Origin of the sequence: Clostridium sp. UBA1056, from assembly GCA_002316385.1 — a bacterium.
GTDB lineage: Bacteria > Bacillota > Clostridia > Clostridiales > Clostridiaceae > Clostridium_J.
This window is the reverse complement of record DCDL01000024.1, coordinates 178,248-293,590: the sequence shown is the minus strand read 5'-3', so window position 1 is coordinate 293,590 and position 115,343 is coordinate 178,248. Positions and strand designations below refer to the sequence as shown.

The window sequence follows — 115,343 nt, the reverse complement described above, 5'->3', positions numbered from 1 at the left end:
TCTATAGTATAAGAGCTTTATGCAGAATAAAAATACTGTAGAAAATATTAAGAATAAAACAAAGTTATTGTAGGAAAACTCTAAAAACATAATCTATTACTGAACAAACTAGTTTATTAGTTTTAAATGCATCATTACAATTAAAAATTTTATAAATTTAACCTGAAAAGAAAGTAGTATTAATTGACGATACTAAGAATGTACCATCAATTAATACTACTTTCTTTTATTTTTATGTGTAAATTTATAATAACAGTGTATATCATAGACTACATATATTTATTAAAATATTGACAAAATAAAGAAATAAGAATAATATGAACAAGTATTCATATGAAGAGAGGAATATAAGATATATATATATATGATGTTTGTATGCAAACTTGTATACATGATGAGGTCATAGATAAATTACAAGATAAAACTATAAGTGATAATACAGTAGAATAACTTTCAAATTTATTTAAGTCTATGGGAGATCCGACAAGAGTAAAAATATTAAATATTTTATTAAATACAGAAGCTTGTGTTTGTGATATAACAGCCTTAATTAATATGACACACTCTGCTATATCACATAAATTAAGAGTATTAAAACTAGCTAGAATTGTTAAATCAAGAAAAGAAGGAAAAGTTGTTTATTATTCTTTAGATGATGACCATGTGAAAGATATTTTCCACAAAGGACTTAATCACGTTAATGAATAAAACTATTAAAGGGGGAGTAACGTAATGGGACAAACAAAAAGGCTTTATGAAATCAAAGGATTGCACTGCGTAAACTGTGCTTCAAAAATTGAACATGAATTAAATCAATTACCCTACGTACAAAGTGCTGTAGTTAACTCTTTAACATCAAAAGCTATTTTAGAAGTTGAAGAGGAGTTTGATAAATATTTAATATTTAATGATGTAGAAAGTATAGCCACTAGAATTGAACATGGAGTTACAGTTAAAGAAATTGATGAAAATTCTGTAGGTAAAAGACCTATAAAGGTTCATGGAAATGTAAAAGTTATTAATACTAATCAGAAAAAAGATAATAACAACTCAAAAGATAAAAATGAAGATCATCATTCACATGACCATGGTCATAGTCACTATGGTGAAAGCTTTAAGAAGAAACGAATAATAAAATTTGTAATAGGAATTTCCCTTGCAATTGGAGGTATATTAACTAAAGATATAGTCAGTCTAGTATTCTTTATAGCTTCTTATTTAGTAATAGGTGGAGATATTCTACTTATTGCTGGTAAAAATATAATAAAAGGGCAAGTATTTGATGAAAATTTCTTAATGAGTATAGCTACAGTTGGAGCCTTCTTAATTGGAGAATATCCAGAAGCTATTGGAGTAATGCTATTCTATCAAATAGGAGAGCTTTTTCAGGAATTAGCAGTAAATAAATCTAGAAACTCTATATCAGAGTTAATGGATATTCGTCCAGATCATGCAAATCTAAAACTAAGTAATGGAGATATTTCTTCTGTTTCTCCAGAAGAAGTATATATTGATGATATTATAATTGTCAAGCCAGGTGAAAAAGTTCCTCTAGATGGAGTTATAGTAAAGGGTGATTCTCAAATAGATACTTCTGCTTTAACAGGAGAATCTGTTCCAAGAGTAGTTAAAGAAAGAGATGAGGTTTTAGCTGGTTCTATAAATAAAACATCCCTTATTGAAGTTAGAGTAAATAAAGAATTTGGTGAATCTACAGTTTCGAAAATTCTTGAATTGGTAGAAAATGCTTCAAATAAAAAGGCGCCAACAGAAAAATTTATAACAAAGTTTGCTAGATACTACACTCCAATTGTTGTTGCTTTAGCTATTCTATTGACTTTCTTACCACCAATAATCATGGGTGGAGATTTATATACATGGTTGTATAGAGGACTATCATTTTTAGTTGTATCTTGTCCTTGTGCTCTTGTGATATCAATTCCTTTAAGTTTCTTTGGGGGAATTGGAGGAGCATCTAAAAGTGGAGTACTTGTAAAGGGAGGAAACTATCTTGAAGCATTAAGCAAAGCAGAAGTTGTAGTTTTTGATAAAACAGGTACTTTAACCGAAGGAAGCTTTGAGGTTACAAAAATCTCTCCTTATGGATTTATTACAGAGGATATGTTAATTGAATATGCAGCACATGCTGAGATATATTCTAACCATCCAATTGCGAAATCTATTGTAGAATCTTATAAAAAAATGAGCTCTAAAGCTATAATTGATAAAGCTAGAATAAAGAGCTATGAGGAGATTCCAGGTAAAGGTGTAAAAATATACTTTGGTGATAGATATATATATGCAGGAAACTATAAGTTGATGGAAGAGCTTGAAATTAAATATGTAAAATCAAATGAAGTAGGTACTATTATATATGTTGCAGTAAATAATAATTTTGTGGGAAGTTTATCGATTTCTGATAGAATTAAGAGTACTTCACCTAGAGCCATTGCAAAATTAAAGGAACTAGGAGTTAAGAAAATAGTCATGCTTACTGGAGATAATAAAACAATTGCTGAATATGTGGCAAAGGTTATTTCCATTAATGATGTCAGAGCTGAATTAATGCCTCATGAAAAAGTAAGGGAAGTCGAAAAATTATATAAGGGTCTTTCTAAAAGAGGTCGATTAATATTTGTTGGAGATGGAATAAATGACGCTCCTGTACTAGCTAGGGCAGATATAGGAATAGCTATGGGAGGCATAGGTTCAGATGCTGCTATAGAAGCTTCAGATGTGGTTATAATGACTGATGATCCTGAAAAGATATCTACATCTATAAAAATAGCTAGAAAAACTCAAAAAATTGTAGTTCAGAATATAGTATTCTCTCTACTTGTAAAAGCTGTAGTGTTAGTATTAACAGCACTAGGTATCACAAATATGTGGATGGCAGTATTTGCAGATGTAGGAGTTACAATAATAGCAGTATTGAACGCTATGAGAGCTATGAAAATTGAAGAATAAATAAAGAATTAGTATCGAAAGGAATAAAATGTACCCTATAGAACAGACAATTTAAAAAAGTCTATTCCATAGGGTATTTTCATATAAAAAGTATATATCAAAAGAATATCTTTCTCTTCTTTTTTCCTTGACCAACTCATTTATAGGAAAATAAATTTATCCGATAACTACCCGCTCTACAAAGTGTGAGTAAAGAGCGGCTACGGACCTTGGATAACGATTTCCCCTAAAGNNCTTCAGTGGGAGTAAAAACCCCCTCTGAAGCAAAGAGAACTCTGTTTATGAGTTTACTTACTATTTTCATACATATTGTTGTAATAATTTTCGTACTCACCAGTTGTAATATTATTTATCCAATCTTTATTATCTAAATTCCACTTTATTGTATTTTTTATTCCTACTTCAAAGGGAGTTTCTGGATACCAACCTAATTCATCTTTTATCTTTGTTGGATCTATTGCGTATCTTTTATCATGACCTTTTCTGTCTTCAACGTAAGTTATTAGTTCTTCTGTTATTTCTTTTTCTACTTTTTCACTCAAGTAATTTATAATAGTTTTAACTATTTGTATATTAGTTCTTTCATTGTGTCCACCTATATTATAAATTTCACCTACTGTACCACTATTTATAATAATATCTATTGCTTTACAATGATCTTCTACATATAACCAATCTCTTATATTCATTCCATCACCATATATTGGTAGACATTTATGATTTAAGCAATTGTTTATTAATAAGGGTATTAATTTTTCTGGGAATTGGTATGGTCCATAATTGTTTGAACATCTAGTTATATTTACAGGCATTTTATAGGTATCAAAAAAAGCTTTCACCATTAAATCCGCACCAGCTTTGCTTGAAGAATATGGACTATGTGGATCTAGTGGTGTATTTTCAATAAAATATCCGGTTTCACCGAGTGTTCCATATACTTCATCCGTAGATACTTGTATAAATTTCTTACCTTGTTTAAATACACCTTGTACTTCCCATGCATTCTTAGCTACATTTAAAAGATTTACTGTACCTAAAACATTTGTCTTAACGAAAATCTCAGGTTCTTTTATACTCCTATCTACATGTGATTCTGCTGCAAAATTCACAACATAGTCAATGTCATTTTCTGAAAATAATTTTTCTATTAACTCTTTATCACATATATCGCCTTGAATAAATATATAGTTTGGATTATTTTCTACATCTTTTAAATTTTCTAAATTTCCTGCATAAGTTAATTTATCTAAATTTATAATTTTTATCTCCAAATATTTATTTAACATGTGGCGAACAAAATTTGAACCTATAAATCCAGCCCCACCTGTTACCAAATACGTTTTCATATATAACTACTCCTTTTTAGATATTAAATCATCATCTGCGATGCTGCAATATTAACGACTTCATAAGGAGATTTAGACTCCCACTTATAGAAGTTGGAGTCTTTCATCCTAAAATGTCGTTAAAGATTCATCAGCAACTTGCAATAAATACCTACCATATTCTGTTTTCATAAAAGGTTCTGCTAATTTTAAAAATTGATCTCTATTTATAAAGCCTTTTCTATAAGCTACCGCTTCTATACAAGCTATATATAAACCTTGTGTTGTTTGAATAGTTTGTACAAAATTAGATGCATCTAAAAGGCTTTTGTGAGTTCCTGTATCAAGCCATGCAAATCCTTTACCTAAAAGCTCTACTCTTAAATTTCCTCTTCTTAAATATTCATTATTTACTGCAGTTATTTCTAGTTCACCTCTAGCAGAGGGCTTAATATTTTTAGCTATATCAACTACATTATTATCGTAGAAATATAGCCCTGGAACAGCATAACTTGATTTTGGTTTTTCTGGCTTTTCTTCAATTGATACTACATTTTTATTTTCATCAAATTCAACAATACCAAACTCAGTTGGATTGTCTACATGGTATCCAAAAATAGTAGCTCCTTCTTCTCTATCTACTACTCTTTCTAGTATTTTGGGAAAATCATATCCATAGAAAAAGTTATCTCCTAAAACTAATGCTACTTTATCATTACCTATAAACTCTTCTCCAATAATAAAAGCGTCTGCAAGTCCTCTTGGATATTCCTGAACGGCATACTGTAATTTTAGTCCTATATCATTTTTATTCCCTAATAATTCTTTGAAAGTAGCTATATCCCTAGGTGTTGAAATAATTAATATTTCTTTTATACCTGCGAGCATTAACACGGATAATGGATAATATATCATTGGCTTATCATATACTGGGAGTATTTGTTTTGATATTGCTTTTGTTACTGGATATAGTCTTGTTCCTGACCCACCAGCTAAAATAATACCTTTCATTTTTACCTCCTTATAGATTTTAGGTTTTAACTTATAATTTGTTCATATATTAAATTCTAATAATTAATCACTCTGATATACTTATTATTTCCTACTATTAATGTCGTTATTATTTTAATGTGAGAAATATCTATAAGTGTAATACTTCACCTTTAATAAACAGAGTTCTTTGCTTGAGAGGGGGTTTTTACTCCCACCGAAGCTTACTAACAGACTTCTAAGTATCAGTATTTTTGATACTTAGAAGTCGTTGTCCTTTAGGTGAAATCGTTATCCAGGGTCGTANNTTCACAGAGTGCGATGGGAGTAAAGAGCGGCTAGTCATCAGATAAATTGTTTTTTACATCTACATATACAATTATCTATAGAGTAAAAAATGCAACATGATAGATGTGGCTTACTTGAATCCACGATGTTGCATATTATTAATGTCATCTATTTAATATATTCAAATAGTACAAGCTTGGTGCTATATTTATTTTAGTGAACTAGTAGAATTTTTAATTTAATCAACATATTATAATACGACAGTAAATGTAAACAAGTAGAATTAAGAGATATTACAAAATAGGAGCGAGTGAAAGAATATGAAATGGGAATACAGTCTGCTTAACAGAATTAAAGATATTCAAAGCCATTCTTTTTTAGATGAGTCTAGAGGAGATACCTCATTACCAATATGCTATATTATGGCGTATTTGGCATATTACTTTAAACTAAAAAATTATGTTGAAATTGGTAATTATAAAAGTAAGAGTCTATTTTCTGTTGCTCAGGCATTTAAGGATAATGAAGGAAAAGCTTATGGAGTTGACCCTTATTACTTTGATGAAGTTAGAGAATATGATTTGGATGAAATATTAAGTAAAAGGAGCAATAAATTTTTTGAAGACACAGACTCTGAAGCCATTTATAATGACGTCTTAATGAATACAGAAATACCAAAACTTTCCATGGATGTTAAAATTGGGGGAAAACCCTCCACAAAAATTGCTCAATATTTCCAAGCTATTGAAATAGATATGCTTCATATTGATGGTAACCATGATTTCCAAAGTATTCGGGCTTATTTTAATAATTATTCACCACTAATAAGAGAGGGTGGGATTATTATATTTAATCGCATAGATTTGGAGTCTGTAAAATGCTGCTATGATCAATATAAAAATGATTATATAATATTGCTTGAAACAAATAATTTTGGGATACTGATAAAAAATCAGAGCAATTTAAACAGAAAAGTTGATATACGAAAAAAATTGAAAAATCTATATTTTAGATTGCTTGAGATAGAGAATAAAACAGAAGAAGAAAAAGTTACTGTAAATGTAGGTGTATTAGCATATAATCACGAAGAATATATAGTTGATTGCCTTAATTCAGTAATAAAACAAAAAGGTGATTTCAACTTAAATATTATTATTTGTGAAGATAAATCCCATGATGGAACTGCAGAGATTATTGAAGACTATATTAATAATTTAGAAGTTGGCAAAAACGTAACTTTTGAATTTTTGAAAAGCAAAGAAAATTTAGGCATGGTAAAAAATTTAAAGCGATTATTAAAAGCTTGTAGCAAAAGCAAGTATACTGCATTAATTGATGGTGATGATTACTGGGAAGATGAGAACAAATTACAGACTCATATAGAATTTATGGAAAGCCACCCACAGTGCTCTATTTCATTCGATGATATTATATTTTTTGATGAAAAAGAAAATAAATATAACTTTTATAATATACAGCAACAAATTAAAGGTGATATTTTAACTACATCAGATATAACAAGTATAAATTTTATTGCCAATATCTCCTGCTGTTTTTATTATAGCAAGTATTTTGATCAAATTCCTGATGAGTTTTTTGAAATATTTGTCGGAGATTGGATGTTAAATATTCAATTTTCAATGTTTGGAGAAATAGGACACGTCAAAAAAGCAATGACCATATACAGAAGGCATGAACAGGGTATTTGGAACGGAATGAGCGAAGATGATAAGAACAAACAAACTATAGAATTAATTAACACTTACAATAAATTTTTAAATTACACCTATAACGAACAGTTTTCTAATATTCGTAAATTCTGTGAGTCAAAATTGGGCAATAGATATTTGGAATATCTTATGTACAGACCTGGTAGACTTGAATAGTTTACACTTTAAAGACAACGAACAAATAGTGATTATTAATATCACCTCATTAAAAATTATTAACGACATTTCAGAAGAGAAGTCTCCCTATTCTATAAGTGGGAGTTCTCTACTCTAAGTAAAGAGAAAACTTCAGTGTGGGTATAAGGCTACAGAATATCTGTATGGTTTTTATAATTAAATTACTCCTAGAATACGATTATTATAAGCAAGTATTCAATAGTATTGAGTATGCTTTATATCCAGTACTGGCACAAAGTGGGTTGCCTTTAAATGATTTTCTAATCATTTAAAGGCAACCCTCTTTTACTCAACATAAGCTATTCTTTATTTTATCCGATAACTAACCACTCTAATACTCTCATCGCACTCTGTGAAAGCGATNNTATCAAAAATACTGATACTTAGAAGTCTATTAGTAAGCTTCAGTAGGAGTAAAAACCATCTCTGAAGCAAAGAACTCTGTTTATAAATATTTTTCCCCAGCGACTCTATCTCGAATTACTTTCGCTGGATTACCATATGCTACAACATATTTTGGAATATCTTTTATCACAGTGGCTCCAGCTCCTATTATGGTATGCTCTCCAATTGTTATTCCGTGAATAACTTTTGCACCCAAAGAAACAGCTGTAAACAAACCTATTTTTACATTTCCACCAATAGATGAACCTGGGCCTAAACTTGAATAATCTAACATTTTACTGTCATGATCTAAGGATGAATTATTATTTATTATGCAAAAATCGCCTACTGTTGCCTCACTACTTATAGTAGTATTGGCCATTATCACTGTGCCTTTTCCTATTAATACATTCCTGGCTATTTGTGCAGAAGGATGAATTACTTTAATAAAATTAAACTGAGGGATATAATGTGAAATTTTATCATAAACAATATGTCTAATAAAATTATCTCCAATTGCAATAATCCCACCCTCTATTTTATGCATTTTTATCAAATTCTGCAAATCCTCTTCTTTTCCAATTATTTTATATCCGAAAGCGATAGAACCTACTTCTTTAAATCTATCTAGCAATCCAATAATTTCATATTTATTTTCTTTTTCAATACAATCAATTACAGCTTTCGCATGTCCAGAAGAGCCAATAACGATAATATTCAAAACAAACATCTCCTAATGATGCATCAAGTATCTTTTAATACTCAAACTACTTTATTTATAATACTTATAATATTTTTTTGTACTTCCAATTCTAGTGAATCATACAAAGGCAAGCAAAGGATTCTGCTTGAAACAAACTCTGAATTGTTTACTCTATAAGTTTTGTCTTTTATATATGGTAAATCGTTTAAAGATGGATAAAAATATCTTCTTGGATAAATATTTTCATTTGCAAGAGCTCCTTTTACTTTTAATAAGGTTTCTTCATCTTTAAATACTACCGGAAAATAGGAGTAATTTAAGCTGCTGTTTATATTTTGTTCTTGTCTAATCGCATTTTTACTTATATAGTTCATATAGTTTTCATATACTTTTTTTCTATTTTCAAATATTTTGTCTATATCATCCAATACACATAATCCCATGGCTGCTTCAAATTCATTCATTCGTCCGTTAATACCAACCTCAGTTATATGCTCTTGGTCACTTATTCCAAAATTAATTATTCTTCTGGCCTTGTCATAAATTTCATCATCGTTTATTACAAGTGCACCACCTTCTATGGTATGAAAAACTTTTGTGGCATGAAAACTAAGGGTAGAGATATCTCCATAACTGAGTACACTGTTTCCTTTGTATTTAACTCCAAAAGCATGTGCAGCATCGTAAATTACTTTTATATTAAATTTTTTTGCTATTTCATCTATTTTTTCTACATCACAGACATTTCCAAACACATGTACAGGAATTATAGCTGAAGTAGTTTTTGAAATTTTCTCTTCGATTTTTTTATAATCTATATTAAAGGTGTCTTTATTTATATCCACAAAAACTGGATTGATACCTTGCCATACTTGACTACTAGTAGTTGCTACAAAAGAAAAGGGTGTTGTAATCGCTTCACCTTTTATATCTAAAAGATTATAGGCAATCTGAAGGGCTATTGTTCCATTTGCAACCAGAAGTATATGCTTTACTCCTAAATATTTTTCCAGCCTATTTTGTAGCTCTTTTACTAATGGACCATTATTGGTAACATAAGCACGTTTAAATATTTTTTCCAAATATACTTCATATTTCTTTAGTTCAGGAAGGTAGGTTTTCGTTACATTAACCATTTTTTTCTCTCCTACACTGTTTTATTTTCTATATTATAATATGTAAAAACTCTGACTTTGCTTGTGTTATAGATATTGAATGAACAAATATAGCGGCAGACTTTTAGTGTTAGTATAATATTGTAGACACGAAAAGCCGAACTCATTAAATCAGCACCTGCGAAGCTACAATATTGACAGCATTGCCTTGGGCTAAGCTTCCAAAAGAATGTTATATAAATAAAAAAGATTAAAACTAAGCAGTAAATATTTTGTCAATATGACTTGGTATTTACCGCTTACACCTAAAAAAAGACGACCCTGTTCAATACAGGAATCATCTTTTAACTTCTGCTAGTTCCTTAAAACTGTCCTTGACATAGGATACATTTTAAATAATTCTTAGGCTTTTATTAAAAATATTATAAGTAGATTAGCTTGTTTTACCATAAACTAGGTTAAGAATATCATCAGTATATAAGGTTTCTTTTAAAAGTAATTCTTCAGCTATTTTAATTAATAAATCTAAATTATCACTTAAGGTATTTTTAACTTCTTTATATAGTTCATCGATTAGAGACTTACACTCTTCCAGCACCACTGTAGTATAGTAATCATTAGGTGTTCCTTGGATTTCTGAAAGTCTTAAAAGACCTAAAGATTTTCCCATACCATATTCGCATACCATATTATTAACTATATTGGTAGTCTTCTTTAAATCATTGAAGGCACCTGTAGTTATTTTTTCTATACCAAAGATAATTTCTTCAGCAGCTCTTCCACCTAATAAAACCATGATTTTTCTTTTTAAATAGTCTAGATTATGATAGATATTATCTTCACCTATAGTTAAAGTATAGCCACCGGCGCCCTTAGATGTAGGAATTATAGTTACCTTAGAAATTTTTTCTTCAGGTAGCTTTAAGTGTGAAATTAGAGCATGTCCAACCTCGTGATAAGCAGTAATTTTCATATCTTCCTTTTTAATTGCTTCTTTATCAAGTTTTTCATGACCAGCAACAACTATTGAGAAAGCTTTATCCATATGAATGGCAGTGATGTAGGGAGCATTTTCTTTACATGCAATTATAGCAGCCTCATTCACTAAATTCTCTAGTTTAGCACCAGAAAAGTAGGCTGTATTATGGGCAATATCCCTTATGTTCATATCACTAACAGGTTTATTCTTTAAATGAAGATTTAATATTTTTTCCCTTGCATTAATATCTGGAAGAGATACTTCTATATGTCTATCAAATCTACCCGGTCTTAAAAGGGCTTCATCTAACATATCAAGTCTATTTGTAGCAGCTATAACTACGATACCTTCACTCTCTTTAAATCCTGACATTTCAGTCAGAAGGGCATTTAAAGTTTGATCTTTCTCGTCAGAATTACCAGCTTTATTGGAGCTACGTTGTTTACCGATAGAATCTATCTCATCAATAAAAATAACAGCTTTACCATGAGACTTAGCTTTTTTAAATAAATTTCTTATTCTACTAGCTCCAACTCCTACATACATCTGAACAAAATCAGAACCGGATACAGCATAAAAAGGAACATTAGCTTCACCAGCTATGGCTTTAGCTAGTAAAGTTTTACCCGTACCAGGATCACCATAAAGAATTATACCTTTAGGCATTCTTGCTCCATAAGAGGCATATTTTTCTGGATTCTTGAGAAAGTCTACTATATCATTTAAACTTTCCTTAGCTTCATCATTACCGGCTACAGAATTAAAGCTAAACTTATCCTTAGAAACGCTTTGTCCATTAATGGCATTAATAGAAGTCATGGAACTGCTGGAGCTACTTCTTTTTATAGCCATGAAAATAGTAGCTATAGCAGAAATACCAAGAGTTATAACTGCTATACGTTGACTTGTTGGTAATGTAGCTGAGCTCTCAACATCAATACCTTCCTTTAGAAGAGTTTCTTTAAGGGTATAGCTATTAGGATTATCCGTAGAATACTTATTCCCAGACTTATCTATAACGGTAATTTTAGGTGTTTGAGACATGGATACCTTGGATATATTGTTATTTTCTAAATCAAGTAAAAAATCAGTATAAGATTTATAGGGCATTGCAGTTGCACTTATATTTAAAAGAACTAAAGCTACAACAGATAATACCAATATACTAAGTGGAATTAAAATTAAATTCTTTTTAATTTTATCTATCAATAATCTTACCTCCTTGATAACTTGTATATATAAGTTATATATTCTTATGTAACGTATAACTACGTATATACAATTCCTAGTGTTTACACAATTCTTATCTATAAAAAAGATTATTTGATGCTATAATTAGTATTATACAAAATCTAAAATTAAAGTCCACTAATTGACCTAAGATTTGTAAATGTAACTTATGGTAGAATTGTAAAGGTGAATAATAGAATGACTAATAACAAAAAAATGGAGTTATTGCATTAGCGATTTAAAAAATCGCTAATGCAGCAACCCCATTTCAAATATGGTATACCCATAATATCAAAATTACTAAACACTAATATTTAAAAGTTATATTTTAAGTAGAAAACTAAAGTTGATTTTTAACTACTTCACCATTAACCATTACAAATTTAACAGTATTTCTAAGATCAAAAGGATGACCATTATATATTATAATGTCAGCATCTTTTCCTATTTCAATACTACCAACTCTATGGTCTACATTTATAGCATGAGCTGGGTTTATGGTGATAGACCTTAAAGCTTCTTCCTCATCCATACCTTCTCTAGCAGCAAGGGCAGCGCAGATAGATATATATTGAAGTGGAATTACAGGATGGTCTGTCATTATAGAAACTTTTATACCAGCTTTATTTAAGATCGCAGGAGTTTTAAAGGTTAGATTTTTAAGTTCTACCTTGCTCCTATCAGATAAGCTTGGCCCCACAATTATAGCTTTTATATGTTCATCTTTAAGATTTTCAGTTATTAAATGTCCTTCAGTACAATGTTCTAAAGAAATGTTCAAATCAAATTCTTTAGCTATTCTAATAGCAGTAAGAATATCATCAGCTCGATGAGCATGAGCTTTTAAAGGGATTTCCTTTCTGATTACCATTGCTAAAGCTTCTAACTTCATATCAAAGTCAGGAGCTTTATCTATACCATTTTTAGATGCTTCTTGTTTTTCTACATAATTTTTTGCTTTTATCAAATTTTCACGAAGAATAGCCGCTGTAGCCATTCTAGTACTAGGAGTAGCTTTTTTACCACTATATACTCTCTTAGGATTTTCACCAAAGGCAGATTTCATGGCAGTACAACCATCTATAACCATATCATCTATAGTTTTACCATAAGTTTTCATAGTTGCGAAGGTCCCACCGATTACATTAGCACTTCCAGGACCAGTAGCTACAGTAGTAATACCCACATCTAAAGCTTCCTGAAAACATCTATCTACAGGATTTATTGCATCTATAGCCCTAAGATGAGGTGTAACGGGATCAGTAGCTTCATTACCATCACTACCTTCGAAGCCTAGTCCATCTTCCCACATTCCAACATGACAGTGAGCATCAATAATACCTGGCATCAGAAACCCGTTCTTACCATCGATAATTTCAGTATCTTCAGGAATTATTATGTTTGAACCAATGTCGCATATTTTACCATTATTAATTAGAATAATACCATTTTCGATAATTTCATCTTCAGTCATAGTATGAATAGTAACATTTTTAATAGCTATCATTTTTATCACTCCTAAGGTAAAAGTTTTAATTCAAAGTATTACTTTAATTGTAACATATTACTAAAAAACTTTGGAGGTATTAACCCAGTTTTTATTCCCTGAATAATCAACATATATGTACAAGTTGTGTCAAATCTTGCATCGTGATAGTCAGATGATTCGCCAAAAAGACTAGTACACTTATTTTTAAGGAAGTCTTCTTTGAGGTTAAGAAAATTTACGACCTCTCCAAGAGAAGGGTTTTTTAGCAGTCCTCTAGAATTAGTGGCTTTACAGATTTCCTTATAATATGCCATTGTACAGAAGCAACGCTCAGGATTAAAGGAAATATCTAAAAATTCTAGCTCACTTTTCAAAAATTTAATATCAAATTGAACATTATGTCCAATAATTACATCACTATTGATAAAATCATCTATAAATTCCTCATATCTATCTTCAAAATATTTTCCATTACTTAAGTTATAGAGCTTTTCCAAAGAAAATCCATGAATAGCTTCAGCGCTTTCACTCATCTCTTCCACAGTAAAGAAAAAGTTTTTACCTATAGTTGTTTGAGGCTTTGTACTAGTATCTACTGTAATGTAGGATAATTGGCATATATTGCCTGGCTTTATACTCGTAGTTTCTGTATCAAAAAATAATAATTTCATAAATATGTCTCCTTAAATTTCTATATAATAAACATAAATTATTTACTTACTAATTTCAATTAATAAACTTATAGTATATTTCTCTTAGAGCTATGTCAATATATTCAGTAATTTTATAGTTTTTATATTTGTATGAATTTAATATGTAAATAAAATAAATAGAAATATTATAAAAAAATTTTTATATACACATTAGAAATTAAAATTTTTGAAAAGGTTTAATATGCAATGTAAAGGATTATATATGAATAAAAAATGAATGTTTAATAAATTATCAATAAACTTTCGATGAAAAACTACATATATTAACTTATTATTAACAAAATTAATTATATTCATTATTTTTATATTATGCTATAATGACAAATATTAAGTGTAATTAAAAAAGGGGGCTTATATTAAATGAGTTTATTATTCGTAATACCTACTAATAGACAAAATAAAGAGGAGTTACTAAAAATACTTCAGCAGCATAGGGAAATAAGATTTGTTTCTTTAGTTGGAATTGACTTTTTAGGTAACGATACAGACGAAAAAATTCCTGTTAAAAACTTTATAGAAGATATTGATACATTTCTACATGGTACAGCTGTCCAGACTGATGGATCTTCTGTAATTTTGCCGGGAATAGCTACCCTTAATAATGCAAAGGTAGACATGAAGGTTGATTTAACTTGTAATTGGTTTATAGATTATAACTATGATTATATAGATGAAGAAACAAACAAGCCAGTGGGAACTATTAGAATGCCGTGTCATTTATATCATGAAGATGTTGCAGTAGACTCTAGATATATATTAAAAAATTCTGTAGACCACTTTAGGGCTTCAATGATGCGATTATTTGAAGAAAATCCACAGTTTTTAGCAAATTTTAATATAACATATGATGAAATAGAGGATGTAAGTATTACAGCAGCTACAGAACTAGAATTTTGGGTAAATACTCCAAATGAATTAGCTGAAATAGAAGAGTTATCAACATCTCAAGTGTTAAAAGAGCAGTACTGGAAAAGAACTAAAGGACCTGTAAGAACAGCTCTAGAAAAATCTTTAGATATATTAGCTAAATATGGATTAGAGCCAGAAATGGGTCATAAAGAGGTAGGAGGAGTTAAGGCTAAGCTTTCTGAATCAGGAGTTTTAACTCATATTATGGAGCAATTAGAAATTGATTGGAAGTTCTCTACAGCTCTTCAAACCTGTGATAATGAACTTTTAGTAAGAGGACTAATAAAAGAAACTTTTAGAAAAAATGGTCTCGAGGTTACATTCCAAGCTAAACCAATTGAAGAAGTAGCAGGAAATGGAGAGCATTTACATGTAGGTGTAACTTTAAAACTTAAGAATGGTAAGGTAATGAATCTATTCCATAGCTATGCAGAGAAAGATTTTTTAAGTGAAATAGGATATGGAGCGATAATGGGAGTATTAAAGAACTATGAAGTAATAAACCCATTTGTTTCTTCAAGCTATGATGCATTACAACGATTAAAACCAGGATTTGAAGCTCCAGTATGTATAGTTACATCATTGGGATTTACTAAAGATGTGCCTTCAAGAAATAGAACTATACTTATAGGACTAGTAAGGGATTCGATTAATCCAATGGCTACTAGATTTGAATTAAGATCTCCAAATCCAAATACAAATATTTATTTAGCGCTATCTTCAGTTATAATATCTATGGTAGATGGAATAAGCTATGTAGTTGAAAATAACAAGAATAGAGAAGAACTTTTAGCAGAGCTTTCTAAAAAACCAGGAGAAAAAGCCTCTTACTTAGAAGAAAATAGATGCTACAGAAGTGAAGAAGATGTATTTGAATTTTATACAGAGGAAGAAAGAGAAGAGTATTTTGGAAAGGCTCCAAGCACTGTATATGAAAATTTATTAGCTTTTAATGATAGGGCAAGGGTAAATGTATTAACTAAAGATGGAGTAATAACTGATAAAGTAATTAGAGGATATAGAGAAGCCGTACTTGAGAGATGGACTACTGAGCTAGAGCATAGAATTATTCTAAACTATTCCAATGAGATTAGAAACATTAAAAAATACAATGGAGATGACTTCATGGAATATGATCTTGAAAAATGGAGTGAAATAAATAAATTAAGAGAGAGACTTATGAAGGATAATTATGTAAGTAAAAGTCTATTTACTCAGATGAGAGAAGCAATTAATGAAAAGAATTATGATGAATTATCTGAGCTTCAACTAATTGTAGATAATGATATGAGAGAGCTAAGAATATTATATATGAACTATAGAAGAAATCTTATGGACATATAAATATATTCATAAAAATTAAGAGGTAATCATTAGATAATTTCTAGTGATTACCTCTTAAAATTAATAATAGATAACTCCTAAGTTATATGAATATAAGGTTTAATGTAAGTTATTATAGATAAAATATACACTACAATAGAAATTGATTTTTACTTTTATAGCATTTTCTAATATTATAAATACAATTTAGATTAAGCATGCATCTATATTACTAGTATACGATCTATAGATATTATCGCAATAACATACTTATTATACATAAATTACAAAAGGAACAATTTCTAATATTTTTTTATCTTTTGGAAATTCATTATTGTAATTTAAATGAGAAATAAAGTCTTTATACTTGTCATTAGAGTTAATAAAATCCCATAATAATTTAGAAACCAAAGGATTACTATCAATAATATTAGGGTTTGATGGAGAAGATTCATAATTTGATATCTCTCCAACAATAGTACATGGTCTTCCAATATAACACTCTAGATCCATAGATGAATGTTTACTGCAAACTGAGGTAATAACTGAAGTATCAGAATCAAATGTAAAAGTGGTAGGATACTTTAATACTCTATCTTCCATTAAAGCTTTTATATTTCTATTTATCCAATTTATCATAGCTGTATTATCTACGTTAGAGGTAACTTGTTGAAATTCCATTAATTCTAATGTATTTCTTAAAAGTTCTAAGGTGCTGTCTGATTTTTCTATGATGCATTGCACTTCTACAATATCACCAGGGGAAATTGTAGTTAAATTACTATCTGTATCTAAGGTTTTAATTACGTTATTGCGATGTAATAACGTCTCTAAATTTACAAATATATTGATTAAGGAAGTTTCTGTTTCATCTATAGATTTTCTTTGAGAACTTTTAGATAGAGTTACTGTAGCTGAGCCTTGAATAATCTTTCCACAGGTTAATTCGGATAAGGGAAGGGTAGCCTGAATAGTAGTATCTTCTCTTGTTGCATTTATTTCTATATTTTCAAATCTATTTATAGCTATCTTATACGCATCTCTAATGGTATCACCATTAATATAATATGGCATAAAAACATTCTTCATACAATAGCTCCTTATTTATAATCTTCAATATATTCCTAAATATATTCAAGATTAAATATATTTATTATTATTTTTACAAATAATTTTACATGAAAAGATATAAAGTTAAATATATAATAAATTTATCACAAAGATAATGTAACTGTTTCCAAATATATGATATAATAATGTGGAAAAGGAGGGGGACATATGAATATTTTAATAGCATTAATACTTGGTGCCATTGTAGGATATTTCCTAAAATTAGGTGAGAAAGGAAAAAGTATAAATGGTAAATTGCAACAACTTGGAGTAATATTCTTGTTGTTTTCCATGGGTGCTTCTATAGGAGCTGATAAAGACATAATAAAAAATCTTCCATCTATAGGACTAAAGTCTTTTTTATTTGCAGTAGCTACCATAGGTGTCAGTATAGTAATTATATATATTTTATCAGAAAAGTTTATGCCTAAGGAAGAAAAATCAAATTTTGATAAAGAATGTATAATTGAAAATAATGATGAACTTTTAAATGAGACATGTGAGGAGGGCAAATAATTATGACGTACATAATAATAATATCTATATTAGTTGGAATGGGCTGTGGTTATTTTATATTTCCACCAGAAATAATGAATAATATGGACAAACTTGCTTCTATTTCATTAATCGCATTAATCTTTTTAGTTGGTATAGATGTAGGAGGAAATAAAAAGATATTTAAAGATCTGAAAAAAGTAGGACTTAAAGCTTTGTTAATACCTTTTGGTGGAATTACTGGTAGTTTACTAGGAGGACTTTTAGTTGGATTCCTATTTAATATGGCTATTAATGAAAGCTTAGCTATAGGAGCAGGCTTTGGATGGTATAGTCTATCTGGAGTAATGCTTAAAGAGATGGGTGGAGACACTTTAGGAGCTATAGCTTTTCTAACAAATGTATTTCGTGAAATACTAACTGTTATCCTGATTCCTATTTTAGCTAAGAGACTAAATGGTTACACAGCAATAGCACCTGCAGGAGCTACATCCATGGATACTACATTACCACTTATAGCCAAAGCTACCAATCCGGAGATAGCTGTAATTTCATTTATCAATGGAGTTATAATGAGCTCTTTAGTTCCAGTATTTGTTACATTCTTTTATAATTTAGGATAAACTACTTTAAATATTTCTAATTTTCACAATTAAAAATCTAAAAAGCTACATAAAAAAGATGGTATAAATAATTTATACCATCTTTTTTATGTCTATATTTATATTAGTTAGGGACTAATAACTAATAACTAGATTAGCGAGTTTGTTTATTTATATAGTAAGTATGAAGTAAATGGTGAGATTTTTCTCCATTAGGTTTTCCAAGGAATTCTTCATAAAGTTTTATAATCTCAGGGTTCTCATGAGATTTTCTTATAACCTTATTAGCGTCCTCACTATAAAGAGCATTCATTCTTTTTTCTATTAAAGAGTATTGCTCATTAGAGTATGGTTGACCACCACCATTTATACATCCTCCTGGACATGCCATTACTTCAATGAAGTGATATTTTTTAGATGTCTCATCTATATTATCTAACAATTCCTTTGCATTTGCAAGTCCACTTACAATAGCTATATTAATAGTATTACCATCAATAACTAATGAAGCTTCCTTAACTCCTTCAAGGCCTCTAACAGCCTTAAAGTCAAGATCTTCTAAAGTATTATTCGTAATCCACTCATAAGCAGTACGTAAAGCAGCTTCCATAACTCCGCCAGTAGTTCCAAATATAACTCCAGCACCAGTGGATTCACCCATTATAGTATCAAAATCAGAAGAAGGTAAAGAATAAAAATCTAATCCAGCGCTTCTAATCATCTTAGCTAATTCTCTTGTACTTATAACCACATCTACATCTGGATATCCACTTTCATTTATAAATTCTTCTCTGGTAGCTTCAAACTTTTTAGCTATACATGGCATTACAGATACGACAAAGAGTTTTTCTCTTGGAATACCTAATTTTTCAGCTAGGTATGATTTTGCTATAGCTCCCCACATTTGTTGAGGAGATTTGCAGGTTGATGGGAGATTTAATAGGTTTACATAATGTTTTTCTATGAAATTAATCCAACCTGGACAACAACTCGTAATTATAGGGAGGTTTTCGCCGCTTTTATATCTTTCTAGGAACTCTGCTGCTTCTTCCATAATAGTTAAGTCTGCTGCAAAATCAGTATCATAAACTTTGTCAAATCCAAGCTCTTTTAGAGCTTCAACCATTTTACCAGTAACAGCACCTTCAATAATTCCGAATTCTTCACCAAGGGCAGCACGAACAGCAGGAGCAGTTTGAACTACTACATATTTATCTTTATCGTCTATAGCATTTAATACATCTAAGGTATTATCTTTTTCCATTAAGGCACCTGTAGGACATACATTTACGCATTGACCACATAAGGTACAAACACTTTTGTCTAAATCTTCGAAGAAGGCTGTACTTATAGTAGTATCAAAACCTCTATTCACTGGACCTATGGCACCAACCTTTTGAACTTGGCTACAAACAGTTTCACATCTTCTACATAAAATACATTTAGAAGTGTCTCTTACGATAGACGGATTTTTAATTTCTTTCATAGCCACAGATTTTGCACCAATATATTTTAAATTGGTTAATCCATAAGTACTAGCAAGCTTTTGGAGTTCACAATTTAAATTTTTTTGGCAAGTCAAACAATCCATTGGATGATCTGACAATAAAAGTTCGATTAAAGTTTTTCTTGCGGCTATTACTCTTGGGGTACCAGTGTTAACCACCATATTGTGAGCAACAGCAGTACAACAAGCTGGAGCTAAGTTTTTTCTTCCTTCTACTTCCACTACACAAACTCTACAAGATCCAGGTTTATTAGTAGTCTTTTTATCATGAAGATTTAGATAGCAAAGGGTAGGGATTTTTATATTAAGTTTACGTGCAGCGTCAAAAATTGTAGTTCCTTGCTCTACAGATATTTCTTTATTATTTATTTTAAGTGCAACTAAACTCAATGATCTCACCTCTTTAAAATTATTAAACTAAATCTATTGCATCTACTGGACAGCTAGATTTACATGCACCACATTTAATACATTTACTATGATCAATTACATGTTTAGCCTTAACTTTCCCTTGGATACATCCAACTGGACATTGCCTTGCACACTTAGTACAACCAATACATCTATCAGTAATAACAAATTTCATAAGGTCTTTACAAACTCCTGCTGGACAAATCTTATCTACAACGTGACTCTTATATTCATCATAGAAATATTTCATTGTACTAAGAATAGGGTTAGGAGAAGTTTGACCTAACGCACAAAGAGAAGTATCTTTAATAGTATTACTAAGCTCTTGAAGCTTATCTAAATCACTTAAATCACCTTCGCCCTTTGAAATTCTTTCAAGAATTTCAAGTAAACGAGTATTACCAATTCTACAAGGAGTACATTTACCACAAGATTCTTCTCTAGTAAACTCTAGATAGAACTTAGCTATATCAACCATACAGTTGTCTTCATCCATTACTATCATACCACCAGAACCCATCATAGATCCGATGGCACTTAAAGAGTCAAAGTCGATAGGCGTATCTAAGAATTCTTTAGGAATACATCCTCCAGAAGGACCTCCAGTTTGAACAGCCTTGAATTCTTTATCAAATTTAATTCCTCCACCTACTTCATAAAGGATTTCTCTTAAAGTTGTTCCCATAGGCACCTCTACAAGACCAACATTATTAATTTTACCAGCTAAAGCAAAAACTTTAGTTCCAGTAGAGGTTTTAGTCCCAATAGAGCTAAAATAATCTGCCCCGTTATTGATTATAACTGGTATATTTGCTAAAGTTTCAACGTTATTAACACAAGTTGGTTTATTCCAAAGACCAGATTCAGCAGGGAACGGTGGTTTATTTGTAGGTTCTCCACGGTTACCTTCTATAGAGTGGATAAGTGCAGTCTCTTCGCCACATACAAAAGCACCAGCTCCATATTTAATATCAATATCAAAATCAAAACCTGAATTTAGTATATTTTTACCGAGTAATCCATATTCTCTAGCTTGGCTTATAGCAATTCTAAGTCTTTCTATAGCTAGAGGATACTCAGCTCTAATATATATATTACCTTTAGTAGCGCCTATAGCATAACCAGCTATAGCCATAGCTTCAAGGACACTATTAGGATCACCTTCTAAAATTGAACGATCCATGAATGCACCTGGATCTCCTTCATCAGCATTACAAATAATATATTTTTGATCAGCATCATAGCCTTTAGCAAATTGCCATTTCTTACCTGTAGGAAAGCCACCGCCACCTCTACCTCTTAGCCCAGATTGTAATATAACATTTATTACATCATCTGAAGTGTATTCAGTTAGACATTTTCCAAGAGCTAAATATCCTTTTTCAGCGATATATTCATCAATATTTTCAGGGTTTATTAATCCACAATTTCTAAGAGCTATTCTTACTTGCTTTTTATAAAATGTCATTTCATCTTGGGTCTTAACTTTTTCTTTTATAGTTGGCTCTTCATAAAGTAATCTTTCTATAACTTTTCCATTAACAATATGATCATTGATAATTTCTTCAGCATCTTCAGGAGTCACATGAACATAAAATACATCATCTGGAGTAACTTTTACTATAGGACCTTTTTCGCAGAATCCGAAACAGCCAGTTATAGAAACGTATACTTTATCTTCCAAACCTAGCTTTTTAATTTCATTTTCAAGGTTATCTTTAATTAAATCACTTTGTGCAGACTTACATCCAGTTCCACCACAAATAAGTATTTCTTTTTCATAGTTATTTTTTTCACAAACAAGATCGTCAATACCAGTTGCTTTTCTAATATTAAGGGATGATTTATATTCCTGATAAATTTTATTTAATTCTTCAAAGGAATTTATTCTATTCAACTTTGTTACCTCCTAATCCTATTCATATTCAGCTAATATACTTTTTACTTGGTCTGGAGTACAATGACCGTAAACCTTATCATTTATGGTTAAAACAGGAGCAAGACCACAAGCACCAACGCATCTTAGTGAACCTAGCGTGAATTTCATGTCTTCTGTAGTTTGTCCAGATTTAATGCTTAATTCTTTTTCAAATTCCTTAAGAACATCTCCAGCGCCACGAACAAAACATGCAGTACCCATGCAAACATTTACTACATTTTTACCACGAGGTTCTGTAGTAAAGAATGAGTAGAATGTTACAACACCATAAACCTTAGATACAGGTAAATTAAGTTTATCAGCTACAAAAGTTTGAACTTCCTTAGGTAGATATCCAAAGATATGCTGAGCTCTATGCAAAACCTCTATTAAAGCTCCATCTTTGCTAGGTAAGGATTTAATAAAATCATCCAATTCCTTAAACATTCGATTTTTTTCTAAGTTACAACACACTTAAAAAGTACCCCCTTACTAAATAAATTCAACATTAAAAATATTAAGTATATTTTTAATAATTCATCAAATCACTAACAGTATAATACTTTTTTTATAGTTTGTATAGTAGAATTTTAAAGAAAAGTTTATTGTATAAAAATACAAATATGATAGTAATTAACTGGTGGGAATTGCTTGTTGTATGAAAAATAGTGGAATAGGAATAAGAGTATAGCTACAAGACATATGAAGGTGTAATCCTATTATAAAGGAATTACAGATCCTATAAATTCTCCAAAAGAAAATCCAGTTAGTCATGTAGCCTATGGATATGCTACATAGCTTGCAATACTTGATAAAGATGATAAACTTAAAGAGATGGTTGCTACACACGATGTTGAAAGAGCAATCAATTCCATAAATGAAGCTTATTATGTACAAGATCATAGTTTTGGAGGTACATTACCAATAAAAGGTCTATTTTATAAGAAATAAGAAGGGAAACCTATAGAAAATCGAAAAATTAAGTTATATTATAAGTTTCAAGAAAGTTATGTATAAATATTTTAAGGTTCATTTTAGAATGATCTTTAATTAATAAAATATTACTAAAGAAAAATGTAATTACAGTTATATAGTAAGGCCATAGCTTATCTATGTGTAATGTAGTGGTAGATAGTTCGCAGGCTTGAAAGTGGTAAAAAAGAAACATCATTAAGTACAGTTGAATTGTTCTATCTAGTAACTAAAGGGTGGAAGTTTCTTTGGAAAGGTTGGTAGCTTTAAAGAAGACTACGAATTTAATGCCTTATTTATAGATAATAGATCATCAAATAATTTAAAAAGCTATCTTTAGAAGAAAGATTACAAAATTTATTTACACAGGAAATCCTAAAAATATTATCAACATGTATTTGGCTGGAAGAGCCAATAAATAAGGTAAAAGATTATATACATTTAGATGAAATTAGGGTTAAGTAAGAAAGAAGGTTAATTATGGAAAAAGATGTGAATAAAAAGATACTTAAAGCAGCGCTTGAAGTAGTATCGAAGGAAAAAATTAGTGGTACCCGTATGCATATGATTGCTAAGGAGGCCAATATGAGCCAAGCTAACCTGCATTATCACTTCTCTACTAAAAATGATATTATGGTAGGATTACTTAATAGCATACAAGAGGAGTTTTCTAAGGGGCGTAAAAATTATATAGATATCGAAAACAAATCTGTTACTGAAAATATTCAAGGTTTTTTTGAACAGAAAAAAGATGATATTTTGATAAATAAAAAGATGGAATATACTCAAATTGATTATTGGGTTCAAGGGACAGTAAATGAAGAAATAAGAGCTATATTTCAAAACACTTTTAATATTTGGAGAAAGAGTATAGAGGATATTTTAACAGAGACATATAAGGAAAATTTAGATGAGAAAACCATGAAAAATATTCCATTTACTATGATATCCTTAATGCTTGGAGCCTCATTACAATATCTAATTGATGAAGGAAAATTTGATTTAGATGAGTATTTTCAAGTAGCAGAGAAAATGGTATTGACAGCATGCACTGAAGGAATGAAAAGCGATTTTTAGAAAATTATTTAAATAGTTAACTTTTTATAATCTTAACATTTTAACATTTTAAAATGTTGTTTTATACATGATACTTTCAGAGTTTTATTATTTAGATAATACGATTAAAGTCATATTAAAACAAAGTAGCAATGGATAGTACTATTAATATCTCAACTAGAAGTATAGGTGATTAAATGTTTTAAAATTAAATAGAAAGATAAATATAAAAATCCATTATGTTTAGTAATGGATTTTTTCTATTTACAAGTGTAAATATATAATATATACTAGTGTATATACATTGTGTTAGGGGGATAAAAATGAAAACAAATCTAAAAAAGATGGTAATAAGCTCATTATTAATAGCTATGTCCATAATAATACCAGTAGTATTTGGGCCTTTCCTTAAGGTATATATACCACCATTTTCTGCAACTTTAGCATCACATGTACCTATGTTTATTGCTATGTTCTTAGGACCTTTTGAGGCTGCTGTAGTCGGAATAGGTTCTGTGATAGGATTTTTATTTGCGATACCAGATCCAATTGTAGCAATGAGAGCAGCATCTCATATAGCAGTGGGATATATTGGAGCTAAAATGATTATGAAAAAAATTTCTTATGGTAAAGTGGTGGCATTTACAGCACCAATACATGGAATTCTTGAAGGATTAATAGTACTTATATTTACAAGTAATATAGTTTTATCTATTGTTGTAACAGGAATAGGAACTATAATTCATCACGTGATAGATGGTATAATTTCTCTTCCAATAATCAAAATAATACAAAAGGGATTAGGAATAAATTTATCTACTATAGGTGAGAAAAAGAAAAAAGCGCATGAAGATATAGCAGTGTAAAATTAATCAGCAATATAGTATAGAATTACTATAAATATTAAGCAAGAACCTTTAGGTAATAAATATTATCTAAAGGTTTTTATTTCTTTCTTAATTAGGTATAATGTCCATAGGAAAAGTTTTATGATGACAGAATTTGTAGATGGAATTATAAAATTTAAACATAGTTAAGAATTGAGGATGATACATATGAATTTAATTACACTTGAAAATATATATAAGAGTTTTAGTGAAAAACCATTATTAGCAGATGTGAAACTAACTATAACATCAGAAGATAAAATTGGAATAATAGGCGTAAATGGAGCTGGAAAATCTACATTACTGAAGATTATTGCAGGTGTAGAGCAAGAGGATTCAGGAATAATTACAAAGATGAATGGACTTAATATTTCCTATTTACCTCAGCATATTGAGTTTAATCCAGAAGATAGAGTCATTGATCATGTCTTTAATGGAACAGGAGAAATAATGGAAGTGCTAAGAGAATATGAGCACGTATTAGAAGAGCTAAAAAGCGATAGTGATAACTCTCAGTTACAACAAAAGTTATTTAAGCTTACTAGCAAAATTGATGCATTAGGAGGTTGGCAAATAGAAAGTGAAGCTAAAGCATTACTAACAAAGTTAGGAATAACGGATTTCGATGCTAAAATGGGAAAGCTTTCTGGAGGGCAAAGAAAGAGAGTAGGCCTTTGTAATGTGTTAATAACTCCTTGTGATCTTTTAATATTGGATGAACCTACTAACCACATGGATAATGAAATAATTGATTATATGGAAGAGCTATTACAGAAAAGAAAAGGTGGGGTTATAATGATAACCCACGATAGATATTTCTTAGATAGAATTACTAATAGAATCTTTGAACTAGATAGGGGAGATCTTTATTCCTATCAAGGAAATTATTCTGTATTTTTAGAGAAGAAAGCAGAGAGAATGCAGCTTTTTGAGGCGCTTGAGAGTAAAAGACAAAATCTTTACAGAAAAGAGTTAGCGTGGATAAAAAGAGGAGCTAAGGCTAGATCTACTAAGCAAAAGGCAAGAATTGATAGATTTGAAGAGTTAAAAGAAACATCCTACAAGATAGATGAAGAAAAAATGGAACTAAATACAGCTGGTTCAAGGTTAGGAAAGAAGATATTAGAGCTTGATAATATAAGCAAGGACTTTGGAGACAAGGTAATTATAAAGGATTTTAGTCATATCTTTACTAAGGAAGAGAGAGTAGGAGTTATAGGGAATAATGGTATGGGCAAATCTACTTTATTGAATATTATAAGTGGAAAATTAAGCCCTGATAAGGGAGAAGTTACACAAGGTGAAACTGTTAAGATAGGATACTTTACTCAAGAAAATGTAGAGTTAGATGGAACTATGAGAGTTATTGAATATATTAAAGAAATAGCTGAGTATATAACTACAAATGATGGAAGTAAAATTACTGCTTCTCAAATGTTAGAGAACTTTTTATTTGATGGAACCATGCAGCATAGTTTTATATCTAAATTGTCTGGTGGAGAGAAGAGAAGATTATATCTTTTAAGAATACTAATGGAAGCACCTAATGTATTGTTTTTAGATGAGCCAACCAATGATTTAGATATTCAGACTTTAACAATTTTAGAAGACTATTTGGATAGATTTAATGGTACAGTAATAGCCATATCCCACGATAGATACTTCCTAGATAGAATTGCCAATAGAATTTTTAGCTTTGAAGGAAAAGGAAAGATTTTAGAACTTGTAGGGAATTATAGTGATTATAAAGAGTATAAGGATATAAAAGCTGAAGAAGAGGTTGCTACGACAAACTCTAATATTAAAGAGAAAAAAGCGGGAGAAAACAAAAATAAAAAAGAAAAGCAAATTAAACTTAAATTTACTTTTAAGGAGCAAAGAGAATTTGATACCATAGACGAGGACATCGAAAATAAAGAAGAAGAAATTACAAGAGTTGAAACTGAAATAAATCAGTGTGGAAGTGATTTTGTAAAATTACAACAGTTATTAGAAGATCAAAATAGATTAAAAGAGGAATTGAACTTTTTATTAGAAAGATGGGAATATTTAAATGAAGTTTTTGAAGAGATAGAAAGACAGAAGCAAAATAAATAATTCCTAAAATTTAATCATAGGTTTACCTATTAGGAGAAAAATATGATAGAAAATAATATGAGGATATCTGTTAGAAATTTAATAGAATTTATTTATAGACAAGGAGATATTGATGATAGAATAGGTGGAATTTCATCAGCACAAGAGGGCACTAGGCTTCACAAGGTCATACAAAAAGAGCTAAAAGAGCAATGTGAGCAAGTGGATGAAAAGACCTATATAAATGAGATGTATCTTTCTAAAGAGTTATGTTACAAGGACATAAGCATTACTTTAGAAGGCAGGGCCGATGGTGTTATTATCACTGATTTACAAGAGGATAATAAAGAAGTAAAAATAATAGAAATAAAGACAACTATGAAGGACCTACTTACCCTTGAAGAAAATGAAAATTTTCTTCACTGGGCTCAAGGAAAACTATATGGATATGTATACTGTGAAGAGGAAAACCTAAGAGAAATAGACATAGATCTCATATATTGTCATAGAGAAAGCTTACATACTAAGACCTTTTCAAAAACTTTTTCCAGAGATGAATTACAGAAGTTTTTTTATGAAGTAATGGATAGATATATTAAGTGGATTCAACTACAAAGTAACTGGGTAGAAATAAGAGATAACTCCATTGAAGAGTTAATTTTTCCTTTTAAAAATTATAGAAAAGGTCAAAGGGAGTTAGCTGTAAATATATACAGAACTATAAAGGAAAAGAAGGATATCTATATTGAAGCACCTACAGGAACAGGTAAGACAATTTCAACAATTTTTCCAGCTATAAAGTCTTTTACTATAGATAATTCATCTAAACTTATATATCTTACAGCAAAAAATATTACTAAGGGAGTTGCAGAAAACACTCTAGATATATTAAGAAAATCTGGTATGAAGCTTAGAACTTTAACTATTACAGCAAAAGATAAAATTTGTTTTCAAGAGGAACGAATATGTAATGGGGATGCCTGCGAATATGCGAGGGGACACTTTGACAGAGTTAATGATGCCATATTAGCTCTGCTAGAGAATAATGAGGTTTTTAATCAACAGGTTATACAGGAATACAGTAGGCAGTATAAAGTTTGTCCTTTTGAATTATCTCTAGACTTAATTGCTTGGTGTGATTTTATAATAGGTGATTATAATTACTTTTTTGACCCAAAGGCTATGATAAAGAGAATGGCCTTTAATGATACCCCTTATATATTTCTTATAGATGAGGCTCATAATCTAGTAGATCGTGGAAGAGATATGTATTCTGCTGAAATAAACACAAGTGATTTAAAAGAGTTAAAAAAAGAATTTAAATATAAGAACAAAAAACTCATAGGTATAATAAATAAAGTAACTAAACTTTTAAAGGAATATACCCTAGGAGAAAAAGGTAATGTAATAATAAAGGAAGGCCCGGGAGAAATCCTAGCTCTTTTAAGGCTTTTCGTAACTGAAGGTGAAAATTACTTAAAAGAACATGGTGGAGAAAATATAGATGAAATATTTTTAAATGTGTATTTTTCATTTCTAGATTTCATTAGAATAGGTGAGCTATTTTCAAAGGATTTTGTACTTTATTGTAACAATGAGGATAAAGATATAAAGATAAAAATATTCTGTTTAAATCCAAGCAATGTAATAAAGGAATGTATTAAAGGTAATATAAGCAGTATATTCTTCTCAGCTACCTTATCTCCAATGAACTATTTTAAAAAACTGTTAGGCGGAGATGAAAAAAGCTATAGTATAAAACTTCAGTCACCCTTTCCTCCAGAAAATCGAGAGTTAATTCTAAAATATGATGTAGATACTAGATATAAGTATAGAGAGAGCAGTTATTATCCAATATGTAAATACATTAACGAAACTCTCAACAACCGTGAAGGAAACTTTTTAGTATTTTTTCCTTCCTATGAATATATGACAAAGGTATATGAAGTTTACTGTGAGAATTTTAGTGGAGATAATATATATCTACAAGATAGTATTATGACAGAGGAAGAAAGAGGAGAATTTTTAGAAAGATTCTCATTTAAAAATAAAAGCTTAAATAATAGAACTATAGGTTTTGTAGTTCTTGGAGGAGTATTTTCTGAAGGTATAGACTTAATTGGTGATAAGCTGAAGGGAGCTATAATTGTAGGGGTAGGGTTACCTAAAATATCCTTTGAAAGAAAACTTATAGAAGATTACTTTAATGAAATAGGAGAGCCAGGATTTCATTATGCATATACATTTCCAGGAATGAATAAGGTTATACAGGCTATGGGTAGAGTTATTAGAACTGAAGAAGATAAAGGTACCATAGTACTTTTAGATAAAAGATATAAAAATGATATATATCAAAAGCTAATGCCTATAACGTAGGGATTTATATTTAATTTATAGGAAAAATAACTCTATTAGTCTTTAGCGTACCTATGTAGTTGTAGCCAGTTTTAATATTTATTCATCAGTTGTAAAATTATTGAATCATTTTTGCACTATTATAGCATTCAACTACAATATAGATTTTAAATCAATATGCAATATAAATTAATGAATATTTATCTCTTCTTAAAAACAGACCCAAAACCTCTCTTAGTAAGTTTTAGGTCTGTTTTATATTATCAAAAAATAGTAAATTTTTAGATTTATATTATTTAAAATTATAGTGCTATAATTTTACCTGTTGTTCTTGTAATACTTTTAGTGTTAAATTTACTAATACTTTTTCTGTAAGTTGAGTAAACATTTGCTCTGTAGGAACTGTGCAACTTAAAGTTGGATTTGTGTGAATATCAACTTCAGCAATATCTGCCCTTACTAATTCAGTAAAAGGTTTTTCATTAAAGAATTCTGTAGAGAAAAAAATCTGATCGCAAGGATTATGTCCAATTACTGGATCTGAACAAGCATCGCAACCTTGAAGTTTAGCTGTAAAAAATTCTAATTCACTTGGAGTGGTATTTTCAACAAAAATCAGTGGTCTAACGAAAGCAATTCTTGTTGTGAAATTAAAAGGAACTTCTACTGTACACTGTCTTGTATCTCCACAAACATTTGGGATTCCAATTATACTACAAGTTTTGGTTGCATACTCAATATTCTCTCTTATAAAACCTTTTATAAATAGTATTCCATTACTAGGTCTATTATCTTGAGAAGATGGAATAATACGAGATTGAGTTAAAAATACATTCTTTTTAATTTGTTTAATTTCCATAACTGGTTGGTCTAATGTTATAGTAGATTCAACAGGAATGGTTATGTTTACTTCTGCTAATACAACTGGAATCTTAACAAATACAGGTTCAGATTTAATAGCAATAGGAGTTACAGGAGTTTGTTCAGTTAGTGATTGTGGTAGAGTAGTAACAGTTGCACAATGATTTGTTACACATGTATTATTATTTGTATTTATTTTATTATCATTCATAATAACATTTACCCCATTTTTATCTAATTAAAATATGGTTAGAGAAACCTTATACTACATCATATACAAATTTTTACTTTTTGTTCATCCATGAATAAAAAAATTATTCTAGCTAATAAATATGGTTACGATTATCAAGTTATATCTATTTATCTTATAAGGCAAAAACTCCTCGACAACACTTATATTAAGTATTGTCGAGGATATGCTTGGTATAGATAACTTTTCTCTTAAAAACAGACCTAAAGCCTGTCTTAGTAAGCTTTAGGTCTGCAATATATCATTTAATAAGAGTAATTTTTAAATTCAATTCCTAGCAAGTTCCTATTGCCATAACTTCTACTTGTTGTTTTTGTAATACTTTTAGTGTTAAATTTACTACTGCTTTTTCTGTAATTTCAGTAAACCTTTGTTCTGTAGGAACTGTGCAACTGAAGGTTGGATTTGTATGAATATCAACTTCAGCAATATCTGCTCTTACTAATTCAGTAAAAGGTTTTTCATTAAAGAATTCTCTAAAGAAAAGACTCTGATCACAAGGATTACGTCCAATTACTGGATCTGCACAAACATCGCAACCTTGAAGTTTATCTGTAAAGAATTCTAATTCACTTGGAGTGGTATTTTCAACAAAAATCGGTGGTCTACGGAAAGTAATTCTTGTTGTGAAATTAAAAGGTACTTCAACTGTACACTGTCTTATATCTCCACAAAAATTTGGAGTTCCAGCTGTCGTACAAGTTTGAGTTGCAAACTCAATATTCTTTCTTATAAAACCTGCTATAAATAGTATTCCAGTATTAAATTCATCATCTTGAGAAAATGGAATAATACGGGATTGAGTTAAAAATACATTCTTTCTAATTCGTTTAATTTCCATAGCTGGTTGGTCTAATGTAATAACAGCTTCAACAGGAATGGTTATATTTACTTCTGCTAATACAACTGGAATCTTAACAACTGCAGGTCCAGGTGCAATAACAACAGGAGTTACAGGAATTTGTTCAGTTAGTGATTGTGGTACAGAAGTAACAGCTGCACAAGGAGCTGCTGGACATCTATTATTATTTATATTCATTTTATTATCATTCATAATAACATTTCCTCCATTTTTATCTAATGAAAATATGGTTAGTGAAACCTTATACTACATAATATACGAATTTTTAATTTTTGTTCATATATGAATTTTTAATTTTTGTTCCTATATGAATAAAAAATTTCTTCTATATAATAAATGTGCTTACAATTATCAAGCTATATCTATTTACCTTATAAGGCAAAAACTCCTCGACAACACTAATATTAAGTATTGTCGAGGACATGCTGATAGAGATAACTTTTCTCTTAAAAACAGACCCAAAACCTCTCTTAGTAAGCTTTAGGTCTGCAATATATCATTTAATAAGATTAGTTTTTTTATTTGGATTTATGATGCTGCAACAAGTTGTAAGCCTGTTGAAGAAATTTTAGAGTATCTAAAAATAGCCTAGTAATTTATTTTTTATTCACTGTGAAATTTTTCAAGTGAATATGCACTTTTATAGTATTAATAATTTTTAGCTAATAGTTGGAAGTAGCTTTGAGGATGTGCACATACTGGACATGCCTTAGGTGCTTTTTCTCCTTCATAGATGAATCCACAGTTAGCACATTGCCATACTACGTTTTCTTCTTTTTCAAAAACTTTTCCTTCTTCAATATTTGCTAGTAGAGCTAAGTATCTTTCTTCATGCTCTTTTTCAATTTTACCTACAGCTTCAAATAAGTAAGCAATTTTGTCAAAACCTTCTTCTTTAGCTTCTTTTGCAAATTTAGCATACATGTCTGTCCATTCATAGTTTTCACCAGAAGCTGCATCTTTAAGATTTTCCATAGTATCACCTATGCCATCATGAAGAAGCTTGAACCATATTTTTGCATGTTCTTTCTCATTATTTGCAGTTTCAGTGAAAAGAGCAGCAATTTGTTCATAGCCTTCTTTTTTAGCCTTTGAAGCATAAAAAGTATATTTATTTCTAGCTTGAGATTCTCCTGCGAATGCTGCTGCTAAATTAGCCTCCGTTTTAGTTCCTTTTAAGTTTCCCATCATTATTCCCCGCTTTCTTCTTTTTAATAATATTACCATTTAAAGTAACTTATTATTTAATAATAATTATTATCTAACAATTTAAATATAGTTTACCATATAACAAATATAATGTAAATATTTATATGGAAATATTTACACTTGTGTACATAAATATTTATTTAGAAATAATAGAGTTAATGAGTATCAGAATTGAAAAAATTAAAAGTTATATGGTACAACCTTAATAAAATTTTCATATTATATAAAGAAGCTATTTAATTAGCTATTAAAGAAAAACTAAAGAGAGTTTAAAGAATCAAAAGAGGAGAAGGTTATATTACAAAATGAGATTATAGTTATCTAAAATAAAATTAAAGAACGTAGTTTTCTTGATAACTAATGAATCCATATTAATTAACTTTAGAGTACAAATATTAGATATAATAAGGAGTGATTTTATGCATATTCATGTAGATGCAAAAACAAATGATGATGCAAAAGGTATAAACAAAAATAGGATGAAAGATATATCTGCAGATGATACAAATGATGCTAAAATAACACTGAAAAAAACACCCGATTCTGATAATGTACTTGTAGTTGAAAATGATACAATCCCATATGAAATTACTATAAAAAACATTAGTGATATAGATATAACTAAAATAGAATTGAAAGATACTTTGCCAGTAGGATTGAGTATAAATCCAGGAACTTTAAAGATAGGAAATGATCCTTCAAGCGAAGATATCCAATCAGGAATAACTATAACAAATACACTTTCAAAGGATGAATTTATAACTGTACGTTTTGAAGCTAATGTAGATACAGTTTTTAAAACTTCACCTTATGAATTTTTAAATACAGCTACAGCTAAATATTATTTTGAGTTAACGCCAGGAGAAGAGATTTCAGAAGAGATTATTTCTAATGAGGTAATAGCTACAGCTAAAGTTATGCTTTTAGATGTAGCACAAGAAACAAATAAATCACAATTTAATTTAGGAGATATTATAGAATATTCTATAAATATAAGAAATATAGGAACTGCTTTAATTAAAGGAGCTGTTTTGCACAATATTTTTGATTCTAACTTTAAAGTAGATTTGTCTACAGTAAAGATTAATGGTGAGATGCCAGAAGTAATCACAGATATGAGTAATTTACAATTGACTGATATTCCAGCTGAAGAAAGTAGTGAGATGGGAACTGTTGATACAAATCCTACAGTAGTAACTTTTAGTGGAAGAGTAATTGGAATTCCTTTAGATGGCAATATAGTTAATGAAGCTACAGTATCCTATGAAGATACTACAATCACACCATCAACACAAGTAAGTGCAGAAGCCGTTCCAAAGATGTTAAAAATTCCCACAAGTGAATCACCAATTATGTCTATATATGTTACTCATGAGGTAGATAAAAGTTTAGCAAATCCAGGAGATAGATTAAGATATACGATTTCAATTACAAATAGTGGAAATATGCCTGTGCGTGGGACAAGATTAAATAATTTAGTAGATCCTAATATAAATGTAGATTTAAGTTCTATAAGAATTAATGGATTGGCACTAAAGCAAGGAGCCTACCTTGGAGTAGATAATTTAGCACTACCAGAAATACCGGTGCAACTTTCAGGAGTACATCCAACAGAAATAATCTTTGAAGGAACTATAATAGGTAATCCAAATAAAGTTACTAATGAAGCGAAAGTGACTTATACAGATGTAATTGAACCAGGAAATCCAGATAGACAGATTGAACTAAGGCAAAGTACCTTAGTAGTCCCAGCAACTGGTCCATCCTTTACTGTTGTGCAAGAAGCGAGAGTAAATGATATAGGAACCTACTCTACTACAACAGAAGCAGAAGTCGGCGATGTAGTTAATTATAGGATTAACATACCTAATACAGGAAATATTGAATTAAATTCTGGAACACTCTCTGATACACCACCAGCGGGTCTAGTATCAACACCATCTTCTATAAGAACAAATAGTACTACCCCAACAACAATACCAAGAGATTTAAGTAATTTAGCATTATCATCGCTACCAGTAGAAATAATATCACAACCTAGTACAACAGATTTGACTTATAATACTACTACTGGAATCATATCAAAAATATCAAATACAGCTATTATTAATTTAATAGAGCCAAATGCTAATTTTACTGTAACTAAAGAAGCCACAGTAAATGGTTTAGGTGTTCCAAGTGATAACATTTCTGCTATAGTTGGAGATACTATAAACTTTATATTATCAGTAACTAATACTGGAAATGTAACACTTACAGACGGATCGTTTAACAAATTCCTAAGTGATGGTTTAAAATTAGATGAAAACTCAGTTACAGTTAACGAAGAAAGTATTGTAGTTGCAGGAGACGGATTAACAAATATACCTTTAGGGGAATTACCTATAGGTACAACATTAAATCCATCTACAACTATAATTAAATTTAATGTTGTAATTACAAGTAAGAAAAACTCTATAAGTGATATTGATACAATATCCTATAAAGGAGTTGAAACTAGCCTAGCTTTATTAACCAAAGATTCAAATGCAGTTATAGTTAATGTTCAACCAACAGCAGATTATTCAGTTGTTAAAGAATTTAAAATAAATAAACAAGGTGACTACGCATCTGATAAAATGGCAAATGAAGATGATATTGTTAATTGTAGAATAACTATAACTAATACATGTGGAATCGCATTTACAGGTGGAACACTAAATGATATCTTAGATAGTAATTTAACTATAGTTAGTAACTCTATAACTGTAAACGGATTACCTAGAACAGCCACTGGCAATGATTTAGTTAATATAGCTTTACCATCACTACCTGTGGGTGGACCGCAAAATCCAGGTACAACAGTTATATTATTTGATGCAACAATCACAGGATTAGGACCTATAATATCCAATACTGCAAGTATATCCTATAATCCTGCTGGACCACAGCCACCTATAAATAAGACACCATCACCAGCCATAATAACAGTTAATCACCCATCAAAAAATCCTGATTTTATAGCAGTAAAAGAAGTTAGAACTAATGAATCTGGTAATTATGTAGCTAGTACTACAGCAAATCAAGGTGATACTGTTAACTATAGAATAACAATAACTAACACTGGTAATGTAGCCTTTAATAATGGAGGAACTTTAACGGAGATATTAAATGACAACTTAGCCGTTGAAGCAAATTCAGTTTTTGTAGGAAATACTATTGTGCCAGTGATAGGAAATAACCTAAATAATATGACCTTACCACCTTTAAATATTGGATCGTCAATAACAGTAAAATTTAGCGCTAAAGTTTTAAGTAATGGAATTGGCATCCTCAATGAAGCGACACCGATAACCTATAATTACACCGGCCAAATATCACCAACTACTAAGAGTTCAACTATAGCCAAAGTAAATGCAGATCTTTTAGGAATGACCAAGACTGTATGCTCCAAATCTGCATCCCTAGGAACAATACTAACCTATACTGTAGTTCTTACTAATAATTCTTTACAACCATTAAATAATATAGTGCTTAATGATTTATTAGACAGTAATTTGACTTTAATTCCAGGTTCAATATATGTTAATGGAGTACTAAAGCCTATTGAAATAACTTTAAATAATTTATCTCTTCCATCATTACCAGTAACTACTCCAAAGTCTTCTAATACTGTAACTTTTTCAGCCAAGGTAACTGGTGTAGGAACAGTAGCTACAAATCAAACTACAGCAACCTATTTAGTTGGTGCTGAACATGAGACTAGAACAGCAGCTTCTAATGTTGTTACTACAACTATTAGTGCTCCTTATATATCAGTAGCTAAATCAGTGAATCTATGTCGGGCAATGATTAAAGATACTCTTCGTTATACAATTATTATTGCTAATAGAGGAAATGTAAAAATTACCAACATTATATTAGCTGATAAATTGGATGAGAGATTAGAAGTAGTTCCAGGAAGTGTAAGGATTAATGGAGCACCACCACTTCAAGAAAAAGTTGATATTCACAAATTATCACTACCAGATCTTTTAGCACCTACTGGAGTTCAGACTATGACTACTCTAACAATAACCTTTGATGCAGTGATAAAAGATATAAAAAGGTATTTAAATTCTTCATCTATGTATTGTCAAGAAACAAGCAAACCATTTACAGTTTGTAATCACGCTATGATAGCATATGGATTTGATGGAGAAGTAATAGGAGTATTAAAAACTAATAGAGTTAGCACAGATATAATAATTCCAAGTCCTTGTTTAACAGCAGTTAAATCAGTTTCGAGTGAATGTGCTAGGGTAGGAGATATCTTGACTTATACAATTATTTTAAATAACACAGGAAATATGCCTCTTACAGGAATAGTTCTATCTGATATAGTTCCCACTAATTTAATTGTAAACCCTTCAACAATAAAAATTAATGGAGTTCCAGTACCAGGAGCAGCAGCTAATACTTTGATGAACTTGAAGATACCAAATATGCCAGTACCACCAGCTGGAAGCTTAGAACCAATTGTTGTAGCCTTTGATGTAACAGTTGGATCTATTAGTTCTAACTCTGTATTTAATAGAAGACCATGTATTCAAAATATGGCTACTGTGACTTATAGACGTGTAGGCAGTAGATTTTCTATGACAACAAATACTAATACTGTAAGTACTAGAATAACAAATAATTCATCAAAATATGATGCATTTGTTCCTATAAACTTATCACCTTGTGACCCATTGGTAGATACAGTATTGCAAGTAACTCCGACAGTTAGATCAATATCACCTTCAAGCCAAAAGTATAACATTGTAATTAATGTGTTATATTCAATAGTATTATCCTATAGAAGTGCAGATGGAAAAATGAAGGAAATAACTAAACATTATAAAGTAGAGATTCCAAATCCAGGCTATACTGTAAGTACTAAGGTCACTGTAAATTCAGTAGGAAATCCTATAATCATAAAAGGGCATCAAGTAAATGTTAAGTTAAGATTTAATATAACGAACTAAAACTTTTCAACTGTAAAATAAAAATTGAAAAATTCAGCAAATGAATAAAATTAGAGTGTGTCAAAACAATAATAGACACACTCTTTTATTATATAAGATATATTGGTACCTCTTTTTATATCTCAAAACTTGTCTATGTATACACGATTTTTAATAGTTCTTCTATCCACTCCCTCTTTTTGATAATTCAATTATTCTAATATAACCATCATTCAATATAATAAAGGTTATATTGAATGGTAAAAATCTATTAACATAAAATTATTTTATTTCTATTAAGTATACATCGTGTAAACATAACAAATTAACTTGTTTACATATGTAGAATAATGTATACTTAAATTGAGGCTTAATTATATAAATTTTAAGGATGTGTATTTAATGGATTCAATTTTAAGTGTAAGAATAAGTGATGAATTAAAAGAAAAATTTCAAAGTCTAGCTGAGGGGGAGGGGATAAATAATAAGGAATTTATGGATCTCATAATAAGAAACTATGAAGTGAATAAAGCTGCAGTCAATACAGACTTTATTAAAAGTGATATAGATGAATTACAGGGTATAATAAAAAGAATTTTAGATATATACATAAATGTTGTAGAAAAAAATAAAATTAAAAATTCAGAAATGGTTAATAGCTTTAAAGGAACTTTAGAAGAAGAATCTAATAAAAACGAGAAATTAAAAGAGGATATGGGTAATATAAAAAAAGAGCTAGAAGATTTAAAGTCAGAAAATAAGCAGCTTAAAGATTCTCTAAAGGAATATAAAGCTTTACTAGAAAAAGAACGAGAAGATATCAAAGGCTATAAAGATCTAAATTTAATGCTGAAGGATAAAATTAGTGATTTGAATTCCTATAAAAATGAGGCAGAAGATCTAAGAAGGATAAATCAGGAAATAAATGAGGATTTAAAAATTATGGAGAGAGAGAAAGATAGTTGCTTAAGCAAATTAAATGAGGAATTGAAGCATAGTGATATATTAGAGAGTAAATTAAAGGAGGTTAAAATCTCCTATGAAGATAAGATAATAAAAATGACAAAAGATTTCGAGAGACAGATGAAGCTAAATGATGATGAAATAAAAATTGCTATTCAAAGAGAAGTACTACAAAAAGAGGAAGAGTATAGAAAAGAGATTTGGTCAATAAAAGCTACTTACGATGATAAAATTTCTAAACTAATGGATGATAAGGAACAACTGTTATTAAAAATGAGAGATGATATAACCAATCAATAATGGGGATAATATATAGCCAAAAAGGTAAAACAAATTAAACTATAGAAATAACATTATAGAGTATTTGTGAAAATATAAATAAAAATGCTGAAGTATTACTAATTTTGAATTAGACTTCAGCATTTTTGTTATTTTTCATCTGTATAAGCATGCTCTAGTATGTTTAAGTATTCAGTAAAATTATCCTTATCTTCCTTAGACACATCCTCTAGGGCATAATCAAGAAACTTACATCTTTCCATAATTACTGCTCCCAGGATGTTGTTTCCCTTATCCAGAGCTTTTATTCGAACTATTCTTCTATCTTTTGAATCCCTAACTCTTTGAACTAGCTCTTTGCTTTCCATTCTATCTACTAAGTCAGTAATGGTACTTGGAGCTTGATAAAGTTTATTACTGAGTTCGCTAATAGTTACTTCGTTATTATTTATGATAATCTGCAATGCTTCAAATTGAGCAGGTGTAATATCATAATCTTCTAATATAGTTCTTCCTTTTTTCTTTATATAAAAGCATACTCTTCTTAACAGTTTCTCTATTCCTTCTATTTGTTGATCTTCATAAATTTTCAAAAAATCACTCCTAAATTATAGTATAAGCAATAATGAGTGCTTATATACTCTTGAATTATTATATACTTTTTTTTGGATATAGTCAATTAATTACAATTTGTTGAAAAAATTCTATAAAAAATACCGTCTTGAGATTATAAAACTCAAGACGGTTTATATTTTATTTTAAGATTAAATTAATTATGTAAGAACTTACTATTCTTGCATTTTAGCAATACTGTCAAGACATTCTTCACAGATGTTTTTACCTTTATAGTTTTTAACATCTCTAGCATTACCACAGAATAAACATGCTGGCTCATATTTCTTTAATATGATTTGATCTCTATCTACATAAATTTCTAAAGCATCCTTTATCTCGATGTCTAAAGTTCTTCTTAATTCTATTGGAATTACTATTCTCCCTAATTCGTCTACTTTTCTTACTATACCTGTTGATTTCATAATATTTTCCTCCTAATGTTTGTTATTTATTTTTTCATAAGTATAAATTGTATATAACTATTATATATTATTATTGTAATTTGTATACATTATTAAATTATCCAATTCCAATTAAATTATACAGTAATAGTTAATATATATCTATTATAACTTATTCTTTTAAATTTTAACAGAGCTTTTTTGGGTTTGTCAAATTTTACAAATAAATTGATTTACCTATAGTTTGTAAATTGTACATCTATACCATAGTCTTTAGACTTTAGAAGTTGCATCGTTTCTTGTAAGTCATCTTTATTCTTTCCAGATATTCTTAATTGATCATCCATGATTTGAGTCTGAACTTTTATTTTGCTAGCCTTTATATCTGCCACCATAGCCTTAGCTTTCTCAGTGGATACACCTTTTATTAATTTACAAGTAACTTTAGCTGTTCCTAGGGAACCGGAATCAATTTTACCAATCTCAAGAGCTTTGGAAGAGACACCTCTTTTAATAAATTTTCCCTTAAGTATATCGATTACAGTATCTAATTTGAACTCATTATCGGATATGATTTTAACTTCATCTTTCAGTAAATTTATTTCTGTTTTACTACCTTTAAAATCGTACCTCTGTTTAATTTCCTTTAGGGCTTGATTAATAGCATTATCAACTTCTTGCATATTAATTTCAGATACCACATCAAAGGAATATGAACTTGCCATACTAAGAACCTCCTTAAAATAATTTATATGTAAAAAACATATAAATATATAATAATTTATATATTTAAAAATGTCTATATATATTTTGTAAAATTTAAGTTTATTTTTGGGTTGCAGTTTTTTATTAGTTTTGTTAAAATGATTTAATGGTTTAATAAAGATAACGTAGGAAGTGATAATAATGAAATACTGTATTTTTGATGAAAAAAAAGTGTGTACCAATTGTGGTGATTGCGATGTATGTGAATATAATAGAGACAAGATTTGCGATAATTGTGGTAAATGTTTAGAGATTGAAGGATATGATGTTAAAGCGATAAAAATAGATGAAGTATTTGAAAAAAATAAAGATGAAGAGGTTAAAATTGATCTTGAATCCTTTAGTGATTTTGATACAGTTGAGAATGACGATAACTTTGAGGTAGATGAAGAAATTTCATCATTAGAAGAAGAGGTGCCATATATAGATGCTCTTGATGGTGAAAATTGGGAGTATATATCTGATATAGCAGGTATGGATGAGCTTATGGATGAGACAGATAAAGAAGGATTACTTCATGAAGAATATCCAGGATTATATATAGTAAATAAGAAAATCTAGTTATACAAAATAATAATATATGATATAATAATATTGTAATATTTTACTGTGGAGGTACAAAAGGATGAACATTACTATTCTTAATTAATTTTATATGGCATAACGAAACAAAAATTAAATATAGCTATATTTAAAGTTTTTTTGTTATCCAATTAATTAGGCAATGGTAATCTATTCTTTTAATTCTAATCATATAACAATGGTTTTTTCAGACTAAAGATATTATATTTATAATTTTAATATCTTTTATTATAATAATTTTGTATTCTTTTATTTATGTTATATGAGTCAATTATAGAGTTATAAGTTTGGTTTTAATTGCTAATTGTGATTAAAACCTTTTTATTTATTAAAATTAAATGTAAATATCATTGCCTTTTGATAAACAGACTTCATAGGAATGCTACTTCTTATGAATCTTATTAAAAGGAGTTGTTACAATGGGTAGGATAATTGTAAAAAATATTTCTAAAGCCTTTGAAGGACGTATAATTCTTAGAAATATAAGCTTTGAAATAAGTGATAATTCTAAAATAGGCCTTGTAGGTGAAAATGGCATAGGTAAGAGTACTTTGAAAAAAATAGTTACTCAGAATATAACCTATGATGAAGGGTTTATTAGTTATATTCCTTCAAATCTTATTATTGGAGTTATAGATGAAAATTTATATAGTAAGATGAACCCACAAATCATTTGGATTTAAATGGTGTTCAATGGCTAGAAAAGCTTATTAATTCTATAAATAAACCTATGATTATAATAAGTCATGATAGATTTTTCTTAGATAAAGTTACAGATAAAACCTTCATTTTAAGTAAGGAAGGACTAAAAATCTATAAAGGTAATTACTCTTCCTATGAAAAACAATTAGATCTTGAAAAGATAACAAATGAAAACTTATATCATAAACAACAACAGGAAATAAAAGCTTTAGAGGAAAATATTCGCGAAAGAAAACAGTGGTTTAATAGAGCACATAAGATGGCTGGTACTAATGATCATTTAAGAGCTTTAAGTAAAAAGCACGTTTCTATAATGAGATCAAAGGAAAAAAAGTTAAGTAAAATAAAGGAGAATGAAGTTAAAAGATTGAAGGATACTCCATCAATTAACCTTAAACTGCATAATGAAAATAGTTTTAAAACAGCTCTAAGGGTTGAAAATCTTAGTAAGTCCTTTGATAAAAAGTTATTATTTAAAGATGTAAACTTTACTATAACTGGTGGAGATAAAGTTGGCATTATTGGTGATAATGGTAGTGGAAAAACCTCTTTGTTAAATATACTTTTAGGTATTGATAAAGATTTTATTGGTGACATTTACTTAAATAAAAATATGAAGATAAGTAGCTTATCACAATATCTAGAAGTGCTTAAGGAAGATGAAACTATATTGGAGTATCTACTATCTACCAATGAATCTGAAAATATAATTCGTCTATATTTAGGAAGTGTATTTATAAAGGGGGATAGGGTGAATACTTTAATTAGAAATTTAAGCATGGGTGAAAAATGCAGAGTTATATTCACTAAAATAATTCTTGAAAATCCTGATTTAATAATTCTAGATGAACCAACTAATTATATGGATATTTTATCTAAAGAAAGAGTAAGTTTACTTTTAAAAAAGTTCACTGGTACAGTTTTAGTAGTCTCCCATGATAGGTATTTGATTTCTACTGTTTGTAATAGGGTATTAAAAATAGAAGATAATAAAATAGTTAATTTTGTTGGAGATCAAGATGAAATAATAAAGTTTTTTGCTTACAAGAATGTAAAATCTAAGGGTGATAAATTAAAAGAAAATAAAGATGAAGTATTAATTCTTCAATGTAGGCTTTCTCAACTAAGTGGCCTATTAGATAATAAGCTATTAGAAGATAATATTAAAGAGGAATATGAAAAGGAGTTTCTAACTATTTGCAGACGTATATCTGAAATAGAAGATAAAAAATAATAGACTCTACGATTAATCGGAAAAAGGATAATAACTATAAAATCTATAGCTATTATCCTTTGTTATTTTATTCATCCCCCAAGGGATGAGCTTTAACTGCTTCTCTCAAAGTTTCATCATCTACATGAACATATATTTGAGTAGTACTTACGTTTTCGTGACCTAGTATTTCTTGAAGAGTTTTAACATCTACACCACCATGTTTATGAAGGAGAGTTGCAGAGGTATGCCTTAGCTTATGAGGTGTATATTTATCGGTATCAAGACCTGCTGCGTCTACATATTTTTTTATTATTCTTTCCACTGTTCTCTTATTGATCCTTCTATACTTTCCACTTATAAATAATGCTTCCTTATCTTCACAATGAACCTTATCCGCAATTTCATTTCTTACTATAAGATACTTATTTATGGATTTAATAGAAGCTTTATTGAGATAAATGGTTCGTTCTTTATCTCCTTTACCAATAACCGCAAGAGTATCACCCTTAATATTTGCTGTGTTAATACTGCAAAGCTCTGATAATCGTAAACCACAGTTTAAAAATAAGGTGATTATACATAAATCTCTAGGTGAATTCTTATCTCTATTATTAGCTACAGCTAGTAAGTCTTTACTTTCATCTAAAGTTAAATAAATAGGGGAGCGTTTTCCTATTTTAGGGCTTTCTAAGTCTAAAGTCGGATTAGTAGATATAAGCTTAGCTTTTGAGTATAAATAATGGAAAAAAGACTTCAAGGATGCAATCTTTCTAGCTTTTGCATAATTCCCATTTTCTCTTATATTCTCTAAGAAGGAGAGATAAGTATAAAAATCAACCAATTCTAAATCCTTAAGGTAATCAGAAGATATATTGTCAATAGGAATATTTTCAAATATAACATCTTGGGATAATGTGACTTCATTATTATGCACTTTAAGAAATTTAAAGAATAAAGTTAGATCGTAGGCATAGGCAACCAAAGTGTTATTAGAAACACCTTTAACAGAAGAAAGATAACTTAAATAATCTTTTAATATTTTAGGTAGAGAATTATCTTGCATATAATTTATTTTAGAATTCATAAAATCCATCCCCCTTTTAGTTTTTACATGATAATGTCGCGAAACTTATATTTCACGACATTAATTATTCTATGAAGAAAGGTAAAAATCCTTTAAAATAACAAAAAATTATTTATAGTTTATAGTACTCCTGCTAAAATAGCTCCATATATACTTTTGCGTAATGTATTAATAGCTCAAATAATGTTATTTTTATTTTATAAAAGCAATATGATATAATATATTTTAGGAATTAAATTATTATAATAAAATTATAAACTTGTATGCTAGAAATACATAAGGAGGATTTTCAATGAAAAATAAACAAGCTACCCTATCTATTGTCTCTGTAGTAATATTAGGTTGTATTCTCATGGCACTAGTAGAAATCTTAATTACACCTAGTTATTTCATAAAATCCTTAATAAAAATGTTCACCTTTCTACTCTTACCTTTAATTGTATGTATAAAAAATAAATCAATTTCCTTTAAATCACTTTTTAATGGCAATAAAACAAGTATACTTTGTGCACTTATATTAGGTATAGGTATATATATTTTTATTTTAGGAGCTTATTTTATTTTAGGACCGTATTTTGATTTTTCTATGGTTACCAATAATTTAGAGAATAATATAGGAATAAATAAAACTAACTTTTTATTTGTAGCATTATATATTACATTTATTAACTCTCTTTTAGAGGAATTCTTCTTTCGAGGATTTTCTTTTTTATCTCTAAAAGGAGTTGCTTCTAGAAACATACACATATTTTTAGTGCTTTAGCCTTTGCTATTTATCATGTGGCCATTATGAATAATTGGTTTACTCCCCTACTGTTCATTTTGCTTATAGTTTCACTATTTGTAGCAGGATTAATTTTTAATTACCTTAATGAAAGGTTTAATAATATCTATGTATCTTGGATAGTTCACATGTCGGCTAACTTAGCTATTAATACAGTAGGATTTATCCTATTTGGAATCATAAAATAAGCTGGAATACAATTGTATTCCAGCTTATTTTTATCCGATGACTATCAGCTCTAATACTCCCATCTTCTTCAAAGTGTGAGTAAAGAGCTGCTACGTCCCTGGATAACGATTTCTAACCTTCGAAGAAGCTAAGAACTCTGTTTATATTATACGTTTATTTCTACTTGTTCACCTAATTCATTTTTATGAGCATCTAGTACTGGTTTAATATATTCATCTATAAAATCAACTACTTGACCGCTAGCTCTTCCAGTAAACTTACTTGGAGCTATAATAGATAAAATTTCTTCTCTTGATAATCCAAAAGATTCATCAGCTAGGATTCTTTCAATTAAATCATTCTTCTCTCCAAATTCTTTTACTTGTCTTGCAGCAGCTAAGGAATGAACTCTTATTTTTTCATGAAGTTCTTGTCTATCACCGCCACGTTTAACAGCTTCCATCATAATATTTTCTGTAGCCATAAACGGTAGTTCGCTGTTAACATGGGCAGCTATTACCTTTTCATATACTACCATATTAGAAGTTATATTTATATATAAATTAAGTACTCCATCAAGGGCTAGGAAAGCTTCAGCAACTGATATACGCTTATTAGCTGAATCATCTAGGGTTCTTTCAAACCATTGAGTTGCTGCAGTAATTGCTGGATTAAGAGAATTCACAATTATATATCTTGAAAGCGCACTAATTCTTTCACTTCTCATGGGATTTCTCTTATATGCCATAGCTGAAGATCCTATCTGATGTTTTTCAAAAGGTTCTTCCATTTCTTTCATATTTTGAAGAATTCTCATATCATTACTAAACTTATATGCACTTTGAGCTACTTCTGATAATGTATTTAATATTATAGAATCCAACTTTCTAGAGTAAGTTTGGCCGGTAACAGGATATGCTTTTTCAAAGCCCATCTTTTGGCATACAATCTTATCTAATTTTTTTACTTTTTCTTCATCATTATTAAATAAAGACATAAAACTAGCTTGAGTTCCTGTAGTTCCCTTTACTCCCCTAAATTTCATTTTATCAATTACAAAATCAAGATTTTCTAAATCCATTAATAGCTCTTGCATCCAAAGAGTAGCTCTCTTCCCTACTGTTGTAAGTTGGGCTGGCTGAAGATGTGTAAATCCGAGAGTAGGAAGATCTTTATATTTTAAAGCAAACTTACTTAATTGATCTAGTACATTTATAACTTTTTTTCTAATTAATATAAGTGCATCTCTCATGATAAACAAATCTGTGTTATCTCCAACATAGCAGCTAGTAGCTCCTAGATGTATTATTCCCTTTGCTGAAGGTGCCACAACTCCATAAGCATATACATGGCTCATTACATCATGTCTAACTTCTTTTTCCCTAGCGGCAGCTAATTCATAATTAATATTTTCAATATTATCTCTTAGTTCTTTTATTTGTTCATCAGTTATATTTAATCCTAGTTCTTGTTCTCCTTCAGCTAATGCAACCCAAAGTTTTCTCCAGGTCTTGAATTTCATCTCATCTGAAAAAATATAGCTCATTTCTTTAGATGCATATCTAGTATTTAATGGTGAATTATATGTATCTCTCATAACAACCTCCGTACAAATATAAATTTTTATCTAATATCATTCAGTATTATAACATACTTTATAAGCTAACGTCCAATTAAAATTCGTGTTATTTATAATAATAGGTTATTTTTACTGTTCTATTTTCCCCAAGTATGTCATATATATTAAACATAAAATATATTAATGGATGTTAACATATAATAATATAATTAAGGTGGGGGGAAAGTTTTTATGTGTAAAATCAGTTTGTTGGATAAAATATCATTTATACTTGTTATTATAGGCGCAATTAATTGGGGTATATTTGGACTCTGCAATTTTGATCTTATTCATTTCATCTTTGGTTTTTCAGATATGCTAGCTAGAGCAATATATATATTAATAGGTCTAGCAGGTGTAAATTTAATTAGATTCTTATATTGTCTTAATAAAAAGTAAAAGTTTTAATATTAAAATGTAGGACAAAGTATTAAGGGTAAACTATACCCTTCGTCAAGTACACAATAAAACAGGCTATCCACCTGGAATTTAAATTCTAGGTGGCTTTTTTAATGTGGAATATGCCTGTAGTTAAATATATATAATATTTATTAGGTGCCATTTTCATAAGATCCCATTGATATCCCTCATTATTATAGTATTCTATATATTTATCAATTTCAGGCTTAAGTTGTTCAAATGTTTCACATTGATTTAGGTTTAGTTTATCATTCATATATCCCCAAAATAGTTCCCGAGGAGCATTATCCAACAATTACCATTTAGAGATATTGGCTTAGTTAAACCTTTTGATTTTATCAATTTCTGAAAAACTTAGTGCTTGTATAGTGAATTCTTGATCTTAATGCAAATAAACATCTATTGACATAGTATAGGCTTCATTAGCTAGCAAAAGATGTATTGTATCCATAACAATGGGGAATTCAAGTAATTCACCTAACACATAAGGTAGTATTTGACGTGTACAGCCATCTTTGATAGTTTATAGATACGCACACTTACCAGAGGCATAGTATATCCAGGGTACAGTTTACCTTCGCAACTCTATATAAGACATGTAATTATAATGATCAATACAGCTACGGAATAACTATTACCATTAAATCTTTCCCAATATTAGTAATTCTGACCCCTTTTACTCCTATACTAACTTCATCTTTATAATTTTTAAATTTTCATACAAAGGCAGTATGCAGTATTATAAATAATAGAGCTTTTCAGTAAAATAGACTTATAAGCTGAACAAATATACTTAATTATATATGAAGCATTTTAAAAAGTCATAAAGTAAACTTTTTAAATATGAAACATTTTAAAAAGTTGTTCCTTCCATGAAAATTTTAGGATATTTATTTCTAGAATTCTAGATAAAACATGGAGCATTGAGCAGTGTAGTATTTTTAGCTAACGCAAACAGGTTATATTAATAATTAACTAATAAAATTTTATTATGTATTTATAGATGATATAATAATCTATATAATATTAGATTATTGGAGGGATAATATGAAAATTGCTTTTATTGGAGATACTCACCATAATGAAAGAGCTATAGAAGTAGTTACAAAATACATAAATAATCTTGAAATAGATATAGTTATCCATTTAGGTGATTGTGTAGAAGATATAAAATTAATTGAAAAAAGCTTTAAGGGTAAAATACACGCAGTAGCTGGAAATTGCGATTTTTCTAATATATATCCTAAAGAAAATGTTATTAATATTAATGGAGTAAAAATTTTCTTTACTCATGGAGACTTATATAATGTGAAGAATACTATGAATAGTATAGCTATAAAAGCAGAAAGTATTGGTGCTGACGTGGTACTCTTTGGACATACTCATATACCACTGAGAGAGGAATATAGAAATATAGTATTCATGAATCCAGGTAGTATTCCTAAGCCATCACCTTGGGCTAAAGGAAAATATATAGGCTTTATAGAAATTAGTGATGAGGGAGTTATAGCTACTGCTGAATTAAAAAATATAGAATTATAAAATAAAAGCCCTCTTTTGAAGAGAAAGTGTGAAATTATTTCTGTAAATAGCTTTCTATGATAATTACTTTAAAGGCATGGAGGTCATGATTTGACTCCCATGCCTTGATTTTAATATGATAGTAAATAAATATATTAATACTATTAATTAAATATTTAATGTGCCATATAAGGTATGAGTTATAAATATGATATTACCTATTGTCAAATTTAAATATAATACCTTGAAGTAATTAACCTACTTAAGTTCTATCCAATATCTTTGAGTTATTTCATTTTCATTTGTAACTTCATTTTCTAGAATTCCACCATTATTTATAATAGTCTTAGCAGAACCTATATTATTTTTATCACAAGTAATTAATGCCTTATTTATACCTAATTCTTTTGCTATAGGTAGTGCTAAAGATAGCATTTTTGAGGCATGGCTCTTTCTACGCTCAGAAGGTCTTATACCATATCCTATATGTCCCCCATACTTCAATAAGTAGTCATTTAACTCATGTCTAATATCTATAGCACCATAAATTTTATTATCATCATCTACTAGAAAATACATAGAAGAAGGAACTCTCTCCCTTTCATACATATTTTCTGATTCATACTCTTTCCAAGTAGATATCAAATCTTTATAGTTTTTATCATCTTGTTGAGATGCACTAGGAACAATCTTTTCTCCAGTAGCTTCCCACTCAGTAATATATTCCATATATTCTTTTTCCATAGATAGTTTAGGCTTAACTAATTTCAACAATTCTATCACTCCTTACATCAATTATATATTTGTTAAAAATTAATCTTACAATTTAACTTCGTAATTTTCAAATAATTAAATATATCATATTTATCTTTTAAGCCTTTAAATAGCACTTCTTCATAGCAATAATGTCCACTAGTATAAAGAAATTCTTACTTTTTCCATAATTAACTTGTCTATATTTTGGAGAATAAATTTAACATAATCTATATAGATTATGTCTTCATCTTCTTTATATAACTTTAGCACTATTTGCATAATCCATAATTACAACTCACTATTTAGGCAATTATCTATACTTTTCATCATGAAATCAGCAAAGCTTACCATATCCTTTTTATCAAAATTACCCCCTATTCCCTTCTCATAACAATTTAAAGCTTCTTCAACAGTGTTTATATACTCCTTTGGAAGATTAGAACATGCCCATTGTCCACCTTCTTTTTTTGAAGAAATATATCCTTCTTTAAGATAATATAAAACTCTGCAAAGATTAAGAGTTTTATATACTGGAGAAAATATTATTTCTTTTCTTGAATCTTCTATGTCATTATAAACTGATTTTAAGTAGTAATTTCTTGGTATAGGGGAAAATACTTCTTCTCTGGGTTTCCCATATATACAAATGCCTCTAGCCATTATCACTGTGATATGCGCAGCCAAATCAGAGTCTTCTCCATCTTCACACAAATAGTTATAATCAGATTCATAATTTGCTTTATGTAAATTAGAATAGTGAAGTATGTATGGTGTTGGATATCTAAAGTTTTTTGCATCTTTTTCTAAAATTACACTCATCTCAAAACCTTTTCCTGGTCCATCTTTAGATATCTCTAATAAAATATCTATTAGTTTTCTTTTGTTGCTTACGTCTAAAGGCTCTCTTACTATAACTAAAAAATCTATATCACTTATATCAGGGTTAAAACAATTCATAACTAAAGAACCGTGAAGGTATATGCCTATAAGATTATTATTTAAGATATTCTTATAACTATTTACTATATTTTCTAATATTGCTGTTACATTCATCATTTTATATCACCTCTTTCCTGTAATTCATATTTTTCATTAATGCTTCTCCTTAATCTTAAATTTTATTTATTGAATGGACTTTAAATAGTAGTTATATTATAACATTTATATAGGGATAATTCATAAAATTCAAACCATAATATTCAAATTAGTGTATAATATTTATATGTTTGACTTAAGAGACACAGTGCTAGAATTATAATAGAAAGAATACTCCCATTACTACTGGACATAGAGATTTTATAGAAGTGAAACCTATGAGGGAAATAGAAAATTTAATTAAGGAGATCTAATTATGAGTATTTATTTAAAAGATATTGATGGAGAGAATTGGTTAAACATAATTATGCTAACTACTAATAAAGATGGTAATCATAGTATTTTTGAAGAATTTATTGCCTCTAATGCGCTATCTATAGCCCAATCAAAGATAGAAGAAGGTTGGATTATTAAAGGTATATGTAATAATGATGAGATTATTGGATTTACCATGTATGGTTACTGCCAGAAAACTAAATTTTATGAGTTATGTAGATTTATGATTGATTATAGATACCAAGGCAAGGGTTATGGGAAAGAAGCATTACAAATTATTATTGAAGAAATGAAGAAAATTGAAGGATGTAAAGATATTTATTTATCAATAGATGAAAAAAATGTGATAGGGAAAAGGCTTTATGAAAAAATAGGATTTAAAAACACTGGAAGATTTATTGATGGCGAGGTATTGTATGCTTTACCTTTATATGATGATATGGTTCATGAGAAATCCTGTGGAGGAATAGTATATAGGAGTGTAAATAAAGAAATTAAGTATTTACTACTAAAAAGCATTGGTGTAGATGGTTATTGGGGATTCCCAAAAGGTCATATGGAATATTCAGAAACTGAAGAGGAAACAGCATTAAGAGAAGTTTTTGAAGAATGTGGACTTAAAGTTAAACTAGTTAATGGATTTAGAACTATAGATCGCTATATTATTAATGATATAGCTAGAAAAGAAGTAGTGTTATTTTTAGGAGAAGCTGATAATGATAGTTTAACTCAAATTCAAGCAGAAGAAATTGAAGATTACAGATGGTGTAATTATGAAGAAGCACAAAGTTTATTAACCTTTGATAATGGGCGAGGAATTCTTCATGAAGCAAATAAGTTTTTAAATAATTCAATAAATGGAGTTGATTAATATTCTTATATGAGGAAATAAAATTCTTAGAAATTCTAAATAATTAGAAAGGCTAGAAAGGCTAGAAAGGTAACCTTATTGGTTAGGTTACCTTTCTAGCCTTTAACTATTTTCAGCTGCAGCCTGTGCTTTTTCCATCATGTCTTTAACCTTCATTAGACGGCTTAAAGCACCTCTTTCATTTTCATCTAGCTTCATTTTAATATACTTAATTGTTTCTTGAAGCTGTGGAATTGTCATGTATTCTAGAGCATTTACTCTTCTTCTTGTCTTCTCAATCTCATCGGCCATAAGCTGACAAGACTTTTCTACTTCTGCAAGTTCTAGAAGTTTAGGAAGAATTAAATAAAGCTGCTCTATTGAGTTATCAAGTTCTGAGGAAGTACTATAAAATCCATAAGGATATATACTACCTGAATCTCCTTCTAGCTTACGTACAAAGTTCATCACAGGTACATTTACGCTCATTATGTTTTTTTCTGCTAGCTCTAAAGATATACTTTCCTTAGGATAAGAAATAGCTTCTTCCAAGAACTCAGGTGATATAGCTGCTGATGCCATAAGAAAATCCTTAAAGGCACCTTGAAGTTTCTCTTCAACTTCACCACGTAGCTTATTGTTGTATTTTATTAGATCTATGAACCTTCTCATTAATTCATCTTGTTTATCTTTAAGAAGTTTATGCCCTCTAGTTGCTGTAGTTAGCCTTTTCTTTAACTTTGATAGCTCCATTCTAGTAGGATTGACATTTAATCTTGCCATATGCTATGCCTCATCTCCCTTAGGCATATACTTTTCAAGGTATTCATCTCTAATTCTCTTAAGCTCTGTAGTAGGAAGTATGGTTAGAAGCTTCCATCCAAGAGATAAAGTTTCTTCTATGCTTCTATTTGCATTGAAGCCTTGTGAAACGTACTCATTTTCAAAAGCCTCAGCAAACTTAGCATATTTCTTATCTGCATCTGAAAGAGCAGATTCACCTAGAATTGCTGATAATTCTTTTGCTTGCTTACCTTGTGCATATGCTGAAAATAATTGGTTCATAGTATCTGCGTGATCTTCTCTAGTCTTACCTCTACCTATTCCTTTGTCTTTAAGTCTTGATAGTGAAGGCAATACATCTATTGGAGGCATTATACCCTTTTGATATAGCTCCCTAGATAGAATAATTTGTCCCTCAGTTATATATCCTGTTAAGTCTGGAATAGGATGAGTTTTATCATCTTCTGGCATTGTAAGGATAGGTATTTGAGTTATCGATCCTTCCTTACCTTTTAATCTTCCAGCTCTTTCATAAAGAGTAGATAGGTCAGTGTAAAGATATCCTGGATATCCACGTCTACCTGGAACTTCTTTTCTAGCAGCTGATACTTCTCTTAGGGCTTCTGCATAGTTTGTTATATCAGTCATTATAACAAGTACGTGCATTCCCTTTTCATAAGCTAAATACTCAGCTGTAGTTAAAGCCATTCTTGGAGTAGCTATTCTTTCTATAGCTGGGTCTGAGGCTAAATTCATAAATAGTACAGACTTATCTATAGCACCGGTCTTCTTAAATTCATCTACGAAGAATTGAGCTTCCTCGAAAGTTATACCTATAGCTGCAAATACAACAGCAAATTTAGAGTCAGAATTTAAAACCTGAGCTTGACGTGCTATTTGAGCAGCTAATTGTGCATGAGGAAGTCCTGATCCTGAAAATACAGGTAGTTTTTGACCTCTTACTAATGTATTAAGTCCATCTATAGCAGATATTCCAGTTTGAATAAACTCAGATGGATAATCTCTTGATACTGGGTTAATAGGCTCACCATTTATATCTACTCTCTTTTCAGCTATTATACTAGGACCACCATCATTTGGATTTCCCATACCATCAAATATTCTTCCTAACATATCTTCTGATACTCCAAGTTCTAGAGGTCTTCCAAGAAATTTAGCCTTAGTTCTCTTTAGGTTTATACCAGTTGAACCTTCGAAAAGTTGAACCATTGCTTTAGAGCCATTAACTTCTAAAACTTTACCTCTTCTCTTTTCTCCAGTTTGTAACTCTATTTCAACTAATTCATCATATTTAACGCCTTCTACACCTTCAACAACCATTAAAGGTCCTACAACTTCTGTAACTGTTCTATATTCCTTAAGCATCTAGAACCCCTCCTTCGCTAATTAATCTATTAATTTCTGATACTAACTCATCAGCGACATTATTGATAGTGTCAATATTATCCTCAGCAATATATTTACTTCTTGCAATTTTATCTCTCATTGATAAATTTAGTATATTATTTAAATATACTCCAGCTTCTAAAGCACGTTCAGCTTCCTTTTTAAATAAAAGAATTAGTTTTAACATTTTATGTTGTTTATTAAGCGAAGCATAGGTGTCTATTTCATGGAAAGCATTTTGTTGTAAATAGTCTTCTCTAAGAGATTTTGCAACCTCTAATTTTAATCTATCCTTTTCAGATAAAGCATCTATACCTACTAATCTAACAATTTCATCAAGGCTAGCTTCTTCTTGTAGTAGTGTCATAGCTTCAACTCTTAATTGAGACCAATCTGATGCTACTTCTTCATCCATCCACTGCCCTATACTATCTAAGTATAATGAGTATGAACTTAACCAGTTTATTGATGGGAAGTGACGCTTATATGCTAGCTGGGCATCTAGTCCCCAGAATACTTTAACTATTCTTAAGGTAGATTGAGTAACTGGTTCAGATAAGTCTCCACCTGGAGGCGATACGGCTCCAATGGCAGTAACTGCTCCTTGTCTACCATCTTTTCCTAAGCATATAACCTTACCAGCTCTTTCATAGTAATCTGCAAGTCTTGATCCTAGGTAAGCTGGATATCCTTCATCACCTGGCATCTCTTCAAGTCTACCAGACATCTCTCTAAGAGCCTCAGCCCATCTTGAAGTGGAATCTGCCATTATAGAAACTGAGTATCCCATATCTCTAAAGTATTCTGCTATAGTTATACCAGTATAGATACAAGCTTCACGAGCTGCAACTGGCATATTTGAAGTATTAGCAATAAGTACTGTTCTCTTCATTAAGCTTTCACCAGTTTTAGGGTCCTTTAATTCTGGGAATTCATTAAGAACGTCTGTCATTTCGTTACCACGTTCACCGCATCCAACGTAAACAACAATTTCTGTATCCCCCCATTTAGCTACTTGGTGTTGAACTACTGTTTTACCTGCTCCGAAAGGTCCTGGTACTGCAGCTGCTCCACCTTTAGCTACTGGGAAAAATGTATCTATAACTCTTTGCCCTGTAACCATTGGCTCTATAGGCTTTAACTTACTAGCATAAGGTCTACCTTTTCTAGCTGGCCATTTTTGCATTAGTGTTAATTCTTTATCACCTTTTTCAGTTCCCACAATACATACAGTCTCAACTATAGTAAAGTTACCTGATTTTATTTCTTTAATTTTTCCTTTTACTCCATAAGGAACCATTATCTTGTGAAGCACTACGGCAGTTTCTTGCACTGTTCCAATAATATCTCCAGCCTCTACCACATCTCCAACTTTTACTGTAGCATTAAATTCCCATACTTTTGTTCTATTTAATGATTTAACTGCAACACCTTTTTTTAGAAAATGAGAATTTGCAGCTTCCTGCATAGCATTAAGTGGTCTTTGGATACCATCAAACATAGATTCAATTAATCCTGGTCCAAGTTCTATACTCAATGGTTCTCCTGTTGTAATTACTGGATCTCCAGGTCCTATACCAGAAGTTTCTTCATAAACCTGAATGGAAGCTTTATCGCCTCTCATCTCAATGATTTCACCAATAAGTCCCTTTTCACCAACTTTTACAACGTCAAATATATTAGCATTATCCATGTCCTTAGCAACTACTAATGGACCTGAAACTTTAACAATAGTACCATTCTTCAAGTTTTTTACCTACCTTTCTATAAGATATTTACTCCAACAGCTTTTTCTACATAATCGCTAATTTTTTGTTTACCAATATTTAGCGTACCTTGATTGCTTGGTATAAGTATAATTGCAGGTATAAGCTTTTTATTATACCTTTCAATAGTTTCATCTAAATGCTGAGCTAATTGCTCAGTTAAAAATATTACAGCATAATTTTCAAAAGCCATTTTATCTACAATTTTTCTTGCTTCTTCAGCTTCAACTGCTGGATAAACATCAATTCCTAAGGCCTTAAATGCTAGTATTGAATCTTTATCCCCAACTACACCTATCTTATACATATAGTTCACGCAACCTTTCTCTGATAACTTCAGTAGCAACCTTATTAATCTTTCCTACCATAATAATTCTAATTATTTTAATTTCAGTTTCTTTAGCAATGATGTGTGCAATGATAGGTTCAGGTCCGAAGTTAACTCGCTTTGCATCCTTTGCATGGTCCATAATATAATTATCATAAAGTGTATCTAAGGAAGAAATATTACCTGTGGCCATATATTCTTCTAAGATAGCGTGAAGTACCTTTGAGTAAGGAGTTCTAGATATTTTACTTGTAAAGATTTCTAAAGATTCATTCATACCATCAATAAATAAATTATGATTTATAGTTCCACCAGGTATTAATACACTTTCAAGAAATCTTCCATCTTTATTTTGCTTTTTAACTCTAAGCATAGTTTTTATGTTAGTAATATCTATAGATTCATTTATATATCTAGTTATATATTCAACATTTATAGCCTTTGCTTTTTCTAACATATCTTCAAACATATATTTATCTAAAAGAGTATCAATTACTTGAGGATCAGAATTAACCTCAAACTCCCCTTCTACCTTAGTTACAATTTCTCCAGTATGCTTATCTAAGGATTTTAACTCATCAGATAATATAGAGCTTTTAAGAGTTTCTAAAGGAATAGTTCCTATTGGTATTAAAATATTAGATAAATCCTTACTCAAAGCTTTTGCTTTTAATAAAACTTTGATATTATGATAATCATATTTTATACTCATAATATCTATAATTTCTTTCATAGGAGATATTTTATATAAAGTGCTATAAAGATTTACTAGCTCTTCTTTAAGGACTTTTTCATAATCATAAACTGAAGCTATATTATTAATAAGATCTCCGTAGGTGGTCTCTTGTAAAATTTTCAAAACCTCCTGAGGACCATCACTATCTAATAATCTCTCAATTCTATTTTTATCAAGGAGTCTTTTTTCCATTACCCTTAATCGAGCTACAGCATGGGTAAAATCCATTCTGTCCATTTAAATACCTCCTTATTATTCTGTAAACAATATTTTCCCAACTTCATACTCTAATTCATATTTCAGTGAGTTTACAAGTTCTTCAAAAGAATTGTTTATTTCAATTCCATTTTTGCTAATGATAAAACCATCGTCTATTTCGTGAGTTTTAACGTTAAATTTTAACTTTCCTAATTTTCCATTAGCTATTAATAATTTATTTAACTCTACTAAAAACTTATCATGTAGCTTTTCTCTATCTAATACGTTTATAATTACTTCTTCATCTCCATCAATATTTAAAGACATTATAGAGTTTTTTACAAATTTATTGAATTCATCTGGATTCATTGATTTAAGTCTTTTTTTAGCTTCCTCAAAGACTTTTTCAATAACTTGTTGTTTTGCTAAAAGCTTTTTATTTCTTACTTCTAAATCTGTTTTAGAAATAATTCTTTCTTTTATAGTTTTACTTTCTATTTCAGCTTTTTCTAAAATAGAAGAAGCTTTTTTATTGGCTTCTTCTATTTTCTTTTTAACTATTTCATCAGCTTTTATACTAGCCTCATTTAAAATTTCTATTTTTTTTACTTCTGCATCCTTTATAATTTTAGAAGTAAGATTATCTAAGTTAGACATATTATTCACTTCCTTAATTAAAAGTTACCGCTCGTTACTAGTAGAAGAGACATTACGAATCCTAAAAGTGCATAAGTTTCAACCATTACAGTTAAGATTATACCTTTTGTATTGTGTTCTGGTCTCTTAGCAAGAATTTGAACTGCTGAAGCTGCTGTTTTAGCTTGAGATATAGCTGATTTCCATCCAGCAATAGCTATTGGAAGACAAGCTGCGAATAAGTAGAACCCTTTACCAAAAGACATATCTGGAGATAATTGTAAAGATACTAAAAGTGCTATAACGAATCCATATAAGCCTTGAGTACCTGGTAATAGTTCAAGGATTAAGACTTTACCAAATTTTTCAGGTTCTTCTGCTAGAAGTCCACTAGCTGCTTCACCAACTATACCAACGCCTTTTGCTGATCCTATTCCTGGTAATGCTGCTGCAAGAGCAACTCCTATAGCTGCAATAATTATTCCACCGTTTTGTGTTAAAAATTCCATCATGATATTTTATTCCTCCTAATTTCTCTATTTTGATATTTTAAAGTATTTAGAGTTATATTTTAAAGGTTCAAAGGCTGTGCCTCCACCTTCATAAAATTTCCCGAAATATTCAAGGTATTGCAATCTAGATGTATGAACATATGAACCTAAGGCATTAATAAATAAATTAAATACATGACCAACTACAAAGATTGCTATACCAAATATAACTGTAGCCCATGATGTTGACACCATACTTACCATTATATTAAATGCATAGGCTATAAATCCAGTTGCAAGTCCTAGAGCTGCAAGTCTAGTATAAGAAACTAAATCACCTACATAGGATGTAATTCCATATAGAGAATAGAACCCTTGACCGAGTTTAGCACCAATGGATTTCTCATGACGTCCATTAGTAAGTACAATTCCTATCATTCCAGCAATAGCAGCATATTTTGCTATACTAATTACTAGATTTGGAACTCCAATGGAAGCTAAATCTACAAAAGCACTTAGTGCCCAAATAATTGATCCACTAAGGGTTATATACCATAAACCTACATCTGCAAAAGCTCCAAAGTAGTCCTTATCTCTTATTTGCATATATGCTTTGATTCCCAGTCCTACATAAATTTGAATTAATCCCATTACTACAGATACAATCATTAATAGTCCTACATTACTATCAGGTTTCATCCATAATGGTTGTATCTTTATAAAATCTCCAAAATAGCTACCATACATTATGCCCCAAAATATAGTTGAAATACTTAACAAGAAAAACATCTTTACTGATTTTCTCATATCATCATCCAAATTAAAGGTAGTAAGTGCAATTAATGTTCCTATAAAAATCAGAAACCCATATCCTGCATCTGATAGCATCATTCCAAAAAAGAATATATAGAAAGGTGCTAGTAAAGGTGTCGGATCCACTTCCTTGTACTTAGGTATACTGTACATGGATGTAATGGTTTCAAAGGATTCAAAGACTTTATTATTTTTTAATTTAATGGGTACATCGTCACCTTCAGCAGCTTCTGCTTCTAAGTAATAATCATTACCCAATGTATTTTTTAAAGTACTTTCAAAATCATTATGCAATTCTTTAGGATAATATCCTTCTATAGCCACAATGTTTTTACTTTTCAGGAAATTTTCGGTAGTTTTTAGTCTTAATAATAAAGAACTGTAATATTCATAAACTATTTTATATTCCTCTAACTTATTAACATGTTCTTTCATACTCTCTTGAATAAAATTATTTTCTGCTTTTATTGATTCAATAGTTTTTTTATACTCTTTTATAACTTCTTTAGGTACTCCATCACATTGAACATCAATCTTACTAAAATTAAAAGACTTTACTAATTGTTCTATGCCAGCTATTTCGTCATTGTGAACTATGATCAGTATGTAGCTGTTTCTACCCATGTTGCTAATAACTTCAAAATAATAATTTTTAGTTGATTCATCTAATTTAAGCCTTAAAGAATCTATATTACCTTGAGGAATTTCACCTAATAGAGCCTTTGATTTTTTCAATCTATTTATACTCTCTACTGAAGTATCCAGGTTTTCCCACGGTTTTAACTCTTCTATGTTGGCCTTTAATTTAGTTATATAATTATGATTCATGTTTATTTTATTATCTTTTTGTTTTAGCTCATTATATACATCTCGCCAATGGGATGTATTGGTAATTTGCTCTAACACATCATAGTTAAAGCTCTTTTTCCCTTCCTTTAGACTTTTTAGTGGGTTAAGCTTTTCACTAAATGTGCTCAAAAGTTCAATAGTAAATTTTACTTTTGATAATTCACCTTCTACTTCAGAAATTTCACTGCTTGCATTATCACTTTTTAATTGATTTAATTCACTAGATTCGTTTTTACTTAAATCTAAGAATTGTACATTTTCGAAAGATTGCAGTTTCTCAAGCAAAGATTTTTTTTGATTTTCAAAGGCTAAGAGCATAAATTTATTCATTTTAACTATTGCCATTGAACTTCACTATCCTCTCAATTACTAAATTAACAGCTAAATCAATTTTTTCTTTAGAAGTATTAACTATATTTTTCACTTCTGCTTCACCTTTAGCCATGGCTGGTTGTGAATTCTCATTGCCTTCATTTAAAGCGTCTGCCTTCATTTGTTTTGATTTTTCTATAGCAGCTTCAATAATAGCATTGTACTCTTCATTTCCTTTAGTTTGAGCATCACTAACTATTTGTTTACTATTTTCTACTGCTTTATCAAGTATGTCTTTTGCAGTAGCTTCTGCTTGTTGTATTTTATTAATTGCTTCTAGGGCCAAAATATCACCACCTTTAAAATATTAACTTATTTTATATTTACCACTTATACGATAGGTATGATTTCTATATTTTGTAATCACAATATCGTAAGTAGTATTATACAACTCATAATATAGATTTTCTAAACGCTTTAGATAATATATTTACATCCATTATATCATTTTAAATATATTCTTCAATAGTACAATATATTAATATAAAAAATTAATATATTGTACATTAAAAATAACAAATAATTTACTTGAATACTATTAAGCTTTTAGTTCATTTTCATGTATAAATATTCTTTCCTTACTATCATTATTTATGAAGGCAATATAATTTAAGAAGTTTTTTACATGACCATCCTCAATAAAACTTTGTATATCATGATTAAATTTAAACACGCTTATTTTATTAATATTATCTATAGATTTTTTATTCATAACATACTCTTTTATACTTCTCTCTTCAGATTTAGACATATCTGTTCTTAGGAAATCAGGTACCCACTTAGTATTATTATATGAAAAGTATTCATATCTTATTATGTCTAACAGTAATTCCTTATCTTCTCCTTTAATATAGTCATTAAATTCAACAAAGAGATAGTAATAGTCAATAGAAGATATACTGCGTTTAAAGTAACCTTTACTATCAAAAAAATTAGATAGTTCATAGTAGAATTCAAATATATCGACAAATTTCTTACTTTCATTAAAGAACTTTAATATATTATAAAATTTACCACTGTTTAGATACTTATCGACCATATGTTCAATTTTCTTTAGTATAATTAACTCATCATAACTAATATCTTTTGTCTTTAAAATTTCATAAGGTGGGTATGGAGAATAAACCATACCCCATTTCTCGCTTTCTTCTCTCATTTCAGATCCCTTTAAAAGTTTTAAAAATCCCAATTGTAATTCCTCTGGACTTATTTCATATACTTCATTAAAAGATTTTCTAAAGGAGTTAAAATCTTCACCAGGTAGTCCTGCAATTAAATCTAAATGCTGTTTAATATTGTTTAATTTATTTAATTCTAATACCTTTTCCTTAATAGTTGCAAATTTTATAGTTCTATTAATATTTCTTAATATCTCATTATTGGTAGTTTGAACTCCTACTTCAAATTGAAACATGCCATTAGGTGCCTTACTTAATATATCTAAGGATTCTTTACTGAATAGATCCGCAGACACTTCAAAATGGAAACATGTATCTTTTCCATTTTCAATAAGGTAACTCCATATAGTATTGGCAAAAACTTTATTACAGTTAAATGTTCTATCAACAAACTTAACTAATTTAACATTTTTATTTATAAAAAACTGTAATTCTTTTAGCACTCTATCAAGATTTAAGAATCTTACTCCATGAGTAGTTGAAGATAAGCAGTATTTACAATTAAAAGGACACCCCCTTGAAGCTTCATAGTATACAATTTTATTTTTTAGATCATCATCAACCTCATAAGGAAACACTATATTATTAATGTTCATCAATGGTCTTTTGCCCCCATATACTATGCCTTCATCATTCTTATAGTATAGCCCCTGTATATTTTCATAATTGTTAGTATCTCCATTAAGTTCGTTATTTATTTTTAAATCAATTAATTCCCTATAAGTTTCCTCACCTTCTCCTTCAATTAGATATTCACCTACATTTTCTCTTAGAAACTCAATTGGATTGTAAGATGTTTCTGGGCCTCCATATACAATTTCAATACTGCTATCAATAAGTTTTATTAATGTGGCCACCTTTTTTACAAACTCTATATTCCAAATATAGCATGAAAATCCTATTATCCTTGGCTTTTCATATAGTATGTCTTCAACTACTCTTTCTTCCCTATCATTGATAGAAAACTCCATAGTTTGACAATTGTAATTTAACTCTCTTGTATAAGCCTTTAAATATCTTACCGCTAAATTACTGTGAATATACTTTGAATTTACTGCAACTAAAACTACTTTCATTTTTATTAACATCCTTTCTTTCTGCCTACAATTCTAAAAGTACCATTTGAAGATATTATTTCTACAATATCAAAATAATCTTTTAGCCCGTCTATAATTTTTGATGAAGTATTATCTGCCAATATATCAAGCAAATTTATTTGAACATCTTTCATGCTTTTATCAGGTAATGAAACTTTTATATTTTTTTGTGAAGTTTTCAAGGGCTCCTTTTCTACATCCCAAATATAAACATACCCATTTTTTCGCATTAATTTATATATATTATCAAAAAGCTTTAACTTTTGTCTATAGGATTTAATTTTATTTAAAGAAAAAAATAATATACAACTATCATAATATCCTTCATTATCACACTCTTTGGAAAGAGTGTTTTCTAAATAATCTACATCTATAAAATTATCATAATACTTATTAGCTTTATATATTATTCCCTCGCTTTCATAGGTAATATCTAATACATTACCTCTAAAGACTTCCTTTTCTAAATTTACAAATAAGTTCTCCATGCCACACCTCCATATTTTCATGTTAATGATACTATTCTTTGTATTTATGCAAATTCCTTTACGATTTAATATTTATTTAATAAGAATAAAAAGAACTACCAAATACGCCGATTGGTAGCTCTTATAATGAGATTTTGATTAATCTTCAAATGGTGATTCCATAGCTTTCATTGTATTATAAAAATCAAGAAGTATTCCTGCAGTAGTATTGCAGGCTCTAAGTAATATGATTTCTGAAATTTCATTAAATCTATCATGTTTGACTCTTATATTTTCGAATGATCTAGCAGTTGCCACAGCAAACTTTGTATTTTCAATTACATACTTTTCAGGAGTTCCATAGCTAATAACGTGCTCATTGAAAGAAATTTTATATCCATTAAGAACCTTATCTATTATGAAACTTTCCAAGGGCTTATGTTTTTTTAAGTTTTTCATAGCATGGGCTGGCACTGTGGAATCTTGTACTAAATGACATGCTGCACCTAAAAGAAATATTGCTTTATTCATATCAGAATTAATACCGTAGAATATGGATGCTTTATAGTACTTTACACATTCTACCTTTGCGTTAGAAAATCCATATAGCCCAATTCCTTTTTCATAATGATAGAAATGATTTGTACTTTTCAAGTCTGAATCAGCCCACTTTACACCTCTATTTAGATCTAAAATATGCTTCATAAAGAAGTTATATTCTTCGATATATCCTTCTTTCTTTAATAGTCTGATAGCTTCTTTATTTATAAATTTATGGACAATGCATTCAGTCTTTTTTATCTTCTTTTTAATAGGATTTGCAACTCTTATAACCGCTGTCATTGTTTTGTTGTAAGTTCTTTCCATTCTCTTCATGTAATACACCTACGATTCTTTAAGAATAATAAAATAATAATATATCTATACATTATTATACTCCAATTTAATCATATTATTTTATTATTTATCATATTTGTCGTAGTATTTATTGGGAACACTAATTTATTAAAATTTTGTCTTTAATAGCTATCGTAAATAAAAATCCATGGTTACCATCTAAAATATATAATTCATCATTAAAAACTTTCATATTCGATACATTACAATTATCCTTTAATGTTATCAATTCACTTGCAACTCCATTTGGTGCACTGAACATTATATTATTCTTATTGCAATCATAAAAATATAGTTGCAATGAGTTTTTTCCATTTATTTTCCCTTTATCATCAATCACTAGCCATTTTAAGCTATTTACATCACTGTATTGATAAGCTGGAGCTGGCGGTAACATAGGATGTTTTTTTAATATTGAAGCATTCTTCAGACTAGATTCCCCTTGAAATCTTGGAGAATCTAGGGGATCACCGCCAGAAAAGTCTGGAAAACCATACCAATAATCTTTTTTTATCTCATAAATGTAATCACTATCATTTTCTACTGGCCTTAGACCTCTATTTTCATATCCTCCCACAGTAGCAAATATTCTTCCATCATCAGTTATGTCCATTCCTTCTACATTTCTTATTCCCCATGCATAGGTTTCAATAGCTTTAGTATTAGTATTATAAATTATAATGGATGAGTTACCTATAGTTTCTCTCTTTATAATCTCATTATCTTCATTGAAGGTTCCCTTTGGTACAAAGCCTCCATTTTCATTTTTATTTACAATTATATCATAAGGAGATATATCATGACCTACTGGATTTTTATCCACCCATTGGTTATCACTTCCGACAACTCCTGAATTAGTTGCAGCTCCAATTGAAATATATAAGTATTGCTTATATCCTTTTATTAATACTTGTCTATAATCACCATTATTGGGTATATTAGTTAAACATTCTTCTAATTTTTTATTATTAACATCTAAACTCATTATAGTATTATCAGTAACAAAATACAATTTATCCCCACTACTTTCCAAGGCAGTAATATTTAAATTTTTATCTTCAATCAATGTATATGGCTCTCCTGCTGATGGAATAGCCATTATTTTGTTTTTAAATGCAACATATAACCCTTTGTCATTCGTAGTAAAGTCTATGGCATTTTTTAATCCCTTATATTTAATCTTCATCTCAATTTCTGAATTCTTAACGTCTATATCATATATTTCACTTTTATCTTTTACTATTAATAAAGAACTAATGGCTACTATTATTAATAGAACCCACCCTATTATTTTTTTCATAGCTCCTCCACTTAAATATTGATTTACACTAATGTATATTTAGATAATTTTCATTAAATTACATTTAGTTAAATAAATGATAAAAATATATGGTTAGAGAATAATCCTCAATTTATCCTCATAAGTATTATTATATTAATTGGAGGTAATAAATATGGGGAAAGATACTTTTTATAGAGATACGTTTGTGTTAACTCTTTCTAATTTAGCTATGGGGGTATTGAGGTTTATGTTTTCGATTATACTCTCAAGACAGTTAGGTCCAGAAGGTGTTGGACTTTATGGCTTGATAATGCCTATATATGATTTGTTTTGTTGCTTAGTATGCGGAGGAATAATTGCTGCAATTTCAAAGGAAACTTCTGCTTATCTAGGCACACATAGATATGAAGATTTACATAAAACTGTTAATGCTTCCTTGGTTTTTATAGTGCTTTGGTCAATTTTTATAGCAGGTATTATGTTTATACTTACTCCACTAATTTGTAACTATATAATTAAAGATCCTAGAGCAATTAAATCCTTATGGATAGCTTCACCAGCTATTATTTTTATTGCTATATCCTGTGTATATAAAGGCTACTTCTATGGAGTAAGTGAGGTAATTAAGCCTTCAGTTATAGATATATTAGAAAAAGCTGTTAGAATGGTTTTGTTGGTAGGAATAATTTACTACTTCTCTCTTAAAACCATTGAAAACACAGTTGCAGCGACTTATTTTTCATTCACCATTGGTGAAGTAATAAGCTTTATATTTTTATATATTTTTTATAGAAGAAGTAATAAAAAGATTCCCTATACTAACAGTGTAAGAACAGATAATAGCTTTCAGTTGTTATTCAACATATTAATTATTGCTGTCCCACTAGCCATAAATGGATTTTTAACTACAGCACTACAAAGTGTATCTACACTGTTAGTTCCAAGAAGACTTCTTGTTGCCGGATTTGATTATATAGGTGCTCTAGAGATAATTGGTAAATTTAATGGTATGGCTCTTGCTATTGTATATTTTCCATTAGTTATAGTTAATTCATTATCTACTGTAATAATTCCGGATATATCCAAGAAGATCAGTCAAAAGGATTTTTCTAATATAAATTCTAGAGTCAATGAAGTTATTAAAATCTGCTTCATGCTAGGAGTATCTACAATAATTATTTGCTTTGTATGTCCTAATTCATTAGGTGAAATATTATTTGATAGAAATGACTTAGGTAGCTATATAAAAATAGCATCTCTTGCAGCTCCATTTATGTATTGTCACTATTGTACTTATAGTATTTTAAATGGTATAGGAAAACAAAAGGTTATACTTATAAGCTCCATTGCAACAGCTTTAATTGAGCTAGTTCTAATATTTATACTTATATCTATTCCAAGTATTAATATTTATGGGTATGGAATTTCCTTAATTGCTACCTCTATAATAGGTCTTTTAATAAATCTATATTATATTGGACAAGTAATAGAGCTATCTTTTCCTATTGGAGAAATAGTAATAATAACATTATTAACAGTACTTATATACTTAGTGGCAACAATCATAAATTCAACAATTAACAATGTCTTTATTATTCCAAAAGTTATAGCTATCATTGGAATTGCATTTTCTTTATTCTTCTTATCAAGTTTTTTAATACGTAGAAGTTCATAAAAATAAGAACCACTTTTGAGTGGTTCTTATTTTTATAATAAATTCTATATTTTCATATTTTAATCACTACTTTAATTTTCTATATATTTTTTTAGGTATAAGTTTTGTAATTTTATTTGGTAGAGAATTTAAATCAGATTTTTTTACTCCACCTATGAGTAATAGTACTATACCATATGCTCCAGCAGATAAAGCTATACTTACTACTGATGCAAGCAAGTTTAATATATATCCACTAAAAATTAATCCGAAAATTCCATTAAATATTTTATATGAAAAAAAGGTTATTATACCCATACATAAACCAGCTATTAATGGTTTTATGAAACAAGGTGTTAATTGTATTCTTCCGTCTATAGAATCATTTATTTGCCATTGGAATAATAAAAGCATTATTAAATAACAAGCTGCATTACCCCAAATAGCTCCCAAAATTCCAAAAGAAGGCATTGCTACTAGTACATAGTTCACAACAATTTTTGCTAAAATTCCAACTACAGAAAATATAGTTACTATGTTTACCTTACCCATTCCCTGTAAAATAGAAGTTTGAACTAAAGTGATAGCATATAGGACTAAAACCCAAGATCCCCATATCAATAGTGGTGCTACTTCTTTATCATAGCCAAGGATTCTTAAAATAGGCATTGATAAAACTCCTAATCCCACAGCGCAAGGTATAGCTATCATAAAAGCAACTCTATAGGAAGATTTAATATTAAACCTAAGACCTTTCTTATTGTCTAAAGCATGAACCCTTGATATAGCAGGAACTAGAGCAATAGCTAAAGCGCCAATCATAGCCATAGGAATTGATATAAGAGTATTGTAGAGAGTTAAATAACCCCATTGGGTATCTACTATTTTTTGAGTTAATCCTGTAGATAAAAGCCTGGACTTTACAATTTTTAAGTCTACTAGAGTTCCAGAGTTTTGCAGTGCAGAAGCTATGGTTATTGGAAATGCATACTTTAGTATGGATTTAACAATACGTCTATTGCTTAGTCTATTAACTCCAGGTTCGTTCTTTTTATGAATGTGATTAGATGAATGTCTTTTATATACTAATACAAAGTATAAAGATGCTCCAACAGCACCTACTACTGTACCTATAGTACCTCCAGCTGCTCCATAAGATACCCCTCTTCCCATAAGTAGATATGCAAATAATAAACTGAATATTATATTTAGAATTTGTTCCCCTACTTGAGATACTGCAGTGGTAGTCATATTTCCTATTCCTTGAAAATATCCTTTATATGCACTCATTAGTGATGTAAATAATAGTGCTGGTGCAAGCCATCTAGTAGCTAATATTGATTCAGGACTATTAAAAATCATGCTTAAAGGTTCAGACCATAAAAACATAAATACAGATAGGACAAGTCCTAATAGTATAAGCAAAGTTCTAGATGCCCTAAAGGTTTTTACTGCATCTCTGTAGTTTCCCTTAGCTTCAAGTTCTGATACTAACTTTGCAATGGCTACAGGTATACCTGCATTAGCTATAGTGTATATATAAGTAAAAATTGTATATGTAGAAGAATATACTCCCCACCCTGTTGCACCTAAAATCTGTCTTAGCAAAGGTGTATAAATTACGGATAACACCTTTACAGACATCATAGATATGGTGAGTACCATAAAGCCTTTAGCTACAGAGTGCTGAGCCCCCTCAGTTCTGTCATTCATATTACCCCTCCATTAAAACTTAAACACATCATTCTTTATCTTCTTTAGTACTGGTGGTAAAGATTCTGCTATAGTTTTATTTTTCATATATTCAAGTTCATCTGAATTAGATTTAAATATTACTTTAAATGCATATAAGAATTGATAATCTAATCCATATCTGTTTATAAAGAAGCTGTTCAGTTTCTTATCTCCATATTTAGAATCTCCAACTATAGGATTTCCTAATTCTGATAAATGGGCTCTTAATTGATGACTTCTTCCAGTAAGTAAATTAATTTCTATTAGTGAAAAAGTACCACAGCTTTGAATTGTTTTAACTTCCATGGCAATTTCCTTACTGTTCGGAACTTTAGTTTCATATACCTTAGATATATTTGCATCTTCATTTTTCAAAATATATCCTGTATGAATTCCATCCTTTATTCTCCCTTGTACAAGAGCCATATAATATTTTTCAATACTTCTTTCTCTAATAGCCTCATTTAACGCTTTTAAATATTTAAAGTTTTTCCCAAATATAACAACACCTGAGGTATTTCTATCTAGTCTATTGCACGGAGCAGGAGTAAAAGTCACCTCTTTTTCTGGTTCATAATCACCTTTATCATATAAGTATGATAACACATAGTCTGTTAAAGTTGGCTCACCATCCTTTGTATCACTATGAACTAATAAATTAGGCCACTTTTCTACCATAAGTATGTTTTCATCTTCGTATGTAATTTTAAGATTATTATCTATTCTTTGAAAATTCTTTTTTTCTCCACTAGTTCTAATATATCTTATCTCTATAGTGTCTCCTTCTTCTAAAACATATTGTTCTTTGATTTTTTTCCCATTTACTCTAATATCACCTTTTCTAAATGCCTTATATATGGCACTTAAAGGTACATCCTTAAGTAACTTTCTAAGAAATTTATCACATCTTTGACCTGATTCATTTGCTCCTATTTGTATAGTTTTCATATTGTCCTCCTAAAATTTCTTTTATAGTTTATTAAGATAATTCATAGCCATATCACAGTGGACTGCTACGCCTACTTGTAAGCATTCCTCATCAATATCAAATTTACTGCTATGAAGTGGATAGATTATTCCCTTTTCATGATTTCCACATCCTAATTGATAAAACATAGAGGGAACTTTAAGAGAAAAATACGCAAAACTTTCAACACCCATAGTAGGCTCACTTAATATTTTAACTTTATTTTTTCCTAATAGTTCAATGCTATTATCATAAAATAGATTGTATATATTCTCATCATTATATAAACATGGATAACTTTCATCTATAATAATTTCACAGGTTCCTTTTAAACTTTCTACTTGTAAAGTTACAACTTCTCTTAATCTATTTTTTATATATTCTCTATCTTCTAAATTCATAGTCCTAATTATACCAGTTACAGTAACCTTATCTGGTATAATATTTGCCGCAGTACCACCATTTATAGAACCTATAGTTATTACTCTCGGAGATACAGGATTAATTTCCCTACTAACTAATAATTGTAAAGAATTTATCACTTGAGCCGATATTGTTATTGGATCTATTCCTTTATGAGGACTTGCACCATGAGCTCCTTTACCATATATGTTTATAGTGAAAGGGTTAGAAGCAGCATAGGCAACACCTTTTTTTATTCCAATGGTGCCTACATCTAAGCTTTCATCTACATGACACCCAATAATAGCATTTACATGAGGATTCTCTAAAACTCCTTCCTCAATCATAATTCTAGCACCGCCAGTAGTTTCCTCTGCTGGTTCAAAGATAAATTTTATATTACCTTTTAATTCATCCTTGCATTTATTTAAAAGTTTAGCAGCTCCTAAAACCATAGTCATATGAGCATCATGACCACATGCATGCATTTTTCCAATAGTTTTAGATATATAAGAGTGATTATTCTTTTCTTCTAAAGGTAAGGCATCCATATCGCATCTAATTGCTATAGTTTTTCCATTTCCTTCATTACATTTACCATATATAATAGCTACGATACCTGTACCTGCACAATCATGAAATTCTATATTTTCATCCTCTAAAAATTTTTTTATTTTATTAGACGTTTTATATAAATCAAAATCTAATTCTGGATTTTCATGAAATTCTCTTCTGATTTGAACTAACTCTTTACTTATTTCTTTAGCTTCATGGATAAAGTTCATCATAAACCTCCTTAAACTAATAATTATATATTATATACAAATACACAAAAAAATAATAGACTTAAAGTCTATATAAACTCTTAACTATATTGTACTTCAAACCATTATATAACAGAAAATATTATATTTCAACATTCTAGTAAAATACATGTTAATTATAAGGATAAATCGTTAAATATAATCTCTTTGTATTCTTTATCATATATTTATTAAGTTCAATTAAAATAACATATCTTCAAATATTGTACTATTAAATTTTCAAAGATAATTATTATGTAAATATATTTCGCGCTTAATATAAATCATATAAAAATACTAATCCTCTAGGAGACTTAAACCTATTAATACCGATATGTTAAGGGTATAAGAACATAAAAACATTTAGAATATTTGTAATTATTTTCCAAAACGATGTTGTTATTTTTATGTATGCATTTCACAATTACTATGAATAACTGAATGGTTACTCATAACAAATGTTTTATAATAATTTCCTTTGTATCCCATACTTATCATATCATTAGCATTAATCATAAATACTTTATCAAACTCCATACCTTTCACGCCATCGCTCATATTCTCTTTAGCGATTTTACTATATTCTTTCTTTAACTCTTCAGCCATTTCATCTTTTCACTAAAACTAAAATCTTTTCTGTTTTCATTTTCAGGTATCTCTAGTTTTAGTTGATTATAAAACTAAAAATACCGCATATTCATTTCTGAATAGTACGGTGTTCAAAATAATTATTCGGTTTTTTATTGTTGTGACGTTAAAAAAGAAATTTGTGTAACAAGCTCTTATTAGGTTTAATCTATTTCACTCGTCCAGACATTTGGTGACTTTCTTTAAATTGAACTAAATCCCACAAGTTCCCATATAAATCTTTAAATACTGCAACAATACCATACGATTGTTCTTTTGGATCTCTAATAAATTCAATTTCTTTCGCTATCATATCATTATAATCTCTCCAAAAGTCATCTGTACCAAGGAATAGAAAAACTCTTCCTCCTGCTTGATTTCCAACAAAAGATATTTGTTCTGGTTTTGAAGCCTTTGCAAGTAATATTGTAGTTCCAGATGAACCTGGAGGTGCTATTACTACCCACCGTTTATCTTGCTCTGGTTGGTATGTATCTTCAATTAACGTAAAATAAAGTTTCTTTGTGTAAAACTCAATAGCTTCATCATAATCTTTAACTACTAAAGCTATATGAATAACAGATTGTATCATTCTCTTACCACCTAACCTTTTCTTCATAATATAAAATAATTATATATGAAACATTCTATATATTCCATGTATTTCCCAACACTGTACTATTTAATTTTCAAAGAACAAACTATATAATGATGTGGGGTTATCATACACCCTTGGCTATTTCTCAATATACTTGGATTACGACGTAAAAAAATACCGCATATTCATTTTTGAATAATACGGTGTTTTAATATATCATTTTATATTTATTTTTAAAATTGAAATTTATCTAAGAGTTCACGGTTTAAGATTGCTTATTTTTAATCTATTTAAATATTGCTTTATACTTAAGTGGAATTGACAATCTACATTTATATTTTATAAGTTAAAATTTACTATTTGCTCGTACTAACTCAATTGCTTCTTTTCCTGACATATGTTCAATATCTAGTTCAATCATGCAAAGTGCTTTGTATGTTCCTTCAATTTCTTTTAGACGGCCTTCTTCATCTTCTGGAGTATACTTTGCTGCTAACTTTTCAATTGCATTTCTTTTCTCTGTTTCGTTCTCAATAACTCTTATCTTTCCAAATGCAATTGCACTTCTAAAGTAAGTTGTATATTCTTCTGATATGACATTATCTTCATCTATTACACAGAAAGATGCTTTTTCACACTTTGTTATGGCATCTATCTTATGACCAAACTTAGCTCCATGAAAATATATTTTGGAATCGCAATAAATATAACTAAGTGGAACTGCATAAGGATAATCCTCATCACCTAATACTGCCAATACACCTGACGTACCTTTTTCTAATATCTTAATTGTTTCTCTCTCTGTAAGTAACTGATTTTTTCTACGCATTTCTCTAAACATAATTTTTCTCCTTCATAAAACTTATTGCTGTTGTAAAAAACAAGCATCCATATGTACATCTTCTATGACCTAATGATGTCCACATGAATGCTTATAGCACCCCTATCCGGTGGTAGTTTTTATTCTTCTTTTATTTTTAATAATATCATTTCTAAATAAGAGAGTCAAATTCTATATGTTATATGCTTTATAAAAATAATTTTTACTTAAGAATTAATTATAGCCCATTTTGTAAACACCGCACTATTCAGTTTTCAAAGAACTACAGATGAATAGTTATTCTTATACTTGGTTAATTTATTATTTCACAATTCGTAAAAATAAAAACTACCGTATATTCACTTCTGAATAGTACAGTGGTCCGAAATGTTATTCGATTTTATAGTTTAGTCGTTAAATAAGAAATTGTTCTCTTAAAATTGATTTAATCTTCCCTACAAAATTTGAATTTAGAAAGCGTTCCAAATGAAGCAAAATACAAATACACATCCCCATGCATTATTAGTTTCTCTTTTTACTATAAGCATACCGTAAATAGCTATGAATGTAGTGATTATTTCAATAATACCCCAAAAAGATATGCTAAGGGGATGAAATAAAATACATACCCCAGCACAAGCAATAGCACCTACATTAAACCACTTACTTTTAGGTGGATATATACTGTTTAATTTATCGCTAATAACAACATAATTAAATCCTTCAAAAAATCCCCACACTATAAAAATCAATGCCATTCCTAAAATATTGATTGGAATACCACTTTCTAATACATCCTTTGTAATAATAATGCTGAGCGGGTGATAACCTGTATATTGTCCTGATATAATAATATACATTAAGTATGGAATAAAACAGATAATTGAAACTAAAGTAGATTTAATTGTATTTGTTTTTACTAATCCAAAATCAGAAAATCGTTCCTTTCTAAAAATACATACTACTGTAATTCCTAATCCAGCTATACCAAATTGAACACCTGTATTAAGTAACAAACGTAGGACAATAGAATTATTAGAATCCTTTATATAATTAACCATTTGATTTCCAAACAGCATATATAATATAAATGAACTCAATGTTATTAATGTAATAATCCATATATCAGCATCTAGCTTCTTTTGCTCTAAAGTTAAGCTTTTTTTACCCATCTTATCCCTCCGTTATAAATTACTATTTAGCTTACTTAATTCAATTATATACCATATTAACTATAATTTACATGTTATTTTAAATACCGTACTATTCAATTTTCAAAGAACAACTTGTATAATGATGTAGGGTTATCCTACACCCTTGCTTATTTTATTATTTATTTGAATCACAACATAAAAAATACCGCATATTCATTTGAATAGTACGGTATCTTAATAAATAACTTATTTTTATCTTCATAATATTAAAAATTATTTCTGTAACCTTCTATCTAATCTTTAATACAAATTGGAATTTATTCGTTATTTTTTATTTGTTTCCATTCATCCTCTAGAATTGCCATTAAAATATCATCAGCAAATTCTTTTCCATTCCAGATAGCATCACGTAGTACGCCTTCACGTTTGAAGCCAGCCGCAAGATAAGCCTTTTCTGCATGAAGATTGAATGAGAATACATCTAACTCCAGTCGATGAAGTTTTAATTTTTCAAATGCAAAATCTCTTGTCTTTTTTATAGCCCAAGAGCCGATTCCTTTACCACGTTCATTTGAGTTGAAAATACAAATACGAAAATTTGCACTTCGTGTATCCCAGTCGATTTTGTTGATTACACTTTCTCCAATAATACGTCCATCAGGTGAAATAATTAGAAAATCATAACGGTCATATGACTCTATACATTGCTTAAAGAAATTGACTACTTCATCGTATGTAAATACTTCTTTGCATCCCGTAAGACGTGCTACCTCTACATCTAAAGGATTGAAATTCTGCGAGAAATATTCTTCAGCCTCTTCTGTACGTGCTAGCCTTAATATAAATCCACACTTTTCCCATACTTGCCCTATCTTATTCATTGTTACCTCCAAATCCCCATTTATATGTTAGTCAATGAGTAATTAACCCACAATTTGATACAATTATACACTAAAGTTTTCATAATTTACATATATATTACTAATACCGTACTATTCAATTTTTAAAGAGCATATTCCTGTTTGCATATAATTCAAACTATGGTAAAATACTCACGGGTTAGAATACCTATTATAGTAGTTACTATAAGGTGATATAGTATCACTATTTCTTTTATCTCAGTGGTGATTAGTCGACATCCCTCTTTCATTTTTGGGGAGGAGCTATAAAATTGTTAGCATATAGTTATTTATGTATAGCTCGTCTAAACTTTCTTCGTCCTCCCTGACTCTTCTTACTTTTATAGAAGCTTCATTTTCTTTATCCTTTAAAGTTATTATATTTTTCTTCCAATTCCAGTCAAAATCCCTATCTAGAACAACTATCCCTATTTTTTAATTGTGGTGTAAGTTTGCACCGCTACTTGTTTAATATCCCCACTTCTCTTCAGCAAACATGTCCCAGGTATTCCAACTCTTTGATAAGTTATTTCTCTTTAAGAACTCTTCATAATCTCTTTCGTTTCGCAATGTCATTTCTAGCATTAAATCTTCTTGTCTCATTTCTTCTAAATTTATAATCACTTTATTCTCCCCTAAAATTTGGATCTTATTTAAACCATGAATTACCTATTTATATTGTCATAATAAAAAATACCACATATTCTCGTTGAATAATACAGGATTATGAATAAATTATTTAATTGTATATTGATTTCATCATTTAAGAAGATTGCGTTTTTATGATACTGATTCTTTTGAACGCTGTATTTTATTTATAGAATCCTCATATATAGTTTGTTTTAATTCTTTCATATATTTTGAAAACTCCACCTCTTTTTCTCCATATGTCAGATTTACTTCATACTCAAGAGGAATCCATGTTGATATCTCAGCCTCATTATGCTGTATTAGTGCCTCCATCTTATCAAGTGCCTTATAAATCTTAGATTCAATAGTTTTTTGTTCATACATTTCTAAAAATAGCATAGAAAGTTCCATTTTATATGGTTCTGGCAGATTGCAAAGCAACTGATGAACTTCTCTATTTTCTATAATTTCATCGCTTTCAGTTTTGTTAAATGAAGGTATATCACCTGTAATTGCTTCACCTAAGTCATGGCAAATACACATTAGTATTACTTTGTTAATATCAACATCAGGAAATTCATCCTTCACCAAGTATGCCATTAAAGATAATCTCCAACTGTGCTCTGCTACACTTTCATGACGATTAGAAGAAGTCCATGAGTGTCTTGTATTATTCTTTAATTTTTCTGCAACAGACATAATTTCTATGAATTTTTTTGTGTTCATTTTCTCCACCCCTCTGATTACATTATCAAATTATCTTGTTTTAGTATAGCATAAGCAAGAATACTACACCTACAATAATGTAAATTATGAATCCCGATTATACTACATTATTAAGTTTTCAATAGGCAAATATAATTAGCGATTGCTTCGCAATATATCGCAACTATGACTTAGTCAACAGAGTAAGTTTATCATATTTACCACTTTTTGAGCTACTCTTCAATATACTTGAGATAACTTTTATCTTTTAATATCGTACTATTCAGTTTTCAAAGAACAAATTATATAATGATGTAGGATCCTCCTACACCCTTGGTTATTTCTTAATGTAGGTTGATTATGACGTAAAAAAATACCGTATATTCATTTTGAATAGTACGGTATTTCCATTTATTATTTTAATTACTAATGCTTCTTTATTAATTTCATTATTTCATCATTTATAACATCAGGCTCGAATTGATGTATAGCATGTCTTGAATTCTTTACTACTATTTGCTTACTATCTGTAGACCACTCCTTCAAGGCTATTTGACTATCTTCCCATTCAGAAATTGCTGAAGTATTACTTTCAGCAGTAAATATTCTAAGCGGAATATCTCCTAATTTTCCGTTATCTAATACTATTTTTGCACTATCGCTTGCCATGTTACTTTCATCTATAATATTCTTATTATACATAGTTTTAAGAGTCATCGACTTATACAACTGTTTTAAATCATCAGGCAATAATTCAAGATTATTTGCTCCTGATATAATTTTTGAAAAATAGCTTGTATGATAAATTGCTAATCTATCAACTCCTGATGATTTTAGCATCTGATATTTAAATTCTGAACTACTACTTATTCCTAATTTATTTTCAGAATAATATTCTGGACTACCCCCATCAATTAACACAACCCCTGAAACTTCATCTCTATATTTTTGTGCAAATCTTATTGATGTTAATGATGCTAACGAATGTCCAACTAATATATATGGTGGCTTTTGCCCCGATTCTAAAAGAGCTGTATGTACTTCGTCTACAATCGAATCAATATCCCTTGAAACATCTGTTATTTCACTCAATCCATGTCCCCGTTTATCATAAACAGCTATTTTAGCATGATTTGATATTACATTATAAAGAGGATATAAATCTGCATAAGCACTTGGCTCATTTAATCCTCCAATAAAAACTACAGTTACATTCCCTTCTCCTTTGGTAAATACATTGATTCTATGATTATTTACATTAACCATTTCCCCTACTGGAGGATACTTCTTAGAATCCTTATATTCTCCAATTTTTTCATAAGATACACCCATTAGCGAGATAAAAGCTATAAAAATTAATACTAGAAATATGCCTCTTTTAAATCCTTTTTTAGATTTTCTTTTGTACCTTCTTCCATTTACACTCATTTACTAGCCTCCCTAAAAATAATATAATCTATTTTTAGCTGGTATTATTAATATTACTTCTTAAAATAATTGTATAATAATGCTAATTAAGATTATAGCATATATTCCAATATTATACATAATATTTTATCTATCTTGTACGATGTTTTGTTTAATATACCGTACTATTTAATTTTCAAAGAACATATCCCCATCTACATATAATTCAAAGTATGTTAAAATATTTATAGTTTAGAATACCTATAATAGTAGTTACTATAAGGTGATATAGTAGCCACTATTTTGTTTATTATCTTCATAGGGGTGATTAATCGATGCCCCTCTTTCATTTTTTTGTAGTAATCATAAAAATGTAGTAAATGTCATGATTTAATTCAATACCATTGTGACATGGAGTTTTAATTTTATAATGTAGCAAATGTCGTGACATTGAATTTGAAAATGTAGTTTTAGTCGGTATTATATCTTAAATAGTATATATTTTTCACTCAATACCACTATGTTAAATAATTTTACTGCCATTTCATAATTTATTTACATATATTCATAAATTTCATTGCAATTAAATTCCATTTCATATATATTAAAAGATAAATTACCGACCATTACTACACTTAAAATCTAAGATTCAAAATCACAGGTGTGGTGTTGAATAAAACTTTATGAGTTGTATTATAAAATAGCGACATTTTCTACATCTTAAAATAATACTAGTGGTTTTGAGTGGAAATATATCTATCGTGACATTTAATCTTAAAATAATAAAAAGACTAGGATAATTTACCCAGCCTTTATTTTTTCTAAAATACTATTATTAACATCAATTTGAGATTGTAAAAATTCTTCTTTTAGTTTTCTTTCTTTATTTACTCTATCTCTTTCAATGTTTTCCTTTGCTGTCTTTTTAGCTATTTCATTCTTCTTAATTAGTACCATTACTGGACATGCAACTAAACCTGTAATTAAAAATAATTTTAATAAATAAAGAATCTCCTTTACTTCATACATATACATTAATCTCCTACGCACAAATATTATATTAAATTGTATGCTTAAAATTAGATAATATTAATAAAGATAGTAATTAACCACTTAGTAATCCTTTGACTATTTCAAAACAGTTATAATTAAAATAAATACTGCAATGTATTTTGTCGCACATTTCGAAGCGTATTAAACTATCCTATTTTTTCCTATATTAGGATAAAATGATAGTACCTACATATCAATACTTCTATCTGAAATTTCTTCGTACAGAGTATCCCATTCTGTTTCTTCTCTCCACTCATCATCTTTGCTTATCAATACTCTTCCTTGAGTATATATTTTCACATTTTTCATTAGAAGGGCTTTCAATGCTACTTTATCATTTCTTAAAGTACAAACATTCATCTTTTTCGCACCTCATTTTTAGTTTCAGTTATCATTTTTTCAACATCACTTTTACTCATGTTTTGCTTATCTATCGCTTTTGAAAATATATCACTGATTGCATCCCATTCACACATTTCAGTTTCGTTGTACATGTACGCACCTCCTATCTGTTTACTACCTAAGTCTAAGTCTTGTGCTATTTTATCTGATACTCTCCCTATACTTGTGTGAAATCTTTCTCACCCTTGCCAATTATACTTTAGGTACTCGTATTTAGTACGATAACCTGATATGTAAACTTTGCGTACCCCCTCTAAACGTTCACAGAGGTAATGTCGACAAGCTTAACGAATCGATAATAATCAATCCTCCACGTTCCCCAAATGTTTGTGTAACGACACTATTAAGGTTTTCAGAATTCTTAAAACCTTCTCCTCCTCTAGGTTTTTCGGATTTCCTTGAAATACTCATAAAGTCAGTGCTTTCATACTACCTGACTCTACTAAGGATTGTAATTCTGGAATAAGGTCATTTAATTGAAAATAATTATTTATTTGTTGTTTTGTTAACCCTACATTTTTACAAAGTTCTTCGGAAGTCAAATTATTTGACTTGCTATTTTGATTGTTACCTTGTCTAATTCCATAAATCCTTTCTAATTCTATATTGCATTTACACATAATAATTACCTCCGGGTTTTATATGTAAAAAGGATAACTGGAATAGTTATCCTTTAGTTATTATATTTTATATAGCTTTTTTATTTTATGATTCTACTTCCATTTTAATACCTTTTATTGTGTGCATATCTTCCCATTTATCTCTATGATCAATCTTTACCAAGTTTACAATTTTTATATTTACAGAATTTAGAGCATGTAAAATATCCATCAAGCCGCTGCTTTTCTCAATTAACAAAAATTCTTTTATATTTGCTTTTATAAGTTCGTCTTTAAATTCCATTAAATCGTGTTTGCCCTCTTCACTGTAAATAAACCCTAACTCTTTGATAACCAATATATCAAATTTATTTTGTACTGTGTAGTCATATCCCTTTACCAAATATCTACTACTCTTGTTGTTATTTATATAATTTTCTAAATAGTCATTTTTATACATTCTCATTGCCTCCTAATTATTCTCACTATTCTTTCTATATATTAAATATTGCTTTTACTATTACCAAAAGTACTGATATTGATACTAATACAATATTAATAAATTAACTTTCATTATCATATTTTTTTATTTTATCTTGTAATTCATCTATTTTATGATAATCTGTATTATCAATTTCTTTTTCAATAACTTTAGGTGGCTTAGATTGCTCTTGTTTAAGTTACTGTTCTAGCTGATTAGCTTTTTCTTTTTCAGACTTTAATTATTCTCTCAATGTTATGCATGCTTTGTTTATAGATAGTTGTTCATTATCTAATTGTTGTATAAGTTCTTCAGGAATGTTATTATAGCCCATGTCATTTTCTCGTTAAAACTAAAATACCGCATATTCATTTCTGAATAGTACGGTATTTAAAAATATTTTAATCATTTTTTAATTCATTATAAATTAAATTGCATATTACAACTCCATATTCAGCGATAAATTGTTTTTGCTTTTCTGTATATGCATTTCTTTCTCTAATACTTTCTTGTGATGAATGTCTAAAGCATTGGACTTTATTTCTTAATTCTTTTACATCACTTTCTTTAATAAATCCTAAAGAAATATGCTCATAATTTAACGAGATAAACTTTTTACCCTTTTTAATAGATATTCAATTAAATTACCTAATTCTTTTAATTTCTCATCTAGTGCCATTTCATTAAGTTGTGCATTTCTAGTTGATATTTTCTGAATTAATTTATCGACGTCCTCATCTATAATAACCTTACAATCATCTTCTTTTCTCAACTCTTCAATATCTTTTCTTATATCATTAATTTTCTTTTTGTCATATTCTGTTAATTTATTATTTTTAAATTTATAGTTCTCATAATAATTTAGTAGCTCACTTATTAATTGGACAACTTTTAAATTAGGTTCCTTATCAAATATTTGACGCAATTTATTAGCTTTTGAACAATAATCTTTATATCCATCATCAATATCAATAATTACTTTTATAAATCTTTATAATGAATTATTTGAAAAATCTATCACATATCCAGTTCCCATATCAAATAACTCTTCTGACGATTGTATTATTGTATATTTAAAATTTTCCATATATTCCCTTGATTTATATATCAATCTAGCTTATAATTTAATATAATTATGATTTATATGCATTTCGCTCCCTTCATTTAATATCATCAATATTATTCTTTGAACATTTCATATTCCTCTTCTAGTATTTCTTTAAAATTTAAAATTTTGTAGTAATCATATCCATCTGATTTTTTAAATAATTCATCTTTAAATGGATGAGTTGTAGTTACTGTATTTTCAAAACCAACATCATTATTTATATTATTTTTATAAACATAACTTACCCAATAATACTTTTTATCCATATCTACACCTCTTTTAACTTTCTAAACTCTTCTATACTTATTTGTTTACATTCCCCATATTCTGCACCATCATCATCTGTTATTAACCTAGTCTCAAACAATAACCATGATTCTATATCTTCTAAAACACTATCTTCCGAATATCTTATTTCTTTATCTGATTCCATTACAAATCTTTTTATATTAGGCTCATAAACAAAATTAAAGCCTCGCTTACTTGAATCAAAAGCTAAGTCTGGTAAATATATTGCTTTTATTTTCATCTTTACCACCTCATTTAAATTTTAGATTTTATTTAGTATAAAAAATACCGCATAATCATTTGAATAGTACGGTATCTAATGATTGTAATATCAAATTTGGTAATCAATAAGAGTTTTATATAAACAATCTGTAAGAAACACTAAACTCATCATGCTTTTTTTATTTATTAAATCTAATCTTTCTCCATGTAATATATGTCTGGTTATAAATGTGGGGTCTTTTAAAGTGCTTTTGTATATATAATAGTCACTCTTATTATCGAAAAATGTAACAAACAATTTATCAAACTTATAAATCATTCCATACCTCAATACAAAATTTAATTAAAAAAGGTACGAAACGAATATATGTTTATATACACTAGAACATCAATTTTTATTATCCCTTACTATTCTTCAATATCCATAAGCCCATTAGATATAAGGATATCAAAGTCAAATTTTCTCTCTAAATCAGAGAATTTAATAGAAATATTACTTTTATCTAAGAGTGTTATAATTCCTCTTCCATAAAACTTATGTAATACAGCTGTTCCTACTTTAAATTTGACCCTTTCTAATATTTCCTCTTCTATTTTACACTCAGATAAAAATTGAGACCTATTTCTATTTTCTCCCATCATGAATTGAGGAACAAGAAACACTACATTATTAATAGCTCTAGTAACTCCTACATAAAACAGTCTTCTTTCTTCTTCTATATCATTGTTTTTGTAGGGAATAAATCCATCTATAGCATTAATCATAAATACTGTATCAAATTCCATACCTTTCACGCCATGGATAGTACTAAGAATTACACCTTCATTTTTCTCTTTATCTCTAGTACTAGCTTTCTTAGTCTCCTCTTCCACTGTATTTACATGTTCTAAAAATTCCTTAATATTTTTAAAACCTTTTATACTTTCTTTAAATTCATTTAGTACATTTTCTAAATCTTCTATGGATAACTTATACTTTTGTGAATATTCTACTAGATATTTATGATACAGTAAGTCACCTATTATAAAATCCACTGCAGTAGATAGCGACATTTTATTTAAGCTAGCAATATCCCTTTCAAGTTTATCTATTATCTTTAATTGAAACACAGGGATACTCTCCAAGTTTTTTAACTTAACAAATGGACTACCTAATCCAGTACTCTTTTTTACTTCTTCTATACTATTCTTGCTAATATACCTATAAGGTTTATTTATTATTCTAGTAAAGCTATCCACATTTAATGGATATATACTTAGTTTTAAATAAGCTAGTATATCTTCACATACGAAATGTGAGAAGAAATTATACTGTCTATCTAGTAATGTGAAAGGAATTCTCTTTCTTATAAAGCTGTCGATTATACTTCTGCTTTCTATATTAGTTCTATATAGCACTGCAAAGTTATTAAAACTATAATTTTCCGTTTCCTTTAGCTTAAGAATATAATCACTTATATATGTGCCTTGAGCTATCTCATCTCTAACTCCTTGAACCTTTATTAAACCCTCATCTATTTTATTTGACTTAATATTCTTTGAGGTTCTAACCCTATTATTTTTTATAGATTTCATAGATAAACTTACTATATTTTTTCTAGATCTATAATTTGTGGATAGGTATAAAGTTTTTCCATTTTCAAACATATCTTTAAAGTTTACTATATAAGATGGATTAGCACCTCTAAAACTATATATGCATTGATCCTCATCACCTACTACAAATAAGTTGTTATTTTTATTTAAAAGCTTTAATATTTCAACCTGAACATCATCACTATCTTGAAACTCATCAACTAATATATGTTTAAATTGATTTTGATATGAATTTAATAGGGAGCTATTCTTATTAAATAAATCTCTACACATTAACTGTAGATCCTCAAAGTCAAGCAGAGACTTTTCTTTTTTATAAGATTCATAAAAATTAACACAATTTTTTAAAAGTTCCTTATCAATTTGATTAGTTCCTTCTCTACTATACTCCCCCTTACATTTATAAATAGATATAGCATTTATGTATTCCTTAACTCTATCTTCACTAACATCTTCCACATATGTAGTTAAAAAACTTTTAACCACTCTGTAGCTTTCCCAAGATTCTATTATATTTATATCCCCGTAATAGGCCTTTAATATTTTATAACAAAGTCCATGAAAGGTTCCAAAAAAGGGACTTACTTTCTTTTTATCTATAGCTAAAAATCTATTTCTCATATTAGCTGCTGCTGCTTTAGTAAAAGTTATTATAACTATATTTCTAGGTGATATATTTTTATGGTTTATAAGATTGTAAACCCTATTTACAATAACTACAGTTTTTCCACTTCCAGGACCTGCACTGACTATTATATTTTCATCTTCACAGTTAATAGCTGTTAATTGCTCTTCACTTAAATTGTTATATTTATTTTTTATCATAATATAGATCTTTCCTTTTATATACTTTCAATTTAATAATATTACCATATTATTTGTCCATATACTATAGAAATGGAAGTTTTCTTATGGTACGATATATAAGATGTAAATGTTAACCCATGGAGAATTTATAGAATTTTATGGTTTAAATAAGTGAGGAGAACTAAAAATGGATACAATTACTAGACTTGACCTAAGAAGCCAAAGAAATCTTACTATGCTAGTAGATTTTTATGAGCTTACTATGGCTAATGGTTATTTAAATAATGAAGTAGAAAATACCATAGCTTATTTTGACATGTTTTTTAGGAAGATTCCTGATGGTGGTGGATACTGCGTAATGGCAGGAGTTCAACAATTAATTGAATATTTAACTAATCTTAAGTTTACTGATGAAGATATAGAATATCTAAGAAGTAAAGCTATATTTAGTGAAGAATTTTTAAATTACTTAGCTAACTTTAAGTTTAGTTGTGATGTATGGGCAATTCCAGAGGGTACTCCTGTATTCCCTAATGAACCACTTGTAACTGTAAGGGGTCCAATAATGGAAGCTCAGTTTATAGAGACTATGATACTATTAACAATAAATCATCAAACTTTAATTGCTACTAAAGCAGCAAGAATTTGTGAAGCTGCTAGTGGTAGATCTGTTATGGAGTTTGGTTCTAGACGAGCTCAGGGTTATGATGGTGCTTTATATGGAGCTAGGGCTGCAATTATTGGTGGTTGTAATTCAACCGCTTGTACTATGGCAGATGAGTTATTTAACGTACCTGTAACTGGAACTATGGCTCACTCTTGGATTCAGCTTTTTGATAATGAATATGAAGCTTTTGCAGCATGGGCTAAGACTTACCCAGATAATACAGTACTTTTAGTAGATACATATAACGTATTAAAATCTGGTATTCCTAATGCTATAAAGGTTTTTGATGAAGTTTTAAAACCTATGGGTAAAAGACCTAAAGCTATAAGAATTGATAGTGGAGACATTGCTTATCTATCTATAGAAGTTAGAAAAATGTTAGATGAAGCTGGTTATGAGGATGTAAAAATAACCATTTCTAATTCTCTAGATGAATTTATAATTAAAGCTGTTCTTGATAACGGTGCCAAAATTGATAGCTTTGGTGTTGGTGAAAGATTAATAACTGCAAGAAGTGAACCAGTATTTGGTGGTGTATATAAACTTGTTGCTATTGAAAAAGATGGTGCAATTGTTCCTAAAATCAAAATCAGTGAAAATGTAGAGAAAATTACTAATCCTGGTTTTAAATCTCTTTATAGAGTTTATGACAAGAAAACTAATAAAGCTATAGCAGACTTAATTGCTTTGGGTGACGAAAAGTTTGATAGCAATAGACCGCTAGATTTATTTGATCCTAATTATACTTGGAAGAGAAAAAGAATTAAAAACTATGTTATAAAAAATCTTATGGTACAAGTATTTAATAAGGGTGTATGTACTTATGAAAGTCCTTCTGTAATGGATATAAGAGAATTCTGTAATAAGGAAAAAGCTAGTTTATGGTCAGAAATAAGGAGATTACAAAATCCTCATCAGTACTATGTAGATTTATCTAAAAATTTATGGAATTTAAAAGAATCACTATTACATGAATACTCTTCAATATATGAAGAATAATATTACTATATTATCTATGAAGGGTATGATATCTAGTGAATAATAAACTTAAAATAAAAATTTCTAATGATGCCTTTGATTTTATTAATAAACTCTTAGAATTTCACGATGAGTATGATTGTATAGCATTAAGTCAACCTAAAGGCGGTGGATGTTGTAAGACTAATAAAGTTGATATTATTTTAGATAATAGAATTAATTATACTATTATTGAAAATATAGATGGTTTGCATGTTGCTTATAATGAGAATTTAGTGAATAACTTTATCGAAATAATCATTGTGTTAAAAAAAGATTCCTTGTATCTAAAAGCCACGCCTTCTGATACTAATAAATCTAAGAGTAAGGGTTGTAGCGGATGTGGATCAAAAGGAACAAATAAATGTGCATCATGCTCAGGGTGTAGTGTAGTTCAAAAGTAATATAATATATAAAATAAAATCTCCTAACCGTAAGGCTAGGAGATTTATACATTTGCTAAGTATATATTAAAATAACACTCTCTTAATTTGCATAACAAGATTTTAATTTAAAATGCTCTTTATATATAGAATACTATAAGTAAAAATCTATAAAAAACAATTTAATTATAAGTAGCTATCTTTATACAAAAGAGATATAGGTAGCGACTTATCCTCTTTGTACAAATCATAATCATAGATACTTTTCACCTTGCTCCCCTTACCTTTAAGCTCTTTAAAGGGGCACTTGTTATTATTTTCAGCCCAATTGTAAAGAGCACAATCTTCTGAACATTCTACATCCTCATCGTAAGTTGATAAAAAATCACACTTAGCCAATCATAACACCCCCAGATAAATATACATTTAATAACCTAAATTATAAATGAGAATTTTCGCAAAATAAAGTATTTTTAGTGGATTTATTACCTACTTTTCTTGATTTAGGAGTTTTTAAGATTTTTTTAAATGTAATTTTATTTTTTCTAGAAATGCATATTTATATATTATTTATTGCATAATTTCTATAAGTTTTACTCTATAAAAACTACACTTATGTCATTATTGATATTTTCTTGTCCTATATTTCTTTGGATAGTGTCCAAAGAAATAATACCACTTTCTTTATCTAACATACGTGGCTTAGTATTACTAGTAGCTTTGGCATGAGTACCTACTATTCTCTTATACGTGAGCAGTAGCTTGTCATAAAATGTATCATTTAAGCATGCATTGATAACGGCTATCGTTTTTTCCCCATCAATGCAATTTAATAAACTATTACTCTCAATATTATAATGAGTAAATTCATTAAATTCCTTGAATATGTAGCTACTACCATATAAATTTAATTTTGAAATAGCAGGTTTTCTTTTTTGGATTTCTTTAGCTTCTAAACTTTCTTCTTTATTATTTAATATGGTGCCTCCCTTTTCTATAATAGCTCTTTCTAAATTTAAATCCTCTAATTCTAAACAATCATCTATTCTTATCTGAGTCCCAATATCGATATGATACATAATAAAGTTTTTAGCTTCTTCCTTAGATCTGACAAGAATACTATGGATACCAATCTCTTCAAGTCTATCCATGGTGTCTTGTATTAATATGCTTACAGAGCTTCTAATTGTCATACATATTACACCTCCTAAGGCTATTATAGTATTTACTTTACTTATTTATATGGCGGTATCTCCATTTTTATGATATCTATAAAAGATTTTATAATATGAGCTGTAAATCCCCAGATAACATACTTATTCCATTGATAAAAATACTCTTCTAAAATACATTTTGAAAATTTATAATCCTTCCCTCCATTTATTAAATCAAATGGAAATCCCTCTTGATTAATTGGTCCTATGTCCATTTTATATAGTAATGGATCTGTATCAATAAAAAACTTTAATGGTACTTTAAATATATGATCAACTTCATTTTTATTATAATTGATATTACTAGTATTAATTTTAGCTATATAAGGACGCACAATCATTTTATATGGTGAGATAAAATAATCCATTTCACCTAGAACTTCAAATTCTTCTTTTTTAATATTCATTTCTTCCATTGTTTCTCTTATTGCAGCTTCCTTAAAAGTTTCCCCAGGTTCAACCTTTCCACCAGGTAAGCAAATATCCCCTGGCTGATGATTTAACTTTTTAGCCCTAACTTGAAAAATTATATAAATTTCCTTATCTATAACCTCTAAGAGAATCATTACAGCTGCCTTCTTTATAGATTGTATAGGTTTAGATTCTCTATCTTTAAATATATTATTTATTGTATGAATATTTATGTTTGTCATATATCCACTACTCCTTTAACTGTATACTTATTTATAGCATATCATAATAAATGATAATAAAAATATAATATATTGTTAATAACATATTTTTTCTTTATCCTTGTTGAAAAATCTACTAAATGGTATACTAAATAGGACTTAATTAATTCTAAAATATAATAAATGGAGAGATGACTTGTGAAAAAGAGAATTTTAGCATTGTGGGTATTTTTTACTTTAGTGTTTACCTTTTCTTTCTCAACCATAGCACTAGCAGATAGTCAACCTGAAATTGTTGGTACTTCAGCTATTATTATGGATTTAGAAACGAAGGAAATAGTCTATTCTAAAAATATCGACGAAAAAAAACAGCCAGCTAGTCTAACTAAGCTTATGACTGCTTTATTATTAGCTGAAAATAAAAGTAAAACAGATTTACTTACTTATCCTGCTGCAGCTTTAAATGAGGCTCCTTACTCTTATGGCCTTAATGTTCATCCAGTAACTCCTGGTGATACATTTACTGCAAAGGATGCTATGGACATACTACTTCTTTATTCAGGTAATGATATTGCTTACATGATTGCTGAAAATGTTGGTGGAACAAAGGATAATTTCATTAATATGATGAATGAAAAAGCTAAAGCATTAGGTATGACTAATACTAATTTTGTAACTCCAAATGGACTTGATGATAATACTGATGATCACTATACTACATCATACGATTTAGCATTACTATTAGATGCAGCTTATAGTAATGAGTGGATTAGAGAAACTATGGATAAAAAAGAATCAGAAGTAAAGTCAACTAATGGACCTTCAGCAATAGTTGAAAATAGAAACAAGCTTATAGGTGTTGATGGAAATATTGGTGGAAAAACTGGCTATACAGAAAAATCTGGAAGATGTCTAGCAGCTTTATATCAAAGAAATGGACGTACTCTTGCAACGATTGTATTAGGTTCTGATTATAACTTCCCAGTAGATACTCAAGTTTTTGAAGATACTACAAAATTATCAAACTATGGTTTTAATGCACAAAAAGAAGTTTTTAAGGCTAAGGACTCTGAAATTTCAGAAGTTACCATGGAATATAATATTATACCTCTTATAGGTCCAAAGAAAGCAATTAAAATTCCTGTTACTATTCATGAGGATATCTCCTTATATCCTACAGATTTAGAGCCTGAACTTAATTCTGAGGTTGAAAAAATAAATGTTTGGACCTTAAGCAAAGATAAATCAATCGGAAATACTACTGTTTCAGTAAAGGGCTATGAAAAACAATATGATGTATATTCTGGAATATCTAATATGGATATAATTAAAAGCAATATACTTTATTATATATTAGCTCTATTAGTATTAATAATAGTAGTATTCTTAGTATTATTAATAATTTCTAAAATAAATAGAAATCGTAGAAATAAAAAAAGACGTATATATAGATAAAAAAAGATTCTCTATGTAAATTAATCATAGAGAATCTTTTTTGTTTATTTTTAATATGGTTATATTGTAAGTTCCTTTTCACAATGCTTTTTAAAATTTTTTTACAATGATACAATCTTAATTATTATATACTATGTTGTTTTAAATTTACTCTAAATTTTGGATATTATTGTTATGATGATTTTCAATTATGACAATTATATATATGAATAAAGTAGAGTCTCTCATATATAATATATGCATTTTACATCATAATAAATAAAAACTACTAAAATAATTAAACTAGATTTCATGTAAATATTGATTTCTCATATAACTTAATTATATAGCTCAATATCAACTTAAAATCTAGTTAACTCAAAGCAGTTTTTATTTTAAATTATTTCAATAATATCTTCTATCCTATCTATTGTAAAATCTGGTTTATATGTCTTTATTTTTTCTATATCTAAAGCTGTATAATTTACTAAACACGTTTTAGAGCCTGCATTTTTACCACATAAAATATCATTATGGCTATCTCCTACCATTATAGTCTCCTCTGGATTAACATTTAAAGCTTCACAAGCTTTTAAAACAGGTTCACCATCTGGTTTATGTTTTTTACTATCCTCTGGAGTAATTATTACATCAAAATATTTTTCTAAATCAAAACAATTAAGTCCCCTTAAAGCTGTTCCTCTTCTTTTCGATGTAACTATAGCTACCTTTAATCCTTTATTTTTTAATTTTATTAGCCCTTCTTCTACGTGATCATAGGATTTTATGTATTTATCATGGCTATCTAGTGAATACCTTATGTATTCATTAACTAATTCCTCAGCTCTCTCTTTTTCATAGTGATTCATCACATCTTTAAGCGGTACGCCAAAGGATTCTAAAATCTCTTCTCTTCCTATATTTAATCCTAAATAATTATTTAATACATAATCAAAGGAAGTTAATATTAACTCATTTGTATCTATTATGGTGCCATCTAGATCAAATAATATTGCTTTTATCATATTTCTTCTACTCCTTACTTATAAGTAAACTTAATGATATATACCACTTTGAATATTTAATTCTATTTCTATCTTCATAAGCTCCATTCACGTCCTTAACCATTACTGTAGCTCTTTTATTAATGTTACTGATTATTCCTTCATGTAATATATCCTTATATGTAAATTGGACAACTTGTCCTTTAGAAAAAGATCTATTATTGGTTTTATTTAAATTATTTTCACTTTTTAATATTTCATGATAGCTGTTTTTATGATGGAATAAATTAAAGGCCATGGTCTTAAACCTTCTGCCCTTACAATTAGAATTTCCATACTTACTAAATTCTATAACATGGCATATCTCATGCTCCAAAATAAGCATAAGAGCTTCTAATGTATCTTCAGCCTCAATTCCACAAACAATTTTACTTTCATCATCTTCTATAAATCTTTCCATAATCCTATTGCTTATTCTAATCTCGTATTTGGACTCTCTTCCTACTTTAGAAAATATAGTTTTACCCCCACTAGAGGTCATTCTGTTAGATGTGGATACTCTAATTCCTTGTGGTATGACTTGTGTTAAATACTTATCTAATACATAAGTATCATACAAATCTATTAAATTAGAAATATTCTCTATGGTTATGATATCTAGTGAATTGTATATATCGATGTTATACCTTCTACAAAATTCTTTCTTTATAAAACTTCTCATGATTTCTTTTTCTTCTCTATTAATTGTGAGCTTATTCATTAAGTATGTACTACCTTCCCTTAGTAATATTCTATTTAAATAATATCATTTAGTAAATTATACTACAAACAATGGCTAACTAAAAATAATTACTAATTATAGTAAAATATTAAGCTTGCACTTATATTAAAGCACAAGCTCAATATTTATTTAAAATTCATTTCATTTTTAAGACAGTACTATTTAATTGATTTATAGATAAGTCTACTTAACTGATCTTTTTCTTTTGCACCTTCTATATCTTTTAATATTTGTTCTTTAATTTTACTTAAATCAATATTTAGCTCATTAATAAGATCTTCTAAGGAATTTATTGCATTTAGAAGCTTTACTTTCTTGTTATCCTTAACTATTACTTTATCTGCAAAAGACTTAAGGGCAAGATATGTTAAGATTAAAACCTCTTTATCACTTACAAACTTCTCATAATTTTCTAAAAGATAAACTATAGCTTTAGTTAATAGATTTTTATATATATCTATTCCTTCACCATGAATAGTAAAAGCCAATATACTTCTAGCAGTATAAATAACCTTATCTATTTCATCATCTTCTACAGATTTACCAAAGGCACCACTAGCTAACTGTTGTGTTGCTAAGATACGTAAAAACTCTGACTTATCTGTTCCCTCATCATTTAAAGTATCTAATTCTAATTCATCAAGGCTTTGACTATAGTAGAATTTCGGAGAAATTATATTAGTATCACCCTTGTTAAAATCTACGTTAACTGGTAGGAATTTTCTCATAACCCCACCTAGTACAGGTTCATAAATTTCTTCTATTAGAATAAATGAAGTTTCATCACTTATAATTCCAATATAGGTAGATAGCTCTATTATTTTACTTTTCATAGCTTCATGAACTTCTCCGCGCTCATAGATAACTCTATTTTCCAAAGACTCTATTCTCTTTTTATACCAAACCTTTTCAATTAAGTTCGCATTAACTTCTAAATCTAACTTAGTTAAACTTATTCTTCTTTGTATTCTTCTATTTCCAACCATACCGTTAAGAGTAACAATACCGTCAAGCTCTCCATCGATCTTAGCAAATATTGAAAATGGTTCTCCATCATACATATATTCTATAGTTCTAGGATAAGTTTTTTCTACTTTCATTCCGCCCCAATCAATTTCAATACCTGTTATTTGTAGACCTCTTATTCTATTAAATTGATTTAAAATTACATCTTCAATTCTTATACTTCTATTAATAAATTCAGCTTTACCAAAGGTAAGTCGTGCTATCTGATTTATAAAATAAGTATTAACTGATGCATCTATTCCAAAAGGGAAGATTCTACTTTCTACACAAGTCTTTTCAACATAATCAAGAATTTCTTTTTCATCATCAACTATGTCATCAGTAAATAGAATAATAGTATTTTCTTCACCCTTTCCTTCATTTAAAAATGCATATTTTATTCCCTCAAATATGCTAGCATCCTTCTCACAAGATAATTTGTCTATCCATTTAGATGCTTCCTTTAGATTTTCTTCATTAAATTCAACTTTTTTATTCGCTGAGAAATACTTTAATGTATCACCCATGGCAACTATATTAAATGTATCACCTTTATATAGGTTTCTAAGACACAATTGTAAAGCTGTTTTAGCTTCTTTTATCTTATCTCCATCCATAGATTCAGATATATCTATAAGGAATATATAATTCCCACTTTTTCCTTCTACATCTTCTTCAATTTCAGGTAGGAATCTCAAATATACAATTCCGTTATCTTCACTATAATTTTCATATATAATTCCACTAGTTTCACTTAGAGATTCTTCTAAGTAAATTGTCATAGCACTATTAAGTATTTGATTGTCATCTTCTAAAGTTATTTTATATAAATTATTCTCCCCTTCTTCTACCTTTATCTTGTGAGTATCACAATAAAATTTAGCATTTTCAAAGGTCTCCACTAATAAATTTAAAGATAGATTATATTCGTCTTGTTGCTGTTGTTTCTGGCTATATGGATTTACTGGAGGAACAATCTTAGGTATAATTAATTTTAGCTTTGATTGCTCATATACTAATTCCTCTATATAGGAAATTTTTATAACTACAGTTTCACCCTTTAAAATTGTGCCAATAGACATCTTAAAGTAGTTTTTGTTTAATTCTTCTAACAAAAGCTTGCTTCCAGAATCTTCTCCAACATTCTCATATATCTTTTCTATACCTTTTTTATCTTCTACCTTACCTTTTATAACTCTTCCACCTATATTAGCTTCAAAACCTGATATGACGGCAGTATCTGGTATTGGGAAAGTATATATGCCTTTTACATCATCTTCACCTATGTTTTCATAAATATGACTTATTGTAAATTCAACAAACTCTCCACAAATATTACCTTCTATATCTACTTTTTTTAATGTAATTTCTCCGTGGGACACACTATTTTGTAACTCTCCATATTCCATAACCTCACTCCTTTTCTTTTATTGTAACCTATAAATATTTTATTAGAATAGTCTAAAACTTCTATAATATAATATTAAAATTTCTATAAACTATTTCATATTAGAGAACTTCTTTTATTACTCTTAACGCATTTTTATATAGTATTTTTTCTATATTGCTCTCATGATATCCTGCTTTTTGTAATTCTATTATAAGCTTATCTATTTCTCCCATATTACTAATTTCCAAGTTCTTAGGATTAATTCCATCAAAATCACTACCAAGAGCTACTACATCTATTCCTCCAATATTAGAAATATGATTTATGTGCTTAACCATATCTATAACAGAACTTTTACTTCCTCCTTCTCTTAGGAAAGATTTTTCAAAATTAATTCCAGTTACACCCCCCTTTTCACTAAGAACTCTAATCATATCATCAGTTAGATTTCTACTGTGATTACATATAGTTCTACTATTTGAATGTGATGCTACGAAAGGTTGCTTACTATACCTTGCCACATCATAGAAACCTCCATCTGATAGATGAGAAACGTCAATAATCATTCCTAACTTATTCATTTCTTCAACGGTTTCTAATCCAAAGTTCTTTAATCCTTTATTTCTAAACTCTTCCTTACAATTTGGATAACCTATGCTATTTTCATAATTCCAGGTTAAAGTCATAAGCCTTACTCCTAAATCATAAAAATTTCTCAAGTTTTTATGAGAGCCTTCTATAGCTTCTCCTTCTTCTATAGTCAGAAAAGCTGATATTTTTCCTTCTTCTCTATTTTTGTTAATATCCTCATAATTTTTTGCTACGTTTATTTCATGATTATTCTTCTCTATCTCTTCATAAAATCTATTTAGCATATCCATAGCTCTATTAAATGCTTTAGGTTGTTCATACAAATCAATAAATAAAGCAAAAAACTGTGCTAAGGAATTACCTCTTTTTAATTTTTCTAAATCAATAGCTAAATTATTTTTCTTTAATTCCATGTCCTTATTATCGGTTAGATGTTCAATTGTATCACAATGCAAATCAATTATATTCATATTACTTTCCCCTTAACTATAAAACTATATTTTGTATTTAATTTTAGATCATAACTATATTTACTATAAAGGCCTATATCATTCACTTATTATAATATAAATTTTCCTTCTTTATTTATATATCTTTCTTTTTCATCTACTGTAACCTTGCATATTTCATCATAAAAATTATCTACTTCATCAAATTGAGGTTTTATCACCATGTCACCCTTTAAATTCACAAATCCCCACTTTTCATTAATTTCTACAGAAAATAAGCCTTCACTATACTCAAATACATTATCATACTCTATAGGTATTATTATATTATTATTTCTATCTATAAAGCCATATTTATCTTCTACAGAAACTGCTGCATATTCAGTATTAAAGTTGTCCGCCCAGCTGTATTTCCTATCAATTATAAAGTTTCCTTCTCTGTTTATATATCCCCATAAATTTTCTATTGATACAGCTGCTAGCCCATTAAAAAATTCATTAGTAAAATCAAAATCACTCTCTATCTTGGTATTAAATTTTTCATCAATGAAGATATTTTTTCCATGGAATCCCACATTAGCTAAGCCTTCATTAAAATTATTAGCGTATTCATAAATAAATCCACTGACGCATTTACCTTCCTTATTTATATACCCATATTTGTCTCCTTCTCTAACTATAGCTAATCCATTACTCTCAAACTCATTAGCTTCATCAAAGGTTGGCGATATAATCATCTTACCTTCTCTGTTTATATATCCCCATTTTCCTAACACTTTTACTGCAGCAAGCCCTTCAGTAAATCCCATTCCTTCTTCATACTTTATAGATACTACTTCATTACCATTTAAATCTATATATCCATATCTATGATCTATTTCTACTAATGCCATACCTTCATTAAAATAGTTTATATCATGATATTTTGGTTTTATTATATACTTTCCTTTCTTATCTATAAAGCCACATAATCCATCAACTTCTACAAAGCCCATTTCGTCTTCAAATTCATCTGCAAAATCAAAAGTAAAAGGGATTATTGTCCTTCCACTTTCATCTATATAACCATACTTTTCTTCTATTTCAATCGGATATATCTTCATTATTTTTCTCCTTTATTTAAATTAATATATTTTAATTAATATATGAATATTATACCATTTATACGAATAAAAAGTCTTATAATATCCTAATTAAAGGTACCCTTTTATATAGATTTAACTATTTATCCATTATTATTTCACACTTTATATATTATTAATATAATAACTATTTACTTATACTAATTGTTAGTAATTATAATTTATATTATAATTAAAAAGATGGAATAATAAGTGTAGAAATCTCTACATAATATAAAGGAGTGTTTAAGTATATGAAAAATTGTATAGTAGCTCAATCTGGTGGGCCTACTTCTGTAATAAATGCCAGTGCCATGGGCGTATTTAAGTCAAACGAAGAACTACATTATTTTGACAATGTATATGCAGGTATTAACGGTATTGAAGGTATTTTAAATGAAAATATGATAAATCTTTCTGATGTTGATAAAGACGTTATTGATAGGTTAATTTATACTCCTTCATCAGGACTTGGATCTTGTAGATATAAATTAAAAACCTATGAAGATAATAAAGAGGAATACATAAAACTTTTTGAAATCTTCAAGAAGTATGAAATTGATACCTTTTTTTATATTGGTGGAAATGATTCTATGGATACAGTCCATAAGCTTAGTAATTATGCAAAAGAGCATAACCTTCCTGTAAAATTCTTTGGAATTCCTAAGACTATAGATAATGATCTTCCTGTAATGGACCACACTCCTGGCTTTGGAAGTGCTGCTAAATTTATAGCGACTATAGCTTTAGAAAATAAATTGGATTCTAGTGTTTATAGTGCAAAGAACGTATTTGTCATTGAAGCAATGGGCCGTGATACAGGATGGCTTGCCGCTAGTTCCTGTGTTGCTACATTAAATGGAGAGCCAGTTGTAGATTTAATTTATCTTCCTGAAGTTGCCTTTGATCAAGATAAATTTTTAAAAGATGTATCTAAAAAATTGGAAGAAAAAAATTCTGTAGTTGTAGTAGTTTCTGAAGGAATAAGAACCGCTGATGGTACTTTCCTTGGTGAAATGGGCTGCACTGGTCTAGATAAATTTGGTCATGCTCAATTAGGTGGCGTTTGTGGATATATTAAAAATCTAATCACTGAAAATGGAGTTTGTAAAAAAGTAAGAGCTATAGAACTCTCAACTATGCAACGTTGTGCAATGCATATTGCTTCTCAAACTGATATTGATGAAGCTTTTAACTGTGGCTTTGCTGCATTAGAATATTCAGCTCAAGGTGAAAGTGGTAATATGATAGGTATTAAGCGTGTTTCTAGTGCTCCATATAAGTCAGAAACCTTTGCTGTACACACTTCTAAAGTAGCAAACTCTATAAAATACTTCCCTAAGGAATGGATTAATGAAGAAGGTAATAATGTAACTAAGGAAGCCTATGAATATGCATTACCTTTAATTATGGGAGAACCAAAAGTTCAATATGAAAATGGACTTCCTAAATATGCTTTTATAATAAAATAGTATAGTAGAATATAACTAATTTTACTTATTATAAAGGAGTGGTTTCTAATTTAGAAAATCACTCCTTATATAAATTAAAGTTTAACTCTTTTTTCAATAGTGGAAATAGCCTCTTTGTCTGCAATAACAGTTAAATTAGGATGTAGTTGCAATAGGGACGCAGGAACTTTCGGTGTAATTGTTCCAAAAAGAGCTGTATATAAAATGTCCGCTTTACTAGCTCCGTTTACTACTAAAAGAATTTTCTTGGCCTGCATAATGGCCTTTATTCCTATAGTAATAGCATACTTAGGCATCTCTTCAATACTACTAAAAAATCTCGAATTGGCATCAATGGTATTTTGATTTAATTTAACCTTATGGGTGGTTTTATCAAATTCTTCATTGGGCTCATTAAATCCTACGTGACCATTATGACCTATTCCTAAAAGCTGAAGGTCAATACCTCCAAAATCTGAAATTAACTTATCATATCTACTACACTCTAAATCAATATCTGAGGCAAGTCCATTAGGTATATGAGTATTATTTAATGGTATATTGATGTGCTTAAAGAAATTTTCCTTCATATAATAATTGTAGCTTTGATTATGCTCTGGTGACAATTCATAGTATTCATCTAAATTTACACTATGTACCTTTGAAAAATCAAGATCCCCCTTATTGTACCACTCAATTAGCTGCTTATATATGCCTAAAGGTGTGGAGCCAGTGGCAAGCCCTAATACAGAATCTGGGTAAAGGATAACTTGAGCAGAAATTATATTAGCAGCCTTTCTACTCATACTCTGATAATCTTCTGCTTTTATGATATTCATTTTTATTCCTCCTCTGCGCTTAAGTATAATCACAAAACATTATATATTACTTAGTCTTAATTTGGTACCTAAGAAAATTTATACCTTATTATAGCATATATTGCCTAATTAAATTATTAGACTTAATAACTTATTACAATAAAAAAAGAGTAGAAAATAAATGATCTATCTTACTATTATCTATTCTTGCCATCAGATAATATGAAAGACTGTTTAAATTCCACTCTTCTAAATTTTATTAATTATGTACTACTTTAAGATGCATTTTATGTTCTAATATCAATTACCTACATACTACTATTCTTGTGTTGATACATAATTAGGATAAAACTGTGTTCTATTAGCAGTAGTAATTTTAATTACATTGTTATTAACTGTTACAATAAAATCACTTTCCTCAGATTGTGATGTTGGAAGATTACCATCAAAATATTTATTAGCTAGTTGTGTTAAAGCATTACCTGTAATCTCTCCTGAGGGTGCTAAATTACCCTCTATTATTTCTGTCTTCACTGCCATAGCTATAGAACTAGCATTTGAAATATCTGTTTTTTGTTTTGCTTCATCTACCTTAGATATCATTGTTGGAGTTACAGCTAAAGCCAATACTCCTACTATACCCATAACCACTAATAATTCAATTAATGTAAATCCTTTTTTCTTTGCCCTATTATGTTTTTTACTCATCTATATTCCTCCTTTCTATATTTTTTATTTCATAACATTTGTACTTATATCATTTATAAACTATATTATCCATTAGATACATATTTATACATATCATTTTTACTTTTTCAATATTTTGTTAATATATTCTTTTAAGAAAATAGAAAAAGGAATCTTGCAAAATATTTTGCTATCTACTATAAAATGTTGAGCACTCACTTCAATGCTATTACTAGCGAATTCTCAACATTTATTTAAGATTAGCTTATTTGCAAAATCCCATTTTCAATTATATCTGTACTACCGTACTAATTCTCTTCTAATTTTTTGTTACACTGCTCTCTTATAAGAAAAGCTTCATCGTAATGATCATCAATAATTATAGCTTCCTCTGCACACTTTAATGCTTCTTTATACTTACAATCTTTAAAATATATCTTAGCTTTAAGCAAGTAATATCTTTCATCATCCGCAATTTCTATAGCATTATTTATAAAGGTTAAAGCCTTATCATAATGGAAATCCACTATTGCGTAAAAATAATATGATATTATATAGTAGATTTTATCTTGTCTTTGGTACAAATTAAATATTCCCATTAAAAAGCTAAGAATTTCTTTTCTTGAAAGAAATGTCTTTCTTACTGTTCCTCTGTCAATATCCTTATAGGACATTTTAAATAAATAATCTACTGCCTCTGTATATTGATATCTTCTAATATAAATACAAACCTTATTTATATTCATGTATAAATCATTAGGTTCTAGATAAAGAGCTTGTTCCATGTATTCTAGAGACTTATCATATTCTCCAATTTCAAAGTGAGTTCTAGCTAAAAGATTAAAGTATTTTCCATTATCATTTTTTAAGCTTATTGCTCTATTAAGATTGTATATGACTTCTGAATAAGAAAAACAATCTAAATTATGAACTCCAATTAAATCTTTCAAAGAGGTTTTAGAACTATTTAAAAGCCTTAATATCAATACAATAGCTCTACCTTTTCTATAATAGCCATGAGCACAATTACTTTTTATTATAATAAGCCTATCATAAATGTTAATAGCCTTATTATAATTCTCTATTACTTTATATATTGATTGGTTCTTTACAATAACTTCATATTCATCTCCTAAATCTAAGGATAAAATTTCTATATAATCATACCAAAATTCATTATCTAATTCTAAATTTATAGCTCTATTGCAGTTGTGCATTATTCCTTCACATTTATTATCTAAAGTTAAATACTCATCTGATTTTAGTCTATGAATTTCACTTTTAAGTAGTTCTGACATTCTTTTTTTATAATCATTACATTTTTCCTTATATATACCTTCAGCCTCATCCATAATTTTAATTATACATTCATAGCTTTGAACCCTTATACTATAATTACATTTTTTATCTTTAACTATAGTATCTAATACTTTTAAGCCCTCATCATATCTTTTTAATTTCATAAAAATAAACCCTTTATGATATATATAACCATAGTAATCTTTATTTTTAATACTTATGATCTCATTCAATACTCTTATAATTAGATCTACATCATTAGTTAATGAAGTTCTTTCCATAACAGCATCAATAAATTCTTTTACCTTATCATCTATGTAGTCTTTATTTATATAGTCTCTATCATCATATTCTGAGTTATTCTCTATATCATATAGTATTTTATATATATTAATCATCTCTAAGAAATAGCTATTGTCGATTAAAATATACTTACCTTCTTCTATTAACTCCAAATACTTTACATTTACATATTCAGAGCTACTATGATAATGGTCGTTTTCTTCCTCCTTAAGAATAACTTGAAGGAGTTTCATATAATTACCATAAAGGTTGTAATAATCCTTGTTCACTATATACTTATTTATATTATCTACGTATAAATTTTTTAAAACTCCCCCTAATCTAGCTAGATTTTCTCCAAATATCTCTATATCACCATAGCTACTGTAAGTAGAAAGAGTGTAGTTAAGACCTTTATAATATATTTCAAAAGCCTCCTCAAATCTATCTAGTTTTTCTAAAATCTTTCCTTTATGATTATAAATATATTCATCTACAGCTATTTCAAAAGATAAATCTATATAATAAAGTGCTCTTTCATAATCCTTTTCTTCATAATATGCAAAGGATAAAAGGTCACATACTTCATCAGTTTTATTAAAACTTAAAGCTTTCTCTAGAGCTGCAGAGGCCTCCTTCATTCTATCTAACTTAAGTAACATCTTTCCCTTTAATATATAATAATCGTAGCCTTTATCATAATCCATTCCATTTTCTAAATTTAATAGTATTTTTTCAGCTTCAATCTTAGTTATATTATTATAACTATCATATTTTTCTTCTATATTAAACTTGTTGTAATCCATAATCCCTCCTAAATATGATATAAATACTCTCTACACATATAGATTTTACCATAGATGTATATAAACCTAAATTAATAAATGATTAAATTTAGTATATTGATATATAATTAACAGCTCTCATTAATTTATAGTGGTATTTTCCATTTTTAAAATATGATAATATATAAGTAAAAGTAGGTTCTAGGAGGCAACTTTATATGCAAAATACTAATAACATAAATTATAAAATCGCAATATTTGCTGGTGGATGATTTGGTGCATGGTATCCCACTTTGACATATTAGATAGAATTCTTCCTGCATCAATCTTCTATAACGCAGAAGATTATCATCAAAACTTTTATAAAACCAACCCTATAGAATACAAAAAGACAGAAGTATATCTGGAAGAGATGAATCCATCCAAGAATATTGAGTTGATGATTATTACTCAATATATGAGGAATAATCATTATACATAGCTTTTTTCTTGGATAATTATCTCATATATAATCAATAATAATTATACTTATTGAATCTACATAATTTACTTTATTATTTTAAGATTGGATGTGCTATTATGAAAAAAGAACATAGCGAGTTATTTAAATTGCTTGTTAAGGCCTACTATGATGATAAATTAGATGATACTATTAATAAAATGTTAAAGGACGAATCCATAGATAAGGAGATATTAGCAGCAGAAATTTCTTCCTTGTGTGGAGTAAATCTCTCCTTCACTAATAACTATATGGAGGATTTAGAGAAGGCTATAAATAATTATAAATCAAATCATAAAATCGTAAATAAAATCAAATGCTGTAAAATGGATTGTAAAGTAGATTGTGATGATAAAACAAGATGTCAAGACAGTTGTCCCTTTGATGCCATTTTATATGACGAGAAACATGAAACTACCTATATAGATAATGACAAATGTACAGATTGCGGTTTTTGCGTAGAAGGATGTCCAACTGGAAGTATTTTAGATACCGTGGAATTCATACCTCTTGCTAAACTTCTAAAAGAAAATTCTACCGTAGTTGCAGCTGTAGCTCCTGCTATAATGGGACAATTCGGAGATAGTACCACTATTGAACAACTTAGAACTGCTTTTAAACACTTAGGTTTCACTGACATGGTGGAGGTAGCATTTTTTGCAGATATGCTTACTCTTAAAGAAGCTATTGAGTTTGATACTCATGTTAAAAACAGTTCAGACTTTATGATTACATCTTGCTGCTGTCCTATGTGGGTAGGCATGTTAAAGAAAGTATATAATGATTTATTGCCTCATACATCCCCTACCGTATCGCCAATGATTGCAGCTGGTAGAGTGCTTAAAAAACTAAATTCTGATGTAAAAGTAGTATTTATAGGCCCTTGCGTTGCTAAAAAAGCTGAAGTTAAATCTCCCGACTTAATTGATGATATTGATTTTGTTTTAACCTTTGCAGAATTAAAGGAAATCTTTGAAGCCTTTGAAATAATTCCAGGCACCCTTGAAGGTACGCCGTCCATGGAATATGCATCTCGTGGTGGAAGGCTTTATGCACGTACTGGAGGTGTTTCAATTGCCATAGAAGACTGTATAGAAAGAATGTTTCCTGAAAAGCACAAATGGTTAAAAGCTATACAAGGTAATGGAATCAAGGAATGTAAAGCTATATTAGAAGATCTTCAACATGGCAATATAAATGGAAACTTCATTGAAGGAATGGGATGTATTGGTGGCTGTGTAGGTGGACCTAAATCTATCGTTCCTAAAGATAATTCTAAAGCAGCTGTGGACACCTTTGCAGATAACTCTAAATATAAAGTTGCATACGATAGCCCTATAATGAATGGCATATTAGATGCTATAGGCATATATACCATTGATGACTATAAAGATGAAGACAAAACGGAAATATTCCATAGAGACTTTTAAAAAGATACTGTCTCAAAATAAACTAGCTTGTGATGAGCCTGCACTTATATTAAAGTGCAGGCTCATCAAATAAATAAGTAAATTATTTTGAGACAGTCTTTTTATATTTCTAATTTTTATTATCTGCATATAATTCTTTTATCTTTTCAAAGGCTTCATTGCTCAGTATATGCTCAATACGACATGCATCCTGATCTGCTATTTCTTCATCAATATTTAAAGTGTCCATAAGATACTTAGTAATAAGAGTATGTCTTTCATATATTTCACTAGCTTTTTTCATACCCTTTTCTGTGAGAGTTATTTCTCCACTGCGTTCCATATTTATATATTCAGCTTTCTTTAAAATGCCCATAGCCCTACTTATGCTAGCCTTTGTATAATCTAGCTCATTTGCAATATCTATTGAACGTACGGAGCCTTTTTTTCTTTGAAGCAATAAGATAGTTTCTAAATAATTTTCTCCGGATTCATGTATTTTCATAATAATCTCCTGTAAAGTTTCTTTTTATTTATTCTATCATAGGTTAATTTTTCATTCAACTTTATGAAATAGTGTTAATATGAGTTTTAATCATACATTATTTGAAAATTATTCTCATTTTCAGTTGACATGACAAGTCATTTACAGTAAACTTAGAATATAGGTTACGGAAGCTAACCCATATTTTCAAATATTAGTTAGCTTGTACATACTCAAAGGGGGAATTAATATGCCACTTACTATGGCTAAAGCTGGAGAAAAAGTTCTTATAAAAAAAATAAATGGTAAAGAGGAAACCGTAAGATTCTTAAAAAGCCTAGGTTTTATTGTAGGCGAAAGTGTAACTCTTATATCGAAGTTAGGTGAAAATTTAATTATTAATGTAAAGGATAGCCGTATTGCTATAGATAAGTCTATGGCAAATAGGATTATGATATAGCAATTATTTTAGGAGGTAAATTATGTATACATTAAAAGATGTAAAGCCAGGACAAACTGTTACAGTAACAAAACTTCAAGGGGAAGGTGCTGTAAAACGTAGAATTATGGACATGGGTGTTACTAAAGGCTCCTCTATCTTTCTTAGAAAAATAGCCCCATTAGGTGATCCTATCGAAATAACTATTCGAGGATATGAATTGTCTATTAGAAAAGCTGACGCTGAAAGAATATTAGTTGAATAGCTTTTAAATCTATACTTTTCACAGAGTTAAAGCTCTGTATATTTTTTATTATTCAGTTAGCGTAGGCTAACATTTAAGGGGGAATTAAAATGGGTATAAAAATAGCTCTTGCTGGAAACCCAAACTGTGGTAAAACCACTATATTCAATGAACTTACTGGTAGTTCCCAATACGTAGGAAATTGGCCTGGAGTTACCGTTGAAAAAAAAGAAGGAAAATTAAGAGGACATAAAGATGTAACTATAGTTGACTTGCCAGGTATTTATTCTTTATCGCCTTATACTTTAGAAGAAGTTGTTACTCGTAACTTCTTAATCGATGAAAAACCAGATGTAATTATTAATATAGTTGATGCCTCAAACATTGAAAGAAATCTGTATTTGACAACTCAGCTTGTAGAACTTGGAATTCCTGTAGTTATAGCTTTAAATATGATGGACGTAGTAAATAAAAACGGCGACATTATAAATACATCAAAACTTTCTAAACTACTTGGGTGTGAAGTGTTAGAGACTTCTGCAGTTAAAGGCAAAGGTTTAAAGGAATTATCTGATAAAGCTATAGAGATTGGTAAAAAGAATCCAAAGGTTACTCTACTTAATACCTTTAGTAAGGATACAGAAAATCTTTTAAGTAATATAGGAGATTTACTAAAAGATAATTCCTTAATTAAAAACCCACGTTGGTTTTATGTTAAAATCTTTGAAAGAGATGAAAAGGTTCTTGATTACTTAAAATTAGATGACAATACAAAAAGTAAAGTTGATTATTTAATAAAAAGTTATGAAGATACTCTTGATGACGATGCAGAAAGTATTATTACTACTGAACGTTATGACTATATAGGTAAAATAACTACTTCATGTATTGAAAAGAAAAATAAATCTACTTTAACTACTTCAGATAAAATTGATAAGATAGTTACTAACCGTTGGCTTGCTCTTCCAATTTTTGCACTTGTAATGTTAGGTGTATATTACATTGCCGTTACTACTATTGGAACCATTGCTACAGATTGGGTAAATGATACTCTATTTGCTGAAATCATTCAAGGTAATGTTTCTAACTGGTTAATGGACATGCAAGTTGCTGACTGGTTACATGGACTAATTGTAGATGGTATTATTGGCGGAGTTGGTGCCGTTCTTGGATTTGTTCCACAAATAATGGTTTTATTTTTCTTAATATCTCTATTAGAAGATTGTGGTTATATGGCTCGTGTAGCTTTTATCATGGATAGAATCTTCCGTAGATTTGGTCTTTCAGGTAAATCTTTCATACCAATGTTAATAGGTTCTGGTTGTAGTGTTCCTGCTGTTATGGCAAGTAGAACAATTGAAAATGATAAAGATAGAAAAATGACTATAATGCTTACCCCATTCATTCCATGTAGTGCTAAATTACCAGTATTTGCACTGCTAGCTGGTGCTTTCTTCCCTGATCAGCCTTGGGCTGCACCATCAATGTACTTCTTAGGTATAGCAATGGTTATACTATCAGGTATTATTCTTAAGAAAACTAAGTTATTCAAAGGTGAGCCTGCTCCATTTGTTATGGAACTACCACAGTACAGAATACCTAGCTTAAAGGGTCTTCTTATTCACATGTGGGATCGTGGAAAAGCCTTCATTATTAAAGCAGGTACAATTATATTTGTAGCTTCAGGTACTATATGGTTCTTACAATCCTTTAGCTGGTCTCTTCAAATGGTGGAAGCACAAGATAGTATATTAGCTTCTATAGGAAATGTAATAGCTCCTATCTTTGCACCTTTAGGTTTTGGTAACTGGCAAGCTGCCGTTGCTACTATAACTGGCTTCTTGGCTAAAGAAAACGTGGTTGCTACCTTTGGAGTTCTCTTCGGTCTAGGTGTTGAGTTAACTGAAGCTGATCCAAGTCTAGTTTCAACTATGGGACAATTATTTAATAGTGTTAGTGCATATGCTTTCATGGCATTCACTCTTCTAGCTGCTCCATGCTTTGCTGCTATAGGTGCTATTAAACGTGAAATGGGTTCTTGGAAATGGACATTTATCGCTTTAGGATATCAAACTGGTTTAGCTTATATTGTTGCTTTAATTATATATCAAGTTGGACGTTTAATCTTTCTATAAAGGAGGTGTTACTATGTCAACATTTTTAATCGGTTCTGTAGTTATAGGTGTAATGATCTTAGTAGCAATAAAACAATTCAAAAAACATTCTAAAGGTGATAGTTGTGGATGTGGATGCTCAGGTTGTTCACAAGCCAATAAATGTCATAAATAATACAATAATATTTAAAAATAAAAGCTGAGGAAACCTCCTCAGCTTTTGTATTTTTCTAAACCAAACTTATTATTGTTTCTCCCTTTAACTCTTCTATGAGCTTCTTTTTCAGTTCCTCTACTATTAGATTAATATCCTCTTCACTTTTAATCACCCTTTGATCCTTAACTAATTCTCTCACACTAAGTAGCTTAGTTGTATTTTCTATTCCAGCTTCTTTTGCAATTTCACTTATCCATTTTAGTTTCAGCTTCTCTGCAAGATCTACTGTAGCTAAAATAACAGCAAAACTACTTGATTGTTCAGTTTTATTAGTAAGGCCTTTAAAATCCCTATGAATTTCATCTATAAACTTATTACTGAAATCATATTCTTTCAAAATTTCTATAACTTCTTCACTACAGCTCTTAATAAATTCTAGTACTGGAATTCTCTCTTTTTTAAGCATATCTAGAATTGTGTCATTATAGCTTTCTATAAGTATAGATATCTGTGGAATCTTGCTATAAGGCTCCCTCATTCCTATAATGCTTTGAAGCTCTTTTATTATATTTTCTATATGAGCATTATCTATAAACTCTCTATTTTCTTCATAAGCGCTAATAATCTTTATTGCATCATTGAAACTCATTAGCTGCTCCCCACTTGTATTAAGGTCTATTTCGTTATTCTCTTTTTTATAGAAAAAGTCCTTAACATTGTCTATGTGATCTACATAATCTAGAAACTCTTCCTCTAAATCATAAAGATACTTGAAAAATTCTATTGTATCTTCTACATTAAGCATATCTTTAAATAACTGCTTCCCTAATTGTACTGCTTTCTTCCCTGGATAACTCACATTATAATCATAATTCATAATTATATGTTCAATTATATTTAATTCCTCTTTACCTAGTTCTTTAAACTGTTTCATGATTTCATCTTCATTACCAGATATAGTGGATATTCCAAATAAATCTTTAATCAGCTCTTTTGCTACTTGTATATATTTTATATTTATATTTTTTTTACTTTTTAATATGAGTTTATCTTCATAAGATTTATCCATAACACATTCTAATATATCTTTATCAGTAAATAGTCTTCTATTATCATAAAAAGCCTTTATATATTGTCTTTTAAATAAGGAAACTACTACTCCTTTTATATCCATGACCTTCCAACCGTAAGGCGGATTAGAAAACTTAGCCAATATGTGCTTCATTGTTATTTGAAGATTCCTTTCACAGCTAGCTTTTATATAATTATTCACTTCATCTACAGCTAAGCTATTAGCCTCAGTATCTTCTTCACCTCTTTGTTGGTTGTCATAAGAATTTACTAACTTATGAAGCTCTTTACTATTATCTATAAATTCATTTATATAATTTAATTTATTATATGTAGAATCTACTAAAACTCTTAACCCTTCATTGATTCTACTTACTCCACTTTGGTGCTTTATATTTAAGAGAGCACCACTTACATATATATCAGATTCTTTCAAAGCTTCCTCTATTAAAAACTTAACTCGTTTTAATCTATCTTCTCTTTCTCTACTTTTTTTAACTTCAATAGCTTCTATAATAGCAGTTGACTTTCTACTTTTCTTAATCCTTAAATAAGCATCTATCCTTAGCATATTCTCTATTTCTTCTAAGTAACTATCATTCTTTGATATGTCTACTATTACATTGCTTTCCACATCAGATAATTGCTTAAGCTCACTTTTTCTAGCATCTTCAGCTAAATTATAGTTAGCAGTTATCAGCTTAACTCCTATAGAGCTGGATTGTGGGCCTTTTCCCATATCATCTATGATCTTATTAAAACTAAACTTATATCTCTTAGAATATGTAAACTTAGATTCTTCATATATATCATCAAAAATTATATCTCTTATTCTTTGAGTAATTTCTCCACTATCAATTTGCATATTTTTTATTTCCTTATTTATCTCTTGCTCATGGATAGTTAAAAATACATATTCATCTCCATTTTTCTCAACTAGCGTTTCTACGATAAGCTTATTTAGGGATTCTTGTAATCTCTTTTTAATATCTTTTTTTGAAGCCGCTATGTTATCTACTAAAAGAGTAGCTAAATTTTCTATATTAGACTTTATTTCTTTAACATACTTTATAAGAAATAACAGTTTAAGCACTTTCACGTCAAATGCATTTAATCTTTCATTATCTTCAGCAGAGTTAATAACTGATCTAACAGAAGAATCTAGAGAACTTTCTACGGTACTATAAAAAGCTGAAAATGGAACTAAAATGCCTATTCTTTCATTCATATATTCCACTGCCACCTGTTGATATGCTCCAAGTAAGCTTCTTTCTCCTTTTGATAAGCTCCTCCCAGCTACTCCATGTTCTCTTACTCCATTAAAGACAGCTTGTAATAAGTTAAACTGATATGGAACAAAGGGATAAACCTCTACAAAATCATCACTATTCCTATAGAATTTCATTCCAATAAAATCCGTAGTAAATGTTAAAATATTTTTTATAACAGATTTCTTTTCGTCATATAAATTCTTTAGCTCACTATCTGCATCGGGAGTTTTTCTTAAAATACGCTTTTTAATAACTTCATCTACATTGGCTGAAGATAAGGATAATCTAGTATTAAATCTTCCCTGAATTTTAGAAAAGTCATTCCCCTTAGTCTTAGTGAACTCATTTAAATCCTCTTGAGCTGTAACTATAACCCAACATCTACCTTCACACTTATTACCTAAATCCTCCACCACCGTTTGTAGGTTTAGCATAAACTGAGTATCTTCTCCTATGTATTGGCCAATTTCATCTATTAAAAATACTATATGATGACTCTCTCCCCTTAAATCACAATACTCCTTAACCCTTGAAGCAAACTTATCTATACTTAAAGAGTAATTCTCTTCACATTTACTGTACCAATTTCTTGCAGCTTCTTTACTCATCTTAGTAGTTTTTGATAAAGCTTCTATTATGGTATCCTCTTCATAGTAAAAATCTTCTCTAGCCTCAGTCCAAGACTTATTTGATATCTGTTGAAATTTATTTTTAAACTCCTCATATACTCCATCTTTAGTCATCTGCCTTTCGATATCTGCAATCCAAGGCATAGAGCTACAAAATCCCTGCATCTCATTAAATACTTTATTTAATACATTAACAATAGCATCCTTATTGAATTTTGAATTAGAGTCAGATTTAGAATCTATATTAAAAAGAATAATATCAGTTGATATAGACTTAACAAGTTCCATATTATTAAGGGTAGAATCCTGCAATTCTTTACTATAAAAATAATCTACAGCACTTTTATTTTCTATGGTTTTGTTAGATAAAAGATAGGATAAAATCTTTAGAAAGTGAGATTTACCACTACCAAAAAATCCTGAAATCCATACCCCATTTTTATCAGTATCACTCAATATGCTTTTACTGTAAGCTTTAAAGAATTCATCTAAATGCTTATTTAATTCTCCAGTAACCACATATTCCTCTAGCTCCTGCTTTATATTTTCTTGATCACATTGACCTACTTTAATTACTCCTTTAATATTCCTATTAATTTCTTTTCCAAATAAATCCTTTACCTTTATACTCATCTTTTCCCCCTGGTTACTATTACTTATTCCTAGACCTAGGTTATAAATAGGCTTTGTATTATAAGCCTTCTGTAAACTTGCTTTAATATTATACCATAATGTAAGGAACTGTAGACATAATTGAAGTAGTAATATCTTATTAGAGCTTTAAAACTTTTATTGATTAACATAAAAATATATCATATAATGGGATAAAGTGGTATCTTATATCATATAAATCAGAGGGGTGAAATAAATGATTGAAACTGGGCTAAATAAATTATTTTGGGGTTTTTTATTTATTTCTATTAATTTCAGGATTTGTGGCATTGACATATTTCCAGATGTAATTGGTTATATATTATTTGCCCTTGCCTTTAATCAGCTTAAAGAAAATAGTGAACATTTTTCAAAAGCTTCAACTTTTAATATCTTTATGATAGTAATATCTATTTTTTCAATATATGAAGCTCCAAATGCAAATGGTGGAATTAACTTAGGATTTTTAGGAATCCTTAGTATACCTATGGTAATATCATCCTTTATCCTAACTTTATTAGTTGTATATAACTTATTCATGGGAGTAAAAGAATTAATGTCGACCTATAATAAGTATACCTTAGCAATAGAAGCTGAGGAAAGATGGAAGCAATATATAGCCTTAATCATTGCCACTGCAGTAGCTTTTGCAATAATCTTTATTCCTGTATTAAATATTATATATTTGCTAGGATTGTTTGTTTTTAGTATAGTGTTTTTAGTAAAAACCATGAAGTTTATTTTTAATTGTAAAGAAAGTTTTAGATAATATTTGAAATTAAGAATTAAATTACCACACATCTATCTCTTGCATGCCGGTTTCAAATATGATATTATAATCTCATAACAAAAGAATAAATAATTATTCATCGTTTATAATTTCTGAAATATGCGTTAAGCTCTTATTTTGAACCTACATTTTAATTTAGGGAGTTCAATATTTAAATGGAGAAATGTACCTTTCTGTGAGTCCTTTTAAGGCATTAAAGGCGATTGAAGCATTTGTGAGGGCACCCACCTATCGGAGGATAGGGATCAAAATCAGAGTACCGGTATTTTGGATTTTTATTTTGCAATGTAAGCCAATACTTAATAATATTAAGTACTGGCTTTTTAGTTTTTTGTTTATTATTAATCTTTATGGCTTAAGCCATGTGGTCATATCCTTTACCCCAATAACCTTTCAAAAGATGCTCAGGTTCTCCAAATTTCTTTTTTCATATCTTTGCGCATTAGTATCTGCTATCTGAACAAAATTTTTCTATTTTTGTTACTTCTGTATTATGTGCAATATTAGCCTAAAAGTTTTCAAGTATTTCATCTATTTCCTCTTCTATTCTATTGCATTCAATAATATTATTTAAAGGTTCTATTAACTCCATTCTATTTAACTGCTTATGCATTTTATTTCTCTACCCTGATTATCTTAATATTAAAAGGCATAATCAATTGTACTAAAGGTTCAGCTCCACCATATGGATATGCCCAAGGTTCAAAGTATAATCTACCAATGCCACTTTCCACAACTTCACAACCTATAATTTCATATTCCCCTGTAATAATTGCATCAATCACAGATTCAAAATCCCATGGTGAATTTACTAAATATAAATTTCTTTTCTCCTCTGTCATAGAGTAATACTTTTCCCAAAACTCTTTATTTTCTTCTTCTGTAGGCCACCAATAATAATTAATTTCATCTTCACTATAAAAGTCTAATATTGAAATATCATCACAATTTAATTCCTCTAAATCCTTCTTATCTTTTATATAATTAATTAAACTCGAAATTCTTTGAAATACAAATTCATCATTATAACTAAATTCAATAAAGAAGTTCATTGTATTCCCCCAATCTTTAACTTTTGTCACTATTTATTAATTAACTTGTTTTCGAGATAAATATATAATTTAAAACCTATGTCTTAATTATCTTATAATAGATTTTAAAATATAGATAGACTAAAAGCCTATCTATATCTATAGTTCTTCTATTTTATCTACAAAGATTTTCCTTCTTCAAGTTTTATTTCTTAGATTCACAGCACTTCTTGTACTTTTTACCGCTTCCACAAGGACAAGGATCATTTCTTCCAACCTTAACCTTCTCTAAATTAGATCTCACTGAATTATTTTTTTCAGCTTCAGTATAACCATTATATCTCCATGCTGGAATTTTTTTCATCACTTCATCTAAAGCATGGATTATTTCACTTTGAAGATACTCTGGTGCTGATAATTCATCAAGAACCTTATTAATTAAATTTTCTCTTCCTTCTAATTGATATGTCTTATATAAAAACTCCAGTAAATTCTCTAGACCTTCTCCTGAAATATCATAGTTTTCTTTAATAACTTTCATAAATGCTCTGTAGTTACTTTTATCTCCTACATAATATGCTCTACTAGCTTTAAGTAATTCACTTCTTGTATATCTTTTATAAGCATCTTTTTCTGCTAATAATTGAAGTTCTTCTAGTTCTAAAATATTGTCTATAAAGATATTTATTCCAAATCCATCCTCATAGATATAGTCAGCATAAGTTCTTTCACCTATAGCTAGAATCATATCTAATTCCTCTAAGTCTAAATCTATCTTTGAATCTTCAGGTAATCTTTCCATGAAATCTTCTATAGAAACACTTCCATAGTAATAAAGCATTCCCCTAAACAACTTTATTATTTCATCATTTCTATTTGTAGACTTCTTATCTATTTCCGGTATAACTTGAAGAACTTCTTGTGGTGCACATAAATATAATTCGTCTTCCTTTTCAGCAATATATAACATCCCTATATCTTCCATAAAGATAAAGCTTTCAGAATAATCTTTATTACTACTTAAAGGAAGAATTCCCTGACTTCTTAATACTTTTTGTAAATAATCATAACAGTTACCATTTATATATTTTAATATATCTGAAATTGCTTCTTTATAATCCATGGCAATTTTATCAATTAAAATTTCCTTTTTATCCGTTGATTTATAGCTGATGTTTAAGGCATTCATTAGTTCTTTTAAAGTGTCTTTTGTTTCAATCTTTAAAAGTTCCTTCAAATCATTAGAGCATTCTCGTTTCATTGCACGTTTTGCTGCTTTTTCAACTTTTTCAAAAATAAATTCATCTATTAACTCTGCTGTATCTTCCTTAGAAAACCCTTCTGTTTCTTCTAAACTACTCCTAATTGCTAGCTCTATATTATTTTCAAATTCAGTTTTATTTCCTGGTAAATATTTACTTTCACTCTCCTTGAAGCCAATGTATCCACAGACTCCATCTCTAGGGGAATTAGTATATTCTCCATTTCTACGACTATGATTTATCTTATTATTTCTAGCTAAAATTTCTATGGAGCTTGAATTATACACAGTCTCAAACTTATCTACTACTTCTATTAAAACTTCTGATGTACTGCCAAAATCATATAAATACTTAATTTTGCTATTGATATATAAAATATTCTTTAAATAGAAATCAAAGCTTTCTTGTTCTACCAAAACTGATCCTTCAAGAGCTCCATCACAAGCATATGTAACACCATCTATATTAAACTCACTTAAATGCCCACAACACTCCATCCATATATCCCTTAAGAATGTATCAAGTGCTCTTAATGTTAAATTAACATCAATAGTTATGTATATATAGTAAGTTGATGGATCATACTTATCTGTTATCTTTAAAATAAATTGTTCTTTTGTCTTCTCAGCTTCTTTCATTGATTCTTCTACTATGTTCTTTCTACTCTCACAAGTTAATATATGTCTTTTAGCGCTTCTATTTGTAATCTCTTTATTACATAAATAACATTTTCCTTCCATTTTTTCCTCCTAATGTTCATTAATATCCTACTTAGCTAAATATAATATTTCTTCAAAACTAGTTTATTTTTCACTTAATAAAGTATAACATAAGCTAATGATAATTTTAATATCATTAGCTTATGTTAATAAGTGTTCTGTATTATTACTCATATATCTTAAAAATATATTTCCTTTACTGTCTCTTTACATTACTTTTTTAAAAATAAATCTTTTCTCTTTAAACCATTTGCTCTAATAGCCTGTCTCCATCCTAGTTCTCCAGAAAGTTTATAAGCAAATCTAGGAAAGTTTTCTGTTATAAAGACATTATCTCCTGATGTATCTGCCAATATATTATTTGAAAGCTGCTAATGCTTCTCCTAAATTTTTCTTAGGTCCATGCCCAACTGTGACATTCTTTAAGGAAGGTAGCATTGCACCAGCACCAATCCAAATGCCTTGTCTCCATTTAATTTCTGCTTTTTCACACCAGTTTTCCATAATTTCAATTGCTGCTTAATTTTGATAGCCTTCATAAAATCCACAGTTTACTAAAATTGCTAACATACTATAAGTTTAGTTCCATCCTTCTGTTTCTTGTGGACATTCCCATGGCTTCATAAAATTTAATTGCATTCTTATTAAATTCCCATACAATTAACTGTAATGATAATGCTCCCTGTGATTTTGCATAATCTTTTACATATTCAAACAACAATTTACCAATGCCCTTCTTTTTTTCACTAGCTTTAACACAAAAATCCTCTATATAGGCAAAGGTCATAGGAATAAGTATCTGAATATTTCTATTAGCCATGATTCTTACAATACTATATGCTAGTAATTCCTTATTACTCATATTTTCAACTACAAATAACTTTGTATCACTAGCATTCAATAACTCCTGAAGATAATCTTCACCTAAAGGGATATCCACATCTACATAAACATCTGGTCTGTTTTTAACGTGTAACTTATGTACTTCTGCAACTAAAGCATTAAGCTCTATATAATCCTTCATATTTGCTTCTCTTATTTTCAAATTCATAAAAACTCCTCCTGAAACTTTCCTATAGTTAAGGTTAATATTGATTATTATAAAACAATTTAAGAGGTATGCATTATGGCCTCTTAAATAAGCCTATCAGCTATATTTTATAGTCTTAATCCATATACCTTAAACTTCTATTATCACGAAGAATAATAAATCTTTTTACCTACTATTCTTCTGGACTCTTTAAATACAACAATTTCTCCTTCCATAAATTTTTATAAAAATCCCTTTATTCTATAACTAACATGTATGTAGTTCTATCTGAAATTAGCCAACTTTTTAAAATTTTATCTAT

The 115,343-nt window shown here is 29.1% G+C and carries 104 protein-coding genes, 1 other RNA gene and 1 pseudogene; 33 read left to right on the top strand and 73 right to left on the bottom strand.

All coding sequences use genetic code 11. From position 1 onward, the window contains the following. Positions 1-375: 375 nt before the first annotated feature. Both B3W71_RS08385 and B3W71_RS08380 read left to right on the top strand, forming a co-directional pair. A pseudogene (locus tag B3W71_RS08385) lies at positions 376-708 on the top strand (ArsR/SmtB family transcription factor). A gap of 24 nt (positions 709-732) precedes the next feature. Continuing rightward, the gene (locus B3W71_RS08380) at positions 733-2,967 is read left to right on the top strand and encodes a heavy metal translocating P-type ATPase (protein ID WP_346888488.1); all 2,235 of its coding nucleotides are present in this window, start codon (positions 733-735) and stop codon (positions 2,965-2,967) included. A 287-nt stretch (positions 2,968-3,254) separates the two neighbouring features. Here B3W71_RS08380 and rfbB read toward each other — a convergent pair whose 3' ends face one another. Beyond that, positions 3,255-4,313: a dTDP-glucose 4,6-dehydratase gene (gene rfbB / locus B3W71_RS08375; RefSeq protein WP_346888487.1), complete on the bottom strand. Its 1,059-nt coding sequence runs from the start codon at positions 4,311-4,313 to the stop codon at positions 3,255-3,257. 108 nt (positions 4,314-4,421) lie between these two features. Next, a complete protein-coding gene (gene rfbA / locus B3W71_RS08370) occupies positions 4,422-5,303 on the bottom strand; it encodes a glucose-1-phosphate thymidylyltransferase RfbA (protein ID WP_346888486.1) in 882 nt (293 codons plus the stop codon). Positions 5,304-5,890: 587 nt separating this feature from the next. On the opposite strand from rfbA, the gene B3W71_RS08365 reads away from it, so the two are divergent. Beyond that, positions 5,891-7,456, top strand: coding sequence for a glycosyltransferase (locus tag B3W71_RS08365; protein WP_346888485.1), 1,566 nt, complete (start codon positions 5,891-5,893; stop codon positions 7,454-7,456). A gap of 466 nt (positions 7,457-7,922) precedes the next feature. Here the strand turns inward: B3W71_RS08365 and B3W71_RS08360 are convergent, their stop codons facing one another. The 5 genes from B3W71_RS08360 to B3W71_RS08340 all read right to left on the bottom strand — a co-directional run bounded on the left by B3W71_RS08360 (position 7,923) and on the right by B3W71_RS08340 (position 14,048). Continuing rightward, a complete protein-coding gene (locus B3W71_RS08360; protein ID WP_346888484.1) occupies positions 7,923-8,582 on the bottom strand; it encodes an acetyltransferase in 660 nt (219 codons plus the stop codon). 41 nt (positions 8,583-8,623) lie between these two features. Then, entirely contained in the window at positions 8,624-9,700 is a 1,077-nt protein-coding gene (locus tag B3W71_RS08355) for a DegT/DnrJ/EryC1/StrS family aminotransferase (RefSeq protein WP_346888483.1), read from the bottom strand. A gap of 412 nt (positions 9,701-10,112) precedes the next feature. Continuing rightward, complete coding sequence (locus tag B3W71_RS08350) at positions 10,113-11,864, bottom strand: ATP-dependent metallopeptidase FtsH/Yme1/Tma family protein (protein ID WP_346888556.1); 1,752 nt, start codon at positions 11,862-11,864, stop codon at positions 10,113-10,115. 364 nt (positions 11,865-12,228) lie between these two features. Continuing rightward, positions 12,229-13,395: an amidohydrolase gene (locus B3W71_RS08345; protein ID WP_346888482.1), complete on the bottom strand. Its 1,167-nt coding sequence runs from the start codon at positions 13,393-13,395 to the stop codon at positions 12,229-12,231. Positions 13,396-13,433: 38 nt separating this feature from the next. Beyond that, the gene (locus B3W71_RS08340) at positions 13,434-14,048 is read right to left on the bottom strand and encodes a 3'-5' exonuclease (protein ID WP_346888481.1); all 615 of its coding nucleotides are present in this window, start codon (positions 14,046-14,048) and stop codon (positions 13,434-13,436) included. A 402-nt stretch (positions 14,049-14,450) separates the two neighbouring features. Between B3W71_RS08340 and B3W71_RS08335 the strand changes: the two genes are divergently transcribed. Then, positions 14,451-16,343 (top strand): glutamine synthetase, encoded by a 1,893-nt coding sequence (locus B3W71_RS08335; protein WP_346888480.1) that lies wholly within the window; start codon positions 14,451-14,453, stop codon positions 16,341-16,343. A 252-nt stretch (positions 16,344-16,595) separates the two neighbouring features. Here B3W71_RS08335 and B3W71_RS08330 read toward each other — a convergent pair whose 3' ends face one another. Continuing rightward, positions 16,596-17,411 (bottom strand): hypothetical protein, encoded by an 816-nt coding sequence (locus tag B3W71_RS08330; RefSeq protein ID WP_346888479.1) that lies wholly within the window; start codon positions 17,409-17,411, stop codon positions 16,596-16,598. Between the two features lie 189 nt (positions 17,412-17,600). Between B3W71_RS08330 and B3W71_RS08325 the strand changes: the two genes are divergently transcribed. Together B3W71_RS08325 and B3W71_RS08320 are read left to right on the top strand one after the other, a co-directional pair. After that, positions 17,601-17,948, top strand: a complete 348-nt coding sequence (locus B3W71_RS08325; protein WP_346888478.1) for a LysO family transporter — start codon at positions 17,601-17,603, stop codon at positions 17,946-17,948. A gap of 2 nt (positions 17,949-17,950) precedes the next feature. Then, complete coding sequence (locus B3W71_RS08320; RefSeq protein WP_346888477.1) at positions 17,951-18,550, top strand: lysine exporter LysO family protein; 600 nt, start codon at positions 17,951-17,953, stop codon at positions 18,548-18,550. Between the two features lie 133 nt (positions 18,551-18,683). Here the strand turns inward: B3W71_RS08320 and B3W71_RS08315 are convergent, their stop codons facing one another. The 3 genes from B3W71_RS08315 to nuoE are packed head-to-tail and all read right to left on the bottom strand — an operon-like array spanning position 18,684 to position 22,839. Beyond that, positions 18,684-20,426, bottom strand: coding sequence for an NADH-dependent [FeFe] hydrogenase, group A6 (locus B3W71_RS08315; RefSeq protein ID WP_346888476.1), 1,743 nt, complete (start codon positions 20,424-20,426; stop codon positions 18,684-18,686). 22 nt (positions 20,427-20,448) lie between these two features. Then, a complete protein-coding gene (locus B3W71_RS08310) occupies positions 20,449-22,344 on the bottom strand; it encodes an NADH-quinone oxidoreductase subunit NuoF (protein ID WP_346888475.1) in 1,896 nt (631 codons plus the stop codon). An 18-nt stretch (positions 22,345-22,362) separates the two neighbouring features. Then, positions 22,363-22,839, bottom strand: coding sequence for an NADH-quinone oxidoreductase subunit NuoE (gene nuoE, locus B3W71_RS08305; RefSeq protein WP_414632002.1), 477 nt, complete (start codon positions 22,837-22,839; stop codon positions 22,363-22,365). Positions 22,840-23,817: 978 nt separating this feature from the next. Here nuoE and B3W71_RS08300 point away from each other — a divergent pair. The 4 genes from B3W71_RS08300 (at position 23,818) to B3W71_RS08285 (ending at position 29,732) form a co-directional block, all read left to right on the top strand. Next, complete coding sequence (locus B3W71_RS08300) at positions 23,818-24,414, top strand: TetR/AcrR family transcriptional regulator (protein ID WP_346888474.1); 597 nt, start codon at positions 23,818-23,820, stop codon at positions 24,412-24,414. A gap of 302 nt (positions 24,415-24,716) precedes the next feature. Next, positions 24,717-25,259, top strand: a complete 543-nt coding sequence (locus B3W71_RS08295) for an ECF transporter S component (RefSeq protein ID WP_346888473.1) — start codon at positions 24,717-24,719, stop codon at positions 25,257-25,259. 189 nt (positions 25,260-25,448) lie between these two features. After that, positions 25,449-27,377 carry an ABC-F family ATP-binding cassette domain-containing protein gene (locus B3W71_RS08290; protein ID WP_346888472.1) on the top strand — a complete coding sequence of 643 codons (1,929 nt, stop codon included), beginning with the start codon at positions 25,449-25,451 and terminating at the stop codon, positions 27,375-27,377. Positions 27,378-27,419: 42 nt separating this feature from the next. Beyond that, positions 27,420-29,732: an ATP-dependent DNA helicase gene (locus tag B3W71_RS08285; RefSeq protein ID WP_346888471.1), complete on the top strand. Its 2,313-nt coding sequence runs from the start codon at positions 27,420-27,422 to the stop codon at positions 29,730-29,732. A gap of 289 nt (positions 29,733-30,021) precedes the next feature. Here B3W71_RS08285 and B3W71_RS08280 read toward each other — a convergent pair whose 3' ends face one another. The 3 genes from B3W71_RS08280 to rbr all read right to left on the bottom strand — a co-directional run bounded on the left by B3W71_RS08280 (position 30,022) and on the right by rbr (position 32,872). Next, positions 30,022-30,783 (bottom strand): CsxC family protein, encoded by a 762-nt coding sequence (locus tag B3W71_RS08280; protein ID WP_346888470.1) that lies wholly within the window; start codon positions 30,781-30,783, stop codon positions 30,022-30,024. Positions 30,784-31,096: 313 nt separating this feature from the next. Next, positions 31,097-31,876 (bottom strand): CsxC family protein, encoded by a 780-nt coding sequence (locus B3W71_RS08275; RefSeq protein WP_346888469.1) that lies wholly within the window; start codon positions 31,874-31,876, stop codon positions 31,097-31,099. A 456-nt stretch (positions 31,877-32,332) separates the two neighbouring features. Beyond that, a complete protein-coding gene (gene rbr / locus B3W71_RS08270) occupies positions 32,333-32,872 on the bottom strand; it encodes a rubrerythrin (protein WP_346888468.1) in 540 nt (179 codons plus the stop codon). 440 nt (positions 32,873-33,312) lie between these two features. On the opposite strand from rbr, the gene B3W71_RS08265 reads away from it, so the two are divergent. Then, positions 33,313-37,881: a hypothetical protein gene (locus B3W71_RS08265; RefSeq protein ID WP_346888467.1), complete on the top strand. Its 4,569-nt coding sequence runs from the start codon at positions 33,313-33,315 to the stop codon at positions 37,879-37,881. A 381-nt stretch (positions 37,882-38,262) separates the two neighbouring features. Next, a complete protein-coding gene (locus tag B3W71_RS08260; protein WP_346888466.1) occupies positions 38,263-39,123 on the top strand; it encodes a hypothetical protein in 861 nt (286 codons plus the stop codon). Positions 39,124-39,251: 128 nt separating this feature from the next. On the opposite strand, the gene B3W71_RS08255 is transcribed toward B3W71_RS08260, so the two are convergent. The 3 genes from B3W71_RS08255 to B3W71_RS08245 all read right to left on the bottom strand — a co-directional run bounded on the left by B3W71_RS08255 (position 39,252) and on the right by B3W71_RS08245 (position 40,843). Next, positions 39,252-39,695: a MarR family transcriptional regulator gene (locus B3W71_RS08255; protein ID WP_346888465.1), complete on the bottom strand. Its 444-nt coding sequence runs from the start codon at positions 39,693-39,695 to the stop codon at positions 39,252-39,254. 195 nt (positions 39,696-39,890) lie between these two features. Next, entirely contained in the window at positions 39,891-40,139 is a 249-nt protein-coding gene (locus B3W71_RS08250) for an AbrB/MazE/SpoVT family DNA-binding domain-containing protein (RefSeq protein WP_035135880.1), read from the bottom strand. A gap of 212 nt (positions 40,140-40,351) precedes the next feature. After that, entirely contained in the window at positions 40,352-40,843 is a 492-nt protein-coding gene (locus B3W71_RS08245) for a YajQ family cyclic di-GMP-binding protein (RefSeq protein WP_346888464.1), read from the bottom strand. 181 nt (positions 40,844-41,024) lie between these two features. On the opposite strand from B3W71_RS08245, the gene B3W71_RS08240 reads away from it, so the two are divergent. The 3 genes from B3W71_RS08240 (at position 41,025) to B3W71_RS08230 (ending at position 43,401) form a co-directional block, all read left to right on the top strand. Continuing rightward, positions 41,025-41,444 carry a hypothetical protein gene (locus B3W71_RS08240; protein WP_346888463.1) on the top strand — a complete coding sequence of 140 codons (420 nt, stop codon included), beginning with the start codon at positions 41,025-41,027 and terminating at the stop codon, positions 41,442-41,444. A gap of 440 nt (positions 41,445-41,884) precedes the next feature. Beyond that, on the top strand, positions 41,885-42,148 hold the full coding sequence (locus B3W71_RS08235; RefSeq protein WP_346888462.1) for an ATP-binding cassette domain-containing protein: 264 nt from the start codon (positions 41,885-41,887) through the stop codon (positions 42,146-42,148). Next, positions 42,139-43,401 (top strand): ATP-binding cassette domain-containing protein, encoded by a 1,263-nt coding sequence (locus B3W71_RS08230; RefSeq protein ID WP_346888461.1) that lies wholly within the window; start codon positions 42,139-42,141, stop codon positions 43,399-43,401. Before B3W71_RS08235 ends, B3W71_RS08230 begins: the two co-directional genes overlap by 10 nt. Positions 43,402-43,468: 67 nt before the next feature. Here the strand turns inward: B3W71_RS08230 and B3W71_RS08225 are convergent, their stop codons facing one another. After that, complete coding sequence (locus B3W71_RS08225; RefSeq protein ID WP_346888460.1) at positions 43,469-44,467, bottom strand: tyrosine recombinase XerC; 999 nt, start codon at positions 44,465-44,467, stop codon at positions 43,469-43,471. Between the two features lie 292 nt (positions 44,468-44,759). Here B3W71_RS08225 and B3W71_RS08220 point away from each other — a divergent pair, with 292 nt between their 5' ends. Both B3W71_RS08220 and B3W71_RS08215 read left to right on the top strand, forming a co-directional pair. Continuing rightward, positions 44,760-45,230, top strand: a complete 471-nt coding sequence (locus B3W71_RS08220) for a hypothetical protein (RefSeq protein WP_346888459.1) — start codon at positions 44,760-44,762, stop codon at positions 45,228-45,230. Between the two features lie 26 nt (positions 45,231-45,256). Next, a complete protein-coding gene (locus B3W71_RS08215; protein WP_346888458.1) occupies positions 45,257-45,439 on the top strand; it encodes a type II CAAX prenyl endopeptidase Rce1 family protein in 183 nt (60 codons plus the stop codon). A gap of 146 nt (positions 45,440-45,585) precedes the next feature. On the opposite strand, the gene purB is transcribed toward B3W71_RS08215, so the two are convergent. Then, positions 45,586-47,016 carry an adenylosuccinate lyase gene (gene purB, locus B3W71_RS08210; protein ID WP_346888457.1) on the bottom strand — a complete coding sequence of 477 codons (1,431 nt, stop codon included), beginning with the start codon at positions 47,014-47,016 and terminating at the stop codon, positions 45,586-45,588. Between the two features lie 213 nt (positions 47,017-47,229). Between purB and B3W71_RS08205 the strand changes: the two genes are divergently transcribed. Next, positions 47,230-47,436, top strand: a complete 207-nt coding sequence (locus B3W71_RS08205) for a DUF378 domain-containing protein (RefSeq protein WP_346888456.1) — start codon at positions 47,230-47,232, stop codon at positions 47,434-47,436. Positions 47,437-47,533: 97 nt separating this feature from the next. Here the strand turns inward: B3W71_RS08205 and B3W71_RS08200 are convergent, their stop codons facing one another. Then, entirely contained in the window at positions 47,534-47,749 is a 216-nt protein-coding gene (locus B3W71_RS08200) for an IS3 family transposase (protein WP_346888455.1), read from the bottom strand. A gap of 755 nt (positions 47,750-48,504) precedes the next feature. On the opposite strand from B3W71_RS08200, the gene B3W71_RS08195 reads away from it, so the two are divergent. Next, the gene (locus B3W71_RS08195; RefSeq protein ID WP_346888454.1) at positions 48,505-48,999 is read left to right on the top strand and encodes a metallophosphoesterase; all 495 of its coding nucleotides are present in this window, start codon (positions 48,505-48,507) and stop codon (positions 48,997-48,999) included. Between the two features lie 237 nt (positions 49,000-49,236). Here the strand turns inward: B3W71_RS08195 and B3W71_RS08190 are convergent, their stop codons facing one another. Beyond that, positions 49,237-49,749 (bottom strand): GNAT family N-acetyltransferase, encoded by a 513-nt coding sequence (locus B3W71_RS08190; protein ID WP_414632006.1) that lies wholly within the window; start codon positions 49,747-49,749, stop codon positions 49,237-49,239. Positions 49,750-50,022: 273 nt separating this feature from the next. Further along, on the bottom strand, positions 50,023-50,790 hold the full coding sequence (locus B3W71_RS08185; RefSeq protein WP_346888452.1) for an aminoglycoside adenylyltransferase domain-containing protein: 768 nt from the start codon (positions 50,788-50,790) through the stop codon (positions 50,023-50,025). 295 nt (positions 50,791-51,085) lie between these two features. Here B3W71_RS08185 and B3W71_RS08180 point away from each other — a divergent pair, with 295 nt between their 5' ends. After that, positions 51,086-51,976, top strand: a complete 891-nt coding sequence (locus B3W71_RS08180; protein WP_346888451.1) for a bifunctional GNAT family N-acetyltransferase/NUDIX hydrolase — start codon at positions 51,086-51,088, stop codon at positions 51,974-51,976. Between the two features lie 102 nt (positions 51,977-52,078). Here B3W71_RS08180 and B3W71_RS08175 read toward each other — a convergent pair whose 3' ends face one another. The 13 genes from B3W71_RS08175 to B3W71_RS08115 all read right to left on the bottom strand — a co-directional run bounded on the left by B3W71_RS08175 (position 52,079) and on the right by B3W71_RS08115 (position 65,273). Beyond that, a complete protein-coding gene (locus tag B3W71_RS08175) occupies positions 52,079-52,738 on the bottom strand; it encodes a V-type ATP synthase subunit D (protein ID WP_346888450.1) in 660 nt (219 codons plus the stop codon). Positions 52,739-52,741: 3 nt separating this feature from the next. Continuing rightward, positions 52,742-54,124, bottom strand: coding sequence for a V-type ATP synthase subunit B (locus B3W71_RS08170; protein WP_346888449.1), 1,383 nt, complete (start codon positions 54,122-54,124; stop codon positions 52,742-52,744). Further along, positions 54,117-55,892 carry a V-type ATP synthase subunit A gene (locus tag B3W71_RS08165; RefSeq protein ID WP_346888448.1) on the bottom strand — a complete coding sequence of 592 codons (1,776 nt, stop codon included), beginning with the start codon at positions 55,890-55,892 and terminating at the stop codon, positions 54,117-54,119. The genes B3W71_RS08170 and B3W71_RS08165 overlap by 8 nt, the downstream gene beginning before the upstream one ends. Before the next feature lie 17 nt (positions 55,893-55,909). Continuing rightward, positions 55,910-56,218, bottom strand: a complete 309-nt coding sequence (locus B3W71_RS08160; protein WP_414632001.1) for a V-type ATP synthase subunit F — start codon at positions 56,216-56,218, stop codon at positions 55,910-55,912. Continuing rightward, on the bottom strand, positions 56,211-57,212 hold the full coding sequence (locus B3W71_RS08155) for a V-type ATP synthase subunit C (protein WP_346888446.1): 1,002 nt from the start codon (positions 57,210-57,212) through the stop codon (positions 56,211-56,213). The genes B3W71_RS08160 and B3W71_RS08155 overlap by 8 nt, the downstream gene beginning before the upstream one ends. Before the next feature lie 15 nt (positions 57,213-57,227). Then, on the bottom strand, positions 57,228-57,830 hold the full coding sequence (locus B3W71_RS08150) for a V-type ATP synthase subunit E (RefSeq protein WP_346888445.1): 603 nt from the start codon (positions 57,828-57,830) through the stop codon (positions 57,228-57,230). A 17-nt stretch (positions 57,831-57,847) separates the two neighbouring features. Next, on the bottom strand, positions 57,848-58,321 hold the full coding sequence (locus B3W71_RS08145; RefSeq protein WP_346888444.1) for a V-type ATP synthase subunit K: 474 nt from the start codon (positions 58,319-58,321) through the stop codon (positions 57,848-57,850). 24 nt (positions 58,322-58,345) lie between these two features. Next, a complete protein-coding gene (locus tag B3W71_RS08140; RefSeq protein ID WP_346888443.1) occupies positions 58,346-60,307 on the bottom strand; it encodes a V-type ATP synthase subunit I in 1,962 nt (653 codons plus the stop codon). Beyond that, on the bottom strand, positions 60,294-60,620 hold the full coding sequence (locus B3W71_RS08135) for an ATPase (RefSeq protein WP_346888442.1): 327 nt from the start codon (positions 60,618-60,620) through the stop codon (positions 60,294-60,296). Before B3W71_RS08135 ends, B3W71_RS08140 begins: the two co-directional genes overlap by 14 nt. 252 nt (positions 60,621-60,872) lie before the next feature. After that, positions 60,873-62,588: a B12-binding domain-containing radical SAM protein gene (locus B3W71_RS08130; protein ID WP_346888441.1), complete on the bottom strand. Its 1,716-nt coding sequence runs from the start codon at positions 62,586-62,588 to the stop codon at positions 60,873-60,875. Positions 62,589-62,593: 5 nt separating this feature from the next. Continuing rightward, positions 62,594-63,097, bottom strand: coding sequence for a hypothetical protein (locus B3W71_RS08125; RefSeq protein WP_346888440.1), 504 nt, complete (start codon positions 63,095-63,097; stop codon positions 62,594-62,596). A gap of 138 nt (positions 63,098-63,235) precedes the next feature. Continuing rightward, a complete protein-coding gene (locus tag B3W71_RS08120; protein ID WP_346888439.1) occupies positions 63,236-63,952 on the bottom strand; it encodes a zinc dependent phospholipase C family protein in 717 nt (238 codons plus the stop codon). Between the two features lie 121 nt (positions 63,953-64,073). Further along, positions 64,074-65,273 carry a hypothetical protein gene (locus B3W71_RS08115; RefSeq protein ID WP_346888438.1) on the bottom strand — a complete coding sequence of 400 codons (1,200 nt, stop codon included), beginning with the start codon at positions 65,271-65,273 and terminating at the stop codon, positions 64,074-64,076. 154 nt (positions 65,274-65,427) lie between these two features. Here B3W71_RS08115 and spoVB point away from each other — a divergent pair, with 154 nt between their 5' ends. Continuing rightward, positions 65,428-66,930, top strand: coding sequence for a stage V sporulation protein B (gene spoVB, locus B3W71_RS08110; protein WP_346888437.1), 1,503 nt, complete (start codon positions 65,428-65,430; stop codon positions 66,928-66,930). A 66-nt stretch (positions 66,931-66,996) separates the two neighbouring features. Here the strand turns inward: spoVB and B3W71_RS08105 are convergent, their stop codons facing one another. From B3W71_RS08105 to B3W71_RS08010, 20 genes are all read right to left on the bottom strand, one after another. Then, on the bottom strand, positions 66,997-68,622 hold the full coding sequence (locus B3W71_RS08105; RefSeq protein WP_346888436.1) for a polysaccharide biosynthesis protein: 1,626 nt from the start codon (positions 68,620-68,622) through the stop codon (positions 66,997-66,999). A 12-nt stretch (positions 68,623-68,634) separates the two neighbouring features. Next, on the bottom strand, positions 68,635-69,591 hold the full coding sequence (locus tag B3W71_RS08100; protein WP_346888435.1) for an RluA family pseudouridine synthase: 957 nt from the start codon (positions 69,589-69,591) through the stop codon (positions 68,635-68,637). Between the two features lie 21 nt (positions 69,592-69,612). Continuing rightward, a complete protein-coding gene (locus tag B3W71_RS08095; RefSeq protein ID WP_346888434.1) occupies positions 69,613-70,797 on the bottom strand; it encodes a M20 family metallopeptidase in 1,185 nt (394 codons plus the stop codon). 423 nt (positions 70,798-71,220) lie between these two features. Beyond that, a complete protein-coding gene (locus tag B3W71_RS08090; RefSeq protein ID WP_346888433.1) occupies positions 71,221-71,421 on the bottom strand; it encodes a hypothetical protein in 201 nt (66 codons plus the stop codon). Between the two features lie 190 nt (positions 71,422-71,611). Next, entirely contained in the window at positions 71,612-72,034 is a 423-nt protein-coding gene (locus B3W71_RS08085) for a VOC family protein (RefSeq protein ID WP_346888432.1), read from the bottom strand. A gap of 352 nt (positions 72,035-72,386) precedes the next feature. Continuing rightward, positions 72,387-72,881: a pyridoxamine 5'-phosphate oxidase family protein gene (locus tag B3W71_RS08080; protein ID WP_346888431.1), complete on the bottom strand. Its 495-nt coding sequence runs from the start codon at positions 72,879-72,881 to the stop codon at positions 72,387-72,389. Between the two features lie 449 nt (positions 72,882-73,330). Further along, positions 73,331-74,032, bottom strand: coding sequence for a hypothetical protein (locus tag B3W71_RS08075; protein WP_346888430.1), 702 nt, complete (start codon positions 74,030-74,032; stop codon positions 73,331-73,333). 299 nt (positions 74,033-74,331) lie between these two features. Further along, entirely contained in the window at positions 74,332-74,895 is a 564-nt protein-coding gene (locus B3W71_RS08070; protein WP_346888429.1) for a GNAT family protein, read from the bottom strand. A 486-nt stretch (positions 74,896-75,381) separates the two neighbouring features. Continuing rightward, the gene (locus B3W71_RS08065; RefSeq protein ID WP_346888428.1) at positions 75,382-75,537 is read right to left on the bottom strand and encodes a hypothetical protein; all 156 of its coding nucleotides are present in this window, start codon (positions 75,535-75,537) and stop codon (positions 75,382-75,384) included. A gap of 156 nt (positions 75,538-75,693) precedes the next feature. Then, positions 75,694-76,269 (bottom strand): HD domain-containing protein, encoded by a 576-nt coding sequence (locus tag B3W71_RS08060; RefSeq protein ID WP_346888427.1) that lies wholly within the window; start codon positions 76,267-76,269, stop codon positions 75,694-75,696. 405 nt (positions 76,270-76,674) lie between these two features. Then, positions 76,675-77,676: an alpha/beta hydrolase gene (locus B3W71_RS08055; protein WP_346888426.1), complete on the bottom strand. Its 1,002-nt coding sequence runs from the start codon at positions 77,674-77,676 to the stop codon at positions 76,675-76,677. Between the two features lie 780 nt (positions 77,677-78,456). Then, on the bottom strand, positions 78,457-78,684 hold the full coding sequence (locus tag B3W71_RS08050) for a hypothetical protein (protein WP_346888425.1): 228 nt from the start codon (positions 78,682-78,684) through the stop codon (positions 78,457-78,459). 210 nt (positions 78,685-78,894) lie between these two features. Further along, positions 78,895-79,068 (bottom strand): hypothetical protein, encoded by a 174-nt coding sequence (locus B3W71_RS08045; protein ID WP_346888424.1) that lies wholly within the window; start codon positions 79,066-79,068, stop codon positions 78,895-78,897. Continuing rightward, positions 79,065-79,202 (bottom strand): hypothetical protein, encoded by a 138-nt coding sequence (locus B3W71_RS08040; RefSeq protein WP_346888423.1) that lies wholly within the window; start codon positions 79,200-79,202, stop codon positions 79,065-79,067. The genes B3W71_RS08045 and B3W71_RS08040 overlap by 4 nt, the downstream gene beginning before the upstream one ends. Positions 79,203-79,517: 315 nt before the next feature. Further along, a complete protein-coding gene (locus tag B3W71_RS08035; RefSeq protein WP_346888422.1) occupies positions 79,518-79,730 on the bottom strand; it encodes a hypothetical protein in 213 nt (70 codons plus the stop codon). An 85-nt stretch (positions 79,731-79,815) separates the two neighbouring features. Beyond that, positions 79,816-80,169: a hypothetical protein gene (locus tag B3W71_RS08030; RefSeq protein ID WP_346888421.1), complete on the bottom strand. Its 354-nt coding sequence runs from the start codon at positions 80,167-80,169 to the stop codon at positions 79,816-79,818. Positions 80,170-80,788: 619 nt separating this feature from the next. Beyond that, complete coding sequence (locus tag B3W71_RS08025; RefSeq protein WP_346888420.1) at positions 80,789-81,115, bottom strand: hypothetical protein; 327 nt, start codon at positions 81,113-81,115, stop codon at positions 80,789-80,791. A gap of 254 nt (positions 81,116-81,369) precedes the next feature. After that, entirely contained in the window at positions 81,370-81,564 is a 195-nt protein-coding gene (locus tag B3W71_RS08020) for a hypothetical protein (RefSeq protein WP_346888419.1), read from the bottom strand. Between the two features lie 2 nt (positions 81,565-81,566). Further along, complete coding sequence (locus tag B3W71_RS08015; RefSeq protein WP_346888418.1) at positions 81,567-81,827, bottom strand: hypothetical protein; 261 nt, start codon at positions 81,825-81,827, stop codon at positions 81,567-81,569. A gap of 389 nt (positions 81,828-82,216) precedes the next feature. After that, a complete protein-coding gene (locus B3W71_RS08010; protein ID WP_346888417.1) occupies positions 82,217-84,229 on the bottom strand; it encodes an ATP-dependent helicase in 2,013 nt (670 codons plus the stop codon). 169 nt (positions 84,230-84,398) lie between these two features. On the opposite strand from B3W71_RS08010, the gene B3W71_RS08005 reads away from it, so the two are divergent. Both B3W71_RS08005 and B3W71_RS08000 read left to right on the top strand, forming a co-directional pair. Then, entirely contained in the window at positions 84,399-85,877 is a 1,479-nt protein-coding gene (locus tag B3W71_RS08005) for a nicotinate phosphoribosyltransferase (protein ID WP_346888416.1), read from the top strand. A 35-nt stretch (positions 85,878-85,912) separates the two neighbouring features. Continuing rightward, positions 85,913-86,299, top strand: coding sequence for a hypothetical protein (locus B3W71_RS08000; protein WP_346888415.1), 387 nt, complete (start codon positions 85,913-85,915; stop codon positions 86,297-86,299). Between the two features lie 165 nt (positions 86,300-86,464). Here B3W71_RS08000 and B3W71_RS07995 read toward each other — a convergent pair whose 3' ends face one another. The 3 genes from B3W71_RS07995 to B3W71_RS07985 all read right to left on the bottom strand — a co-directional run bounded on the left by B3W71_RS07995 (position 86,465) and on the right by B3W71_RS07985 (position 88,145). Beyond that, a complete protein-coding gene (locus B3W71_RS07995; RefSeq protein WP_346888414.1) occupies positions 86,465-86,677 on the bottom strand; it encodes a hypothetical protein in 213 nt (70 codons plus the stop codon). Between the two features lie 194 nt (positions 86,678-86,871). After that, positions 86,872-87,471, bottom strand: coding sequence for a hypothetical protein (locus B3W71_RS07990; protein WP_346888413.1), 600 nt, complete (start codon positions 87,469-87,471; stop codon positions 86,872-86,874). Positions 87,472-87,512: 41 nt separating this feature from the next. Further along, entirely contained in the window at positions 87,513-88,145 is a 633-nt protein-coding gene (locus B3W71_RS07985) for a CoA pyrophosphatase (protein WP_346888412.1), read from the bottom strand. Positions 88,146-88,322: 177 nt separating this feature from the next. Between B3W71_RS07985 and B3W71_RS07980 the strand changes: the two genes are divergently transcribed. Beyond that, positions 88,323-89,579 carry a D-alanyl-D-alanine carboxypeptidase family protein gene (locus B3W71_RS07980; protein ID WP_346888411.1) on the top strand — a complete coding sequence of 419 codons (1,257 nt, stop codon included), beginning with the start codon at positions 88,323-88,325 and terminating at the stop codon, positions 89,577-89,579. Between the two features lie 374 nt (positions 89,580-89,953). Here the strand turns inward: B3W71_RS07980 and ppaX are convergent, their stop codons facing one another. The 5 genes from ppaX to B3W71_RS07955 form a co-directional block, all read right to left on the bottom strand. Continuing rightward, the gene (gene ppaX / locus B3W71_RS07975) at positions 89,954-90,583 is read right to left on the bottom strand and encodes a pyrophosphatase PpaX (RefSeq protein ID WP_346888410.1); all 630 of its coding nucleotides are present in this window, start codon (positions 90,581-90,583) and stop codon (positions 89,954-89,956) included. Between the two features lie 7 nt (positions 90,584-90,590). Continuing rightward, positions 90,591-91,322, bottom strand: a complete 732-nt coding sequence (locus tag B3W71_RS07970; protein WP_346888409.1) for a hypothetical protein — start codon at positions 91,320-91,322, stop codon at positions 90,591-90,593. A gap of 179 nt (positions 91,323-91,501) precedes the next feature. Continuing rightward, on the bottom strand, positions 91,502-93,757 hold the full coding sequence (locus tag B3W71_RS07965; protein ID WP_346888408.1) for a VIT and VWA domain-containing protein: 2,256 nt from the start codon (positions 93,755-93,757) through the stop codon (positions 91,502-91,504). A gap of 100 nt (positions 93,758-93,857) precedes the next feature. Next, positions 93,858-94,799 (bottom strand): dipeptidase, encoded by a 942-nt coding sequence (locus tag B3W71_RS07960; protein WP_346888407.1) that lies wholly within the window; start codon positions 94,797-94,799, stop codon positions 93,858-93,860. A gap of 89 nt (positions 94,800-94,888) precedes the next feature. Then, entirely contained in the window at positions 94,889-95,881 is a 993-nt protein-coding gene (locus tag B3W71_RS07955) for a WG repeat-containing protein (protein WP_346888406.1), read from the bottom strand. 272 nt (positions 95,882-96,153) lie between these two features. On the opposite strand from B3W71_RS07955, the gene B3W71_RS07950 reads away from it, so the two are divergent. Then, the gene (locus tag B3W71_RS07950; protein WP_346888405.1) at positions 96,154-97,371 is read left to right on the top strand and encodes a 6-phosphofructokinase; all 1,218 of its coding nucleotides are present in this window, start codon (positions 96,154-96,156) and stop codon (positions 97,369-97,371) included. Positions 97,372-97,445: 74 nt separating this feature from the next. Here the strand turns inward: B3W71_RS07950 and nagB are convergent, their stop codons facing one another. From nagB to B3W71_RS07935, 3 genes are all read right to left on the bottom strand, one after another. Continuing rightward, positions 97,446-98,189 carry a glucosamine-6-phosphate deaminase gene (gene nagB, locus B3W71_RS07945; RefSeq protein WP_346888404.1) on the bottom strand — a complete coding sequence of 248 codons (744 nt, stop codon included), beginning with the start codon at positions 98,187-98,189 and terminating at the stop codon, positions 97,446-97,448. Between the two features lie 297 nt (positions 98,190-98,486). Beyond that, the gene (locus B3W71_RS07940) at positions 98,487-98,876 is read right to left on the bottom strand and encodes a type II secretion system protein (protein WP_346888403.1); all 390 of its coding nucleotides are present in this window, start codon (positions 98,874-98,876) and stop codon (positions 98,487-98,489) included. Positions 98,877-99,163: 287 nt separating this feature from the next. Beyond that, entirely contained in the window at positions 99,164-101,242 is a 2,079-nt protein-coding gene (locus tag B3W71_RS07935) for a tetratricopeptide repeat protein (protein ID WP_346888402.1), read from the bottom strand. Between the two features lie 247 nt (positions 101,243-101,489). On the opposite strand from B3W71_RS07935, the gene B3W71_RS07930 reads away from it, so the two are divergent. Together B3W71_RS07930 and B3W71_RS07925 are read left to right on the top strand one after the other, a co-directional pair. Then, positions 101,490-101,702 (top strand): peptide-methionine (S)-S-oxide reductase, encoded by a 213-nt coding sequence (locus B3W71_RS07930; protein ID WP_346888401.1) that lies wholly within the window; start codon positions 101,490-101,492, stop codon positions 101,700-101,702. 98 nt (positions 101,703-101,800) lie between these two features. Continuing rightward, positions 101,801-103,150: a [Fe-Fe] hydrogenase large subunit C-terminal domain-containing protein gene (locus tag B3W71_RS07925; RefSeq protein WP_346888400.1), complete on the top strand. Its 1,350-nt coding sequence runs from the start codon at positions 101,801-101,803 to the stop codon at positions 103,148-103,150. Between the two features lie 109 nt (positions 103,151-103,259). Here B3W71_RS07925 and B3W71_RS07920 read toward each other — a convergent pair whose 3' ends face one another. Continuing rightward, entirely contained in the window at positions 103,260-103,634 is a 375-nt protein-coding gene (locus tag B3W71_RS07920) for a metal-dependent transcriptional regulator (protein WP_346888399.1), read from the bottom strand. A 229-nt stretch (positions 103,635-103,863) separates the two neighbouring features. On the opposite strand from B3W71_RS07920, the gene B3W71_RS07915 reads away from it, so the two are divergent. From B3W71_RS07915 to B3W71_RS07900, 4 genes are all read left to right on the top strand, one after another. Continuing rightward, positions 103,864-104,073 carry a FeoA family protein gene (locus tag B3W71_RS07915; RefSeq protein WP_346888398.1) on the top strand — a complete coding sequence of 70 codons (210 nt, stop codon included), beginning with the start codon at positions 103,864-103,866 and terminating at the stop codon, positions 104,071-104,073. A gap of 22 nt (positions 104,074-104,095) precedes the next feature. Further along, positions 104,096-104,317, top strand: a complete 222-nt coding sequence (locus B3W71_RS07910; RefSeq protein ID WP_346888397.1) for a ferrous iron transport protein A — start codon at positions 104,096-104,098, stop codon at positions 104,315-104,317. Between the two features lie 89 nt (positions 104,318-104,406). Then, the gene (gene feoB, locus B3W71_RS07905) at positions 104,407-106,431 is read left to right on the top strand and encodes a ferrous iron transport protein B (protein ID WP_346888396.1); all 2,025 of its coding nucleotides are present in this window, start codon (positions 104,407-104,409) and stop codon (positions 106,429-106,431) included. A gap of 13 nt (positions 106,432-106,444) precedes the next feature. Next, positions 106,445-106,585, top strand: a complete 141-nt coding sequence (locus B3W71_RS07900) for a FeoB-associated Cys-rich membrane protein (RefSeq protein ID WP_346888395.1) — start codon at positions 106,445-106,447, stop codon at positions 106,583-106,585. Positions 106,586-106,640: 55 nt separating this feature from the next. Here the strand turns inward: B3W71_RS07900 and brxC are convergent, their stop codons facing one another. Next, positions 106,641-110,171 carry a BREX system P-loop protein BrxC gene (gene brxC, locus B3W71_RS07895; RefSeq protein ID WP_346888394.1) on the bottom strand — a complete coding sequence of 1,177 codons (3,531 nt, stop codon included), beginning with the start codon at positions 110,169-110,171 and terminating at the stop codon, positions 106,641-106,643. Positions 110,172-110,406: 235 nt separating this feature from the next. Here brxC and B3W71_RS07890 point away from each other — a divergent pair, with 235 nt between their 5' ends. After that, complete coding sequence (locus B3W71_RS07890; protein WP_346888393.1) at positions 110,407-110,958, top strand: hypothetical protein; 552 nt, start codon at positions 110,407-110,409, stop codon at positions 110,956-110,958. Positions 110,959-111,065: 107 nt separating this feature from the next. Beyond that, positions 111,066-111,257: non-coding RNA, 6S RNA (gene ssrS, locus B3W71_RS07885), on the top strand. A gap of 336 nt (positions 111,258-111,593) precedes the next feature. Here ssrS and B3W71_RS07880 read toward each other — a convergent pair. The 5 genes from B3W71_RS07880 to B3W71_RS07860 form a co-directional block, all read right to left on the bottom strand. Beyond that, complete coding sequence (locus tag B3W71_RS07880; protein WP_346888392.1) at positions 111,594-112,031, bottom strand: hypothetical protein; 438 nt, start codon at positions 112,029-112,031, stop codon at positions 111,594-111,596. Positions 112,032-112,215: 184 nt separating this feature from the next. Then, a complete protein-coding gene (locus B3W71_RS07875) occupies positions 112,216-114,012 on the bottom strand; it encodes an SEC-C metal-binding domain-containing protein (protein WP_346888391.1) in 1,797 nt (598 codons plus the stop codon). 191 nt (positions 114,013-114,203) lie between these two features. Next, positions 114,204-114,344, bottom strand: a complete 141-nt coding sequence (locus B3W71_RS07870) for a hypothetical protein (protein WP_346888390.1) — start codon at positions 114,342-114,344, stop codon at positions 114,204-114,206. Between the two features lie 4 nt (positions 114,345-114,348). Beyond that, complete coding sequence (locus B3W71_RS07865) at positions 114,349-114,495, bottom strand: hypothetical protein (RefSeq protein WP_346888389.1); 147 nt, start codon at positions 114,493-114,495, stop codon at positions 114,349-114,351. Positions 114,496-114,562: 67 nt separating this feature from the next. Then, the gene (locus tag B3W71_RS07860) at positions 114,563-115,042 is read right to left on the bottom strand and encodes a GNAT family N-acetyltransferase (RefSeq protein ID WP_346888388.1); all 480 of its coding nucleotides are present in this window, start codon (positions 115,040-115,042) and stop codon (positions 114,563-114,565) included. Between the last annotated feature and the right edge of the window lie 301 nt (positions 115,043-115,343).

What these genes read in the sequence shown, in the direction of transcription:
- B3W71_RS08030 (WP_346888421.1), bottom strand. Translation starts at nt 80,169, where the DNA reads ATGTATAAAAATGACTATTTAGAAAATTATATAAATAACAACAAGAGT.
- B3W71_RS08295 (WP_346888473.1), top strand. Translation starts at nt 24,717, where the DNA reads ATGAAAACAAATCTAAAAAAGATGGTAATAAGCTCATTATTAATAGCT.
- B3W71_RS08150 (WP_346888445.1), bottom strand. Translation starts at nt 57,830, where the DNA reads ATGTCTAACTTAGATAATCTTACTTCTAAAATTATAAAGGATGCAGAA.
- B3W71_RS08205 (WP_346888456.1), top strand. Translation starts at nt 47,230, where the DNA reads ATGTGTAAAATCAGTTTGTTGGATAAAATATCATTTATACTTGTTATT.
- B3W71_RS08265 (WP_346888467.1), top strand. Translation starts at nt 33,313, where the DNA reads ATGCATATTCATGTAGATGCAAAAACAAATGATGATGCAAAAGGTATA.
- B3W71_RS08235 (WP_346888462.1), top strand. Translation starts at nt 41,885, where the DNA reads ATGGGTAGGATAATTGTAAAAAATATTTCTAAAGCCTTTGAAGGACGT.
- B3W71_RS08045 (WP_346888424.1), bottom strand. Translation starts at nt 79,068, where the DNA reads ATGAATGTTTGTACTTTAAGAAATGATAAAGTAGCATTGAAAGCCCTT.
- B3W71_RS07955 (WP_346888406.1), bottom strand. Translation starts at nt 95,881, where the DNA reads ATGAAGATATATCCGATTGAAATAGAAGAAAAGTATGGTTATATAGAT.
- B3W71_RS08085 (WP_346888432.1), bottom strand. Translation starts at nt 72,034, where the DNA reads ATGATACAATCTGTTATTCATATAGCTTTAGTAGTTAAAGATTATGAT.
- B3W71_RS08175 (WP_346888450.1), bottom strand. Translation starts at nt 52,738, where the DNA reads ATGGCAAGATTAAATGTCAATCCTACTAGAATGGAGCTATCAAAGTTA.
- B3W71_RS07910 (WP_346888397.1), top strand. Translation starts at nt 104,096, where the DNA reads ATGTATACATTAAAAGATGTAAAGCCAGGACAAACTGTTACAGTAACA.
- B3W71_RS08290 (WP_346888472.1), top strand. Translation starts at nt 25,449, where the DNA reads ATGAATTTAATTACACTTGAAAATATATATAAGAGTTTTAGTGAAAAA.
- B3W71_RS08115 (WP_346888438.1), bottom strand. Translation starts at nt 65,273, where the DNA reads ATGAAAAAAATAATAGGGTGGGTTCTATTAATAATAGTAGCCATTAGT.
- B3W71_RS08055 (WP_346888426.1), bottom strand. Translation starts at nt 77,676, where the DNA reads ATGAGTGTAAATGGAAGAAGGTACAAAAGAAAATCTAAAAAAGGATTT.
- B3W71_RS07890 (WP_346888393.1), top strand. Translation starts at nt 110,407, where the DNA reads ATGATTGAAACTGGGCTAAATAAATTATTTTGGGGTTTTTTATTTATT.
- B3W71_RS08180 (WP_346888451.1), top strand. Translation starts at nt 51,086, where the DNA reads ATGAGTATTTATTTAAAAGATATTGATGGAGAGAATTGGTTAAACATA.
- B3W71_RS08075 (WP_346888430.1), bottom strand. Translation starts at nt 74,032, where the DNA reads ATGGGTAAAAAAAGCTTAACTTTAGAGCAAAAGAAGCTAGATGCTGAT.
- B3W71_RS08355 (WP_346888483.1), bottom strand. Translation starts at nt 9,700, where the DNA reads ATGGTTAATGTAACGAAAACCTACCTTCCTGAACTAAAGAAATATGAA.
- B3W71_RS08275 (WP_346888469.1), bottom strand. Translation starts at nt 31,876, where the DNA reads ATGAATGATAATAAAATGAATATAAATAATAATAGATGTCCAGCAGCT.
- B3W71_RS07925 (WP_346888400.1), top strand. Translation starts at nt 101,801, where the DNA reads ATGAAAAAAGAACATAGCGAGTTATTTAAATTGCTTGTTAAGGCCTAC.
- B3W71_RS08040 (WP_346888423.1), bottom strand. Translation starts at nt 79,202, where the DNA reads ATGTACAACGAAACTGAAATGTGTGAATGGGATGCAATCAGTGATATA.
- B3W71_RS07985 (WP_346888412.1), bottom strand. Translation starts at nt 88,145, where the DNA reads ATGACAAACATAAATATTCATACAATAAATAATATATTTAAAGATAGA.
- B3W71_RS08245 (WP_346888464.1), bottom strand. Translation starts at nt 40,843, where the DNA reads ATGGCAAGTTCATATTCCTTTGATGTGGTATCTGAAATTAATATGCAA.
- brxC (WP_346888394.1), bottom strand. Translation starts at nt 110,171, where the DNA reads ATGAGTATAAAGGTAAAGGATTTATTTGGAAAAGAAATTAATAGGAAT.
- B3W71_RS08020 (WP_346888419.1), bottom strand. Translation starts at nt 81,564, where the DNA reads ATGGATAAAAAGTATTATTGGGTAAGTTATGTTTATAAAAATAATATA.
- B3W71_RS08120 (WP_346888439.1), bottom strand. Translation starts at nt 63,952, where the DNA reads ATGAAGAGAATGGAAAGAACTTACAACAAAACAATGACAGCGGTTATA.
- B3W71_RS07860 (WP_346888388.1), bottom strand. Translation starts at nt 115,042, where the DNA reads ATGAATTTGAAAATAAGAGAAGCAAATATGAAGGATTATATAGAGCTT.
- B3W71_RS08035 (WP_346888422.1), bottom strand. Translation starts at nt 79,730, where the DNA reads ATGTGTAAATGCAATATAGAATTAGAAAGGATTTATGGAATTAGACAA.
- B3W71_RS07915 (WP_346888398.1), top strand. Translation starts at nt 103,864, where the DNA reads ATGCCACTTACTATGGCTAAAGCTGGAGAAAAAGTTCTTATAAAAAAA.
- B3W71_RS08225 (WP_346888460.1), bottom strand. Translation starts at nt 44,467, where the DNA reads ATGAATTCTAAAATAAATTATATGCAAGATAATTCTCTACCTAAAATA.
- B3W71_RS08015 (WP_346888418.1), bottom strand. Translation starts at nt 81,827, where the DNA reads ATGAAAATAAAAGCAATATATTTACCAGACTTAGCTTTTGATTCAAGT.
- nagB (WP_346888404.1), bottom strand. Translation starts at nt 98,189, where the DNA reads ATGAATATCATAAAAGCAGAAGATTATCAGAGTATGAGTAGAAAGGCT.
- feoB (WP_346888396.1), top strand. Translation starts at nt 104,407, where the DNA reads ATGGGTATAAAAATAGCTCTTGCTGGAAACCCAAACTGTGGTAAAACC.
- B3W71_RS08185 (WP_346888452.1), bottom strand. Translation starts at nt 50,790, where the DNA reads ATGATGAATGTAACAGCAATATTAGAAAATATAGTAAATAGTTATAAG.
- B3W71_RS08280 (WP_346888470.1), bottom strand. Translation starts at nt 30,783, where the DNA reads ATGAATGATAATAAAATAAATACAAATAATAATACATGTGTAACAAAT.
- B3W71_RS08345 (WP_346888482.1), bottom strand. Translation starts at nt 13,395, where the DNA reads ATGATAGCTATTAAAAATGTTACTATTCATACTATGACTGAAGATGAA.
- rfbB (WP_346888487.1), bottom strand. Translation starts at nt 4,313, where the DNA reads ATGAAAACGTATTTGGTAACAGGTGGGGCTGGATTTATAGGTTCAAAT.
- B3W71_RS08145 (WP_346888444.1), bottom strand. Translation starts at nt 58,321, where the DNA reads ATGATGGAATTTTTAACACAAAACGGTGGAATAATTATTGCAGCTATA.
- B3W71_RS08380 (WP_346888488.1), top strand. Translation starts at nt 733, where the DNA reads ATGGGACAAACAAAAAGGCTTTATGAAATCAAAGGATTGCACTGCGTA.
- B3W71_RS08260 (WP_346888466.1), top strand. Translation starts at nt 38,263, where the DNA reads ATGGATTCAATTTTAAGTGTAAGAATAAGTGATGAATTAAAAGAAAAA.
- B3W71_RS08010 (WP_346888417.1), bottom strand. Translation starts at nt 84,229, where the DNA reads ATGATAAAAAATAAATATAACAATTTAAGTGAAGAGCAATTAACAGCT.
- B3W71_RS08105 (WP_346888436.1), bottom strand. Translation starts at nt 68,622, where the DNA reads ATGAATGACAGAACTGAGGGGGCTCAGCACTCTGTAGCTAAAGGCTTT.
- B3W71_RS08250 (WP_035135880.1), bottom strand. Translation starts at nt 40,139, where the DNA reads ATGAAATCAACAGGTATAGTAAGAAAAGTAGACGAATTAGGGAGAATA.
- B3W71_RS08155 (WP_346888446.1), bottom strand. Translation starts at nt 57,212, where the DNA reads ATGGACAGAATGGATTTTACCCATGCTGTAGCTCGATTAAGGGTAATG.
- B3W71_RS08070 (WP_346888429.1), bottom strand. Translation starts at nt 74,895, where the DNA reads ATGAATAAGATAGGGCAAGTATGGGAAAAGTGTGGATTTATATTAAGG.
- B3W71_RS07950 (WP_346888405.1), top strand. Translation starts at nt 96,154, where the DNA reads ATGAAAAATTGTATAGTAGCTCAATCTGGTGGGCCTACTTCTGTAATA.
- B3W71_RS08195 (WP_346888454.1), top strand. Translation starts at nt 48,505, where the DNA reads ATGAAAATTGCTTTTATTGGAGATACTCACCATAATGAAAGAGCTATA.
- B3W71_RS08285 (WP_346888471.1), top strand. Translation starts at nt 27,420, where the DNA reads ATGATAGAAAATAATATGAGGATATCTGTTAGAAATTTAATAGAATTT.
- B3W71_RS08240 (WP_346888463.1), top strand. Translation starts at nt 41,025, where the DNA reads ATGAAATACTGTATTTTTGATGAAAAAAAAGTGTGTACCAATTGTGGT.
- B3W71_RS08300 (WP_346888474.1), top strand. Translation starts at nt 23,818, where the DNA reads ATGGAAAAAGATGTGAATAAAAAGATACTTAAAGCAGCGCTTGAAGTA.
- B3W71_RS08080 (WP_346888431.1), bottom strand. Translation starts at nt 72,881, where the DNA reads ATGTTTAGAGAAATGCGTAGAAAAAATCAGTTACTTACAGAGAGAGAA.
- rbr (WP_346888468.1), bottom strand. Translation starts at nt 32,872, where the DNA reads ATGGGAAACTTAAAAGGAACTAAAACGGAGGCTAATTTAGCAGCAGCA.
- spoVB (WP_346888437.1), top strand. Translation starts at nt 65,428, where the DNA reads ATGGGGAAAGATACTTTTTATAGAGATACGTTTGTGTTAACTCTTTCT.
- B3W71_RS08220 (WP_346888459.1), top strand. Translation starts at nt 44,760, where the DNA reads ATGAAAAATAAACAAGCTACCCTATCTATTGTCTCTGTAGTAATATTA.
- B3W71_RS07965 (WP_346888408.1), bottom strand. Translation starts at nt 93,757, where the DNA reads ATGGAATATGGAGAGTTACAAAATAGTGTGTCCCACGGAGAAATTACA.
- ppaX (WP_346888410.1), bottom strand. Translation starts at nt 90,583, where the DNA reads ATGATAAAAGCAATATTATTTGATCTAGATGGCACCATAATAGATACA.
- B3W71_RS08140 (WP_346888443.1), bottom strand. Translation starts at nt 60,307, where the DNA reads ATGGCAATAGTTAAAATGAATAAATTTATGCTCTTAGCCTTTGAAAAT.
- B3W71_RS07940 (WP_346888403.1), bottom strand. Translation starts at nt 98,876, where the DNA reads ATGAGTAAAAAACATAATAGGGCAAAGAAAAAAGGATTTACATTAATT.
- B3W71_RS07960 (WP_346888407.1), bottom strand. Translation starts at nt 94,799, where the DNA reads ATGAATATAATTGATTTGCATTGTGATACAATTGAACATCTAACCGAT.
- B3W71_RS08050 (WP_346888425.1), bottom strand. Translation starts at nt 78,684, where the DNA reads ATGTATGAAGTAAAGGAGATTCTTTATTTATTAAAATTATTTTTAATT.
- B3W71_RS08170 (WP_346888449.1), bottom strand. Translation starts at nt 54,124, where the DNA reads ATGCTTAAGGAATATAGAACAGTTACAGAAGTTGTAGGACCTTTAATG.
- B3W71_RS08125 (WP_346888440.1), bottom strand. Translation starts at nt 63,097, where the DNA reads ATGGAGAACTTATTTGTAAATTTAGAAAAGGAAGTCTTTAGAGGTAAT.
- rfbA (WP_346888486.1), bottom strand. Translation starts at nt 5,303, where the DNA reads ATGAAAGGTATTATTTTAGCTGGTGGGTCAGGAACAAGACTATATCCA.
- B3W71_RS07990 (WP_346888413.1), bottom strand. Translation starts at nt 87,471, where the DNA reads ATGACAATTAGAAGCTCTGTAAGCATATTAATACAAGACACCATGGAT.
- B3W71_RS07900 (WP_346888395.1), top strand. Translation starts at nt 106,445, where the DNA reads ATGTCAACATTTTTAATCGGTTCTGTAGTTATAGGTGTAATGATCTTA.
- B3W71_RS08090 (WP_346888433.1), bottom strand. Translation starts at nt 71,421, where the DNA reads ATGGCTGAAGAGTTAAAGAAAGAATATAGTAAAATCGCTAAAGAGAAT.
- purB (WP_346888457.1), bottom strand. Translation starts at nt 47,016, where the DNA reads ATGAGAGATACATATAATTCACCATTAAATACTAGATATGCATCTAAA.
- B3W71_RS07920 (WP_346888399.1), bottom strand. Translation starts at nt 103,634, where the DNA reads ATGAAAATACATGAATCCGGAGAAAATTATTTAGAAACTATCTTATTG.
- B3W71_RS08215 (WP_346888458.1), top strand. Translation starts at nt 45,257, where the DNA reads ATGAATAATTGGTTTACTCCCCTACTGTTCATTTTGCTTATAGTTTCA.
- B3W71_RS08130 (WP_346888441.1), bottom strand. Translation starts at nt 62,588, where the DNA reads ATGAAAGTAGTTTTAGTTGCAGTAAATTCAAAGTATATTCACAGTAAT.
- B3W71_RS07930 (WP_346888401.1), top strand. Translation starts at nt 101,490, where the DNA reads ATGATTTGGTGCATGGTATCCCACTTTGACATATTAGATAGAATTCTT.
- B3W71_RS08365 (WP_346888485.1), top strand. Translation starts at nt 5,891, where the DNA reads ATGAAATGGGAATACAGTCTGCTTAACAGAATTAAAGATATTCAAAGC.
- B3W71_RS08320 (WP_346888477.1), top strand. Translation starts at nt 17,951, where the DNA reads ATGACGTACATAATAATAATATCTATATTAGTTGGAATGGGCTGTGGT.
- B3W71_RS07970 (WP_346888409.1), bottom strand. Translation starts at nt 91,322, where the DNA reads ATGAATAAGCTCACAATTAATAGAGAAGAAAAAGAAATCATGAGAAGT.
- B3W71_RS08330 (WP_346888479.1), bottom strand. Translation starts at nt 17,411, where the DNA reads ATGAAGAATGTTTTTATGCCATATTATATTAATGGTGATACCATTAGA.
- B3W71_RS08335 (WP_346888480.1), top strand. Translation starts at nt 14,451, where the DNA reads ATGAGTTTATTATTCGTAATACCTACTAATAGACAAAATAAAGAGGAG.
- B3W71_RS08095 (WP_346888434.1), bottom strand. Translation starts at nt 70,797, where the DNA reads ATGAACTTTATCCATGAAGCTAAAGAAATAAGTAAAGAGTTAGTTCAA.
- B3W71_RS08100 (WP_346888435.1), bottom strand. Translation starts at nt 69,591, where the DNA reads ATGAAAACTATACAAATAGGAGCAAATGAATCAGGTCAAAGATGTGAT.
- B3W71_RS08325 (WP_346888478.1), top strand. Translation starts at nt 17,601, where the DNA reads ATGAATATTTTAATAGCATTAATACTTGGTGCCATTGTAGGATATTTC.
- B3W71_RS08340 (WP_346888481.1), bottom strand. Translation starts at nt 14,048, where the DNA reads ATGAAATTATTATTTTTTGATACAGAAACTACGAGTATAAAGCCAGGC.
- B3W71_RS08005 (WP_346888416.1), top strand. Translation starts at nt 84,399, where the DNA reads ATGGATACAATTACTAGACTTGACCTAAGAAGCCAAAGAAATCTTACT.
- B3W71_RS07865 (WP_346888389.1), bottom strand. Translation starts at nt 114,495, where the DNA reads ATGGAAAACTGGTGTGAAAAAGCAGAAATTAAATGGAGACAAGGCATT.
- B3W71_RS08060 (WP_346888427.1), bottom strand. Translation starts at nt 76,269, where the DNA reads ATGAACACAAAAAAATTCATAGAAATTATGTCTGTTGCAGAAAAATTA.
- B3W71_RS07880 (WP_346888392.1), bottom strand. Translation starts at nt 112,031, where the DNA reads ATGAACTTCTTTATTGAATTTAGTTATAATGATGAATTTGTATTTCAA.
- B3W71_RS07875 (WP_346888391.1), bottom strand. Translation starts at nt 114,012, where the DNA reads ATGGAAGGAAAATGTTATTTATGTAATAAAGAGATTACAAATAGAAGC.
- B3W71_RS08160 (WP_414632001.1), bottom strand. Translation starts at nt 56,218, where the DNA reads ATGTATAAGATAGGTGTAGTTGGGGATAAAGATTCAATACTAGCATTT.
- B3W71_RS07935 (WP_346888402.1), bottom strand. Translation starts at nt 101,242, where the DNA reads ATGGATTACAACAAGTTTAATATAGAAGAAAAATATGATAGTTATAAT.